112 protein-coding genes (2 of these 112 running past the window's edge) are annotated in these 115,343 nt (G+C 36.6%); 59 read left to right on the top strand and 53 right to left on the bottom strand.

The features are described 5' to 3' along the window. Positions 1 to 91 carry the beginning of a tRNA uridine-5-carboxymethylaminomethyl(34) synthesis enzyme MnmG gene (mnmG, locus tag ND855_RS16345; RefSeq protein ID WP_265359206.1) on the bottom strand. 1,784 nt of this gene lie to the left of the window's left edge, so the window shows 91 of its 1,875 coding nt (coding positions 1-91); the start codon lies at positions 89 to 91; its stop codon lies off the left edge, out of view. Between the two features lie 168 nt (positions 92 to 259). Between mnmG and ND855_RS16340 the strand changes: the two genes are divergently transcribed. From ND855_RS16340 to ND855_RS16295, 10 genes are all read left to right on the top strand, one after another. Further along, the gene (locus ND855_RS16340; RefSeq protein ID WP_135593220.1) at positions 260 to 1,183 is read left to right on the top strand and encodes a branched-chain amino acid transaminase; all 924 of its coding nucleotides are present in this window, start codon (positions 260 to 262) and stop codon (positions 1,181 to 1,183) included. A 6-nt stretch (positions 1,184 to 1,189) separates the two neighbouring features. Further along, positions 1,190 to 2,122 (top strand): hypothetical protein, encoded by a 933-nt coding sequence (locus ND855_RS16335; RefSeq protein ID WP_265359205.1) that lies wholly within the window; start codon positions 1,190 to 1,192, stop codon positions 2,120 to 2,122. 216 nt (positions 2,123 to 2,338) lie between these two features. Continuing rightward, positions 2,339 to 3,664, top strand: coding sequence for a chromosomal replication initiator protein DnaA (gene dnaA / locus ND855_RS16330; RefSeq protein ID WP_265359204.1), 1,326 nt, complete (start codon positions 2,339 to 2,341; stop codon positions 3,662 to 3,664). A gap of 246 nt (positions 3,665 to 3,910) precedes the next feature. Continuing rightward, positions 3,911 to 5,029, top strand: a complete 1,119-nt coding sequence (dnaN, locus tag ND855_RS16325) for a DNA polymerase III subunit beta (RefSeq protein WP_135593226.1) — start codon at positions 3,911 to 3,913, stop codon at positions 5,027 to 5,029. Next, entirely contained in the window at positions 5,029 to 6,132 is a 1,104-nt protein-coding gene (recF, locus tag ND855_RS16320) for a DNA replication/repair protein RecF (RefSeq protein ID WP_135593228.1), read from the top strand. Before dnaN ends, recF begins: the two co-directional genes overlap by 1 nt. Beyond that, the gene (locus ND855_RS16315) at positions 6,129 to 6,452 is read left to right on the top strand and encodes a DUF721 domain-containing protein (protein WP_135593230.1); all 324 of its coding nucleotides are present in this window, start codon (positions 6,129 to 6,131) and stop codon (positions 6,450 to 6,452) included. Before recF ends, ND855_RS16315 begins: the two co-directional genes overlap by 4 nt. Before the next feature lie 78 nt (positions 6,453 to 6,530). Further along, on the top strand, positions 6,531 to 8,450 hold the full coding sequence (gene gyrB, locus ND855_RS16310; RefSeq protein WP_135593232.1) for a DNA topoisomerase (ATP-hydrolyzing) subunit B: 1,920 nt from the start codon (positions 6,531 to 6,533) through the stop codon (positions 8,448 to 8,450). A 19-nt stretch (positions 8,451 to 8,469) separates the two neighbouring features. Further along, positions 8,470 to 11,001: a DNA gyrase subunit A gene (gene gyrA / locus ND855_RS16305; protein ID WP_265359203.1), complete on the top strand. Its 2,532-nt coding sequence runs from the start codon at positions 8,470 to 8,472 to the stop codon at positions 10,999 to 11,001. Between the two features lie 15 nt (positions 11,002 to 11,016). Next, positions 11,017 to 12,030: a tRNA dihydrouridine synthase gene (locus tag ND855_RS16300; RefSeq protein ID WP_265359202.1), complete on the top strand. Its 1,014-nt coding sequence runs from the start codon at positions 11,017 to 11,019 to the stop codon at positions 12,028 to 12,030. A 10-nt stretch (positions 12,031 to 12,040) separates the two neighbouring features. Beyond that, positions 12,041 to 12,424, top strand: coding sequence for a PilZ domain-containing protein (locus ND855_RS16295; RefSeq protein ID WP_135593238.1), 384 nt, complete (start codon positions 12,041 to 12,043; stop codon positions 12,422 to 12,424). A gap of 130 nt (positions 12,425 to 12,554) precedes the next feature. On the opposite strand, the gene ND855_RS16290 is transcribed toward ND855_RS16295, so the two are convergent. Beyond that, positions 12,555 to 13,136, bottom strand: coding sequence for a lipoprotein LipL21 (locus ND855_RS16290; protein ID WP_100716127.1), 582 nt, complete (start codon positions 13,134 to 13,136; stop codon positions 12,555 to 12,557). A 129-nt stretch (positions 13,137 to 13,265) separates the two neighbouring features. Between ND855_RS16290 and ND855_RS16285 the strand changes: the two genes are divergently transcribed. Both ND855_RS16285 and ND855_RS16280 read left to right on the top strand, forming a co-directional pair. Next, on the top strand, positions 13,266 to 14,843 hold the full coding sequence (locus tag ND855_RS16285; RefSeq protein WP_265359201.1) for an LIC10012 family protein: 1,578 nt from the start codon (positions 13,266 to 13,268) through the stop codon (positions 14,841 to 14,843). Further along, positions 14,824 to 15,711: a helix-turn-helix domain-containing protein gene (locus tag ND855_RS16280; RefSeq protein ID WP_265359200.1), complete on the top strand. Its 888-nt coding sequence runs from the start codon at positions 14,824 to 14,826 to the stop codon at positions 15,709 to 15,711. The genes ND855_RS16285 and ND855_RS16280 overlap by 20 nt, the downstream gene beginning before the upstream one ends. Here the strand turns inward: ND855_RS16280 and holA are convergent. Further along, the gene (gene holA, locus ND855_RS16275) at positions 15,690 to 16,799 is read right to left on the bottom strand and encodes a DNA polymerase III subunit delta (protein ID WP_265359199.1); all 1,110 of its coding nucleotides are present in this window, start codon (positions 16,797 to 16,799) and stop codon (positions 15,690 to 15,692) included. The genes ND855_RS16280 and holA overlap by 22 nt on opposite strands. A gap of 51 nt (positions 16,800 to 16,850) precedes the next feature. Here holA and ND855_RS16270 point away from each other — a divergent pair, with 51 nt between their 5' ends. Further along, entirely contained in the window at positions 16,851 to 17,081 is a 231-nt protein-coding gene (locus ND855_RS16270) for a hypothetical protein (RefSeq protein ID WP_135593246.1), read from the top strand. Here ND855_RS16270 and ND855_RS16265 read toward each other — a convergent pair. After that, entirely contained in the window at positions 17,065 to 17,640 is a 576-nt protein-coding gene (locus tag ND855_RS16265; protein ID WP_265359198.1) for a Maf family protein, read from the bottom strand. The two genes, ND855_RS16270 and ND855_RS16265, sit on opposite strands and share 17 nt — an antisense overlap. Before the next feature lie 39 nt (positions 17,641 to 17,679). Here ND855_RS16265 and ND855_RS16260 point away from each other — a divergent pair, with 39 nt between their 5' ends. Genes ND855_RS16260 through ND855_RS16250 form a run of 3 tightly spaced genes read left to right on the top strand, consistent with a single transcriptional unit; the run spans position 17,680 to position 19,300 of the window. Continuing rightward, positions 17,680 to 17,922 carry a hypothetical protein gene (locus tag ND855_RS16260; RefSeq protein WP_291876392.1) on the top strand — a complete coding sequence of 81 codons (243 nt, stop codon included), beginning with the start codon at positions 17,680 to 17,682 and terminating at the stop codon, positions 17,920 to 17,922. Further along, the gene (locus ND855_RS16255) at positions 17,919 to 18,656 is read left to right on the top strand and encodes an SDR family NAD(P)-dependent oxidoreductase (protein ID WP_265359196.1); all 738 of its coding nucleotides are present in this window, start codon (positions 17,919 to 17,921) and stop codon (positions 18,654 to 18,656) included. The genes ND855_RS16260 and ND855_RS16255 overlap by 4 nt, the downstream gene beginning before the upstream one ends. Before the next feature lie 11 nt (positions 18,657 to 18,667). Further along, positions 18,668 to 19,300 carry an L-threonylcarbamoyladenylate synthase gene (locus ND855_RS16250; protein ID WP_265359195.1) on the top strand — a complete coding sequence of 211 codons (633 nt, stop codon included), beginning with the start codon at positions 18,668 to 18,670 and terminating at the stop codon, positions 19,298 to 19,300. On the opposite strand, the gene ND855_RS16245 is transcribed toward ND855_RS16250, so the two are convergent. Then, the gene (locus ND855_RS16245) at positions 19,292 to 20,296 is read right to left on the bottom strand and encodes a CapA family protein (protein WP_265359194.1); all 1,005 of its coding nucleotides are present in this window, start codon (positions 20,294 to 20,296) and stop codon (positions 19,292 to 19,294) included. The genes ND855_RS16250 and ND855_RS16245 overlap by 9 nt on opposite strands. A 64-nt stretch (positions 20,297 to 20,360) precedes the next feature. Here ND855_RS16245 and ND855_RS16240 point away from each other — a divergent pair, with 64 nt between their 5' ends. Continuing rightward, positions 20,361 to 22,055, top strand: coding sequence for an alkaline phosphatase family protein (locus ND855_RS16240; RefSeq protein ID WP_265359193.1), 1,695 nt, complete (start codon positions 20,361 to 20,363; stop codon positions 22,053 to 22,055). A gap of 19 nt (positions 22,056 to 22,074) precedes the next feature. Here ND855_RS16240 and ND855_RS16235 read toward each other — a convergent pair whose 3' ends face one another. Genes ND855_RS16235 through hslO form a run of 4 tightly spaced genes read right to left on the bottom strand, consistent with a single transcriptional unit; the run spans position 22,075 to position 26,279 of the window. Further along, entirely contained in the window at positions 22,075 to 24,267 is a 2,193-nt protein-coding gene (locus ND855_RS16235; RefSeq protein ID WP_265359192.1) for a ribonuclease R family protein, read from the bottom strand. A gap of 4 nt (positions 24,268 to 24,271) precedes the next feature. Continuing rightward, positions 24,272 to 24,973, bottom strand: coding sequence for a tRNA (adenosine(37)-N6)-threonylcarbamoyltransferase complex dimerization subunit type 1 TsaB (tsaB, locus tag ND855_RS16230; protein WP_265355707.1), 702 nt, complete (start codon positions 24,971 to 24,973; stop codon positions 24,272 to 24,274). Then, positions 24,970 to 25,428, bottom strand: coding sequence for a tRNA (adenosine(37)-N6)-threonylcarbamoyltransferase complex ATPase subunit type 1 TsaE (gene tsaE, locus ND855_RS16225; RefSeq protein ID WP_265359191.1), 459 nt, complete (start codon positions 25,426 to 25,428; stop codon positions 24,970 to 24,972). The genes tsaB and tsaE overlap by 4 nt, the downstream gene beginning before the upstream one ends. Beyond that, on the bottom strand, positions 25,425 to 26,279 hold the full coding sequence (hslO, locus tag ND855_RS16220) for an Hsp33 family molecular chaperone HslO (RefSeq protein ID WP_265359190.1): 855 nt from the start codon (positions 26,277 to 26,279) through the stop codon (positions 25,425 to 25,427). Before hslO ends, tsaE begins: the two co-directional genes overlap by 4 nt. A gap of 75 nt (positions 26,280 to 26,354) precedes the next feature. Here hslO and ND855_RS16215 point away from each other — a divergent pair, with 75 nt between their 5' ends. The 6 genes from ND855_RS16215 to ND855_RS16190 all read left to right on the top strand — a co-directional run bounded on the left by ND855_RS16215 (position 26,355) and on the right by ND855_RS16190 (position 32,925). After that, positions 26,355 to 28,337 carry a beta-galactosidase gene (locus ND855_RS16215; protein WP_265359189.1) on the top strand — a complete coding sequence of 661 codons (1,983 nt, stop codon included), beginning with the start codon at positions 26,355 to 26,357 and terminating at the stop codon, positions 28,335 to 28,337. 21 nt (positions 28,338 to 28,358) lie between these two features. Further along, positions 28,359 to 29,252 (top strand): LIC_10030 family protein, encoded by an 894-nt coding sequence (locus tag ND855_RS16210; protein ID WP_265359188.1) that lies wholly within the window; start codon positions 28,359 to 28,361, stop codon positions 29,250 to 29,252. A gap of 9 nt (positions 29,253 to 29,261) precedes the next feature. Continuing rightward, complete coding sequence (locus ND855_RS16205; RefSeq protein ID WP_265359187.1) at positions 29,262 to 30,104, top strand: inositol monophosphatase family protein; 843 nt, start codon at positions 29,262 to 29,264, stop codon at positions 30,102 to 30,104. A gap of 106 nt (positions 30,105 to 30,210) precedes the next feature. Continuing rightward, positions 30,211 to 30,783, top strand: coding sequence for a superoxide dismutase (locus ND855_RS16200; protein WP_265359186.1), 573 nt, complete (start codon positions 30,211 to 30,213; stop codon positions 30,781 to 30,783). 113 nt (positions 30,784 to 30,896) lie between these two features. Next, a complete protein-coding gene (locus ND855_RS16195) occupies positions 30,897 to 32,306 on the top strand; it encodes an anthranilate synthase component I family protein (RefSeq protein WP_265359185.1) in 1,410 nt (469 codons plus the stop codon). Positions 32,307 to 32,316: 10 nt separating this feature from the next. Continuing rightward, the gene (locus ND855_RS16190; protein WP_265359184.1) at positions 32,317 to 32,925 is read left to right on the top strand and encodes an anthranilate synthase component II; all 609 of its coding nucleotides are present in this window, start codon (positions 32,317 to 32,319) and stop codon (positions 32,923 to 32,925) included. Between the two features lie 40 nt (positions 32,926 to 32,965). On the opposite strand, the gene ND855_RS16185 is transcribed toward ND855_RS16190, so the two are convergent. Then, entirely contained in the window at positions 32,966 to 34,189 is a 1,224-nt protein-coding gene (locus ND855_RS16185; protein WP_265359183.1) for an LIC10025 family lipoprotein, read from the bottom strand. After that, a complete protein-coding gene (locus tag ND855_RS16180) occupies positions 34,164 to 34,733 on the bottom strand; it encodes a hypothetical protein (RefSeq protein ID WP_265355697.1) in 570 nt (189 codons plus the stop codon). Before ND855_RS16180 ends, ND855_RS16185 begins: the two co-directional genes overlap by 26 nt. A gap of 31 nt (positions 34,734 to 34,764) precedes the next feature. Here ND855_RS16180 and ND855_RS16175 point away from each other — a divergent pair, with 31 nt between their 5' ends. Continuing rightward, complete coding sequence (locus ND855_RS16175) at positions 34,765 to 35,502, top strand: SHOCT domain-containing protein (RefSeq protein ID WP_265355696.1); 738 nt, start codon at positions 34,765 to 34,767, stop codon at positions 35,500 to 35,502. Here ND855_RS16175 and cysE read toward each other — a convergent pair. After that, positions 35,499 to 36,215, bottom strand: a complete 717-nt coding sequence (gene cysE, locus ND855_RS16170; RefSeq protein WP_265359182.1) for a serine O-acetyltransferase — start codon at positions 36,213 to 36,215, stop codon at positions 35,499 to 35,501. The genes ND855_RS16175 and cysE overlap by 4 nt on opposite strands. Positions 36,216 to 36,400: 185 nt before the next feature. On the opposite strand from cysE, the gene ND855_RS16165 reads away from it, so the two are divergent. From ND855_RS16165 to ND855_RS16155, 3 genes are all read left to right on the top strand, one after another. After that, positions 36,401 to 37,330 (top strand): site-2 protease family protein, encoded by a 930-nt coding sequence (locus ND855_RS16165; RefSeq protein WP_265359181.1) that lies wholly within the window; start codon positions 36,401 to 36,403, stop codon positions 37,328 to 37,330. Next, a complete protein-coding gene (locus ND855_RS16160; protein WP_265359180.1) occupies positions 37,327 to 38,724 on the top strand; it encodes a hypothetical protein in 1,398 nt (465 codons plus the stop codon). Before ND855_RS16165 ends, ND855_RS16160 begins: the two co-directional genes overlap by 4 nt. 139 nt (positions 38,725 to 38,863) lie before the next feature. Beyond that, on the top strand, positions 38,864 to 39,511 hold the full coding sequence (locus tag ND855_RS16155; protein ID WP_265359179.1) for a hypothetical protein: 648 nt from the start codon (positions 38,864 to 38,866) through the stop codon (positions 39,509 to 39,511). A gap of 3 nt (positions 39,512 to 39,514) precedes the next feature. Here the strand turns inward: ND855_RS16155 and ND855_RS16150 are convergent, their stop codons facing one another. Then, the gene (locus ND855_RS16150; RefSeq protein WP_265359178.1) at positions 39,515 to 40,708 is read right to left on the bottom strand and encodes a DegT/DnrJ/EryC1/StrS family aminotransferase; all 1,194 of its coding nucleotides are present in this window, start codon (positions 40,706 to 40,708) and stop codon (positions 39,515 to 39,517) included. A 156-nt stretch (positions 40,709 to 40,864) separates the two neighbouring features. Between ND855_RS16150 and add the strand changes: the two genes are divergently transcribed. Further along, a complete protein-coding gene (add, locus tag ND855_RS16145; protein ID WP_265359177.1) occupies positions 40,865 to 42,217 on the top strand; it encodes an adenosine deaminase in 1,353 nt (450 codons plus the stop codon). 124 nt (positions 42,218 to 42,341) lie between these two features. On the opposite strand, the gene ND855_RS16140 is transcribed toward add, so the two are convergent. Both ND855_RS16140 and ND855_RS16135 read right to left on the bottom strand, forming a co-directional pair. Next, positions 42,342 to 42,851 (bottom strand): VOC family protein, encoded by a 510-nt coding sequence (locus ND855_RS16140; protein ID WP_265359176.1) that lies wholly within the window; start codon positions 42,849 to 42,851, stop codon positions 42,342 to 42,344. Between the two features lie 82 nt (positions 42,852 to 42,933). Further along, positions 42,934 to 43,335 (bottom strand): ester cyclase, encoded by a 402-nt coding sequence (locus tag ND855_RS16135; protein WP_265359175.1) that lies wholly within the window; start codon positions 43,333 to 43,335, stop codon positions 42,934 to 42,936. A 237-nt stretch (positions 43,336 to 43,572) separates the two neighbouring features. On the opposite strand from ND855_RS16135, the gene ygiD reads away from it, so the two are divergent. Beyond that, positions 43,573 to 44,394: a 4,5-DOPA-extradiol-dioxygenase gene (gene ygiD, locus ND855_RS16130; RefSeq protein WP_265359174.1), complete on the top strand. Its 822-nt coding sequence runs from the start codon at positions 43,573 to 43,575 to the stop codon at positions 44,392 to 44,394. A gap of 13 nt (positions 44,395 to 44,407) precedes the next feature. Beyond that, positions 44,408 to 45,076 carry an alpha/beta hydrolase gene (locus ND855_RS16125; RefSeq protein WP_265359173.1) on the top strand — a complete coding sequence of 223 codons (669 nt, stop codon included), beginning with the start codon at positions 44,408 to 44,410 and terminating at the stop codon, positions 45,074 to 45,076. 6 nt (positions 45,077 to 45,082) lie between these two features. On the opposite strand, the gene purB is transcribed toward ND855_RS16125, so the two are convergent. After that, positions 45,083 to 46,387, bottom strand: coding sequence for an adenylosuccinate lyase (gene purB / locus ND855_RS16120; protein ID WP_265359172.1), 1,305 nt, complete (start codon positions 46,385 to 46,387; stop codon positions 45,083 to 45,085). 108 nt (positions 46,388 to 46,495) lie between these two features. On the opposite strand from purB, the gene ND855_RS16115 reads away from it, so the two are divergent. Continuing rightward, positions 46,496 to 47,263 carry a glucose 1-dehydrogenase gene (locus ND855_RS16115; protein ID WP_108960322.1) on the top strand — a complete coding sequence of 256 codons (768 nt, stop codon included), beginning with the start codon at positions 46,496 to 46,498 and terminating at the stop codon, positions 47,261 to 47,263. On the opposite strand, the gene ND855_RS16110 is transcribed toward ND855_RS16115, so the two are convergent. From ND855_RS16110 to ND855_RS16095, 4 genes are all read right to left on the bottom strand, one after another. Then, positions 47,250 to 49,214: a M23 family metallopeptidase gene (locus ND855_RS16110; protein ID WP_265359171.1), complete on the bottom strand. Its 1,965-nt coding sequence runs from the start codon at positions 49,212 to 49,214 to the stop codon at positions 47,250 to 47,252. The genes ND855_RS16115 and ND855_RS16110 overlap by 14 nt on opposite strands. Before the next feature lie 94 nt (positions 49,215 to 49,308). After that, the gene (locus ND855_RS16105) at positions 49,309 to 50,091 is read right to left on the bottom strand and encodes an enoyl-CoA hydratase/isomerase family protein (protein WP_265359170.1); all 783 of its coding nucleotides are present in this window, start codon (positions 50,089 to 50,091) and stop codon (positions 49,309 to 49,311) included. A gap of 36 nt (positions 50,092 to 50,127) precedes the next feature. Further along, entirely contained in the window at positions 50,128 to 51,126 is a 999-nt protein-coding gene (locus tag ND855_RS16100) for a response regulator (protein WP_265359169.1), read from the bottom strand. A 7-nt stretch (positions 51,127 to 51,133) separates the two neighbouring features. After that, the gene (locus ND855_RS16095; RefSeq protein ID WP_265359168.1) at positions 51,134 to 52,483 is read right to left on the bottom strand and encodes an EAL domain-containing protein; all 1,350 of its coding nucleotides are present in this window, start codon (positions 52,481 to 52,483) and stop codon (positions 51,134 to 51,136) included. 88 nt (positions 52,484 to 52,571) lie between these two features. Here ND855_RS16095 and ND855_RS16090 point away from each other — a divergent pair, with 88 nt between their 5' ends. After that, complete coding sequence (locus tag ND855_RS16090) at positions 52,572 to 52,817, top strand: GlsB/YeaQ/YmgE family stress response membrane protein (RefSeq protein ID WP_108960318.1); 246 nt, start codon at positions 52,572 to 52,574, stop codon at positions 52,815 to 52,817. Positions 52,818 to 52,899: 82 nt separating this feature from the next. On the opposite strand, the gene ND855_RS16085 is transcribed toward ND855_RS16090, so the two are convergent. Continuing rightward, positions 52,900 to 53,643, bottom strand: coding sequence for a YebC/PmpR family DNA-binding transcriptional regulator (locus ND855_RS16085; RefSeq protein ID WP_265359167.1), 744 nt, complete (start codon positions 53,641 to 53,643; stop codon positions 52,900 to 52,902). A 123-nt stretch (positions 53,644 to 53,766) separates the two neighbouring features. Between ND855_RS16085 and ND855_RS16080 the strand changes: the two genes are divergently transcribed. The 4 genes from ND855_RS16080 to ND855_RS16065 are packed head-to-tail and all read left to right on the top strand — an operon-like array spanning position 53,767 to position 57,849. Continuing rightward, entirely contained in the window at positions 53,767 to 54,933 is a 1,167-nt protein-coding gene (locus ND855_RS16080; protein ID WP_407658726.1) for an acyl-CoA dehydrogenase family protein, read from the top strand. 56 nt (positions 54,934 to 54,989) lie between these two features. Continuing rightward, entirely contained in the window at positions 54,990 to 55,559 is a 570-nt protein-coding gene (locus ND855_RS16075) for an anthranilate synthase component II (RefSeq protein ID WP_265359166.1), read from the top strand. Beyond that, positions 55,556 to 57,451 (top strand): ABC transporter ATP-binding protein, encoded by a 1,896-nt coding sequence (locus ND855_RS16070; protein ID WP_265359165.1) that lies wholly within the window; start codon positions 55,556 to 55,558, stop codon positions 57,449 to 57,451. Before ND855_RS16075 ends, ND855_RS16070 begins: the two co-directional genes overlap by 4 nt. Further along, complete coding sequence (locus ND855_RS16065) at positions 57,448 to 57,849, top strand: response regulator (protein WP_265355685.1); 402 nt, start codon at positions 57,448 to 57,450, stop codon at positions 57,847 to 57,849. The genes ND855_RS16070 and ND855_RS16065 overlap by 4 nt, the downstream gene beginning before the upstream one ends. Here the strand turns inward: ND855_RS16065 and ND855_RS16060 are convergent. Then, positions 57,836 to 59,710, bottom strand: a complete 1,875-nt coding sequence (locus ND855_RS16060; protein WP_265359164.1) for a HEAT repeat domain-containing protein — start codon at positions 59,708 to 59,710, stop codon at positions 57,836 to 57,838. The two genes, ND855_RS16065 and ND855_RS16060, sit on opposite strands and share 14 nt — an antisense overlap. Positions 59,711 to 59,853: 143 nt before the next feature. On the opposite strand from ND855_RS16060, the gene hflX reads away from it, so the two are divergent. Further along, positions 59,854 to 61,410, top strand: a complete 1,557-nt coding sequence (hflX, locus tag ND855_RS16055) for a GTPase HflX (protein ID WP_265359163.1) — start codon at positions 59,854 to 59,856, stop codon at positions 61,408 to 61,410. On the opposite strand, the gene ND855_RS16050 is transcribed toward hflX, so the two are convergent. Then, positions 61,397 to 61,768: an STAS domain-containing protein gene (locus ND855_RS16050; protein ID WP_265355682.1), complete on the bottom strand. Its 372-nt coding sequence runs from the start codon at positions 61,766 to 61,768 to the stop codon at positions 61,397 to 61,399. The genes hflX and ND855_RS16050 overlap by 14 nt on opposite strands. Before the next feature lie 4 nt (positions 61,769 to 61,772). Then, positions 61,773 to 63,056, bottom strand: coding sequence for a homoserine dehydrogenase (locus ND855_RS16045; protein ID WP_265359162.1), 1,284 nt, complete (start codon positions 63,054 to 63,056; stop codon positions 61,773 to 61,775). A gap of 144 nt (positions 63,057 to 63,200) precedes the next feature. On the opposite strand from ND855_RS16045, the gene ND855_RS16040 reads away from it, so the two are divergent. Beyond that, entirely contained in the window at positions 63,201 to 63,857 is a 657-nt protein-coding gene (locus tag ND855_RS16040) for a hypothetical protein (RefSeq protein ID WP_265355680.1), read from the top strand. Between the two features lie 3 nt (positions 63,858 to 63,860). Here ND855_RS16040 and ND855_RS16035 read toward each other — a convergent pair whose 3' ends face one another. Further along, positions 63,861 to 64,472 carry a hypothetical protein gene (locus ND855_RS16035; RefSeq protein WP_100725946.1) on the bottom strand — a complete coding sequence of 204 codons (612 nt, stop codon included), beginning with the start codon at positions 64,470 to 64,472 and terminating at the stop codon, positions 63,861 to 63,863. 94 nt (positions 64,473 to 64,566) lie between these two features. On the opposite strand from ND855_RS16035, the gene ND855_RS16030 reads away from it, so the two are divergent. Further along, positions 64,567 to 65,835, top strand: coding sequence for a formylglycine-generating enzyme family protein (locus tag ND855_RS16030; RefSeq protein ID WP_265359161.1), 1,269 nt, complete (start codon positions 64,567 to 64,569; stop codon positions 65,833 to 65,835). Position 65,836: 1 nt separating this feature from the next. Here the strand turns inward: ND855_RS16030 and ND855_RS16025 are convergent, their stop codons facing one another. Genes ND855_RS16025 through ND855_RS16015 form a run of 3 tightly spaced genes read right to left on the bottom strand, consistent with a single transcriptional unit; the run spans position 65,837 to position 69,358 of the window. Next, positions 65,837 to 66,298: a MarR family winged helix-turn-helix transcriptional regulator gene (locus ND855_RS16025; protein ID WP_265359160.1), complete on the bottom strand. Its 462-nt coding sequence runs from the start codon at positions 66,296 to 66,298 to the stop codon at positions 65,837 to 65,839. 37 nt (positions 66,299 to 66,335) lie between these two features. Beyond that, complete coding sequence (locus ND855_RS16020; RefSeq protein ID WP_265359159.1) at positions 66,336 to 67,922, bottom strand: phytoene desaturase family protein; 1,587 nt, start codon at positions 67,920 to 67,922, stop codon at positions 66,336 to 66,338. Between the two features lie 2 nt (positions 67,923 to 67,924). Beyond that, entirely contained in the window at positions 67,925 to 69,358 is a 1,434-nt protein-coding gene (locus ND855_RS16015) for a DUF4139 domain-containing protein (RefSeq protein ID WP_265359158.1), read from the bottom strand. A gap of 92 nt (positions 69,359 to 69,450) precedes the next feature. Here ND855_RS16015 and mtnP point away from each other — a divergent pair, with 92 nt between their 5' ends. Next, the gene (gene mtnP, locus ND855_RS16010) at positions 69,451 to 70,314 is read left to right on the top strand and encodes an S-methyl-5'-thioadenosine phosphorylase (protein ID WP_265359157.1); all 864 of its coding nucleotides are present in this window, start codon (positions 69,451 to 69,453) and stop codon (positions 70,312 to 70,314) included. Here mtnP and ND855_RS16005 read toward each other — a convergent pair. After that, positions 70,311 to 70,703, bottom strand: coding sequence for an STAS domain-containing protein (locus ND855_RS16005; RefSeq protein ID WP_265359156.1), 393 nt, complete (start codon positions 70,701 to 70,703; stop codon positions 70,311 to 70,313). The genes mtnP and ND855_RS16005 overlap by 4 nt on opposite strands. After that, the gene (galK, locus tag ND855_RS16000) at positions 70,700 to 71,869 is read right to left on the bottom strand and encodes a galactokinase (RefSeq protein WP_265359155.1); all 1,170 of its coding nucleotides are present in this window, start codon (positions 71,867 to 71,869) and stop codon (positions 70,700 to 70,702) included. The genes ND855_RS16005 and galK overlap by 4 nt, the downstream gene beginning before the upstream one ends. 44 nt (positions 71,870 to 71,913) lie before the next feature. Between galK and ND855_RS15995 the strand changes: the two genes are divergently transcribed. After that, a complete protein-coding gene (locus ND855_RS15995) occupies positions 71,914 to 73,266 on the top strand; it encodes a glucose-6-phosphate isomerase (protein ID WP_265359154.1) in 1,353 nt (450 codons plus the stop codon). Here ND855_RS15995 and ND855_RS15990 read toward each other — a convergent pair. From ND855_RS15990 to ND855_RS15975, 4 genes are read right to left on the bottom strand one after another with little or no spacing between them, the layout of a single operon-like run. Continuing rightward, entirely contained in the window at positions 73,243 to 73,965 is a 723-nt protein-coding gene (locus tag ND855_RS15990; protein WP_265359153.1) for a nucleotidyltransferase family protein, read from the bottom strand. The two genes, ND855_RS15995 and ND855_RS15990, sit on opposite strands and share 24 nt — an antisense overlap. Then, on the bottom strand, positions 73,962 to 74,945 hold the full coding sequence (locus ND855_RS15985; RefSeq protein WP_265359152.1) for a phosphotransferase: 984 nt from the start codon (positions 74,943 to 74,945) through the stop codon (positions 73,962 to 73,964). The genes ND855_RS15990 and ND855_RS15985 overlap by 4 nt, the downstream gene beginning before the upstream one ends. Before the next feature lie 8 nt (positions 74,946 to 74,953). Next, complete coding sequence (locus ND855_RS15980) at positions 74,954 to 76,465, bottom strand: hybrid sensor histidine kinase/response regulator (protein ID WP_265359151.1); 1,512 nt, start codon at positions 76,463 to 76,465, stop codon at positions 74,954 to 74,956. Continuing rightward, positions 76,458 to 78,251: an ATP-binding protein gene (locus ND855_RS15975; RefSeq protein WP_265359150.1), complete on the bottom strand. Its 1,794-nt coding sequence runs from the start codon at positions 78,249 to 78,251 to the stop codon at positions 76,458 to 76,460. The genes ND855_RS15980 and ND855_RS15975 overlap by 8 nt, the downstream gene beginning before the upstream one ends. A gap of 61 nt (positions 78,252 to 78,312) precedes the next feature. On the opposite strand from ND855_RS15975, the gene ND855_RS15970 reads away from it, so the two are divergent. After that, positions 78,313 to 79,122 carry an alpha/beta fold hydrolase gene (locus ND855_RS15970; RefSeq protein ID WP_265359149.1) on the top strand — a complete coding sequence of 270 codons (810 nt, stop codon included), beginning with the start codon at positions 78,313 to 78,315 and terminating at the stop codon, positions 79,120 to 79,122. Here the strand turns inward: ND855_RS15970 and ND855_RS15965 are convergent, their stop codons facing one another. Next, positions 79,123 to 79,356 carry a ferredoxin gene (locus tag ND855_RS15965; RefSeq protein ID WP_265359148.1) on the bottom strand — a complete coding sequence of 78 codons (234 nt, stop codon included), beginning with the start codon at positions 79,354 to 79,356 and terminating at the stop codon, positions 79,123 to 79,125. 49 nt (positions 79,357 to 79,405) lie between these two features. Between ND855_RS15965 and ND855_RS15960 the strand changes: the two genes are divergently transcribed. Then, complete coding sequence (locus ND855_RS15960; protein WP_100716181.1) at positions 79,406 to 79,771, top strand: response regulator; 366 nt, start codon at positions 79,406 to 79,408, stop codon at positions 79,769 to 79,771. Here the strand turns inward: ND855_RS15960 and ND855_RS15955 are convergent. From ND855_RS15955 to ND855_RS15930, 6 genes are read right to left on the bottom strand one after another with little or no spacing between them, the layout of a single operon-like run. Beyond that, complete coding sequence (locus tag ND855_RS15955) at positions 79,768 to 80,541, bottom strand: TlyA family RNA methyltransferase (RefSeq protein WP_265359147.1); 774 nt, start codon at positions 80,539 to 80,541, stop codon at positions 79,768 to 79,770. The genes ND855_RS15960 and ND855_RS15955 overlap by 4 nt on opposite strands. After that, complete coding sequence (locus ND855_RS15950; RefSeq protein WP_265359423.1) at positions 80,522 to 81,445, bottom strand: polyprenyl synthetase family protein; 924 nt, start codon at positions 81,443 to 81,445, stop codon at positions 80,522 to 80,524. The genes ND855_RS15955 and ND855_RS15950 overlap by 20 nt, the downstream gene beginning before the upstream one ends. Positions 81,446 to 81,495: 50 nt before the next feature. Next, positions 81,496 to 81,909 (bottom strand): nucleoside-diphosphate kinase, encoded by a 414-nt coding sequence (locus ND855_RS15945; RefSeq protein ID WP_100788832.1) that lies wholly within the window; start codon positions 81,907 to 81,909, stop codon positions 81,496 to 81,498. A 42-nt stretch (positions 81,910 to 81,951) separates the two neighbouring features. Beyond that, positions 81,952 to 84,060 (bottom strand): cation:proton antiporter domain-containing protein, encoded by a 2,109-nt coding sequence (locus ND855_RS15940; protein WP_265359146.1) that lies wholly within the window; start codon positions 84,058 to 84,060, stop codon positions 81,952 to 81,954. 18 nt (positions 84,061 to 84,078) lie between these two features. Further along, positions 84,079 to 84,561 carry a pantetheine-phosphate adenylyltransferase gene (coaD, locus tag ND855_RS15935; protein ID WP_135593322.1) on the bottom strand — a complete coding sequence of 161 codons (483 nt, stop codon included), beginning with the start codon at positions 84,559 to 84,561 and terminating at the stop codon, positions 84,079 to 84,081. 1 nt (position 84,562) lies between these two features. Further along, positions 84,563 to 85,771, bottom strand: a complete 1,209-nt coding sequence (locus tag ND855_RS15930) for an argininosuccinate synthase (RefSeq protein ID WP_100716186.1) — start codon at positions 85,769 to 85,771, stop codon at positions 84,563 to 84,565. Between the two features lie 81 nt (positions 85,772 to 85,852). Between ND855_RS15930 and ND855_RS15925 the strand changes: the two genes are divergently transcribed. Genes ND855_RS15925 through ND855_RS15915 form a run of 3 tightly spaced genes read left to right on the top strand, consistent with a single transcriptional unit; the run spans position 85,853 to position 89,071 of the window. Continuing rightward, complete coding sequence (locus ND855_RS15925; protein ID WP_265359145.1) at positions 85,853 to 87,001, top strand: nitrilase-related carbon-nitrogen hydrolase; 1,149 nt, start codon at positions 85,853 to 85,855, stop codon at positions 86,999 to 87,001. Next, a complete protein-coding gene (locus ND855_RS15920) occupies positions 86,985 to 87,506 on the top strand; it encodes a hypothetical protein (RefSeq protein ID WP_265359144.1) in 522 nt (173 codons plus the stop codon). Before ND855_RS15925 ends, ND855_RS15920 begins: the two co-directional genes overlap by 17 nt. Positions 87,507 to 87,514: 8 nt before the next feature. After that, the gene (locus ND855_RS15915) at positions 87,515 to 89,071 is read left to right on the top strand and encodes an FAD-dependent oxidoreductase (protein ID WP_265359143.1); all 1,557 of its coding nucleotides are present in this window, start codon (positions 87,515 to 87,517) and stop codon (positions 89,069 to 89,071) included. Here the strand turns inward: ND855_RS15915 and rlmD are convergent. Then, entirely contained in the window at positions 89,064 to 90,263 is a 1,200-nt protein-coding gene (gene rlmD, locus ND855_RS15910; protein WP_265359142.1) for a 23S rRNA (uracil(1939)-C(5))-methyltransferase RlmD, read from the bottom strand. The two genes, ND855_RS15915 and rlmD, sit on opposite strands and share 8 nt — an antisense overlap. After that, complete coding sequence (locus tag ND855_RS15905) at positions 90,260 to 91,333, bottom strand: quinone-dependent dihydroorotate dehydrogenase (protein WP_265359141.1); 1,074 nt, start codon at positions 91,331 to 91,333, stop codon at positions 90,260 to 90,262. The genes rlmD and ND855_RS15905 overlap by 4 nt, the downstream gene beginning before the upstream one ends. Before the next feature lie 100 nt (positions 91,334 to 91,433). Between ND855_RS15905 and ND855_RS15900 the strand changes: the two genes are divergently transcribed. Then, a complete protein-coding gene (locus ND855_RS15900) occupies positions 91,434 to 93,050 on the top strand; it encodes a sensor histidine kinase (protein ID WP_265359140.1) in 1,617 nt (538 codons plus the stop codon). Beyond that, complete coding sequence (locus ND855_RS15895; RefSeq protein ID WP_265359139.1) at positions 93,047 to 93,976, top strand: response regulator; 930 nt, start codon at positions 93,047 to 93,049, stop codon at positions 93,974 to 93,976. Before ND855_RS15900 ends, ND855_RS15895 begins: the two co-directional genes overlap by 4 nt. A gap of 2 nt (positions 93,977 to 93,978) precedes the next feature. Here the strand turns inward: ND855_RS15895 and ND855_RS15890 are convergent, their stop codons facing one another. From ND855_RS15890 to ND855_RS15880, 3 genes are read right to left on the bottom strand one after another with little or no spacing between them, the layout of a single operon-like run. Continuing rightward, positions 93,979 to 94,620: an HAD family hydrolase gene (locus ND855_RS15890; protein WP_265359138.1), complete on the bottom strand. Its 642-nt coding sequence runs from the start codon at positions 94,618 to 94,620 to the stop codon at positions 93,979 to 93,981. Then, positions 94,610 to 95,323, bottom strand: coding sequence for an RluA family pseudouridine synthase (locus ND855_RS15885; RefSeq protein WP_265359137.1), 714 nt, complete (start codon positions 95,321 to 95,323; stop codon positions 94,610 to 94,612). The genes ND855_RS15890 and ND855_RS15885 overlap by 11 nt, the downstream gene beginning before the upstream one ends. Continuing rightward, a complete protein-coding gene (locus ND855_RS15880; protein WP_265359136.1) occupies positions 95,320 to 95,607 on the bottom strand; it encodes an ankyrin repeat domain-containing protein in 288 nt (95 codons plus the stop codon). Before ND855_RS15880 ends, ND855_RS15885 begins: the two co-directional genes overlap by 4 nt. A gap of 532 nt (positions 95,608 to 96,139) precedes the next feature. Between ND855_RS15880 and ND855_RS15875 the strand changes: the two genes are divergently transcribed. Then, positions 96,140 to 97,342, top strand: a complete 1,203-nt coding sequence (locus tag ND855_RS15875; protein WP_265359135.1) for an EAL domain-containing protein — start codon at positions 96,140 to 96,142, stop codon at positions 97,340 to 97,342. A 20-nt stretch (positions 97,343 to 97,362) separates the two neighbouring features. Here the strand turns inward: ND855_RS15875 and ND855_RS15870 are convergent, their stop codons facing one another. After that, positions 97,363 to 97,920 carry a TetR/AcrR family transcriptional regulator gene (locus tag ND855_RS15870; protein WP_265359134.1) on the bottom strand — a complete coding sequence of 186 codons (558 nt, stop codon included), beginning with the start codon at positions 97,918 to 97,920 and terminating at the stop codon, positions 97,363 to 97,365. A gap of 190 nt (positions 97,921 to 98,110) precedes the next feature. Between ND855_RS15870 and ND855_RS15865 the strand changes: the two genes are divergently transcribed. The 10 genes from ND855_RS15865 (at position 98,111) to ND855_RS15820 (ending at position 109,583) form a co-directional block, all read left to right on the top strand. After that, positions 98,111 to 98,677, top strand: coding sequence for a hypothetical protein (locus tag ND855_RS15865; protein WP_265359133.1), 567 nt, complete (start codon positions 98,111 to 98,113; stop codon positions 98,675 to 98,677). Further along, positions 98,670 to 100,223, top strand: coding sequence for a GMC family oxidoreductase (locus tag ND855_RS15860; protein ID WP_265359132.1), 1,554 nt, complete (start codon positions 98,670 to 98,672; stop codon positions 100,221 to 100,223). The genes ND855_RS15865 and ND855_RS15860 overlap by 8 nt, the downstream gene beginning before the upstream one ends. Then, a complete protein-coding gene (locus ND855_RS15855) occupies positions 100,213 to 101,091 on the top strand; it encodes a bile acid:sodium symporter (RefSeq protein WP_265359131.1) in 879 nt (292 codons plus the stop codon). The genes ND855_RS15860 and ND855_RS15855 overlap by 11 nt, the downstream gene beginning before the upstream one ends. Then, positions 101,092 to 102,219, top strand: coding sequence for an acyl-CoA dehydrogenase family protein (locus tag ND855_RS15850; protein WP_265359130.1), 1,128 nt, complete (start codon positions 101,092 to 101,094; stop codon positions 102,217 to 102,219). Between the two features lies 1 nt (position 102,220). Next, positions 102,221 to 103,189 (top strand): NAD-dependent epimerase/dehydratase family protein, encoded by a 969-nt coding sequence (locus ND855_RS15845; protein ID WP_265359129.1) that lies wholly within the window; start codon positions 102,221 to 102,223, stop codon positions 103,187 to 103,189. Positions 103,190 to 103,199: 10 nt separating this feature from the next. Then, a complete protein-coding gene (locus tag ND855_RS15840; protein ID WP_265359128.1) occupies positions 103,200 to 104,030 on the top strand; it encodes an SDR family NAD(P)-dependent oxidoreductase in 831 nt (276 codons plus the stop codon). An 8-nt stretch (positions 104,031 to 104,038) separates the two neighbouring features. Continuing rightward, on the top strand, positions 104,039 to 105,964 hold the full coding sequence (locus ND855_RS15835; protein ID WP_265359127.1) for an AMP-dependent synthetase/ligase: 1,926 nt from the start codon (positions 104,039 to 104,041) through the stop codon (positions 105,962 to 105,964). An 11-nt stretch (positions 105,965 to 105,975) separates the two neighbouring features. Then, positions 105,976 to 106,761, top strand: coding sequence for an enoyl-CoA hydratase/isomerase family protein (locus tag ND855_RS15830; protein WP_265359126.1), 786 nt, complete (start codon positions 105,976 to 105,978; stop codon positions 106,759 to 106,761). A gap of 2 nt (positions 106,762 to 106,763) precedes the next feature. Then, on the top strand, positions 106,764 to 108,326 hold the full coding sequence (locus ND855_RS15825; RefSeq protein WP_265359125.1) for a methyl-accepting chemotaxis protein: 1,563 nt from the start codon (positions 106,764 to 106,766) through the stop codon (positions 108,324 to 108,326). A gap of 81 nt (positions 108,327 to 108,407) precedes the next feature. Further along, the gene (locus ND855_RS15820; RefSeq protein WP_265359124.1) at positions 108,408 to 109,583 is read left to right on the top strand and encodes a DUF2804 domain-containing protein; all 1,176 of its coding nucleotides are present in this window, start codon (positions 108,408 to 108,410) and stop codon (positions 109,581 to 109,583) included. Position 109,584: 1 nt separating this feature from the next. Here ND855_RS15820 and ND855_RS15815 read toward each other — a convergent pair whose 3' ends face one another. From ND855_RS15815 to ND855_RS15790, 6 genes are all read right to left on the bottom strand, one after another. Continuing rightward, positions 109,585 to 110,784 carry an MFS transporter gene (locus ND855_RS15815; RefSeq protein WP_265359123.1) on the bottom strand — a complete coding sequence of 400 codons (1,200 nt, stop codon included), beginning with the start codon at positions 110,782 to 110,784 and terminating at the stop codon, positions 109,585 to 109,587. Beyond that, entirely contained in the window at positions 110,781 to 112,562 is a 1,782-nt protein-coding gene (locus tag ND855_RS15810; protein ID WP_265359422.1) for a Vgb family protein, read from the bottom strand. The genes ND855_RS15815 and ND855_RS15810 overlap by 4 nt, the downstream gene beginning before the upstream one ends. Next, complete coding sequence (locus ND855_RS15805; protein WP_265359122.1) at positions 112,552 to 113,517, bottom strand: NAD-dependent epimerase/dehydratase family protein; 966 nt, start codon at positions 113,515 to 113,517, stop codon at positions 112,552 to 112,554. The genes ND855_RS15810 and ND855_RS15805 overlap by 11 nt, the downstream gene beginning before the upstream one ends. 1 nt (position 113,518) lies before the next feature. Beyond that, positions 113,519 to 114,412, bottom strand: a complete 894-nt coding sequence (locus ND855_RS15800; RefSeq protein ID WP_265359121.1) for a bile acid:sodium symporter family protein — start codon at positions 114,410 to 114,412, stop codon at positions 113,519 to 113,521. 278 nt (positions 114,413 to 114,690) lie between these two features. Continuing rightward, positions 114,691 to 115,170 carry an LA_3150 family lipoprotein gene (locus tag ND855_RS15795; protein ID WP_265359120.1) on the bottom strand — a complete coding sequence of 160 codons (480 nt, stop codon included), beginning with the start codon at positions 115,168 to 115,170 and terminating at the stop codon, positions 114,691 to 114,693. A gap of 11 nt (positions 115,171 to 115,181) precedes the next feature. After that, a protein-coding gene (locus ND855_RS15790) for a hypothetical protein (protein WP_265359119.1) crosses the window boundary here: on the bottom strand, positions 115,182 to 115,343 show its 3' end. 1,512 nt of this gene lie beyond the right edge of the window; 162 of the gene's 1,674 nt are visible here — the last part of the coding sequence; its start codon lies off the right edge, out of view — the gene reads right to left on this strand; it ends in the stop codon at positions 115,182 to 115,184.

Below are 115,343 nucleotides of genomic sequence, written 5' to 3'. Positions count from 1 at the left end.
CTTTAGCAGAAATATAAGCGGCTTCAGTTCCAGCATGACCTGCGCCGACAACGATACAATCAAATTGGTTGGGATAAAAGGAAGGATTCATATTATGTCTTCTTAGTGTAACGATTCTTATGTCTTATGAAAAATAAGGAGAGTTAAGACCACTCTCTAGAACGATATCAAAACCATCGGCGTATGCTTCGAGAGAAAAAAAGATAAAATTCATTTTCTAATTTTGAAACTCCAGAAGATTGGAAGGATAGGAATCTCAATGGCTCAGAATTCATTTCCGTATACATACTTTGAAGGCAAAATTGTTCCGTCAGAAGACGCGAAAGTTAGTGTCCAAACCCACGCTCTCCAATATGGCACAGGTGTCTTTGGAGGAATCAGAGGTTACTACAACGAAGCAAAAAAAAATCTATATGTGTTTCGGTTAGCAGAACATTGTAAACGACTTGTGAACTCCACAAAGATCATGCAACTTCAAATCAAAATCACACCTGAAGAAATCCAATCGATCATTTTGGACCTTCTCAGAAAAAATGAAGCCAAACAAAATGTTTACTTAAGACCTTTCATTTATACTTCAGCATTACAACTTTCACCACGGTTTCATGACGTAAAAGCAGACATCACTGTGTATGCTTTAAAACTGGATGACTATTTAGATACACAAAATGGACTCACAACAATGGTGTCCTCTTGGCAACGATTCTCAGACAACCAAATCCCAACTTTATCTAAAGTAAGTGGTGGGTATGTGAACTCTGCTCTTGCTAAATCAGAAGCAGTTCAAAATGGAATGGATGAAGCAATCTTTCTTGATGCAAGAGGATTTGTATCAGAGGGTTCTGCTGAAAATTTATTCATCGTTCGTGATGGTGTGATCCATACACCAACCATTCCTTCTTCTATTCTTGAAGGGATCACACGTAGAAGTATCATACAAATTGCAAAAGATTTGGGATACCAAGTCATAGAAAGAGACATCGCAAGATCTGAACTTTATATCGCTGATGAATTGTTTTTTTCAGGTACGGGAGTGCAAGTAGCCTGGGTGAAGGAAGTGGATAGAAGAGTGATTGGAAATGGAAACATCGGTCCCATCACTAAAAAAATCCAATCTGTCTTTTTTGAAACTGTACGTGGTGAACAACCAAGTTACATGAATTGGCTCACTCCGGTGTATTAAAACAAAATGTCTGATACTTTGTTTTCATTCGGACAAGTGTCAGGCCAAGATGTTGCACTGACGTATTTAAAATCGTTTTTAAAAGACCGATCCAAAATTCCTGGTTCTATCATATTCCATGGACCTGATGGAGTAGGGAAGTGGCTTGCAGCAGAACGATTCGCAAGGCAAATTCTTTGTTTAGAAGGAACCTCTTGTGGAATCTGTGATTCATGCAGACAATTTATGCGAGGTGTGCATCCCGATTACATTCAATTTCCTCGTCGAAAAAATATTGCGATCGGAAAAGAAAAGGATCCAGAAGAGTTTACGATTCGTTGGTTACTATCAGCAAGAATTCCTTATAAACCACATACATCCGATTATCGAATCGTTTTATTTCCAGAAGCCAATCGGATCAACAATGAAGCTGAAACAACTTTATTAAAAACGTTAGAAGAACCACCACCACATACAAAATTCATTCTCATAGTCAATGACCTTCATAATTTAAAACAGACGATTGTATCTCGTTCGGTTTGTATTCCGTTTCATTATCTCCCACAAGAAGAGATTAAAAAAATCAGAAAGAATGAAATCGCGGAATCAAAATTGTATTATGGTGGATCACTCAATCCATTTGAAATTGCAGATGAGTTTTTAGAAGAATGGCATGAAAACGTAAGGGAACATTGCCATGATTCCATACTCTTATTTAAATTGGAAAATTGGGTGAGAGACCAATTAGGTGAGTTTCGTTCCAATAAAGAAGGTCTCACAGGAATTGATTTTTTAGAAATGATTTGTTTGTTATTACTCTATGAATACAGACAAAAAAACTTTGAAGCCAATATAGGTAGAATCGAAGCCATCCTCGACTTCAAATTGAAACTCCATTATGAAATTCCTGCATTAGAATATGTTCTTTTATCACAATTATTTTTACGTCTTGCAACTTAATCGAATTTAAATTGATTCAATGAATCTTTATATGAAGGAATAAAGAACACCTAACACACAACATGTGGTGAATTTCTGTCAAACAGAATAAGGGACATAATTTTTTTATTCGGTTCGACTATTTTTAACAGTTTGGAACGTTTCCCGATTTTTCATTTGAATTCTGCCTACTTGCTAAAAGTATAGTACCCGATTTCACATTTAGGGCGGAGAAACTTGGACAAACGTTGGGAAGAAATTTTAGAAGAAATATCGAAACAGATACCTCCCAAGTACTTTTCCAATTTCATTGCACCACTTCGTTTTGACAAATGGGAGAACCAAGTGGTTCACTTAATGGCTCCATCCAGCGGAATCAAACGCCATGTGGAAACTAAATACATCAGTTTCATTGAAGAAGCTGTTTACCAAGTGGTTGGTGATAAATTTAAAGTATCCATTCTTACGGAATCGGAAACATCTTCACATGTTTTAAAAGAAGTTATACAATCCAAGTTTGATGATTCCGACTCTGATCTCAATCCAGAGTATATTTTTAGTAATTATATCACTTCAGATTCCAACAAAATTGCTTTCACTGCCGCAAAAAGTGTCGTGGAACAACCTGGGAAATACAATCCATTGTATTTGTTTGGACCTGTTGGAGTTGGAAAAACCCATTTGCTTCACGCTATCGGAAATGAGATCAAAAAAAAGGATCCATGGAAAACAGTTAGGTATGTAAATAGTACCTCGTTTTTGAATGAATTCATTTTTACTGTCAGACAAAACAATCGGGAATCTTTGGAATCATTTAAGATTCGTTACCAGTCATATAATGTTTTGTTATTTGATGACATTCAGTTTTTGAATGGCGGAGCTGAAAAAACCCAAGAAGAGTTTTTTGCTCTCTTTAATTTTTTATATGATCGCAAAAGACAAATTGTAATCGCATCAGACAGACCAAGTTATGAACTCCCTCTCCATGAAAGGCTCAAATCTCGCTTTGTGCATGGATTACAAGCCGACATTAAATCCCATGATTTGGAACTTCGTAAGTCATTATTAAAATCTAATTTTTCAGAATACAATATTCCTGCTAGTGACGGATTACTCCATTGGCTCGCCGAACGATTAGAAGGTGATTCCCGTGCCCTGATTGGTATTGTAAATGATTTGGTGATGTACAAAAAAGCGTATGAGTATTTTTTACTCACCGAAGACAAAATCAAAGAAATTGCCGAAGCTCGATTTCTCACGAATAAAAAACGAATTGGGTTTAGTCCGGATATGGTCATTGATTTAGTCTGTGAAAGGACAAATGTAGCCAGAAAGGATTTACTCGGAAAAAGTAGAAAAGCTGACTTTATTCCGCCACGCCATCTTTGTATGCTCCTCCTTCACGATGTTTTGAATGTTCCAAAAGCCCAAATTGGTAGGATTTTTTCCACAACCCATTCAACAGTCATTCATGGGATCGATAAATTCAAAGAACGTAAGGCATCTGAACCGCTCTGGGAAGATCTCTTTCAGACCATCAAACACAAGATTAGTTTTCAATAAACTGTGACTAACAACGCGAAAGTCTGTCGATAAACTGTCGATAGGACATAGTTAGGACTTATGGTTCCAACTTTGTCTGCTAAACTGTTCAAAGGGACATAAATATTCACACTTGCCAAATAGAAAAAAACTGACATAATTCAATAAAAATTGAACTTTCCAGGCTTTATCGACATACTGACAGAACCAACGGAAACGACATAATATATATAAAGATATATAATATAAATAAGAAGAAGAGGAAAAATGAAATTCACTGTCAATACTACAGAATTCCTAAAAGCAATTAACTCAGTGGATGGAGTGATCTCTGTCCGAGAGATCAAGTCTGCTCTCTCAAATTTAAAAATCCAAACTGGGGAGAACGAAGTGTATTTATCTGCGACGGATTTAGAGATCGCAATCAAAACTTCTGTTCCATCCACTATCGGAGAAAAAGGGACTGCATCCCTTCCTGCAAAACAACTCTCCAGTATTTTTAAAAATTTAAACTTTGACACAAGTTTACTCACAACTACAGAACAATCTGAAAATTCAGAAACCACTATCACTGATGCTTCTGGAAAAATGGATACAAAGTTCAAAGTGAACGGTATTGATTCAGAAGATATCAAAACCATTCCAAAAGTGGAAGAATCAAGTGTGGTTGAATTCCCTTGCCAAACCATTCGAGAAATGTTTCGAAAGACTTCTTATGCAATGGCGATTGAAGAAACACGTTTTGTATTCAATGGATTATTTTTAAAACCAGATAACACGGATCTCATTGTGGTTGGAACAGATGGTAGACGATTATCTAAAATTGTTCGTAAATTTCCAAAACAATTCCCATTCAAAAATGGAGTGATCATTCCTCATAAAGCAGTTCGCGAAATGCTCAAAATGATGGAAGGAAAGGAAACAGCAAAAATTGGTTTTGTTGAAGAACAAATTTATGTTTCTTCAGGAAACGTAGAACTTCTATTCAAACTCATTGATGGAAACTTCCCTGATTACGAACAAGTGATTCCAAAACAAACGACAGAATCAGTTCGTGTGGTAAAAGCTGATTTTTTAACCTTCTTAAAACAAGCATTGATCTCTGCAGAAGAACCTTCTAAACAAATTCGTTTGGCTTTTACAAAAGGAAATGTAAACATCAGCTCTTCCAATCCTGGAACCATGATGTTTGATCACAATATGCCAATTGAATACAATGGTGAAGCAATCACTATTGCCTTTAAAGGGGATTATTTAAGTGATGTGGTAAAAGCAGTAGATGACCCTGAAGTCATATTGGAATTCACAACTTCCAGTGCACCTGTGTTGTTTAAGGATCCTTCTGACAGTGACTTTGTTTCTGTCATCATGCCAATGAAACTTTAATGTTTCTTAAGAAAATCTACATTAAGAATTTTCGTAACCACGAAGAAACACAACTCACATTCAAATCACGTCTTGTCTTTTTCATTGGAAACAATGGAGAAGGCAAAACAAACTTACTAGAATCGATCTCCCTTTTATCTTACTTAAAAAGTTTTCGTGAATCAGATCAAAACCAACTTTTACGTTGGGATACCACTGACACTTTTATCCGAGCTGAATTTGAATCAGAAGGGAATGATTTTCTTTTTGAATATGGGATTGAACACTCCTATACAAAACGAAAAAAACTAAAAGTGAATGGGGAAGAGTTTAAAAAAATTTCCGACTATGTAGGATACTTTCGTTCGATTGTGATGAGCCCACCTGATATCCTCATCATTGAAGATGGGAATGTGGAAAGGCGCCGATTTTTAGATGCATTCATTTCTTCTACAAACCGTTACTATTTAAAACAACTCATTGAATATGATCGATTGGTAAAACAACGAAATGCTGCTTTAAAAAGAGAAAATGCAAGTGATCGTGAAATTGGTATTTGGGATGAACCGATCATTGAGCATGATGCAGAAATTCGTGAGATACGAACAAAAACCATTGAAACTTTAGCAGGGTACTTCCACCAAAATCTTTTACAACTCAGTTCCGGAAAAGATCCATTTTATCTTACCTATAAACCAAATGTATCTTCGAAGGAAGAACATAGACAAAAACTATTCGATAACTTACGAAAAGACAAAGCAATAGGATACACAAGTTGTGGAAACCACCGTGACACTTTACCAATAGGATTTGATGACAAAGACTTAAGTGGTTTTGGATCCCAAGGGCAAAAACGAAGTGCGGTCATTGCTTTAAAAACAGCCTGTTTCCAAATGATTCGTGATACAACTGGTGAAGCACCCGTTCTTCTCATTGATGATATCATCAGGGAACTGGATGTAAAAAGAAGGGAATACTTTGTGAATCTAATTTCAGAATGTGGTCAGGCATTTTTTACAACCACGGATTTAGAAGGAATCAATGAGTATGTCGGAAACCTAACAGTTGATAAAGAAATATACCAAATTGAATCTGGGAAAGTGAAGGAACTCACTGAAAAATGAAAAAAGTAGAACTCTCAGAACTGTTTCAAAGTCTGGAAAAACTTGGTCTAGATCGTGAAACAGTTTTCCAAGACCAAATCCTCAAAAAACTTCGCTTACAATGGAATGAGATTGTAGGAGAAGTTTTTGGAAAACAGAGTTTTCCTAAAGGCATCGATGGAAAAAAACTGACAGTCGTTTGTCGTCATTCTATGGTCTCCCAAGAATTGGAGTTCCAAAAATCGGAACTTTTACTAAAAATCAATCGAATCACAAGCCCAGTTTTATTGGAAAAAATCCAATTCAAAACGGGAAATGAATTCCAAAATCCAAGGTCTTAAACCTTCCGTTTCCCCCCGATTTCACTTGCCCTTCGAGAGTGTTTCTAGGATACTTCCTATAGGGTATCTTAAAATTCTATGTCCAACCAAACCGATCAAAACGCCTATTCAGCCTCAAAAATCAAGATCCTAGAGGGTCTAGAGGCGGTCCGGAAACGTCCCGGAATGTACATCGGAACCCAAGATGAGTCAGGCCTCCATAAGATGGTGTATGAGGTCGTGGACAACTCCGTGGACGAAGCAATGGCTGGCCATTGTAGTGAAATTGACGTTCGTATTTTACCAGAAAATATCATTGAAGTCCGAGACAATGGACGAGGTATTCCGACTGGCATTCACCCAGACAAAGGTAAGTCGACCATTGAAGTCGTTCTTACCATTTTACATGCTGGTGGTAAGTTTGAAAACGATGCGTATAAAGTATCGGGAGGATTACACGGGGTTGGGGTTTCCGTTGTCAATGCACTCTCAACGTATTTGGAAGTGGAAGTTCACCAAGAAGGAAAACTCCATTACCAAAAATACCAAGCAGGGGTACCCATTGAAGATGTTAAAATCATCGGCGAAACAACACACCGCGGAACAGTCGTTCGCTTTAAACCAGATGATACCATCTTTACGACTGTTGATTTTTCTTTTGATACTCTTTCTGCCAGGTTTAGAGAAATTGCTTTTTTAAATAAAGGACTTCTCATTCGCATTGAAGACCAAAGAAAAGAAGAAATTGCTAAACACGAATTTAAGTTTGATGGTGGAATTGTTTCCTTTGTGGAATACATTACAGAATCAAAACACCCACTACATAAAGTATTACACTTTGTCGGTGAAAAAGAAAACGTTTGGGCAGAAATCGCTCTTCAATACTGCGACACATATAGTGAAAATATTTTCTGTTTTACCAATGCCATTAATAACAACTTAGGTGGAACACACTTAGAAGGTTTTAGAACAGCACTTACAAGAACACTCAACGATCATCTAAAGAAAGACCAAACCTTATTCAAAAAACAACCTAATGGTTTGCAAGGTGATGACATTAAAGAAGGGATATGTGCTGTGATCTCCATTAAAATTCCGCAACCTCAGTTTAACTCACAAACAAAAGAAAAGTTAGTGAATGCTGAAGTGAAAGGTTTAATGCAAACCATCACAGGTGAAGGACTTAATCGTTACTTTGAGGAAAACCCTGCGGTCATCAAAAAAATTCTCGAAAAATGTATCTTAGCATCAAAAGCAAGAGAAGCGGCAAGACGCGCACGTGACCTTACCCGTCGTAAGACAGTGTTAGAAGGTGGTGGCCTTCCTGGGAAACTTGCTGACTGTTCCGAAAAAGATCCCGAACATTGCGAACTATTCCTTGTGGAGGGGGACTCTGCGGGTGGATCTGCTAAACAAGGACGAGATCGGAATACACAAGCGATCCTTCCACTCAAAGGTAAAATCCTAAACGTTGAAAAAGCTCGTTTGGATAAAATCCTTTCGAATGAAGAAATTCGCACCCTAATCACTGTTATGGGAACCGGAATCGGTGATGATGAGTTTAATGTAGAAAAACTCCGTTATCGAAAAATCATCATCATGACAGATGCCGACGTGGACGGCTCTCATATTCGAACTTTGTTATTAACGTTTTTCTTTCGTTATATGAAACCAATCATCGAACAAGGATCTCTCTTCGTAGCACAACCTCCGTTGTATCTATTGAAGTTTGGAAAAGAGGCGGTGTATGTGTATTCAGACCGCGAAAAAGATGAAATCTTAAAATCAAGACCCAATGATAAAGTTGTGATCCAACGATACAAAGGACTTGGAGAGATGAACCCTGAACAACTTTGGGATACCACTATGGATCCAAAAGAACGTGTTATGTTACAAGTAAAACTACAAGACTTTGTGGAAGCAGAAGATACCTTCAATATTCTGATGGGTGATGAAGTTTCACCTCGTCGTCGTTTTATCGAAGCAAACTCCTACAAAGTAGCAAATTTAGATCTTTAATCGGAATTAGGAAAATCAAATGACCGAACAAAACGGCCAAGAAAACGAATCAAACAAAACCTTAGCACTCAATTTATCCGGTAGACCAGACGTAGCCGGTGCCTTAAAAGCTGGTGTCAGGGTCATTCCGGTTGAAATCGAAGACCAAATGAAGGAAGCTTACCTTGATTATGCGATGAGTGTTATCGTAGGTCGAGCTTTACCAGATGTACGTGATGGTTTGAAACCAGTACATAGACGTGTCCTTCATGCGATGAATGAAAGGGCATGGCGTTCCGATAGACCTTATGTAAAATCTGCAAAAATTGTCGGGGAAGTGATTGGTAACTATCACCCACATGGTGACTCCGCTGTTTATGAAACCATGGTCCGTATGGCACAAACATTCTCCATGCGAGAAACATTGATTGATGGTCAAGGTAACTTTGGATCTGTCGATGGGGACAATGCGGCGGCTTATCGTTATACTGAAGCACGACTCACAAAACTTGCGGAAGAATTACTCAAAGATATCGAAAAAAATACAGTTAGTTTTTCACCTAACTTCGATGATACGAGACAACAACCAGACGTATTACCAGCAAACTTTCCTAATATTTTAGTCAATGGCTCAACAGGGATTGCTGTGGGGATGGCAACCAATATCCCACCACATAACCTGAAAGAAGCGGTCAACGCAGTTATTGCGATGATTCAAAATCCGGATATCACTCTACCTGAGCTCATGAAGATTTTACCGGGCCCTGATTTCCCTACAGGTGGTATCATCATCGGTGGAGAAGGTTTGTACCAAGCCTATGCGACAGGAAAAGGGTCGATTCGAATTCGCTCCAAAGTGGAGATCATTGAAAATAACAAAGGACGCGAAATCATCGTCATTCATGAAATTCCTTATCAGGTAAATAAGAAGAACCTTCTTGAAAAAATCGGTGATCTAGTGAATGAAAAACTGATCGAAGGGATTTCTGAAATTTTAGACCTTTCTGATCGAAAGGGGATTCGTGTAGAAATACATGTTAAAAAAGACGCAAACGCACAAGTAATCCTAAACCAATTGTTCAAGTTAACACAACTACAAGTAAGTTATGGAATCACGATGCTTGCGATTTTGGACAATCGTCCCAAAATTTTCTCCTTAAAAGAAATTCTAAAATCATATGCAGAGCACAGGCGTGAAGTTGTTGTTAGACGAACTGAATTTGATTTAGATAAAGCACAAAAAAGAGCTCACATCTTAGAAGGACTCAGGATTGCTTTAGAGAATATAGATGAAGTAATCCGTATCATTCGTGCTTCAAAGGATGTAAAAGAAGCACAAAGTTCCCTCATGTCTACGTTTGCTTTATCTGAATTACAAGCGGATGCGATTTTAGAGATGCGTCTGCAAAGACTAACATCATTAGAAGTTCAAAAAATCATTGATGAATTAGAACAAGTGAGACTCCTCATTGCAGATCTAGAAGACATTTTGGCAAAACCAGAACGAGTAAAATCAATCATATGTGATGAACTTGGAAAAGTATCTCAATCCTTTGGGAATACGCGCTCTACAGAAATCAGTTTAGAGTCTTTGGAATCTTCTACATTTAATGCAGAAGATTTGATTGCAGATGAAGAAGTGGTTGTCCAACTTTCTGAAGATATGTTCATCAAACGCCTTCCAATGGATACCTTCCGCCGTCAAAAACGTGGTGGAAAGGGAGTACAAGGAATCTCAACTAAAAGAGAAGACTTTGTTAAAAAACTAAGTAGTGCGATGACTCATGATAACTTGATGTTATTTTCCAATAAGGGAAGAGCCTTCTTACTCAAAGTTTATGAATTGCCGATCGGTTCAAAAGAAGCACGTGGAAAATCATTAAAGGCTGTGATCAACCTCAATGATGATGAAACGATCACTTCGTTATTTACCTTCAGAAACTTTGATGACTCGTATCTTCTTATGGTCACCAAAGAAGGATTTGTGAAAAAAATTCAATTGGATGAATTTACAAATACCAAAAAATCAGGAATCATTGCTATTGGACTTCGAGATGGTGACGAACTCATTGATGTGATTGCCAATCCAAACAACTACGATGTGTTTATTGGTAGTAAAAATGGGCTCGCAATTCGAATGAATTTAAATGAACTCCGCTCCCAAGGTCGAACTGCATCTGGTGTCACAGCTATGAAGTTGGAAGAGGATGATGCCATTGCAGGGATTACAAAGGTAGAACCTAATACTCATTTATTCTGTATTTCAGAAAATGGATTTGGTAAACGCACTGACTTTGAAGAATTTTCTACCAAAGGTCGCGGTGGAAAAGGTATGACTTACCTCAAAATTGGCGAAAAAAATGGAAGAGCTGTTGGTATCTCTTCCGTGAAAGAAGAAGATGAATTACTTGTGATCACACAATCGGGTATGGCAATTCGAGTCGAAGTGAAAACAATTTCCATGGTAGGTAGATCTGCTATGGGAGTGAAAGTTGTAAATACAAAGGATGAAGATTTTGTAAAAGACTTTGCCGTTGTTCGAGAAACGGATTCGGAACAAGCGGAATCGTAATTAGGAATTTGTAATATGGTAAGGATTGGAAATGTAACTATCAAAGGTGATGTAGCTTTATCACCAATGGCTGGCATTTCCGATAGCCCTTACCGCCAAATTACAAGAAGGTTTGGTTCTGCATTTTCTTATACCGAGTTTGTATCAACAGAACAAATTAAAATCGGAAATGTAAAGTCTTTGGATATGTTTCGATACCAAGAAATGGAAAGGCCACTTGTTTTCCAAATTTTTGGTTCTGATTTAGATACAGTTGTAAATGCTTCTGAAATTGCAGCAGAACGAAAACCGGATATCATCGATTTGAACATGGGATGTTCTGTGGCGAAAGTATCTCATAATGGATCTGGTGCAGGTCTTTTAAAAAATGTTCGTTTGGCGGGTGCTATGATCGAAGGGATTCGAAATAGAACCGGTCTTCCTGTGACTGCTAAAATTCGATTGGGATGGGATTCTAATTCTTTAAATTATCTAGAAACAGTCAAAGTATTAGAAGGTTCTGGAGTTTCTGCAATCTCTGTACATGGAAGGACAAAGGCCATGGCATATACTGGTTTTGCAGATTGGAATGCAATTGGTGAAATCAAATCACGTGCCAAAGTACCAATTTATGGGAATGGTGATGTGAAAACGTATGCGGAAGCGATTGAAAAAAAGAAACAATTTGGTGTGGATTTGGTTCTCATCGGTAGAAAGGCAATTGGTAATCCTTGGGTTTTTGGCAATCTTCCAAAACTATTGGTTCCATGGATCGAAATTCAATCAGTGATCCTTGAACACCTCGATTTGATGTTGGACTTTTATCCATCAAATGAAGATTATGCGTTAATTTTATTTAGAAAACATTTTATAAAATATATAGAAAATACAGAATTCCCGGAAGATACAAAAAGAGAACTGCTGTCAGTTACTTCTGTGGATGAATTTAAAGATAGATTAGAATCCGTTCAAATGGATTCTAAAATTTTGGAAACAAGCGAAAACAAAAACGAGAATATAAACTGTGAAACGTTTGTAAGTCTTGTATAAGGAACCTGAAATGGCAGATTCAAAACAATCGATATTCTCCGATAGTTATAGTAAATATGGCGGAGCAAAACAAAAAAGAAAAGATGCTCGAGTGAAACTAGATGTTCCATGTACCGTTGAGTTAGTAAAAACAAAGTCGGGCCCAGTGTCTGGACACCTTTCTGATTTGGGAACAGGTGGACTTGCTTTCCAAACAACAGCAATCTTTTATGAAGGTGACCAAGTCAAAATTCAATTTTCACTCAACCAAAACCCATTAGAAATTTTAGGTACTGTTCATAGAACCGCAGGGAAAACAACATCAGTCATCTTTAAACCACTTGCAGCTTCAGAACACAAGGTAGTACAAGAGTTTATACATAAACATTACTTCGATCCAAAAGTGAAAAAGTAAAATAGAAACTTTTTCTATCGGCTAGTTTATCTAGTCTCTTTTCGAAAGAATCAATATTGATCAGGTGATCAGAGCATAAAAAAAGCCTCCTTTAAGGGAGGCTTTTTCGTAACAAAGCGCTATTGTCAGATTACTGAGCAGCAGTTGCTTTTGCTTCGAGAGCTTTTTGTCCACCTGCATATCTGAGGTAACCAACACACTGACATTCTTCCCAAGTCTCAGGCTCACCTACGTTTGCGCAGATTCCTGTTTCATTGTTTAGAGAGCAGCAGTCATAAACTCCAACACCTTTGATAATACCTTTTGATTCAGATACGATTACAGAACCAGTAGATTGACCATCGGACACACCAGAAGCTTGTTCTAAGTATTCACCTAAGATTTTTTTCAAACCATCACCAGCAACTTGTAAACGAGCTGCTTCACGGCAAGTGGATTGTTTCATCGCTACTGAATTAGCTTTGATTGCTTTGTCAGATGCACGTGCAGAAAATTTCATGTAAAGATAATCGAACTCTTTTTCTTTTCCTTTGCAGTACTCAGCAGGGCTTTGACCACGTTTTGCAGCCGCCGCGTCTGGGGCACAAGCCCAACCTTCAAAAATCCAACCATTTTTACCTACGGTCGTAGCGTCTCTTCTGCCTCCATCATTGGATCCGCAAGATACAACAAATGCGATTAGAGAGGCACATACGATAAGTGATTTCTTCATAAAGAATCTACTCCTTTTCCGAAGAATTTGATCTGATTCATAACACTTGTCAATCTTTTATCAAAGAAAACGAATCTCACTTGTAGGATAAAGATTTACATTTTCTCACAATAGACCAATTCTAATTTTATGTCTCGATTCCTATCTTTGCATGTTATTGCATCGTTGCTTATTTTTTTTGCGTTCTTCCCTAAAAATGTTTATGCGAAAGAAATTTCTATCCTGCCTGCTTATATTTCGGGAGAAGTACCACCTGTTCTCGGCTCAAAACGAGAGGCTGGTTTTGAATTGTCCCGTCTTTCGCGACATTATTTAAAACGAAATTTTTTTACTGAAATCACAGATCCAAAACTAATAGAAAATTATCTGAATGAAACCGAATGGAATGAGGAAGCGGATCTGAAAGATCAGGACTTTAATTCCTATTGTAACGAATGGGATTCTCATTTTGTTGTCCAGGATCAGATTGACTTTGGAAATCCAATCCTAGTCAAAACGGTCATATTCAATTGTAAAAATTTATCAAAACAAATCATCCAATCTAAATTAATTTCGAATTTTGTAATGGCGTATGAAAAACATAACGAAAAAAGTTTTCGATTTTTACCTCCGCGTTATTATGAGAAAAAAAGTAAAAATCCAATTTATTACGAAATCAATTTATTCATCGATGTCCATTCTTCTTATGCTTATTATAAAAAAGACATAGTCAAAAGTTTGAACTCGATGTATGACCAAGATGGTTTGTACTTGGGTGTTACATTAGTGAAAAAAGACAAAACCCTCACTATACCTCCTACCAAAGAACATGCTGAAATTAAAAAAATAATGGAAGAAACTGGGTGGCAAGGTTCAAACCAATCTGAATCAGTTTTAGGAGCATTACAAAGTTTGAAAGGTAAGTTTTCCACTGGTAAGAAGGAATCTAGAAAATTGTTCCTTTTACTTTCCTCGAGTGTAAAAGACAAATCGGGTTCTATCATTATGGCACTCAATGATCTTCGTCATATGGAAATCGAACCAATCATTTTAATTCCAAATCATTCAGATCTTTCTACTATTCGTGAATTACAAAGGATAGGGAAAGCAAGTAATTCCAGAGTTGTTGGCATTACAGACTACCAAAAAATTGGAACACAAGATGGATATGAATACTTATACTTAAATCAATTTAATGTATATTCATCGCAAGAAGAGTTACAATTCCCATTCCAATGGAATCAAAACAATATCAAAAAATACGATGCTTCCCTCGTAAGAGCTGCCGTGGATGTAGTTTCACCTTATAATCTTTATATGGCGTATGAAAAAATCAGTGATAAAAGAGTATTGGAAAAGGAAGAAATTAAAACTGATTTAGAATCCATATTAAGAACGGAATCTAACTCTGAGTTGTTAGAAAAGGATAGGTTCCAAACGGTACTTGTTGAGTCAAAAGGAGAAGCCATTTGGATCCAACTACCTTATGATGTGCAAGTATCTAAGGGAAAGGAATACCTAATCCAAACTACCTTTGTATTGGACCCATTATCAACTTGGGGGATTAAAAATGTCCCAGCAGAAACTAACTTGTTAAAAACAAATTATTCTTATCCGAAAACTTTGATGGTCAAACCTTCACAGGCAAAGAAGTTTTTAGATGTAAATAAAATTAGAGAATTTAATGGATATCTACAAGGAACAGTGAGTGTCATTAAAAAAAGGTAAGGTAAACCTAGAGTGGATAACGAAAGGTTCTGACATTGAAAAAATCAAAAAACAATGGTTAGAAATTTCGAACTCTACATTGCCTATCTTAATCGTTGGGGACAGAGGAATCGGTAAATCATTTTGGATTGAAAGAAGTTTAGAAAAAAGAAATATTCCTGATTCTTCTATTATCTCCTTTGATTTTTCCTATTCGTTTTCATTTGAACAAAACTTAGATAAAATAAAGTCTTCGAAACAGAACATAACGGTTGTATTAGATTGGTTAACAAAAGCCAAAAAAGAAGAGATTATATTGTTACAACAGTGGTGGAAAGATGAAAAATATAACGAAAAATCAAAAGTATATATGTATTGGGAAATTCATTCGGAAGAAATGGAAATCCTAAATCAAAAGAATATATATTCTGATTTTTATGAACAGTTTAAATCATTTCGTTTTGAATTACCTAATTTAAAAAAAAGAGTTTCGGAACTACCATTATTCGTTTATGAGTTTCTGTCTGAAGCGAATCAAAGTCTCAATAAAAAAATTTCAACTTTAGATGAAGATTTTTTTGTCTTTTTCAAAAACAAAATATTTAACCGGAATTATACGGAATTAAAGGATCTCATCTTTGCTTTGGTTGGATTTTCTTCCGGAAAACAACTCCATTGGAAACAGATTCCACCTCACTTCTTCGAAAATTCATTATCTGATTTGAATATCTTACCTGGCATCAGTCTGGAGCAATATGAGAAGGAGATCATAAAAGCTAACTTAATTTATACAAAAGGTAACCGAGAAAAGGCAGCGAAACTTTTGGGAATATCAGAGCGTAACTTGTATCGAAAATTACATGAATTTCAATTAGAAGATTTATCCTGAAGGATAGAAAACAAATGCATGATTTTTTGAATGAAATAGTTTTTACCTTCTTCATCTCTCAAACCTGATTTAAATTTTATATTCATCTCAATCACAATATCATAAAATTGGTCCAATAATTTATCTGTAAAATTGGCAGAGTCTGATACCAATTGACGCCTTACGAAATTTTTTCTCGCTTCTGAAAAACTAGCAGTTTTTAAAAGTTCATCCATAATAGGAATTGGAACTTCTCCGTTATGCCTTGAACGGATCACTTTAATTTTTCGGATCTCATCCAACTTATATGTAAGCCTTGTTAAAAAGTTTAATATTTCAGAATTTTGATCACTGAACTTCGTGAACTCCTTAAAAAAATCGACCTTCCTTTTTTGAATCAAAGACTCAACTAATACAGTGGTATTCAATTCATTTTGACTGAATAACACTGTATTCACATCATCGAGCGTGAATTTAGATCGATGTAAGTACTGTTTTAATTTTTTTACACTTTTGATGTAAGCGCCAACATTTGCTGGAATTCTATGTATAAATTCTTCGCTTGCGTTTTGTTCAAAATGAACTTGCTCTTGTTCACAGACTTCTTTAAAAATTTTTGGGTAATCATTTGGGTATAGAATTTTTGTTTTAAAAAAACTCAAAGTTCCCTGGAACAAATCGATTAAACTTTTAGGTACATCCTTTCCGTCATAATGGATGAGAGCGTAAATTTCATCGGAAACCGAAGTGATATTTTTTCGAAAACCAGAAGCAAAGTCTTTCCAATCATTTGTAGTTTTGGCATCCAATATGGGTTTGAAAAGAGCAGTGGCATTTTTGATGATGATTAGTTTTCTTGGGTAAAACATATCGGGAGTAAAAAGTTCTGCAAATAATTTGGCCTGTTCGCCTGATTCCGATACAATCAAAATGACTTCAAAATCACCCAAAGTTTTTTGCAATGTTTCCCTGTAGAGTTCCACTATCAGTTCGAACTCGTATGAATCCTCGCCTGCATAGGCAAAGAATTGAGGAATTTGAGCTCCGGGAGTCTTAAATAATTGGAAAAGGGAGTTATATTCTCTTGCTTGGGATTTTTTTGTTTCCATTTTCTTGAATCTGGTCTAATCTAACAACAGGACTGAGGCGATAATCATACTATGGAAATCTCAAGTAATGTGGCAAGAGTTTCAGGATTAGGAGAACCGTATATGTATGTTTCTCCTACATACAACACGCAAGCAGTGGAACAAGTGGAAGCGATCCAATCCCGCTCCTACCAGCCAAAATTTCCAAATTCCGAAACCAAAAATCAAGCTCAGGAAATCCAATCCACTCCAGAAGCCAAAGCCAGTTACAAACCTGGAAACCTAGTCAATCTTTACGCTTAAACCCAGCTTCCCACGAATGGATCCAAAGTTCGTGGCGTGCCAAAAAACTGCGAAATGGAAATCCTAACACGTTAAGATAAGATCCTTTCCACATTTTTACGGGTCCATTTTTATCCTGAATTCCGTAAGAACCAGCTTTATCAAATGGTTTGTAATCTTTAATATAGGTTTCAATTTCCGATTCTTTCCAATCTTTAAATTGGATTAAGGTCTCTTCGAAGAAAAAATTAGCTCCAGAACTATGCTTAAGAACAGCACCCGAAAAGACGGAATGTTCTTTTCCTGAAAGGTATTTTAGAATTCGAAAGGCATCTGATTCATCCACTGGTTTGTGGAGAATCTCGTTTTTATAGACAACAATCGTATCACATGCCAAATAAAGATTGTTTGGTTCAAATTGGTATCCCAGTTTAGAGTGAACCATTCGTTCTAAATATTGTAGTGGATTTTCGTTTTCATATTGAGATTCATCTATGTGTTCGGGTTGGATGAGGAATAAAATACCCAAATCAGAGAGGATTTGTTTTCTTCTAGGTGATGCCGATTTTAAAATAAACAATTTCTTGCTATTCCTTATGGGATATTGTTTAGTTAGTCCATGGTGAGTCCAAGATTTTTTACACTTCTTATAGTGGCATTCGTTTTAGTAATTGGTTGTAAGCGGGGTTATTCAGAAGACATCCAAGATTGTAATCCCATCGCAGATTATTATGAAAAGGGAACCCATTATATTCGAAGGGATTTAGTAAAAGATGATAATACACTAGACTACAAAAAACTAATGGAAGATACAAAGCCACAAGCTAGCGAATGTTATCCATCCAATCATGAGGTAAAATGAGTTTATTTGATGTAAAAGGTAAAACAATTTTAATTACAGGTGCAAGCCGTGGTATTGGTAAATCATTAGCGCTAGGATTTCGTGACGCTGGAGCCATTGTTTATGGTGCTGGTTCCAAACCAGAATCAATCAATTGGATGGAAAAAGAAGGGATCCATGGTGTTGTCTTAGATGTGAGAAGTGAAGGTTCTGCCTACGAAGTCATAGGTCAAATAAAAGCCAAACATGGCAGATTGGATACCTTAATCAATAATGCAGGTATCGCAACAAATACACCCGCATCTGGTTTTAAAGAGGATGAATTACAAAACATAGTCCAAACTAATTATGTTGGCGTTTTCAGAAATTGCCAAGCGTATTACAAACATCATAAAAAAGAAGGTGGAAATATCATCAATGTTGCATCTGTCCTAGGAATGGTTGGGAGTAAACTCGCTTCTGTATATTCAGGAACAAAAGGAGCTGTTATCACATTATCAAAAGCACTGGCAATAGAGTGGTGTAATAATGGATATCGAGTCAATGTGATTTGCCCAGGTCTCATCGATACTGATATGACAGACATGATTAAGGATAAAGAATTTATTATGAAACAAGTGTTAGCTGGAATTCCTATGGGTAGACTTGGAAAACCAGAAGATATTTTAGGTGCTGCTATTTATCTAGCTTCAGACTCTTCTTCCTATATGACAGGACAGTGCATTGTCCTTGATGGAGGATTAACTGCTCAATAGCAGAATTTTCTATGATCATTTATCTCCATCCAGAAAATCCTGAAGTTCGCAAACTCAAACAAATTTCAGAAAGGTTGAAGGATGGAGCGATTTATATTTTTCCTACAGATACAGTTTATGCGATCATTGCAGATGCTCATTCAAAGACAGCAGTGGAAAAAATTTATTCGATCAAAAAATTACCAAAAGATAAACCTCTTTCCCTCTTATGCAAAGATATTTCAATGGCATCCCATTTTATCGAATATTTGCCTAACTCTGCTTATCGTTTTATGAAACGTGTAACTCCTGGTCCATTTACATTCGTATTAAAAGCGAATAAGAATTTACCAAAACCCTCCATTGCCCATCATAAAGATAAACAGATTGGCATTCGTATTCCAGATCATATATATTTACAAGAGCTCTTAAAGATTCATGATTCTCCTCTTACCTCAACGTCGGCTTTTAGCAATGATGAATTCATAATTGATATAGATGATCTAGATTCAATCTATGGCAATCTCGTTGAAGGAATTGTGGATGGGGGAATTGTAAAAACAGAGTTATCCACCATGATCCAAATTAATGATGATTCAATAGAATTGATTCGGGCTGGTAAGGGATATGGACAAATTGAAAACGAAATTCAAAATTTAGAATGAAGCAATTCCTAATCCAGGAATTTTCCGAATGTGAGATTCAAATTCATACATTCTTTTCTCTAGATGTTTCGGTAATTTTGTTGGTAATCCAGAATTTCTGTATTTGATGATCGGAATAATTTTATAGTCTCGTGGATTTACCCATACAGGTTCACTTTCTACATTGAATATTCTTTTTTGATTTTGATCTCCAATTTCCAATACAAATGATAAAATAATTCCTCCATCCGTATATAGTCTGTTCTGCGCTGAAAGGAAGTTTCCTAAGGAATAGGCGATTAGTTTATCCTCATTCGAGTTTACATCTCGGTAAAAATCTAATTTCTGTACAACATGAGGATGGCCTCCAATGATAATATCTGCTCCAGCATCGATTCCAATATTAACCCATTTTTGTTGTGAAAGGCTTGGATTCTCTTCATACTCATTACCATAGTGATACCATAAGATGATAAAATGAACTCCCTTTTCTTTTGCGTATTTTATATCAGTTCGAATTTGATCTTCATTTAGGATGCGGACAATGCGGCCATCACGAACAGGAATTCCATTTGTAGAATAGGTATAGTTGTAGACTGCAATTTTAATTCCATTTACTTCCTGAATTAAATCTTTGCGTCTTTGGAAATCATCAAGAGAAACATAAGAACCAATTGGAATCATATTATACTCAGTTACTTTCTGGATTGTTGTGTCGATTCCGTAAGATCCTTTATCAGCTGAGTGGTTATTTGAAGTAGATAAAATATCAAAACCAGATTTTTCTAAACCTTTCAAATATCCAACAGGAGTTCCAAATCTTGGATAACCTGAATATTCATTTGATTTTTCTGTAATAGTTGTTTCTAAATTTCCAAATGTTAGATTTGCATTTTGTAAAGATTCTGCAACATATTCGAAACTTTTAAAGGAATCATATGTTTTTGTTTTCACATCAAGATAAGAAGAGATCTGAGAAGAATGGCACATTAGATCACCGACAAATTTAATTCTCACTTGCCGAATGGGCGTAAAATCTGGAAGAGTGTAGCAAGAAAGGAATGAAACTGTGAATAATAGTATGAAAGAAAAATTATTTATCTTATTTGCCATTGGAATTTATTTTATACTAACTAGTTGTAAATGGGAACAGGACTATAAACGCGCAGCATTTGTTTCCATGCAACCAGATACCGATCTGATTCTTGCACCTTATCCGTTTAATATATTTGATAGGGAAGCAAGAGACGCAATCACTCTTTCACATTATTCTAAAGAAGAAATCAAAAATATCTTAGCAGAAAATGAACTATCATGGGAGCAGCTCAATTCTGATTGGAATTTGGAAACTGAGGATGAACATTTTTCAAAGGAAGTCAATTACACTTCTCATTATACACAATACTCTTATGATACAGAAATTCCCATTTGGATTTATGGACCAAAATGGTTTGAAAATGGAGTGTATTCAGATGAAATTTTCCAACAACACATTCCAGCTATTTATGCAAAAATCTTAAATTATAAATTTATAAATCAGATACCTTTACATGCTTTTAATAAGATTTTTAAAAATACAGATGTAAAACCAGAAATCATTGTTACAATCGTCGTAGACCAAGGAGGGAGACAACTTTATAAAGCACACAAAGGTGCGTATCCATTTTTAGAATCATTGTCCTCAAACTCTGCTTATTTTAAAAAGGGAAAAGTCATTCATTTAGAATCTCATACTGCCGTAGGACATATGGCAATTGGTACTGGTACATTTCCAAAAGACGCAAAGATTTTCTCAAATGAAATTTATACTTATGTTGATGGCAAAGTGAATCATCGACCAGTTTACCAAGGAATGGATAAAAACTTTGATTTAAGCGAATTACAATCTGCGAGTTTTTCTGATGAGTGGGATCTATCTCAGAATAATCTTCCAGTCATTATTAGCCAGTGTTATGCGAATCGTGCTGCTGTTGGAATGGCTGGGCACGGTAAAGAATACAAACAAAGTGAAAGTGCAAACCAATCAGTCACTCCAGATTCTGATTATGTATATTGGCAAGATGCAAAAAAATTAGCTTGGTCAACTTATTCCAATGCGTTCCAATTACCTTTGGCTTCACAGAAATATAATCTGTATTCATTTTATTTAGAAAATAAATCTTCAATCAAGACACATTTTGATGCAAAGGATCCAATTGACTTACTTTCAAAAATTCACCATTTCCAAGCTTCTGAATTCCAGGTAAAAATGGATGGTGCTTTATTTCGAGATACAATCGAGGAAACGATATTAAAACAAAACAAACATACAGATGGAATCACTGACTTAGCATATTTAACATTAAAAGCAACGGATGCTGTTGGTCATTTGTATGGGTGGGAAACTCATGAAGCAAAACAAGTTTTACATGCAACAGATAAAGAAATTGAAACAATCTTTGAATTTTTAAAAAAACACTATGGAGATAAATTTGTTTTGTTAATTACGGCTGATCATGGTGCAGCTCCAATGCCGGAAATATCCAATGGACTCTTTTTAACCCATGAAACATTTTTTGCTAATGTGAATGAACTTTTACCTGAATCAGAAAGAAACAAAGTTTCTTTAATCAAATGGGTGACTCATTCACAAGTATCGTTAAACAAAGATTTGATGAAACAGTACAATATTAGCGAAGATATGATCATTGATAAAATTTTATCAATCAAGGTGAAAGACAGGAAATTTTTTCGGAAAATTTGGAAACGTAACGAGATACCGAATGTTTCCTTTTAGGAACCATTCGGTTTCAACATTATTTTTTCTTTACCGTAGGCTCATCCTTTTTGAAGTCTTTGAGTCTTAAAAATACTTTGATTTCTTCAAAATCTATGCGGTCCAAACTGACAGTTACAGGATCTCCTATAAAAAATATTTTTGAATACTTTTTAGAATAGAAGGAAAAATCATTTTTGATCACTACTTCAAACTCATCAGTAAACTCTGATTTATCTAGAACACCCTCAAGATTTGAAATATCAAGTTCCACAAAGATTTGAGAAGGTCTTATTCCAACTATAAAACCCTTAAATTCTTTAATTCCAGTTGATTCTAAATAACGAAATGATTTGATTTTAACGATGTCTCGTTCTGCATCCGCAGCACGTCTCTCTTCTTCAGAACAATGAAGTCCCATAACAGCAATTTCACTATCTGAATATTCTTTATCACCTTCAAGTAACGTTGCATGTAAAACTCGATGTACGATTAAATCAGGATAACGTCTGATAGGAGAAGTGAAATGGCAATAGTCTTTAAATCCCAATCCCCAATGACCAAGTGGATCTGCTCCGTAATACGCCTGCATAAAACTTCGAAGGAGTAGATAATTGAAAATTTTTCCGACGGAATTGTCTTGGATTTCTTTCACTGCCTTCATGATTTCTGAATAACTCGTATCATGGATTTGTACATTGTATCCATTGAGTTGGAGAAAATGATTTAATGTTTCTAGTTTTTCTTCATCCATTGGTTCATGAATTCGATGAAGAGTTGGAATTTTCTTTTTTCTCAAAAATTCATCCACCTTTAAGTTTGCGGATAACATGAGTTCTTCTATGAGAATATGGCTTGTAAGTCGCTCTCTATTCTCAATTCCAATTGGTTCTTTTCGTTCATTCCATGTGATAGTTGTTTCGCGAAGATTTAAATCGATTCTTCCCGTTTTCATCCTTTGTTTACGGAGTGCATCAGTGAATAAGGATACTTGGTACATCCAATTATTTGGATCTTGGGCTTTGATTTCCTCTTCCGCCATCTCATAGGTGTAACGTTGTTTTACTTTGATGATAGATTTATAAAATTTTGCATTATAAATTTCACCAGTTTTACTTGCTTCCATTTCGACAGTGAACGCCAATCGATTGGTATTAGCGACGAGACTACATAGGTCTTCTGAAAGAATTGGAGGTAACATTGGAACCACACGGTTTGCTAAATAAACCGAAGTTGCTCTTTCATATGCTTCCTTGTCTAAAGCTGATCCTTTATCTACATAATAGGAAACATCAGCAATATGAATCCAAACTCGCAGTCTATTTCCTTCATCTACAAAACTGATAGCATCATCAAAATCCTTTGCTGTGATACCATCGATAGTGACGGCATATAAATCACGTAGGTCAGTTCGACTATTCCAATCGGTGACAGTTTTCTCTGATACTTCTTCGGGAAAATCCAAAGGAATAAAATCTGGATGAACTGGATCATAATTGTATTTCATTAAGATCCTTTGTAAGTCAGAATCTTCTTTTGTATCAGATTCAAATCGTATAAAACTTACATCATAAAGGTTGTCTTGGGGTTCTGCACCTTCTTTTAGCTTAACTATCAATACATCATTGATATTGATGGCATCAAAACTGTCCTTTAAGATAGACTTAACATGTAAGACTCCCTCTTTTCCTTCGCCTAACATATCTAAGAAATTACCAAACACAAATTTGTTTGTTTTTTCTCTTACCTTCATTCGGTAGAGGATACGACCTCTTTTCAAAACTTTGGTTACTTCTGCTTCTAAACGATCTTTTTTACCAACTCCAAGAGGGATTACTTCTACTTTGTCACCTGTGATCGCAGTGTTTGTGAGTGGTCCAGGGACAAAAATTTCATTTTTGGAAGGTAAGGAAATAAAACCATCACCACGTCTTGAAATTGAAATTCGACCAGTAAGTCGAAACGGATTCGCAACAGTGAAATACTTTTTGTTTGGGATGAGTAAACCCTCTTCTTCTAGAAGGTTACAAAGTTGGTCGATGAGAAATTCGATTTCCTTTCTTGGAACTTTTTCTTTTCGTTTAAAAGATTTTACTTTTTTTGAGTTTGGGTCGGGTCGTTTGAATTCACTTGATTCGGTGAATTTTTTTTTGATCTCTTGTCTTGTGATATCTTTACCAGCTTTTTGGTCTAGGTATTCGATGATTTTTCTTTGTATTTTATAGGTATCCATAAATTCATTTTTGATCTACATATGTCCCACGGATGTAATTGGGAAGGAGCGTTAAATAAGTATAATCATTAAGTTTAGATTGTTTCATTTGTTCGAAACTATACTGCAGTATAGACGATAAATTTAGATTTGTCGCTTCAATTTTTATAGCATCTTTTGGATAAAAACTAGGCAATATTCCTGTATAGTACCAATTGTTAGGTGTCATTTTCTCAGTTTCGAGCCAGAGTCTGATTTCCTCTGGAGTTTGGTCTTTTGTTTCACTAAAAGAAACGCCATCAAAAAACTTTGTATAGTATTTCCCTTGTTTTCCATCTAAACAAATGATCGATTTTTGGTTTGTATATTGATTCGGATTCTGGAATTCAATTTGAGAATTGTTATTTTGTAATCCAATTAGATATATATGAGTAGTATCGAATCCCATTACAGGTATTTCCCATAATTGTCCTAGATCTCTCGCTGTCGTCACTGTGATTCGTATTCCAGTAAAGGATCCTGGCCCATGGGGAACAAAAATGACATCAGGTTTTTTGATTTGGGATTGAGTAAGGACCTTTTGGATCATTTCTACCAAACGATACGAAGCTTCTTTTGGTGAGGTTTCCATGATCTGGGCATGGATTTTCATTTTCGAAAATCCATCATTGGATCCAACTAAAACATGAATCCAATCTTGTGTTGTATCAAAATACAATATTTTCATACAACTTCCTCAGCCGACCATTCGATGGTGTAGGATCGATTTTCAAAGTTCTCTGATGTGATGGTGATATAAATTCGATTTTCCTTTGGGAGAAGTGGTTCGGCCTTTTGCCACCATTCAATGGCTGTTACATCTTCTTTTCCCCAGATTTCTTCAAATCCCAAATTCTCTAATTCGTCCAAAGAATGAATTCTGTATAAATCAAAATGTACCAAACGCATCTTATGCGAATCATAAATATTATAAAGTGAAAATGTAGGAGAATTGATTGAACTATTTGTTCCATAACGGGAAAACCATTCTCGAATGAATGTAGTTTTTCCCGCACCCATTTCGCCCGAAAATAGAAGGATAGGTTTTTTTCCTTGGATCAGAAAAGAATCGATGATGGTGTCCAAAGTAGAAAAAACAGGTTGTAACTCAGTTTCTCTCAATGAGAGAAAATTCGCTTTCATTGCTTAAAAAATTTCTCCACATCGAAGGAATCAAATTGGTAGGCTGTTCGACAAAATTCACATGTAATTTCGATTTTACCCATCTCATCGATGATAGAATTTGCTTCTTGTTCCCCTAGAGATGCAATGATATCAGCAACTTTATGCCTAGAACAGTCACATAAGAATTCTGGTGTCTCTTTACTGAGAACTTCCAAAGAAGAACCAATTTCTTTCTCCAGTGCTTCTAACATCGAATCAATCCCAAGATTCCAAAACGCTTCCTTTGTAATGAGTGAATTTATTTTACTTCGTAAAAAAATAAAACTTTCTTCTGTGGCATCTGGCAATGCTTCAAAGAAAACACCTTTCGCTGAAAAATCATTTCCTGGAAAGTCGAACGGTACCACATCCATTCCCACAATTGCTCGGATTTGTTCTGACTCAGTGAGGTATTTGATGAAGTTTGCTTCAAACGTATCTTCTATTAAATTGGTATAGGATTGATAGGTATCGGATTCATAGTCCCAACGGATGACTTTCATGATCCCTTGGCCCAGAATGAATTCATTCCGAATGTCCCCTTCCGCATGGGTTGTCGAATAAGCAACGGATTTCATTTTTCCATAACGATCACTATAAGCTAATGCTTGTTTATTGGATTCATCTTTCCATTGGATGCTGACTTTCTGTTGGTTCTTCGTCATTTCGGCGAGGAATAAGGCTCCCATCATGGTTTTGGATAAAAAAACAGACATTTCTTTGTTAAGAGAATGTAGGAACATTGGTTCTTTGGCAGTTTCGGTTAGATTTACAATGGTAAATCGGTAATGATGAGTATTGGAGATTCCTAAAATAACTTGGTCAGACATTATTTGATTGAAAGGGGTGTTTTCTGATTCAGTCTGTGTCACAAGATAGATTCTGCAATCGCAAAAAGGAAAAATATGATCTTTGGAGCCTGTTATTACCCAGAACAATGGAACCCTAAGGACTGGGACGAAGACCTTAAAATCATGAAAGAAATGGGTCTTTCATCGGTTCGCCTCGCAGAATTTGCTTGGGGGATGATGGAACCCAAAGAAGGGAAATTTGATTTTTCCTTGTTTGATGCAGTTTTAGAAAAAATTCAAAGATATGGTATGACTGCCATCTTAGGCACACCTACGGCAACGTTTCCACCATGGTTGTACCAAAAATTTCCAGAAATTGTCCAAGTATCAAAAGATGGAATTGTTCGTGGGATAGGTACAAGACGCCAAGCTTGTTTTTCATCACCTGCCTATAAAAAAGCGACAGAAAGAATTGTCACTGCGATGGCTAAACATTTTGGAAACCATCCTGCAGTTGTTGGTTGGCAAATTGACAATGAACCTGGCCATGAGGGTTCCGATGTTGACTACTCTCCATTGGCTGAAAAAAATTTTAGAACGTGGTTAAAACAAAAATATAAGACTTTGGAATCGCTTAACAAACGTTGGGGGAATATTTTCTGGGGTGTGATTTATTCAGACTGGAACCAAATCCCTCTCCCAGGCGCACATGTAGCGAGTAATTTTAATCCTGCGATGATCCAAGATTATTATCGCTTCCAATCCGACGAATTGGTGTCTTATATCCATTTCCAAGCAGAGATCCTTCGTAAGTACAGCAAAGGTAAACCACTCACTACCAATTTATACCCGTCACCTTTTTTACCTGTAACAGACATGTACGAAATGTTCAAAAAACTAGACTATGTTTCGTGGGACAATTATCCTGTTTGGGGGAACCAACAAGAACCATACCCTCATCCTTTGGTGACTGCCACACAACAATATTCTCGAGGACTTAAAAACAAACCATATACAGTGATGGAACAATTCTCTGGTGTGCAAGGCCATGATACGTTAGGTTATCTACCACCTCCTGGTCAAATTGGACTTTGGTTAACACAAGCGATTGTCAATGGTGCCAATCAAATTTATTTTTTTCGTTACCGCACTGCAAGGTTTGGACAAGAACAATTATGTTATGGAATTTTAGATCATGGGAAACGCAAAACTTCCAAATACTATGAACTCAAACAAACCATAGAAGATATCAAAGAATTTGCGGAAGATGTTGCCGATTCACCTTACCCAGCAACGGTTGCGATCCTACATGATATTGAAAATTCAAGAAATTATAAACACCAACCATTAAGTGATGGCCTTCGTTTTGCTCCAGTTCCATTTGCTCAAGTGGGATATGATATAGAACTTGCTACTTGGTTTGCTGGAACGAATGTGTTAAATGTAAATGCACATTCATTACCAATTCATGCTGATATGGATTGGTCAAATTACAAAGTTCTCACACTTCCTCTTTATACAATGTTCGATCCTAAGATTGTTGAGAAATTAAAATCCTATGTGAACCAAGGTGGAACATTGGTTTTAGGGTATCGATCGGGAATAAAGGATAAAGACCACTGGATGGTAGAAGAACCTGTTCCTGGTGTGTTTGCTGAGATGGCAGGAGTAGAAGTATTCCAATTTGAAGCGCCTGCCACAACTAAGGTAGGAATTCGAATGGGATTTTGGCCATTAAAAGGATCCAAATTTTGCGAAATTTTGGAACCAAGAACGGCAAAAGTTTTAGCACGTTACCGTGACAAAAAGAAATTCTATTCAGGAAAACCAGCCATCACAGTGAATCAATTTGGAAAAGGAAAGGTCTATTATGTAGGAACTTCCTTAACACCTGAAAGTTTTGTCCTTCTCTATCGTCGGATTCTGAAAGATGCAGGAGTTCGATTTGGTTTACTTGGTTCCACAATTGAAAGGCATATCCGAGAGGGAAAACGTTTTAATTATGAAATCACTATGAACCATTCGAATCAATATAAATTGGCTGGTTTATCTATCTTAAAACCTTTTGGATATAAAATCAAAAAAATTGAAAAATAGAATCATATTTGAAAACGAGAAATGAAAGTACAAGATTATAGATCCATCAATCGAATGTTGGGAGATGTTTCAGGAAAAAATAAAGTCGGGGATGTTTATGTAGATAATTTACATTCACCTTACATTCAATTTTCTGATCGTTTTACAATCCATGGAACATCAATCACGGAACCTGAGTATGGTGATATCAAGGATTTTGTTCAAACTGTGATTAAATTTTTACCAGAAGCAGTTGAAGGTACAAGTTTGTTACCTGAACCGAGGCCAAAACGCGAAACTGGAAAATTGTTTTTTGTCAGACCAATGATGTTTGGTGCTTACCAGTTTTTATATGTATTTTCTGTTGATATGTTGTATTTGGGTGGTGCCAAATCAGAAGAAATCAAAAGAGCTGGTTCTCAAAATATGACACCAACGATTGTAACAGATCGATTGTATTTTCAGGTTAAAGTTATACCGATCAAAACGCTCAAGGAAGAGGGAGAAAACGTTCTTGATTTTGAAGCGAAACGATTCCAAGGAGGAGAGTTTCGTGTTGAATCGGAAAGAGACGAAAACAAACCAATTCGGAAATTTTCTGAAATTTTTGATGAAATCGACTTTTCTGATACCGAATCAAAAATCAGAGAAGAGTTAGGAATCACGACAGACATTTGGAAATTGGGAAGGATTTATAGTCCTATTGGTATTGATTACCTTTCTCTTTCGTTACGTTTTTTAAATCCAAGTCTTCCAAAGACAATTTACCAATTTAAGAAATTTTATCAAATCTTAGAAAATACAAACCAAACCATTCCAGAAGAAACACTAAAATCTTTTCATGAATATCTTTCTTCCTTCGAGGTTGAAAGAACCGTTTCTAAGTCTGGGAATATTTTATGGAAAGTGAATCAAAAATTAACCGATAATGGATAAGTAATTACAATGGGTATCTCTTCACCAACGATCAATTTCCCTGTCGATGAGACAATCAAACGCATCGAGTATGTTAAAGCAAATGCCATGGGAATCATCCATGAAGCTAAAAAAATCCAAAGAGAAGTTTCTGCTATTAGATCAGATACAGATGCAGATGAAAAAGAAAGAATAGATGCCGCAGATGGAAAGTTAGGTGATATTCTCATTCGATTTTTACAGAAATCATTTCCTAAAGATGGAATTGTTTGCGAAGACAAACCACCTATTGATGGTGGTGAGTTTAAATGGGTTCTCGATCCTGTGGATGGTTCCATGAATTTTGTAAGGGGCCTTCCTCTTTATGCCATTTCTTTTGGTTTGGAACACAGAGACACACCGGTCGGTGGAGTGGTGATTGTCCCACCTCAAGAATCTGTGTATTCCGCTGTGATGGGAGAAGGTGCCTTTAAAAATGGCGAACCAATTGTCACATCACGAGTTTCGGAACTCAATCGTGCTATTTTTTCTCCCAACCTTCCTACCAAAAGAGCCCATATGATCCAAGAGATTATGGCTGATTTGTCGGGATTTTTGACCTATGCACGTTCCTTTCGCCGAACTGGTTCCTTTGTTTTGGATGTATGTTTCATTGCAGAGGGAGTTATGGATGCCATTTGGGAAAAAACAGTGAAACATTGGGACGTTTCAGCGATCTCTGTCATTTTATCAGAAGCAGGTGGGAAATTAACTGACTTAAATGGAGTTCATTACTATACAGGACTTCCTGAGTTAGTAGCATCCAACGGGGTATTACACTCAGAAATTTTAAATTTATTGAAGACAGTTCGTTCTACCGTCAGTCGAAATTGATAGAGAGAATGATTAGAATCATTCTACTTTTTTAGTTTACGATTTGCTTTTGTGAATGAGACTAGAGACAAAATACAAATACACTTAGATCCATCAGGAGACCACCATGGAACATAAACTCCCAGAACTTCCTTATGCAAAGGATGCACTCGCTCCCCATATTTCAGCAGAAACTCTTGAGTTTCATTATGGAAAACACCACCAAACTTACATTACCAATTTAAATAACCTCATCAAAGGTACAGAATTCGAAAATGTTAGTTTAGAAGACATCGTGAAAAAATCCACAGGTGGTATTTTTAACAATGCTGCGCAAGTTTGGAACCATACTTTCTACTGGCATTCTCTTTCTCCAAACGGTGGAGGAGCACCCAAAGGGGCAGTAGCTGACCTCATCACAAAATCCTTTGGATCTTTTGATGCATTCAAAGAAAAGTTCACACAATCTGCTGTGACAAACTTTGGTTCTGGTTGGACATGGCTCGTGAAAAAAGGCGATGGTCTTGAAATCGTGAATACAAGCAATGCTGGTAGCCCTTTGAAAGATGGACTGCAAGCACTTCTTACAATCGATGTTTGGGAACACGCATACTACATTGATTTCCGAAATGCTCGTCCAAAATATGTGGAAGCATTCTGGAATTTGGTAAATTGGGATTTCGCAAACAAAAATCTATAAATTCAGGATTCTCATCCTAAGCCAGAAAAGGCAGGTTCCGGAATCCGGCTCCTGCCTTTTTTATTTCTAAAATTGATTCAAAATGAATCTTGGTAACAAACATTGAGTACACTATGAGCCATTCACTTCCGAAAATCTCCATTCCTAAAAAACCCAATTACACTTCTTTAAGTTTGCCGGAAGGGATCGAGTTTTGGGAACTCTTTCGGGAGATTGAAGAGAAATACGAGAATTGTTTTCTTTTGGAATCGGCTGGTGATAACCAATATGACTCAAGGTATTCTGTCATTGGGTTTGACCCTTCCCATCTGATCAAAGGAGAACCTGGAGTTCTCGAAATTGATGGGGAACCATACAAGGTGGAAAATCCCTATTTTGCTCTTCGAAACATTACAGATTATAATTCATTAAGCATCAGTTATGCGGGAGGACTAGTTGGATACTTGGGTTACCAAAGTATGCAGTTTTTTGAGCCCAAATTACAGTTAAAACCACATCCTGATTTCCCCGCGATGATCTTCGGGATGTATTTAGATGGTTTAATTTATGATAAATTTACAGGTGAACTCATCTATTTTGATAATGGGAACAATCGCATTGACCTTGTTAAGTCAATCCTTGGCTCATTAGAAAAACCAGTTACTAAAAAACCAAAAGCAAAAGTTTCCATTGTAAGTGATGGTCTTTCCAAAGATGTCCACAAACAAATGGTAGAAGAAGCATTAGAGGAAGTGAAAGCAGGAAATACTTTCCAATGCCAAATTGGTTTTGAAGAAACATATTCAGTAGAAGGGAATCCACTAGCCATTTACGAAACCCTTCGAGAAATCAATCCATCACCTCATATGTATTATGTGAAGTTTGGTAAACGAGTGATTCTTGGTGCAAGTCCGGAATTATTATTCCGATTGAGACAAGGGGAAATGGAATCTTTCCCTCTTGCTGGCACCACTAAACGTGGCAAAGATGCAAAGGAAGATACTATCCTTGCAAGAAAACTTTTAACGGATCCGAAGGAAATTGCAGAACATAATATGTTGATCGATCTCCATCGGAATGATATTGGTCGAGTTGCAAAATTTGGAACTGTAAAAGTGAGAAGAAGATTTGATATCAAACGTTTCTCACATGTACAACATATCTCAAGTGAAGTAGTCGGTATTTTATCTTCGAAGGAAGATATGTTCTCTGGTCTTGCATCATCCTTTCCAGCTGGGACCTTATCTGGTGCTCCCAAAATAGAGTCCATGAAAATCATTGAACGAATTGAAAAATCACCACGCGGGCCTTATGGTGGAGCAGTGGGAAGTTTTGGGTTTAATGGTGACTGTACATTTGCCATTCCAATCAGAAGTTTTTTCGTAAATGATGGAAAAGGTTTTGTGAGAGCTTCAGGTGGAATCGTGTATGATTCCAAACCTGAGGATGAATACCAAGAAATTATCAATAAAATGGCATCCGTTCGTAAGGCTTTAGATTTACACAAAGATCCAATTCCTACTGAAACAAAAGGAAAAGGGTAGGGTAACACAAATGAAAGTTCTTATCTTAGACAATTACGATTCCTTTACTTATAATTTATACCAAATCATTGGCGAAATTTTAGAAGAAAGAGAAACTCCATTTCGTTTGGATGTGGTTCGTAATGATGAAAAATCATTTTCAGAAATCAAACAGGCTAACTATGATAAGATTATCATATCCCCTGGTCCAGGTCATCCAGCAGACCCAGCTTATTTTGGAGTGAGTGCTGATATTTTAAAAGAATTAGGAAAAACAACACCTATATTAGGAATTTGTTTGGGCATGCAGGGAATGGCAACAGTGTTTGGTGGAGAAGTGGTCCGTGCAAATGTTGCAATGCATGGAAAATTATCACCGATTGAGCATAATGGTAAGGGTGTATTTTCAGGTCTCACACAGAATATTGAAATTATGAGATACCATTCACTAGTGGCAAAAGAATCTTCTTTACCAAAAGATTTGGAAGTGACGGCACGTGTTTCTTCAGGTGAAGGAAAAGGTGAGATTATGGGATTACGCCACAAAACCTTTAAAATAGAAGGGGTGCAGTTCCATCCAGAATCCTTTGGGTCTGAAGAAGGCAAAGAACTACTTCGAAATTTTATTAACGGAAGATAATCTAAAAATACGAGACTTGAAACTCAAAATTCAGTTTCGTTTATTTGAGATCACCTAACATTGCTTCTTCCCAAGAAGCAAAAAAATCAAAATCATTACTTGCTTTTTGTGAATCATCATTTCCAAACAGCGAAAACTTTTTACGTTTAATTTCATTGTAAGTGGTAATTGTGTTTAATTGACCCTGTTTCGTTTTCTCAAACTTAGCATGTAATTGTGATCCACCTTTGCCTTGGGTACCTTGTATGAGTAGTGTAAAGAATTCATCAAAGTATTCATCCATATTTCCTGGGATAAAAAAATTAACGAATCCTTGAGGGATTACATAGAAAAAGTTACCATTGATTTCTTTTTTCCCAATTCTTAAAAAATTTCCGTGTAGGGTATCCACGTTTTTTTCAATTAAGGTTTTGAGTCTGTATTCTAAATTATCAATTTTTAATGTGATCCCAAAGGAACGAATTTCAATATCACCTAAGAAGTGAATTTCATGAGGCGAAAGAAAATAATCCTTAGGTGGGTTCACTGGGAAATGGAATATTAAAGTTTTTCCTTGGTTTGTAATTTTGAGTCGATGGGATGGATTTCCTTTATCCCAAATCATGATATTAAATTTAGTTTTTTCTAACCTACTGCCTGTTCGTTGGTAGAATCCTGGAAATTTAGATTTTGTGGTTTCATTCAATGTAAATTCTAAAGTTTGCCATTCGGCAGTTTCTGTTGTATGGCAATACATTACGCTACAAAGGAATTGTAAATTTTTTGAATTCGATTTTAAATCCTGATACGCATTATGATCATTTACTAATAAAACAAATTCATTCAACCATTTGAAAAAATCTCTTGGTTGGTAACCATTCAGTTTATGAATGATTTTTCGATCTACTGCGTAAATTTCCTTTTCATCCCAAGATTTTGGTGTAAAAGTTACATTGGCATAATAATCGTAATTTTTAGAATCAAATTCATACCATCTAAGATTCCAATTTTGATTTTGGTCTTTTTTTCCCGTAAGAGTGACCATTGGAAATCCATCGGAATTTTTTAATAGTTGGGATTCATTGTCGTCTGATAAAGATCCAGCAAGTGCAGCAAAAAGAATCTCATTTTTTGCAGTGGATTTAATCGATTTTTGTAAATGATCATAACCTGTCCAAAATTGGTATTGGTCTAGATTTTTATGAAGGCAATTTTGAGAACTTAAACAAATGAAAATAAGAGTAAAAAATAATGGGAGACTAAATTTCTTTTTTAAGAATTTCATATACTTCCTGGATCAGTGTTTCTTCAATTTGAGTTTGGTATGAAGAAGAGATGAGTTTTCCTGATTTATTATAAATGCGAATGTAAACCTCTCCCTTTGACAAACCATTTGTAAGTTGTCCTTTCCTATCTAACAGAATATTTTCATATTGTTTGTGTTTAGACTCTTCTATGTAGTCTTCAACAATTTTGTTGGATTCTTTTAGGTCCAGATAGAGCAAAAAATTGACTTTGTTACTGTCTTTCCAAAGTAAATTTTGCATTTTCCAGTAGAGTTTTCGCCCTTGTTTCCTGCATACTTCCACATCACGCAAAAAACATCCCATCAGAACAATGGGCTTTCCTTTGACGGAACTGTCAGAATACGATTGCCCGTATTGATCCTTCATTTGAAATTGTGGTATGGAATCTGCATTGATTGGAAGAAAGAACAAGAGCAAAAATAGAAGGATCAAACTTTTTTGCACTTTCAAAATATCGTTCATAAATCTATTAACGGCAAGTTCAAAATTAACTTTTGTTTTGTTTTTACTAATATTGAACATAACTTGTTCCCAATTCCAACAAAAAATCAAATTGATTGATTCCACAGCTTCCATTGCCTTTTTTGAAGTTGAGGAAGAGGATTGGAGACATTTATTTCCAACACAATTGAGCCAATTAAAATTAAGCAGTGCCCATTTAAGAGATCTACCCAAAATTTTGTCATCAATTCATTTCAAACGAGGGGTTTTGGCTTACGAAGATTGGGACCACTTAGTTCCCGAGTCTTACTTATCAGAAATAGAACGATTTGTTCAAAAAGTAGCGGAACAAGAACAGAAAAAAGTTTACTTATGTATTTTCAAAATTGATGATCTTTTGTCTCCGAACGTAAAAATATTAAAAACCAGTTTTTACATTATGGGTACAGAAAATGGAATTGTGATTTTATTCCAAGAAATCAATACCAATATCACTTTCCCTACTCAATATTCCTTTGAAGATTGGGTGATTTTCCAACCAAGACCAATCAAACCAATTTATAAACCAGAATTATGGCTCAAAAATAAAGATTCCATAAGTTTATACCGGGAACAAACTCAAATTAAAAATCAAATTTATGGAAATGTAATTGTTTATAAAAATTCAGAGATTATGCCGAATCCACCTATTTATCGTTATCCGAAAGAAGAGGATGTAACTCCCATTCCACAAGAGAATTGGAAATCCGTTCCAGATAAATTAAAAACTTTGGAAGAGATGAGGAAAAATAAATTGATTACGGATGAAGAGTACCAAAAGAAAAAATCAGAATTACTTAAAGAATTTTAGATTCCATCTCCATGAATGAATTCTTGCAAAAACAAATCATCTTCCGGGGGATTAGAACTAGATTTTTCCAATAATTGTTGTTTCTCGTAAAGTTTGTTTATCAATTGTTGTTGGGTTTCCACTTTCTCAAGTAGTACAGAAAAAACTTTTGCAATAGGGTCTGGCATTTGGTTGTGCTCTAGCATTTGTTCCATGCTATCCGATGTGCCATCTCCAGCTTTTACAACTTTACCTGGAATACCAACTACAGTGCATCCTGCAGGAACATTTCGCATCACAACGGAACCAGCACCAACTCGAACATGGTCTTCTACGGTGATGTTACCGAGAATTTTTGCTCCAGCTCCAATCACTACGTTTTTCCCTATTGTTGGGTGACGTTTGCCTGTTTCCTTACCAGTTCCTCCTAAGGTCACTCCTTGGAAGATTAAGGATCCAGATCCGATGATGGCTGTTTCTCCAATGACAACGCCTGCTCCATGGTCAATGAAAACGCCTGGTGCGATTTTTGCTCCTGGATGGATGTCAATTCCAGTGAGAAAACGACTCAAATAATTGAAGAGTCTAGGAATGATAGGAAGTCTTATACGATATAGAAGATGCGCTAATTTATGTAACCAAAGTGCATGCAAACCTGGGTAACAAAGTACGATTTCAAGATACGATTTTGCCGCTGGGTCAAATTTTTTTATAATTTTTATATTTTCAAACATCGAATTGTTGGAGTAAAACTAATCCTTAGACAGTTCTAAGTTTCCTAAAAGAAAGTGGAACAATATTTTTCTGATACTTCCCTTCACTTTCCAATTCTGTTTCTCTGTTTTTTGTCGGAAACTAATTGATTCTTTGCGTATTTTCGATCGAATGAATTATAAATTTATTTTTAGGTGATTCGGCCTTGGAATCCAATAAAACAACACACATTCTATTATTCTTTCTTACATTTCTCTCACTCACTTATTCGGATATTTTTTTGAATCCAGAGATTCCACAAACATTAGAGAATTATAAACTGTATTTTTTTGAAAATTGGCCCTATTCAGTATCCTTATTATTTATATTATTAGCTCATGAAATGGGCCATTATTTACCTGCAAGGTATTATGGAGTCAGAGCAAGTTTGCCTTATTTTATCCCTTTACCATTTGGTCCAATTGGAACCATGGGTGCTGTGATCAAAATCAACGACCAAATCCCAAATAAAAAAGTTTTGTTTGATATTGGAGTGGGAGGGCCGGCGGTGAGTTTAGTTCTTTCTATTGTCGTTTGGATCATTGGTATTTCAATTTCAAAAGTTGTGGAGATACCTACTGATTTTAATCGTTCAGGTTTTCTAATTTTCGGAGACAGTGCTTTCACATATTTTTCCTCACAATGGATTCTAGGACCCATTGATTTTGCTACGACGGATATCCAAGCTCATCCTTTGGCGAAAGCAGGATGGGTGGGTCTTCTTGTAACTGCGATTAATTTGCTTCCTTTTGGTCAGCTGGATGGTGGTCATGTCATTTATTCAATGTTTGGTGAATCTTATCGAAAATGGATTCATGTACTATTTGGATTTTTTTTGATTTTTGCCCTCGTTCACTTCACCTGGTTAATTTGGGGATTTCTAATTTATTATGTGTTAAAGGTTGAACATCCATTCATAAAAGATGCAATGAATGGAATTGGTAAAACTCGATTCCTGTTTGGTATTTTGATACTAGTATCTTTCCTAGTTATTTTCGTTCCAAAACCAATGACAATCGTTTCAGCATATGATAATCCTACTTTACTCGATGATCTATTTCGTCTGATAGTTAAGACAGTAGGTATAAGCGATTGAAACGTATTTGGATTTTATTATTCATTTTTACATTACCATTATTCGCACAAGAAAGTAAAGAATACAAGCTTTCTGATAAAGCGTATGGTTTAGCTTGGGATGGTGTAAATTTTTGGTACATAGATACAAATCGACGAGCAATCATTAAGATCAATGAAATAGGTGAACAAGAGATTTATAATCTAGGATTGGCGAATTTAAGAGGGATTAGTTTTGATTCTAGAGAAGGAAAAATATTAGTCGTAGCTCCAAAACAAATATTAAAATTAGATCCAAACTCAGGTGGGATCACTGATAAAATTTCAATACCGTTAGCAAACGTAGCAGGAATTGCAAGTGTAGGAAATTATTATTATATTTTGGATTTAGATTCAGGTAAGGTGCAGATTTATGATCAGTCCACTTCTTTATTAATCGGTGGATTTTTTACGGATCGCACACGACCAAGAGATATTTGTTACGGTAGAGATTCATTATGGATCTCTGATTCCGCAGATAACAGTATTTATCGATATGATACCAAAACCGGAAAAATTACTGGTTCCATTAAAACCAATTTGCGTTCGGTAAGAGGTGTGTTACTCAGTGGATCAAAACTCTGGGTTGTAGATCGAGAAAACAAAGAAATCAAAAACATTCCATTCATTGAAACAGAACGGTTCATCGCTTCAGGAGAAGAAGAATTTAATCTTGAAGTAACATTAAAGTTCAAACTTGATTCAGTATCATTATCAAAAGCCCAAATTGCTATTTTACACCCACCTTCCAATGAACAACAACGGATAAGGGGTGTTAAATTCACGGACTCTTCTTATGCACCTTACTTCATTCAAAGAAACAGAGTTCATTTAAAAAAATTATCCATTGAAGATTTACCAGGTGAGCAGATCGTAAAATATAAATTTTCATCTAAAAACCAATTTATCAAATACTATGTAACAGATGATTATTTAGATAAAGAAGCAACGTATCCAGGTGATGTAACACCATTTTACGAGAAACCACAGGAAGATATTAAATTACTTCCAAGAGACTATTTAGATTTAATTTACCAAACTAGACAAATTAGTGTTAGCATTAGTGATTTCAAAGAGAAAATGAAGGAAAATGGTATCCCTGTTCAATCTTTCCGAATGATTCGATTCGATAAAGGAAAACCAAAATCCATTCAAGATTCATTGTCTGTATTTTTATTAGGTTATGGATGGATTCCAATTGCTGATTTAGGATTAGGAAGTAATACCGATAAACGATACTTTGAGAAAAAAGAAACGGATTTGATCTTATACCAAAGTTTAAATTTGAAAAATTCGATATCTCCAGTATACTTTCGTAAAGATTCAAATTCGGAATGGGAGAATTTACCTGCAGAAATTACTTATAAAATTAAGTAAAATTGTCTTAGTTTTCTTTTTCTCATGTTCGGTTCTCCAAACGTCTATCCCTTTCTTAGTAAAGGAGGTAGACACCTCTCAGGAGAAGAAATTTAAAGAACTAATAGAAACAACTTGGATCCAATTTCCAAAGATTGGATTGTATTGTGAAAAAGAAATATCCTATCATAAAATTTTCTGCAAACTACAAACTATAATCAGTTTAAAAAAACTTTCTGAATATTTAGGAATTCAAATTTTCTTAGATGGACCTCATTCTAAGTATTATTTGGAACTAAATGATCAGTACCAATTTGGACATTATAATCCAGAATTTCCCAGAAGAATTAGGAATTTGTTTTTACCTGCAAAAACCCAACCTAAGTTTTTACAATTAACAAAACCGGTTTATGATAGTTGGTTCAAACAAACAGCTCGTGATTTTTTCATTGTTTACCAAAAATTAGATTCAAATCCTAAATTTTTCAGAAAGGAAGCAGATCGTTATTTAGTGTTAGTTGAAGAATCCAGGTTAGATCCTTATTATTTGGATCGTTTTATCCTTTTTTTATACCCTGCTTACACTGATAACGAAGATCCAGAAGAAGCAGCCAAGTTTTCTATTTTTACTGGTGATGAGAGTATGGATTCTCAAATTGTAAAGGAACTTGTAGGATTTTGGATTCGCAGAAAGGCAGATGGCACTGATACAGAATTTATATTGGGTTTAGTTGATCTAATCAAACTGTATGATCCAGAGTTTTATGAATTCCGGATCAGTTTGAAGAACAACCCAACCAAAAATTAATATCTACGATAATAATTCTTTTACAGCATCTATTACGTCTTTTTCATCTGTTTTTGTCATTCCTGCAAACAATGGTAATGAAACTGATTTATCATACATCTGACATGCGTTAGGATATTCTTTTCTTTGGAATCCAAACGTCTTTTTATAATAAGGATGTTCAAAGATAGGAATAAAATGTAAACTTGTTCCGATATTTCTTTCTTTCAATTCTTCAACTAATGTATCTCGGCCAATTTTTGCCAATTTCGGATCAATTTCGATTCGATACAGATGCCAACTATGAATCCCGTTTTCATCTTCTTTAGGTAGTTTGACTCCCTTTAGTCCAGAAAATTCAACATTATAATGTTTTGCGATTTCAGTCCTTCGTTCCCAGAATCCATGTGATTCCTTAAGTTGTACGACACCAAGTGCAGCTGCAATATCGGTCATGTTATATTTATAACCAGCATCCACGACTTCATAATACCAACCAGGTCGATTAAATGCATCACGGTTAATTCCATGCAAACGCATCCTACGAATTCGGTCGGCAAACTCCTTATGATCTGTGGTGATCATTCCACCTTCGCCAGTGGTAATGCCTTTTGTAGCATAAAAACTAAAAACAGTAAAATCACCCCAGGTTCCAATCATTTTGTTTTTATGAACCGCTGGGAAAGCATGTGCAGCATCTTCAATCACATAGAGATTGTATTTTTTTGCAATGCCTAGAATGGCTTCCATATCACATGTATAACCAGCTAAGTGTACGGGTAAGATTGCTTTGATTCGTTTCCCTGTTTTTTTACTCGTTAGTTCTTTGCCATTCCATTTGCACTTAGCGCTGATAGTTGCTTCTAAGGTTTCAGGAGTCATTACGTTATGAATGGGATCGATATCAGTAAGAATGGGTTCTGCTCCAAAGTAACAAATAACCTCAGCAGTGGCAGTAAAGGTAACAGAGCTTGTAATGGCAGCATCGTTTGTCGTGAGTCCAATCGCTTCGAGGGCTAAATGTAACCCAGCAGTTGCCGAATTGACAGCAATTGTTTCTTTGCTTCCAACAAAATCACCAAACTCCATCTCGAATTGTTTTACTTTTGGTCCGGAGGTAACCCATCCTGATCGGAGTACCTGAGCCACTTCTTCAATTGCATCTTCTGAAATGGAAGGAAGTGCAAACGGTAGGAAGGTTTTGCGAGATGTGAGCATATTCATTTATACGACATAATTCGGAAAAAATTTCCAGTCTTTTCCGCTCCCAAACTTCCTATCGACGGGATTTTTCAAACCTAAATAGGGATTTTCACCCAAGGTTTAAAAATCTACTTGTAGGCACTCATCAAATTCGGCATTCTTTCCTGGAACATGGAAGTTCCTTTTTCTGAAATCCTTAGCCGCATTGCTGTCATTGACCGTGATATTGCGGAATTAAACCGCCTTAAAAGTCGATTACCAGCTGACAGGCCGTATTCGCCAACCATCCAACTTACTTTTGATAAACAAATTAACACTCTCTTAAACGAAAGAGTGTCTCTCATGGAATTGCCAGTCCTACACCCACCACTTTGGCTTCTGCCAAAAGAAGGGATAGATGGTCCGGAACAAACAACACTTCTAAAAGAAAGGAAATCGCTCCTAGCTGGTGATCTTTCTGTATCTCATCCAAACGAACAAGATGTCATCAATTTCATCCGAGAGATTCCAAAGACGGAAGTCCACTTGCACTTAGAAGCATGTGTGAATAAGGAAACACTTAAGTTCTTATACAAAAAAAATGGAATCGAAGTCACAGACCAAGAATTTGAAGATAAATATAATTTCAAAGACCTCAATGGTTTCATCCAAGTTTTCTTTTTTGTCCAAGGATCTGTCAAAGAGGCATCCGATTTGGGATACTTCATTGATAGTTTAGCGGATTATCTCCGTTCTAATAACATCGTATATTGTGAAGCTTTCTTTGCTCCTTCCAAGTTCATCCAAAACGGTTTGGATTTTGATGAAATGGTAGAAGTGATGGTCAATCGTATTCGTCAAATTGAAGTGAAAGATGGAATTTCCATTCGGTTACTTGTTGACGTCTCTAGATCATTTGGACCAGAAAATGCAATGAACAACCTAAAACGAGTGTTAGGTTTGAAACACAAAGAAGTGATTGGAATTGGACTCGGTGGTGCTGAACTCATGGGTCCTGCAAAAGATTATGCAGATGTGTTTAAAATTGCACGTGAGTCTGGTTTACGATGTGTCGCTCACTCAGGGGAAGATGATGGTCCTTGGGCAATCTGGGATGCCGTGAACTTGTGTAAGGCGGAACGTATTGGACATGGAACATCTGCCATCCAAGATCCTGAACTTGTTCGTTACATGAAAGAGAACAAAATTCCTATCGAAATCTGTGTTACATCAAATGTCTTTACTGGAAAGTATGTGCGAAAAGAACAGAATCACCCAGTGCGTTATTATTATGACCAAGGTTTGATGCTTTGTATCAACACTGATGATCCAGATATTTTTAATGTAAATTTAACTTATGAATTTTTTAAGTTATATCGATTTTTAGATTTCTCCATTGATGAAATCATTGATTTGGTGAGACTAGGTGTACTTTGTACTTTCCATCCAGAGAAGGAAACTTTGTGGAAATCGATGGAAGAGAAAATCAATCAGATTAAAGTAAAATACAATCTAATTTCAGAAAAACAAACAATCTCAGTTTAATCACGAGGTTTTGGAAGTGGACCATTGTAATTGACCTAACAAGTTTTGAAATCTCCCTCTAAACACCGATCGAAAACTAATTCACTATATAAACATTAAATTTTATATAGTGAATTGGAATCATTTATTTCACTGATTCTTTTAATTTTGCAATGTCAATTTTTTGCATCTTTAACATCGCCTGAGTCGCTTTTTCTCGTTTATTTGGATCTTTATGCGAAATTAGTTCTAATAAAATGTTTGGTGTGATTTGCCATAGCATACCAAATTTATCTTCGACCCATCCACACATAAGTTCTTTCCCACCTTTTGAAAGTTCATTCCAATAATGATCGAGTTCTTTTTGAGTTTCTACATGGATCATGAAGGAAACTCCCCAAGAAAATTTAAATTCAGGTCCACCATTGTAAGCTGAAAATTTTTGTCCGTTTAATATGAACTCTGCCTGCATTGGGTTTACCGAGATCACTTTCGATTGTTTGAAGATGCCTGTATAAAATTGAGTAACCTCTTCTAAGTTTGCATTAAACATCAAAAATGGTGTGATGGGGTTTGATTTTACTTGTGATCCTTTTATTTGTACTTTCGGGGATTTTGTTTTTGTGAGTTGTTTCTTCTTTTTTGGTGCGGCCATTCTAGTTTCCTCAATTAGTAATTTTTTTAATATGAATCAAGATTCGTTGCTTGGTTTGTTTTTGGATACGAATACGTTTCTTTTATGTTTTTCCTTTTGGAAGTAAGGCACCTAGAAATTCACTGGTAATCCATTCTTCGACAATTTGATTTCCTTTGAATTTAGAAATGATCATCTCTTCCCATTTGATCAATTTTCCAGTTGGTAGATTTTTGTTTTTGGAAGGTTTGATTTTCCCTCTGATTGTACGTTTCCAAATAACAAGATCCTTCGTTTCATGGATGAATTCTAACCTTACAATTTTTAAGTCCGACAAAAATCGATTTAAGTTTTGGATCCATTGGCTTACAATTTTCAAACCTACATAATCCTTTTTAGAAGTGTGTGCGATGTAGTCGGAGGCAAAAACCTCTGGGATCATTTTGCTTTTGGGATTCGAAAATAATTCCTGTAATATCATTTCTATTTGTTGTTTCGGAGACATTGGGACTTAATCCTTTTTTTAACGAAATGAGATACGAACAGAGTGTACAACTCTCCAATCGAAGAATGGAATCAGCAGTTTCAAATTAAGAAAATCAGAAAATTTCTGATAATGGAAAAAAGTGACTTTTATGGAACAAAATAGATTGACAATAAATAGTTTAATATTAAACTATTTATAAGGTTCAGATTTCCAGACAAAACAACAGTTTTCTCAATGGAACAGAGGGAGATTTTCATGGATACAGACAAGATACAAAAGAGTGAGATCTTTCCATCCTTATTTTTGGGGCATGGCAGTCCTATGAATGCAATTGAGGAAAATGAATTTGTCGAAGGCCTTCGCAATGTTTCGAAAACCTTTCCGGAGCCAAAGGCGATACTTGTAATTTCTGCACACTGGCTCACGGATGGAACCTTTGTGACAGCGATGGAACGCCCACCCACCATACATGACTTTGGTGGTTTTCCAAAGGCTTTATTTGAAGTACAATACCCAGCTCCTGGGGATCCAAGTTTGGCAAAGGAAATCCAATCCCTTGTTACATCCCAATCTGTCCAACTAGATTATGATTGGGGTTTGGACCATGGGACATGGAGTGTATTAAAACATATGTATCCCAAGGCAAATGTACCCATCGTACAATTGAGTATGGATTACAAACTTTCGCCAGAAAAACATTACGAAATTGCTAAGGAACTTTCTCCACTGAGAGAACAAGGTGTACTCATCGTTGCTAGTGGTAATATTGTACATAACCTCCGTATGGTGGCATGGGATCGGTTGAGTGAGGTTTATGGTTTTGATTGGGCAATTTCAGTCGACCAAAAAGTAAAAGATTGGATTCTATCAGGAGATACCCAATCTTTATTTTCCATTCGTAGTAAAGGAAAAGAATTTGAATGGGCAATTCCTACAACAGAACACTACCTTCCTTTATTGTATACTGTTGGAACTCGGTTTCCATCGGACCAAATTTCCTTTTTTAATGACAAACCAGTGGCTGGAGCATTGACGATGACTTCCGTTCGATTGGATTCCAATCCGCAATTACATTAAAGGTAGATCTGAAATGATGAATCCTCCACTCGAGTATTTAGTTCGAAATCCTAAAGTTACCACAACCAATCCTCCACTTCTTTTGTTGTTACATGGAGTTGGTAGCAATGAAAAAGATTTGTTTTCTTTAGCCGATGATTTACCCGAATCATTACTCATTATTTCAATCAGAGGGCCTCTTGTTTTAGGGAGAGATCGTTTTGGTTGGTATGAGATCTCCTTCCAAGGTGGAAGTCCGAAAATTGATATTGGACAACAGGAAGTGAGCCATCAAAAAATTTTGGAATTTTTAGAATATACAAAGAGTCAGTTCCAATTTGATGAAAACAATGTTTGGATTGGTGGTTTTAGCCAAGGCGCTGTGATGTCTTATTCAGTTGGATTGGAACACCCAAAACAATTTAAAGGAATCCTTGCCCTCAGTGGAAGACTCTTAGAAGAAACAAAACAAAAATTAAATGCAAGTGCGAAAGAAAGTCCAAACGAGGAAGCCATTCGACAAAAAATTTATATTGCTCATGGAACCAATGACTATGTTATATCTGTTAACTCTGCAAGGAATTCAAAAGAGAGTTTAGAATCGTTGGGAAAAAATCCCAAGTACAAAGAATACTCAGAAGGCCATACCATCAGCCAAGAAATGTTAAAAGACTTGGTTGGATGGTTGGCAGTTGAATTGTAAGCGTACTTAGTCTGTAATTCCCAATCTTTTGAAGATGAGTGGGATACGTTCTAAATAAGGTTTGATTTGGAAAATCTCATCCAAGTCAGACTCTTTCAGAATCTTGGAACATCTTGGGTCTTGTTTCAAAAGGTCTCGCAGATTTTTGGATTGGTCAGCCCATACTGCCATTGCATTTTCTTGAACGATTAAGTAGGCATCTTCGCGAGTAATCCCACCTTTTTCAATGAGCCATAACAAGACTTTTTGAGAAAAAATGAGACCTCTCGTGACATTTAACGTACGTTCTGTGGCATCCGGATACACATGGAGCCCTTTTAGGACAAAATTCATTTTTTCTAAAATGTAATCGAGTGCGATGGTAGAGTCAGGAAGGACAATGCGTTCTGCAGAAGAATGAGAAATGTCCCTTTCATGCCAAAGTCCTACGTTTTGTAATCCAACGTTAACGTTCGAACGAATGACACGAGAGATTCCCGATATTCTTTCGCAAACCACAGGGTTTCGTTTGTGAGGCATTGCGGAGGATCCTTTTTGTCCCTTTGCAAATGGTTCTTCCACTTCTCGGCCTTCTGTTTTTTGTAAGAGACGTATCTCTGTTGCCATACGATCCAAACTCGCAGCGACCACACCAAGGACAGACATATAAAATGCATGTCGGTCTCTCGAGATCACTTGGGTGGCAATCGGATCTACTTTGAGTCCGAGTTTATTTAATACATATTCTTCAATTTCTAAATCAATATTGGAGTAAGTTCCAACAGCTCCTGAAAGTTTACCAACTGCAACTTGTTCGCGTGCATCTTTCATTCGTTCTAAGTTACGAGTCATCTCTGCATAAAAGAGAGCAAACTTAAGACCAAGTGTCATTGGTTCTGCATGAATTCCATGGGAACGTCCGATACAAGGAAGGTCTTTGTACTCTTTTGCTTTTTGTTTTGTAGTCTCTAATAATGTTTCAGTGCGTTGGATGAGAAGGTCCATCGCTTGCACCATCTGGACACAGAGTGCAGTGTCACCTACGTCACTGGAAGTAAGTCCAAAGTGAACATGACGGCCCGCTGGTCCTATATAAGAGTTTAAATTGGTTAAGTATGCGATCACATCATGGTGTACTTTGGATTCAATCTCTAGAATTTCATCAACATTGAATTTTGCTTTTTGTTTGATGGTCTCGAGGTCTTCTTTTGGGACTTCTCCTCGGTTCGCACGGGCTTCGCAGGCATAAATTTCAATATCTGTCCAAATCTTAAATTTGTTCTCTAATTCCCAAATGGCGGAAATTTCAGGATGGCTATAACGATCGATCATAAGGGCAGTCTTTCAGTGTAAACTTCCGTTTCAACTGGGAATTTTACGATTGCCGAACGATGTTCGAGTTTCATGTTTAGAATCTAGTAATAAATCCTAGGGGGGCATATGTCCAAAGAATTCGAAGGAAAAGTAGCACTGGTAACGGGAGCTGCCTCTCCCATTGGTTTGGGTAGAGCAATCGCAAACCGAATCGCATCGCATGGTGCAAGTTTGGTGCTTGTTGATTTGAATCAGGAAAAAATTGAAGAAGCTGCAAGAGAAGTAGAAGCAAAATTCGGTGTGAAAGCAATCGGCGTTGCTTGTAACGTAACTAAGCCAGAAGATTGTGATGCTGCGATCAGCAAAACAAAAGAAGTATTTGGAAAACTTGATTTCCTTGTAAACAATGCTGGTGTATTAAAAGACAACCTACTCATTCGTATGTCAGAACAAGAGTATGACTTTGTAATGGATGTAAACTGTAAAGGTGTTTTTCTTATGACTAAGTCAGCAAGTAAACTCATCCTGAAGTCTGATTCTGGAAGAATTGTCAATATTTCTTCTGTTTCTGGACTCACTGGCCAACCAGGCCAAGCAAACTACTCCACTTCTAAAGCTGGTGTAATTGCTCTTACAAAAGTTTCTGCTCGTGAATTCTCTGGAAGAAACGTTCTTGTGAACGCAGTATGTCCAGGTTATGTGCAAACAGAAATGACAGGAACTCTTTCCAAAGAAGTACAAGAAAAGTTAACTGATCCTGCTGTGATCCCTCTCAAACGTCCTGGAAAACAGGAAGAGATCGCATCTGCTGTGAAGTTTTTCTTAAGTAATGATGCATCATACATCACTGGAACATACCTCCGCGTAGACGGTGGCGCTGCTATCGGGATGTAGACTTTTTATCTTTTGCCTTTGGTGCGATCGTGATTGGTTTTGCCACCTTTTGCACCTTAGGCGAAGACTGTTTTGTTTTTGACTCTTTTGTTGATTTTTTCTCTTTTGAAGTTTCTACAGATAATGGTTCAGTGATTGGTTTTTTCTTCTCTTCTGGAACCGGAGGTGTTTGGATTTCGTAATCATATCGAACAGTCGAACTCCAATTTCCTGCAAAATCTCTCACACTTGCAAGGACAGTATGTTTGCCAGGTTCGTATAAACTCTCTGGTTCAAAAATTTCAAGTCTTCCATCTTTAGGAAAAAATTCTGCCTTTCCCGGGATTCCGTCTACGGTAATATCGAATCCATCTGGCATAATTCCAGATCCCACGTCCACAGCTTTTAAGTACAAGGCAAAGTCTTCCCTTGGATAAACAGATTTGTTCATTAATTCATGCAAATAGATGTTTGGTGGTGTTTGGTCTGAAAGAACAACAAAAAGTCCCGTTTTTCTGAGTCTCACTTTAAAAAATTGGCCCCAAGAACTAAAAGAAGAGCCATTGATTTTTTTTACATTACCATCCGATAATACTTCATATAAATCGGCGGAGTTGATATCCTTTGTTTTCGGAACCTTTACATAGAGGTCATATCCCAAATTAAAATCTTTAAAGTCAGGACCAATTTTATATACACTGGAAAGTTGGTTAAGGCCTTGTGTGTTGATTTTGATTTGTTCTTGGGCTTCAATTTCAAAAAATGCTTTTGAATACACAGCATTCACTGGAAAAAACAACTCTACTTTTGTATCTTTGGATTTAAATGTTGTGTAACGATCATAGTACACATTGTATTTCCATTCTTTGGTAACGATGTGGCTGTAATCCCCTTGATCTTTCAAAACATAAAAGGAAGCGAGTGACATTTGTCCACCCATACCAGTAGCACGAATTGTGACTTCCTTGGGTTCTCCCATTTTCATTTGTTCGCTATCGAGGATACCTTGTTCACGACCATTACTTCGCATTCCTAATAAATCATTTCCATCTCTTGTATGTAAATAATAGGAAAATGGATTTCCATTAGGTTTACTGACAGAGCTGTCATATAGTAAAACATTTTTTCTAGTATGTTCTTTTAAAATTTTAGATAATTGAAAACCTTGCAAAACATTATCACCAATTAACATATCTAAGGTGAAAATACCAAGTCGATTGTTATTTGATTTTTGATGGATAGCAATTTGAATCCCTACTTTCCCTTGGATAAAAAGTGTTGGGGATTCAGATAATTCAAACCGGTTTCCACTCGTTTCGTAAAATGGAATTTCTATCGTTTCATTTCTTCCATTGATGAAAGTTCGTGGAGTTTGAGGGGTGATCCTTAACGTATTAAATACGATTGGTTCTGCAGAATTGTAACCTAGTCCAAAGTGCATTGGATTGTAATACACATTGTCTTTGAATAATTCAAAGTGTAAGTGAGGAGGACCAACACCTGTATCTCCAGAAAATGCAATGATTTCTCCAGCTTCTACTTCAACAGGTTCTGGAAGTGCTATATCAAAATCGGTTCTATCTTTGAATCGTTTTGATTGTTTGGATTTTAGGATTTGTTTTACAACCTTCGGTGCAAATTTGTGAAGGTGTCCATAACGAGATGTCATTCCATCGTCATGTTGTAGAAATAGCGCATAACCTATGCTAGTCCATCTTCTTTGTACACGTGTGACTTTTCCTTTTGCCACAGCAAGTATTGGAACGCCAATCCTACCACCTGTGGAAAAATCCTGTCCCATATGAAAATGACCTGTTCGAAACTCACCAAATGCACCTGTAATGGAATCATATCCTTTTACAGGCCATAGATACGGGTTCTTTAAAACAAATCCTGGTGGGAAATCAGAAGACGATATTGCTAAGATTGGTAAAAAACTAGTTATGAGGACAAATACGAACGAACGCAACATCTGATTTCACTATAATTTTCGGCATCTATGGTGAAAACACTTATAAGAAATAAAGGGGATTAGAATTCTTCCCCTTTATTTCCTTCCATTTTACTTATTGGAAAACAGGCCTTCTTTTTTCCTTTAAAGCAGTCATTGCTTCTAATAGATTTTCCACAACTCCAGGTTGTTCAAATGATTTGGTAGTATCAATTTTATACTGTTCCAAATTTCGAAGCAGAGCGGCGTTGAGTGTGTTTTTTGTCCCACGGTAAGCAGATGAAGGAACTTTTGAAAGAGACTCTAATTTTTTAAGTGAAAGTTTTCTAACTTCTTCTGGAGAAGAAGCAATCTCATCAATCAATCCAATTTTTTTAGCTTCAGGTGCTTTGTAGATCGTTCCTTCTAAACAAACTTCTGCCCAATACCTTGGTTCCACACACATTTTGATTCGATCAATAAAACTAGCTGGAAGAGGTAGACCTACATTCACTTCGGTAAATCCAATACGGCATTTACCATCTAACATGTATTTGAAGTCTGATGCAACTGTGATCACAGCACCACCACCCATAGCATATCCTGTTACTTCAGTAATGAGTGGTTTATCAAATTGAACCATTTCACCAAATAAAATGACAATGCCACCAACTTCATCAATCAGTTTGTTTCTAGGTGTTGAGAGTAGATTTTCTGCATCTAATCCATTACAAAAAAACTTTGGATTGTCCGTTCCTAAAATCACACCTTTTTTGGTTGGATCTGCTTTGATTTCCTTTAAAATCTCACCAAGATCACGCATGTTTTGACCAGTTAAAGAGTTTTGTTCATTCATTTGAAAACGAATGATTTCTCCTTTGCCATTTGGTAGATCGATTACTTCTCTTTTGTAGTTCATGTTTTACTTCTTAAATTACGTTTGATATTGAATGTTCTATTTTGAATTTTCCGCTTGTTCCGGCCCAGGACTTGGTTCCGAAGTTTCTTTTTCTTTTGGAGATTGAAGATTATCTGCAGGATTAGTATCATTTACAATTGTTGCTGGATTTGCTTCTGAATTGGTGTTGATTTCAATTTTCACATCACCTAAATTAGTTGGAGGAACGGGATTATTTTGACTTGGCTCTTTATTTGAGTCTTTTGCAAATTTTTCCTTTTTTTCTTTTTTACGAAGTTCTTCCTTTTTTAGCTCTTCCATTTTTACGTATTCATCGAATTCGTTTGGAGCCATAAAAACTAACATTTTTTCATCATCAGTTGAATGTTCAATGAAGGCACCCATATGTCGGCCTGCTATGAATATTACCTTATCATGGTTCTGAAAAATTTTGATCACACGTTCAAAAACTTCTACTTCTTCTTTTCCAAGATCAGGCACTACTCTAACATCAAAGCAAATTCTTTCCGTGTGAATGGATTTTAAAAAATTGAGAGTGAATATTTTTTTAAATTCAGGAAAAACATATCGTTTGAGGTTAGCGCGGCATTGGAATAAAACACGATCCTGGCCGCGGTCAACAACGACAAAGGAAACATTATCACGAGTTTTTGAAGATTCACTAAACTTATATTCTTCGATATGAGAATGGATTCTATCGAGTAAAGATTGTTTGGCTAAGGGTTTTACAATATAGTCTGTAAATCCAAGTTTTTTGTGATTAGCAATAAAGTTTGTGTCTTCCTTTGGTATCATTGCTAATATAGGAATGTTATGAGTGATCACATCACGTCGTAATTCCAAGATGAATTCTAATTCTTTTTTATCTTTGAAAGTCAAACCCATGAGAATGATGTCTGGATTTGAAGATTTTACATACTCTTGGACAGTTTGGGAAAACTTTGTAATGACAACTCTTTGTCTTAATCCAAGGAAAATGTTTTCCAAATCTTGAGAAGAATTTGGATCGTTTTCAATTGCCATGATAAAATGCATAAAAACTTTAAATGAGTCCTTCTTCGGATGCGACTAAAAACAAGTTACCAACTTTCTTTTGTTTTTCCGATAAAATTTTGTCTGTCAATACTTCTTTCACAACATCTTCGTGTATGGAATGGAGTAAATCAAAATCTCGTTTGTAATCAGAAACTGTCATTTTACCAAATAAAATATTTGCTTGGAATTGATAAATTTGGTGTTCCATAAGGAAACGTAATGTATCAAAATCTTCTACAGCTTCTGCTGTTATGACAGCTTCTCGGTTGTCAGCTAATCGTTTGCAATAATCGATAAAAGCTAAGTTGTCTAAAAATTTAATTTGGTCTTCTTCAATTTTAAATTTAAAACTAATTGGGTCCAATTTGAATTCTTTGATCATAATTCCCAAATCTAGTACTATTTGATGAGACTGACTTTTTACACCAAAGTCATCAGCTGCAAAACTCATTCCATGCGAATAAAACGCATGGCACACATCTTTTAATTGGTATTTTGATTCGTCGTATGGTTTTTCTACGAGTTCAAAGCGTATGTTTTCAGGAGAAAGGTCTTTGCTTAAAATTAATTTTTTGAGTCGGTCAACTCGTTCATTTTGTGAAAATGTATCAATTAAAGATTGAGGTGAAATATTAAATTTTAAAAGGCCAGGTGCACCTTCACATGCAATGATTAGTTTTTCTAAAATTAAAAGTTCTATCCGATTGATGTCTTGGTCGGATGGAATGTCATTGATTAAATCTTTATAACCAATATAAGCACCTCCTCCCAAAAAAACTTCGCCACCTTTAACGGAATATGTTTTATCTTTAGGATTAAAAATGACAGTCGGTTGGATCATTGCTTCATGAACAGATCCAGAGATATAAGTGTTTGCTTTATTGTAGTATGTCCAACTCCAACGAACTAAGTTATCATTGAGATTTTTTTCAGATGATTTAAAAAGTTCGGCAAAGATTTCTTCATTATCGGATATAAAATTGGATTGGGTTCTTGAAACTCCAAAATGAAACGAAACAATTTTATTTTGGATACATTGTTGTTGGAATTTTCCAACAGAGTTTTCGATATTCGGAAACTTTTCAATGTCCCATTCAAATAAGGGTGAAATTCCCATGAGTAGTATATTTTGTTTTTCGAAGTAATGGAATCCGAAACAAATATCCTCTAAGTCCAAACAGGAATAAAATTCAGTACGTAATAAATCTAAAAATTCTGTAAGTTCAATGCCTGTGATATTTTCAAACCGAATGAGAAAGAGTGGTTTCCCTTTATTTTCTTGGATGAAATGTTTTTTAAACACTTCCAAGTCTTTCATTCCAAAATAATAAGGACCAGTTAAAAGTTGATTTTTCAAATGTTACCTTCGTATATGATTTGATTCTTTCACGACGTCTTGTAATTTTATGAGAATTCAATAGAAAAGGCAACAAGGATAGTCACTTATGTTTAGTTTTATTTGGTTTTTACTCATTGGTCTTGCGGCTGGATGGCTTGCTGGTCGGATCTTACGTGGAAAGGGATTTGGAATCATCGCCAATTTAGTGATTGGTGTTGTAGGTTCCTTTTTAGGCGGGATTGTGTTTGGTCTGCTTGGATTTCGTTCTTACGGACTCATCGCGGAACTCATAGTTGCCGTTGTTGGAGCTATTTTATTGATTATCATTGCTGGGATGATCAAAAGAAAATAGATCTCTAAGGTCTATGTATCTCGGTCCATTCTCATGTAAAAAAGAGAGGGAGACATAAGTCCCCTCTTCTTCTGCTCTTTTTTTAGTCGAGTTCGACTCCCTCGCCTAACTCAAAATTGGAACTCACACCCTGCACATCATCGTTTGCTTCGAGGTTTTCAATGAGTTTCATGATTTTTTCTGCCATTTCTTTGTCGTTCACTTCGACTGTTGTCATGGGAATGTATTTGATTTCCGACTCTTCCATATTTAATCCTTTGGAAGATAACGAAGATTGTACAGCTTCGTATTCGGAAGGAGAAGTGAGGACGATGTACATGCCGTCATTGACTTGTATGTCTTCGGCCCCTGCACCCAATGCTAAATCAAACAAAGCTTCTTCGGAAATTTGATCTGCTTTTAGAGTGAGTTGGCCTTTTCGCTCAAACAAACGGGAAACAGCTCCTGCGTTGGCAAGGGATCCGCCAAGTTTGGTTAAAATACTTTTGATTTCGGGAGTTGTACGAGACTTTTTATCGGTAAGGACATCCACCATGATCGCAACTCCACCAGGTGCATAACATTCGTAGAGACACTCTTCGTATACCATACCCTCGAGGCCTCCCGTACCCTTTTTGATGGCACGTTCGATATTGTCTTTTGGCATGTTGGCAGCCTTTGCCTTGGTGACAGCTAAGCGTAATCTTGGGTTTCCTTCTTGGTCACCACCACCTTCTTTCGCTGCCACAGAAATTTCTTTGGCTATCCTTGTAAAGATGGCGCCTCTTTTGGCATCAATGGCTCCCTTTTTTCTCCGAATCGTCGCCCATTTCGAGTGTCCTGACATTGTTGTCTCCCATGGCTAGAATTTTGGATTCAAAAGATTTTTCAACAGATTTAAGTCGCCCTAGTTTCTTGACTCATAGAGAAAATTCCAAAGTACTGTAAAAAAACATCTATAAGGCAACCCATGATCGACTTTTCAATCACCGATGAACAAAAAGCCCTCCGCGAACTAGCCAGAGATTTCGCAAAAAATGAAATGATTCCCAAAGCGGAACACCATGACCACACAGGTGAGTATCCAAAAGAGATTTTGAAAAAAGCATTTGATGTGGGTCTCATGAACATGCACATCCCTGCAGAATATGGTGGAGCAGGACTTGGTGTTTTGGATGAACTGATCGCCTCAGAAGAGTTATTTTATGGATGTTCTGGGATGGCAACTGCAATCCTTGCAAACAACTTAGCACTCGCTCCAGTGTTGTTAGGTGCTGATGACTATGTGATGAAAAAATTCATCCAACCAATGACCGAAAATTTTACTCTCGCTGCATATGCAGTAACAGAGCCTGGTGCAGGATCTGACGTTGCAGGAATTCGTACCACTGCAAAACGAGTCGGAGATGAATACATCATCAACGGATCTAAAATGTGGATCACCAATGCAGGACATGCAGATTGGTTTTTTGTTCTTGCAAAAACAGATCCAAATGCTGGGCACAAAGGCATGACAGGCTTCATTGTAGATGCAAAAACTCCAGGAATCATCGTTGGTAAAAAAGAAAAGAATATGGGACAACGTTGTTCCGACACTCGCGGTGTTACTTTCGAAGATGTGAAAGTTCCAAAAGAAAATATGATCGGTAAAGAAGGGGAAGGTTTCAAAATTGCAATGGGTGCATTTGACCAAACTCGCCCAGCTGTAGCGATCGGAGCTGTTGGTGTTGCTCGAGCAGCACTTGATCATTCCATTCGTTATGCAAACACTCGTAATGCGTTCGGAAAACCAATTTCCGTGAACCAAGGTGTTAGTTTTATGATCGCAGAAATGGCTCGTGATATTGAAGCAGGAAGACTGCTTTGTTGGCAATCGGCTTGGCTTATTGACAATGGTTTCCGTAACACATACCAAGCATCCATTGCAAAAGTATTCTGTGCTGATATGGCTATGCGTGTCACAACAGATGCAGTTCAAATTTTTGGTGGCTACGGATTCAATGAAGAATACCCAGTTGAAAAATTGATGCGTGATGCTAAAATTTTCCAAATTTATGAAGGAACTTCACAAATCCAAAGAGTGATCATTTCGAAATTCCTCAACGATGGAGTTGGGATCGAAACTCCAAACGCTTAAAAGTTGGAATTGGGATCAGTGGAATTAGAAAATAGTTCCACTGTTCCTATCCTAGTATGTTTTTACTCATCGATAACTACGACTCTTTCACTTACATATTATTCCAATACTTAACCAAAATCGCACCAACAACTGTAATGCGAAATGATGAAAATTTACCTTTGGATACGTTGCAAAAATACCAAGCAGTTGTTCTTTCTCCTGGACCTGGTTTACCAAAAACTTCTGGGAAACTCATGTCACATTTTGTTACTTTGTATCCGAAAGTTCCGATTCTTGGAATTTGTCTCGGCCACCAAACGATTGCGGAAACCTTTGGAGCAAAATTAGAACAAACGAAAGAAATATACCATGGACGGCCTTCTCCCATCGAACACAATGGTGATGGTATTTTTAAAAACATCCCTAACCAGTTTTTAGCTAACCGTTACCATTCTTGGGCAGTCTCAAAACTGGAATTTCCAAACGAATTGGAAGTGACAGCAGAAACGAAAGATGGTGTGATCATGGGGATTCGTCACAGAAAATGGAGAAAGGTCTTCGGGGTTCAGTTCCATCCTGAATCCATCCTCACTGAATATGGGGAAACCGTGCTTCGTAACTTCTATGAGGAAGTTCATTCATGAAATATTTTTTTAGATTATTGAGTTATAGCGTTCATTATAAACAAAGATTTGTTTTGGGACTTGTATTTGCTCTCTTAACAGCCATACTCAATGGAATTTCGTTAACTGCACTCATTCCTCTTTTTGATTCACTCGGAAGTGATAAGAACAATCGTTTTCATTTGGATTTAACTTTACCTGAAAAAACCATATTAGTTCAGGAAGTTTTACTGGGTGAAGATAGTTTAGATGGATTGGAAAGAATCAAACGATTGATCATCTCTGCCAAACTCCAAATCAATACTTATACAGAAAACATGGAACCCAAGGAAGTAGTTTGGGCAGTTTGTATTGCAGTGTTTCCACTGTATCTTTTGAAATTGGGAACCTATTTATTATCTGTTTATTGTATTGCCACAGCTGGTTATAAAGCGGTTCGAGATATACGGCAAGAGTTATTCCAAAAGGTACAAAAATTACCTCTCACGTATTTTTATAAAGAGAAAACAGGGCTTATCATGAGCCGTGTGATCAATGATGCAGAAATTGTAGCAGCTGTGATTTCGAGTAATTTACGTGATGCGGTTATCAATTTCTTCTATGTGTTAACTCATTTAGTGATTTTAATTTATCTAAATTCAGATCTTTTGATCCTCGCTTGTTTGACAGTTCCTGTTGTGATATTGCCAGTTACTTTGTTCACGAGAAAAATTTCTTCATCTACAGCTAGATTCCAAGAGAAAATAGCAGATCTCAATGGGCATATCCAAGAGTTTATTTCTGGTATCAAAGTCATTCGTACCTTTCGACAAGAAAAACAAGACCTTAAAAAGTTTGATAATATCAATTATAAAGTTTATAGAAGGACATTTAAAGGTCAATTTTACTTACAAATGGCACCTAGCCTTGTTGAATTAACATCATCCATTGTAGTTCTCGGATATTTTGCGTTAGGTGCCAAATTTATCTATTCAGGTAAATTCACTCAAGGTGAGTTTATGGCATTTCTTTTAACTTTATTATTTTTAATGAGGCCACTCACTCAACTTTCACAAATGGTAGGAAAAATCACCCAAGCTAATTCTGCTGGGAAACGAATTTTTGAAATCATCGATCGTGACCCAGAAGTGATTGAACATGGTGATGAAACAGTTCTCGAAAAAATCACAGAGGGAATCAAATTTGAAAATATCCATTTTTCTTATCCTGGAACCAACCAGGAAGTTCTCAAAGGAATCAACTTAGATATCAAACTTGGCGAAACCTATGCATTTGTAGGAACAAGTGGTTCTGGAAAATCCACAATGATGGATTTAATTCCTCGTTTTTTTGATCCAACTGCAGGACAGATCAAAATTGATGGGATTGATATCAAACAATATTCCCTCAAATCACTTCGTAAAAAAATAGGAATTGTGACCCAAGAAATTTTCCTCTTCCACGGAACCATTGCTGAAAACATCGCATACGGAACTGGAGCTGCTACAAGAAAAGAAGTGGTAAGAGCTGCTCGATTGGCGAATGCACATGATTTTATCACCAAAATGGAAAACGGATATGATACCATGATTGGTGTACGTGGATTAGATTTGAGTGGTGGACAAAGGCAACGTTTAGTCATTGCTCGAGCATTATTACGAAATGCTGAAATTATGATTTTAGACGAAGCAACTAGTGCTCTTGATGCTGAATCGGAACGTTTGGTGAGCCGAGCTCTCGAAAGACTATTCCAAAATCGTACAACATTTATTATTGCACATCGATTATCGACCGTAAGGCGAATTAAAAACATAGTTGTCATCGAAGAAGGTGAGATCAAGGAACAAGGGGATCACGATTCTTTACTCGAACAAAATGGTATTTATAAAAAACTATATGATAGTCAATTTGCAGATGCAGAGATCCAAATATGAAAAAAGTACTAATTGTTGATGATAATGACCGCTATGCGAATAATCTTAAATTATATTTGGATGCTAAAAAAATTAATTCCGATAGAGCCGTTGATGCAAAACAAGGATGGGAATTATTTACTAACTCCAACGATTACGACATGATCATCTCTGATGTCACAATGGAAACTCAAACTTCTGGATTGTGGATGATGCGTAAAATTTACAAATCAGGATACAAAGGAATAATGGTAATAGCATCCACAGGATTTGATGTCTCGGGAGTGATGCCTTTTTCTTCTATTTTTTTATCTTGGTTTTGTGGATTACATTGGATGATCCCAAAGGTTCCACTCAAACAAGGAACGGTGGAATGGGTTCCCACCATTCTCTCAAAGGGTAAATCTACTCCTTTCTAGGAACTTTAATTTCCTCAATTGGATTAAACAAGTTTTTGTGTTTTCCTTTTTTTAACTGAGAATACTTTCCTGAATTTCCATCACTGCCTAATTGTTTTACTTCTATGATATCAATTTTTGGATAAAATACCCAGCCAGTGACGAATGCACTTCTTGCTCCAGGTAAAGTAGATTCCATTTTCATTTGGATGTATTTATCTGTGACAATGTCTTCACCAATCCGAACAGCGAATTCTTTTTTGGTTTCTGATAGGATGAGACCAATTTCTTTATTTTTAATATAAGATAAAGGAATGGATCTTTCGTTAGGTTCTGATCTTAGATAATCATCTTCTATTAGGATGATCGCATACTTTCCAAATGCTTTTCTTCGAAGTAGTGCTTCCCCAATCCGTTTTGTGAACTTTTCATCAGTTAAAGATTCATTCAATCGAATCAAAGCAAAAGTTGCGGAAAGGGAAGGATTTTTGCTAATTTCATCGATCGCCATCATGGTTAATGTAGGTTCTTCTGTAGCCACACGTTCTAAGATTCGTAAACTCTCTCGGCTTCCATGTATAGCAAGTGCTTCGATTGCTGCTTCTTTGATTTCTTGTTCTGGTGATTTTAAAAATTTAGCAAAAATTTCAACATCAGCATCTAATTTATGATAGGCGAGACCTCGTAAAGCACCCGAAACAATTACAACGTATTCAGATGCAATCCCTTGTGTTAAAATTAATTCACGGCCTGCTGGATCTTTGGTTTTTCCAAGTCCTTCAAAGCTGACTGCTATCACTTCTGGGTCTTCTGCTTTTGTCCCTGCAATAAAATAGGTTAAGGAACGTTTATCACCAATGTCAGATAGAGCTTTGTATGCTGCAGGACGAACTTGGTAACCATCTTTATCTATTGCAGATTGTAAGGTAACACGACCAGCTTTCAATCGGCCAAGGGCAAGGGCCGCCGCAGATCGAACTCTTGGAATGGGATGAGTTGCGAGAATTTTTTCAAGATTTTTTGGCTTACGATAGTATTCCCATCGAAATACCTGAACAAGTCCATTTCGAATTTGTTCTGTATATTCTTTGTCTTTTTTCTCTTCATCAGAAAGGACTTCATCCTCTTCCTTCTTAACCAATTCATTGATCTGTTCCGTCGCCTTCCCAGTAACTTTGGATTTGCGATTCAATCGTTTGATAGAAATTTTATTGGAGGAATCTTCTTTTTTAACAGTTACCTTTTCTGGTTTTTTGGAAGTTTGAGTGTCAGTATTGATAAGAATAGGATCTTCTGTTCCTGTTTTGGTTTCAGGTTCAGCAATATCTCTTCCTTGGTTATAATTATTGGAATCTGATCTTAGATTACGGATTGCATTTTGAATTCCAATCGCTTTAGGACTATATTGTTGTAATGACTCTAATATAACTCCTAATTCACGAGAAACTCGTCCAATTGTTGGTCCATCAAAATCATTTGGTGTACTATCGATAAGGGATTGGTTTGTTTGAATGAGTTCAGGTAACCTAGTGATCACATTAGGTAAATCTTCTTCCAAATAGGCAGCAGCTTGCATTTCTTTATCAACTGCTTCACCTACGGTTTTTTTGCTATCAGCACGTAAAGCAATATTTTCACCAAACTCTAATAATGCGATAGTTCGATGTGCTTCTTCAATAAAAGAATCATATTTTCGATTATTCGTAACAGGAATGACAACATCTTTGGTTTTATGTGGATCTAAATCACTCCCTTGGTATTCGCGATACTTTGGAGAAACATCTGTTAATTGGAAGGGTTTTGAAGTTGAACAACTGATGAAAAAGAGTAAGACCACCCACAAACTGCTTTTCCAAATTATGTCTTGACCCTTTTGAAACATATGATAGCCTACTTCCATACTTTGAATATCGGATACGTACTATAAGTAAAATTAGCGGCAACCTCGCTGGTCTTAAGCCAAACCAGCTAAAAAAGTTAAAATCTCTCTCCGAAAGGCGACTTCGGGAGGATTCTATCATCTCTATGGAGCTCGCAAGGCTCGTTGGTGAGATTTCTGTTGAAATCGGAAGGCAAGTTGGCCTTCTCATTGAGAGGACGGGTTATGTCACCCATCTGATTGTTGGCAACGACCACTCCATCGAAATTCCCCATTTAGATCGTTACCGAGTTGCTCATTCACGCCTCCGTGGTCTTCGTTTATTCCATACGCATCTCAAGGAACAGCCGTTAAACCAAGAAGACTTGATGGACCTTGTTCTCAACCGTTTTGATTCTATCACAGCGGCATGTGTGGATAAAGATGGGATTCCAAAATTCTTTTTTTCGGCCTTTATCAATCCAGACCCTGATGCCAAAGAACCTTGGATCCTTTCTCCCAAACAATACCCAGGCCAAATTAAGTATGGATATTCGGATGAAGTAGAAGCACTCGAATCTGAATTCACAAAAAAAACATCTAACCTGAAGGAATCACAAAAAGAAAACCGCGCTTTCCTTGTGGGAGTTTATGACGTACGAAAAATGAAACGTTCGCCTGAACATTCCATGGCTGAATTAAAGGAACTGTGTCGTACAGCAGGGATTCACGTTGTAGATACGTACATGCAAAAAAGAGATCCCGATCCCAGAACAGTTGTGGGAAAAGGAAAACTCCAAGAAATTATTTTAACTTCTGTTCACAAAGACATAGAACATTTAATTTTTGATTTGGAACTCACACCTTCTCAGGCGAAAAAAATCTCAGATGCTAGTGATTTAAAAATCATCGATCGTACCCAACTCATATTAGATATTTTCTCCAAAAATGCAAAGTCCCGCGATGGAAAATTACAAGTGGAACTTGCTCAACTTAAGTATCTGAAAAATCGACTCTCTGAATTGGATGATAACATGAGTCGCCTAACGGGTGGTATTGGTGGTAGAGGACCTGGAGAAACCAAACTGGAAATTGGAAACAGGCGAGTTGAAGAAAAAATCAATCGTTTGGAAAATGAACTAAAAGACCTAAAACGAAGAAGGGAACTCAATCGTAAGTCTCGTTCCCGTAATGAAATACCGATCGTAGGAATTGTTGGTTACACCAATGCAGGGAAATCGACTCTTCTCAATGCACTTACGAATTCAACAGTGATTGCAGAAGACAAATTATTTGCAACCTTAGACCCAACCACAAGGCGTATTCGGTTTCCTGAAGAACGAGAGATCATCATCTCTGATACAGTAGGTTTTATCCATGACCTGCCTCCCGATTTATCCCAAGCCTTTAAAGCTACCTTAGAGGAATTAGGTGATGCGGATTTATTATTACATGTTGTGGATGTGACCAATCCAAATTACTCTGAGCAGATGGATGCAGTTGATACCATCCTCAATTCGTTACAATTAAATGAAATTCCGCGGATGGTTGTTTTTAATAAAGCGGATGGATTGGATGAAGAAACTTATGGCAATTTACAGAAAAATGGTTCTTTGTTAGTTTCTTCCATTACAAGGGAAGGGCTTTCAAAACTCCTTGATTTGATTGAATATGAAATTTGGAAAAAGAAGGAACAAAAACAGCTGGAAGTTACATCCAATTGAGAATGGCTTCTTTTTTGGTATTGTAAATTTGCACTTTTTTGGGTAAATCCATCAGTTGGATTACGTTTTCTAAAAAGTGATTTAAGCCCCCAATTCTAATCTTTCCATTTTGTGTTTCAACAGTTTTAATGATACTGATGAGGGTTGCTACACCAATGCTATTGATGTATTCCAATTGACTCAAATCTAAAATGATTTGGTAAATCCCATCTTCAAAAACAGAAGAGATACTTCGGTTGATTTCATATGCATTGGTATTCGTGATTTGACCCACAAAGGAGACTACCTGCACGACTTCCCCTTTGATTTGGATGGATTCCGTTTCAATGATGAGGGAAGGGAAGGTAAACTTTGCCATGGGTTTAGAGGTTCTCCAATAACCGTATCGCAACTGTTTTTTGTTTGATGATGTCTTTCATCATATCAATTTCCACTAACGATTTTTGAAATTCACCTTCTGTTGCTGCATGGGTGACAACAATCACAGATACAGGTTCCGAAGAGGATTCCTTCTGTTGGACGGATGCAATTGAAATATTATGACGTCCTAAAATTTGGGAAATTTCAGCAAGTACACCTGGTTTGTCCACAGTAGAGAAACGTAGGTAATATCGAACTAAATTCTCAGGTTCCGGAAATCGTTTTCCTTCTGGGAAAAGATTGTTTTCTTTTGCGATGTCTTTACTTCCTAATCGTGAGGCATAGTAAATGATATCTGAGAGAACAGCACTCGCTGTTGGCATTCCACCTGCTCCCTTACCTGTCATCATTCCAGAATCCGCTTCTTTTGTTTTGTAAAACACAGCATTGGATTCGTTCATCACATTTGCGAGTGGATGGTCGAGTGGTACAAGAGTAGGATGGACCTTAGTTAAGATTCCCGCCGAACTTCGTTTAGAGATCCCGAGTAGTTTGATTCTATATCCGAGGGAAAGTGCTGCTTGGATGTCCATGGATTGTAATTCAGAAATCCCTTTTACAGAGACTGTTTGGAAGGAAACATACTCTCTGAATGCTAGGCTCGCGAGCAGGCTGATTTTATGCCCAGCATCGATCCCTTCCACATCAAAGGTTGGATCTGCTTCGGCAAATCCAAGTTCCTGTGCTTTTTTGAGAGCTGTGGCATAGTCCCAAGACTCTTGTTCCATTTTGGTTAGAATAAAGTTTGTGGTTCCGTTGAGAATCCCACAGATCACTTCAAATTCACATGAAGCAAGTCCATCTCGTAATGTACGAATGATGGGAATGGATCCTGCAACGGCAGCTTCATACCCTAACTCAACTCCTGCTTTTTCGGCGATTGGATAAAGTTCACGACCTTTCTCAGATAGGAGTGCTTTGTTTGCAGTAATGACTGCTTTTCCATTTTCGAGGGCAGAACGTACAGCTTGGTATGCGGTGTCGGTACCGCCTATCAATTCTACAATCATATCAATATCCGAACGTTTTGTAACAGAAAGTACGTCGTCTGTGACAGGGATGTTCGTTTTACCTTGGAGTTTTGCCGGGTTACGGGTAGCAATGATTGTTAGTTGTAAGTTGATTCCATAATGACGTTGGATTTTTTCTCGGTTTTTGTCCAAGAGTTGGAGAAGACTCGTGCCGACAACTCCGGCACCCAATAGACCAATGCGAACTTCTTTCATCTAGGATCACGATTTCTTAGGAGAAACGGAAACACACTTAAAAAAATTTTAAAAAAAAACAAAATTGAGAAGAAGTTCTTCAGCTTTTTCTGTTTTTATGAGATAACTATAATTAGAATTGTCTCGGCAATAAGGATTATCATTATGGCAACGAAAAAATCATCATCTGCCGCTAAGAAGAAGGCTGTTAAAAAAGCGGCCAAGAAAACAAATACGGTTAAGAAACAATCTACAAGAAATGAAAGCGCTTCGCTTTTCGGAAATGACGAATCAGCGCAAGCTTCCCTTCAATCTCCTGTTTCCCATTCAGAAGGTTCTCATGGAACGAAGGAATCAGGAAATGGAGTGTATCTATTTTTAGTGTTAGCGGGAATCCTCGCAATCGGATACTTAGGGTATGTCAAATACCTAAAACCAAAGGCTCCTACAGCGACTACACAAGCGGAAGCACCAAAGGCACCAGCTGACGCTCAAACAAAACCTGTGGCTGAAACTCCTGAGAAAAAAGTAGAAGAGGCTCCTAAAGAAGTGGTTTCCTCTGGTTTTCTCGTGGATAAAATTGCTTCAAAAAAATTCACAGAAGCAGCTGCGTATTGTAAATCAGTAGGTGGCGTGGTTCCATCCAAAGAAGACTTGGTTAAATTTGCTGCAACAGCACCAAATGAAATCAAAACAAGCGAAGATAAATTTTGGACAAAAACCGAAGTGGACAAAAAATCTGGTTTGGCTTATCGTTTTTCCAATGGGAAAGCACCAAAAGTAGACAAAGCGACTGCTCTTAAGGTTCTTTGTAAAAATTAATCTCTAACGAGAGTTTGATTGGATCGGGGCAAGGATTTCTCTTCTGATTTTTAAAGCTAAGTCAGAAGAGGCGAACATCTGCCCCGAACCATCTGTTAAATAAAAACTATCTTTCGCTCTCCCCGTTTCCATATCTGTTTCAATGGTTGCACTCAAGATGTTGATTTGATTTTGCATCAGGATTCGCGAAACATAATACAACAAACCTCTACCTGCGCTACTTTCTAAATACAAACATGTTTGGTTTTTGTCTGGAAGATCGCTGAAGATGAATTCAGGAGTTTCTTTAAAAAAAGTCGCCACGGCTGGTTCTTGGATCTGCAATTTTTCAAGAATCTCTTCAAATTTTGCATTTTTGGAAAAAACAGAATCCATCATCATTCCTAATTGGAATGCCACCTTTGTTGTATCGCCACCATCTGCTTGCAAAATAAACGAATCGATCGTATATTCATTTCCTTGTTCAATGACTGTGCTCAGTTCACCAGAAATGATGTCCATTTTTAATGCATAAATGATTGTCGCAATCCTGTGAAAGGTTCCAATTTGTGTGGAATCAGTTTTTAAGGAAATGAGGATGTTTTCTTTTTCCCGTTTGTATTGAAACTCGATCAATTTTGCATTTCCTTTTCCCACTGATTGTATACATGCACAGGAAATTTCAATCAAAAGGTTTCGGCGAAATCGGCCGATGATGATAAAAGACAGTATGAAAAAATTACTAATGATTCTATTCGTATTGGGGTTTTTCTTCACACCCCTTGTTTCGGAAGAGGAAACGTCGGAAGAATCACCCTTCGCAACGACTAAAAAGAAAGTCCAACTTTGGAAAGGTGAAGTGACCGGAGTTTATAAAAATAGGCTTTGGATCAAAGTCCGTATTTATCGAAACCAAAAGATTTCAAAGTATTCAGTACCTGAATTAAAAGCACTTTTTGCTGAAACCAAAGAGTTTCCAGTCTACCAAAAACTCACACAAATCAAACAAGGTTTGCTCATTGTCAGAGATACTATTTGGGAAGAAAAAAATATCAGTAAAAATAATCAATTTATCGAAGTAGTGTTAGTTGGTGATTATAAACCAGATCTTAATTCAAAAATGAAAGAAATCACTACCGATGCTTATATCGCAAGTTATGTGGAAGAAGATTTTTTTACAGAACCAGATGCCTTTTTTAAAGGAAGGTATACTTCTCCTCGTAAAACTGTATTTCATCCAAAAGACCGTAAGGAAATGGTTTTGGTTTCCAGAGGTTTATTCTTATACGGGCAAGGGACAGACCCTTCTGCTGATAGTTTTAACCCATATTTTTTAGAACCAAAAGCATCCAGTTTGAAAGAGATTCCCTCTTTTTATATTGATAAGTATGAAGTTACGAATGCCGAATACGATTTCTTTCTAAAACAAACAAATACCAAATCACCTCCTCATTGGACTTCGGGCAAGTATCCAGAGGGAGAAGGGGATCATCCTGTGGTTCATCTCACCTACCGTGAAGTAGAGAAATATGCAGCGTGGGCAGGTAAACGTATTCCAACTGAATGGGAATGGGAGAAGGCTGCTCGTGGTCCTGGAGTTGTGGAATACACAAACAGAGATGAAACTTTAGGTTACCAAATCACAGCCACCAAATATCCATTTGGTGATGAATATGATTCTTTGTATTGTAATACAAGAGAATCAAAAATTGGAAAAACACAGTCTGTTTACGAACTATCCACGGAAGGGGCAAGTCCTTACGGGGCACTTGGAATGTGTGGGAATGCGGCGGAGTGGACATCGAGTGATTACCAACTGTACCCAGGCCATCATATCAAAAACTTTTCCTTTGGAAAAATATACAAAGTGGTGCGAGGTGGATCTTACTCTGATTCTGCCAAAAATGCGACGGCTAGTGCCAGATCTTATGGTGGGATTCCTAACCTAAGTGAAGATAGGCGAGCTGGATTTCGATTGGTGATGGATTACCGAGACTAAACTATTTTGGACAAGTCTCGTTTTTTTTACCGAGTTTTTTGCAGATTTTACCAAGGACATCTTGTTCTTCAGGAGAAAGTACAGCAAATTCGGAAGTGATCCGTTTTACGTGGTCAGGGAAAATTTGTTCGATTAGTTTTTTTCCTTCACCAGTTAAGTGGACAGAAATAAACCTTCTATCCTCCACTCCACGGACTCGTTCCACCAAATTTCGTTTTTCTAAGTTATCAATGACGAGGGTGATGTTGCCCGTACTTTTGAGAATTTTATCCCCCAAGTCTTTTTGGCATAGGGGACCCAAATGGTACAATGTCTCCAAAACTCCAAATTGGCTTTCCGATATATTCCATTTGGTGAATTCAGATATAAGTCTGGAAGACAAGGACTCGGACGCACGTTTTAATTTGATAAACGCATCGAGTGCCTGTACTTCCTTTTTAGAGCCTTTGAATTTTGTTCCCATTGATTTAATATCAAACTATCAAACCTTAAACCAATTGTCAATCGGTTTCTTGGCTCTTTTGGAAAAGTTCCTTCATGAGTCTTAGAGTACCCGATAGACCAAGCACCACTGATGAAGCTGCAACACCACCCATAAGGGCACCGGCCACTCCTGGCGAACATGCATCTGCACCTGTTAAGTAAAGGTTTTTGACAGTTGTCCTTACTCCTAACCATTCTTGGCGAAAGCGTTCTGGTGTACAGGAAAGTCCATAAATGGAACCTTCTTTGTGGCCCGTAAAGTATTCGGTTGTGATGGGAGTGGACAATTCTGTAAATTCAATCAAGTCGCGAAAACCAGGAAACCGTTCTTCCAAAAACGCCAACATCCCCTCTGTGATGGTTGCCTTTAATTCGTTGTAATCATCCCCTCGTTTTTTCCAAGGTTCGCCTTTCCATTTCGCAAAGTTTGTATAATCAGCAAAACTAATCGCTTCGGCTGTGTGGCCTTCCGCCTCTGGATTTTTTAACGAAGGAAATGATAAATACATCATCGGTGGTTTTCCTTGGATCAAGTCATTTCGTTTCGCATAACTTTCGTCATGATTTACAGTTGGAAAGATCCAATGGTTTTCTCCATGAAATCCAAGTTTGGTTGGTGATTCTTTAAAACCAATGTAAAGGGTAATGGATGTAGTACCTTGGGTACTCAAAGATTCCAAGGAAGAACCAAATGCCTCGGAATATTGTTTTGGTAAAAGTTTTTTGTAAGTGGTGTAAGCACCTGCATCTGAAATGATCTCATCAGCAAAAAAACTATGTTCGGTGATGGTTTTACCTTTTTGTACATCTACCTTCACTCCAATTGCTTTGTCACCATCCAAAATGATTTCCTTTACAGTGTGGAGGATTTTCATCGCACCACCATTTTTTTCGACAATGGGTTCAATCGAATCTACAATTTTGGAAGACCCACCGATTGGAAAATAACCTCCATTAAAGTAATGGGCAACTATCATTGAATGGATTGCGAAAGAAGAATCTTTGGGGGGAAGGCCATAATCACCCCACTGGGAACAGAGTAGAGCTCTCAGGTTCTCATCTTGGAAATGAGAGTCCATGTATTCTTTCGTAGTGATGTAGGGAGTTTTGATATGGTCTAACCCTAGTAACTTTGCTGCCTTTTCAAAAAAAGCAGGTAAGGCTTTGAGAGTGAAATGCCTACCAAACCATTGTGTGAAGGTTTCAACATCCTTGAAGTATTGGTCGATAGCCTTTTCTTCTTTGGGGAATTTGGATTTGAGATCATTCCGAAACCGTTCTTTTTCTCCATACACAGGAAAACTGAAGTTTGGATAATCAAAGACTTCAAAAGGTTCTTCCATTTTTTTCCATTGGACTCCACGTTTTGTGACTGAGTCAAAAAGGGTTCTTAACATAGAACCTTCCGCCAAATCACCAATGTAATGGATTCCCACATCCCATTCAAACTTACCTAAACGTTTGAATGTGTGTGTAAAACCACCTAACTTAAAATGACGTTCGAGAACTAAAACTTTTTTGTTTGCGACCTGTGACAAAATGGAAGCAGCAGTTAACCCGCCGATTCCAGATCCAATGATGATGACATCGTATTTAGTTTCCATGATTAGTATTTTGTCTCAACAGTATAATCCAAAGTCACTGTTTCACCAGCTTTGAGTGGAACATCAGAATAGGATTTTGTTGAGGATTCCTTAATGAATTTGTGAGAAGATTTTGTAATGGTCCAATCTCCCCATAAACTTGCATAAAATCGAATTTCAATCGCTTCTTTTTTTCGGTTTCGAATTTCAACTGAATAAGAAGATTTATCCCCTCTAGAAAGTTTGAACACTTCATAGGAAAGACGTTTTCCGTTTGCAACAACATCAAATGCTTGGCCAGTTTTGATTTTTACATCTTCGTTTTCAGGTGTATGATCAATTGTGTCTTCTCCAAGTAATTGTTGTCTTCCTTTGGAATCTGCTTTAAAAACACGAATGGTTCCTTGAGGCAGTGGTCGGCCTAAGTTATTTTTTTTAGCATTCTTAAAAATATACTTAATCGTAGCGTTATTGAAATTTTTTTCATTTCCTTCATACATAGGAAGGTTTTCGAATACGAAATACTTTTTGATTTCAATTCCTTCTGATTGGAAAAGTTGAACCTGTTTGGTTTGGTTGTATCCGATTGTTGTTGGTTGGTCTAAAGTGTAGAGGTAATATTCAGAAAGATTTTCTTGGTTAAATTCAGGAGCAGAATCAGCCATTTCATCATATTCTTTCGCCATCGTTTTTTTTACATAACGTGGTTGTGGTGTGTAGGCCGGTCTATTGGATATCAAATTTACTTTACCTGCCACTAATTGGAGTACTGCATTTTTAAATTCTGCACCTGAGTTATTATTGAGTGTGACCCAAGAATTAAGACCACATTCATTTTCTTCTTTGTCCAAAACAAGAATGTAGTCCGCTGACCATCCAAGCCCATTGGTTTGATAGGAAACTTCTACTGATTGTTCTTTCTCAGTTTCATTCTTTAATTTCCAAACTAATGTTGGTTTAGCGAATAAATTTTCTGGAATGGTTGGAACAGTGACACGGCCATTGTATCCCAAAGAGACTTCATTGCCGATTTGGTAAACAGGACTGCCGTTATTTGCAATGAGTTTGGCCTTTACAGAAGTAGTTTTTTCTTTTCCATCTTGGTAAAGAGTGACCTCTTTTCCAATGTATTTATCCATTAGCCGTTCTGGAGAGATTAAATCGTATTCATAGTTTTGTTCGAAGACAGTTAATTTTTTTGGATCTTCACCTTTTACTCTCACAGTTTGTGGGATGATTTGGGAAGGAACATCTTCGAAACGTAAAGTTTTGATTCCTTTTGAAAGATTGAGAACTCTTGTTTCTCTTACGAGTCCAATCCCACCATTATAAATGGTAACACTCACTGACTTACGATCTGATTCAGTTGATAAATCAAAGGCACTGTTAGAAGTGATGGTGGTTGTGGTAAATAATAAAAATGAAAGACTTGTGATGGTTACTATTTTGGATTTCATGTACTCTCCCATGAGCATTCTACAGTCTGAAAACTTAAAAAACGAATGCAACTAAAATCGTTAGGGGAAAACTGCACTTTAAGAGGATTCATATGACAAATGTAGTAAAAATCGGGGTAATTGGTGGAACAGGACTCTATTCAATCGATGGAATGGAAATTCTTAAGGAAATTCATCCTGATACGCCGTGGGGAAAACCTTCAGATACAATTACAATAGGTCGTTTTAAAGGGAAAGAAATTGCTTTTTTACCAAGACATGGGAAAGGTCATTTTTTAAATCCAAGTGAAGTTCCCGCACGCGCAAACATAGCCGCATTAAAACAGTTAGGTGTAGAAGAAATTATTGCTTTTAGTTCAGTTGGAAGTTTGAGACAAGAAATCGCTCCTAGAGATTTTGTAATCCCTTCCCAAATCATAGACAGAACAAAAGCTAGGCATGCTACATTTTTTGAAAATGGAATGGTTGCGCACGCTCCTTTTGCGGATCCGTTTTCATCTGGGCTTGCAAAAAAAGTAGAAGAAGCAGCAAAACAAATCAATCTTCCAATTCATACGAACAAAACATTAATTTGTATGGAAGGTCCATTATTCTCAACTCGTGCAGAATCTCATATGTATCGATCTTGGGGTGCTGATATCATCAACATGACGGTATTACCTGAAGCAAAATTAGCGAGAGAAGCAGAGATTCTTTACCAAATGGTTTGTATGTCCACTGATTATGATTGTTGGAAAGAAGATGAAGCACATGTAACTTTGGAAATGGTTCTTGCGAACCTTAGTGCCAATGCTGACACTGCAAAAAAATTATTATCCACTTTGATTGATCATTTAGGTAAGTCGGATGATTCTAGTTTGGTGGGAAGTACAAAGTTTTCTTTAGTGACTGCTCCAGAAAAACGAAATCCGGAACAGATTAAAAAATTAAAATTTTTATTTCCAAGTTACTTCTAAACTTGTGCAACAGCTTGCTCCAATGTCGGAAAAATTTGGAGCAGGCTTTTTAATTTGGTAAGTTCTAAAACATAACGAACCTTTTCAGACGGTGAAACAATGCGAATGTATCCTTTTTGTTTTACGAGTCTTGAATGGATTCCTAAACAAACACCTAATCCAGAACTATCAATATAACTTACTTGTTCAAAATTCAAAAAGATATGATTGATTCCTTTTGAAATGAGAATTTCAAGATTTTCTTTCATGACTTGTGAATTGTATAAATTGATTTCGCCAGATAACTCAAAATAAACGGCAGAGTCTGGGAGTGGGACAAATTTTTGAAGTAGGACTTCCATTTTGAAATCACCACTTTCTACGGTATAATCATCCCAATTATCAATCATATAGAAATTTCCTTCACTCCATCAGAGATTTGAAACTTGTAGAAGTCTAACGCAAGGTTAAATTTTTGTTGATAACTTTTTTTCATTTCTTCATTTATTTTGGCAAATCCTTCCTTTTTGTCTAGTACGAGTACGCATCCGCCAAATCCTCCGCCTATCATCCTTGCACCCATGACTCCTAAATCTTTAAGTTTGGAGACAATGAAGTCAGTTTCTTCACAAGAAACTTCAAAGTTTTTAGATAAGGAGTTGTGTGTTTCATACAATGCAGCTCCCACCTTTAAAAATTGATTCGATTCCAAGCCTTCGATGACTTGTTTTGTTCTTTCTCGTTCTGAAATGACATGACTTATTCTTTTGAATTCATCTGGGGTGAGGTTACAATTGTTTAGTTCTGAATCTATTAAGGTAACATCATATAATTGTTTAAAATTTGGGAACTTTGTTTGAATTTTTTGCAAAGCCGATTCACATTCTAAGCGTCTTTTATTATAAGCACTGTCTTTTAAGTTATGTTTTACATTGGAATTGATGAGATAAAATTCATGTTCACCTAATTCAAAATGATGATAAGAATAATTGAGATTTTCAGTGTTTAAGGAAATACAATCGTTTTGTTTTCCCACAGCGATGATGAATTGGTCCATGATCCCACACTTTGTACCAACAAAATTGTTTTCTGCTTTTTGCCCAATGACTGCTATTTTCTCTCTATCGATTCCCAGTCCAAAAGTTTCTGAAATCGCAAAACCTGTTACCACTTCTAAAGCAGCAGAGGATGAAAGGCCAGAACCTTGGGGGATATTTCCATCAACCAATAAATCAAAACCTGGAATGGAATGTCCTGCAGCCTCCAACTCAACAATCACTCCTGTAATATAATCTGTCCAAGGTGCATTCGGATTGGATAAAAAAGGTTTTTTGATGGTGATCGTTTCGTTATAAGTGATGGAATGAAATTGATACAGATTAGATTGATTGGGACGTAAAAATACTTGGACAGAAAAATCAATTGCTGCAGGTAGAACGATTCCACCTAAATAATCAACATGTTCCCCAATGATATTGATCCTCGCGGGGGCTTGAAACAAACGCGGATTTGTATTTGTTTTTCCAAATATACGTTCAAATTGATTCAAATTTTCTTTACTTCTCAATGAATCCACTTCATCTTCCTTTCGATGCTATACTTTATTTTAGGACTGGTGCCATGTCGAATCTAAAAATTTCTGATCGTTTTGTGAAACCCTTCCTCCTGCAAAATCATCTGGAAAAAGAATTAGAGAGGGCAGAAACAGCTCGTCAAACTGTATTAAATCGAACTGGATTAGGGAAAGAATTTTTAGGATGGGTAAACTTACCAAGCCAAACGAATTCAGAGGACTTACAGACAATTCGAAAAGCTGCTGAAACCATCCAATCCCATTCCCAATACTTAGTCGTTGTAGGCATTGGAGGTAGTTATTTGGGTGCAAGAGCGGTCATCGAAGCACTCACTCCCGAGTTTAGTCATCCTGAAACACAAAAGAAAACGGTCAAAATTTTATACGCTGGGCATCACTTGGATGCAGATTATCATTTCCGATTACTAGCATTTTTAGAGAACAAAGAGTTTTCTGTAAATGTGATTTCTAAATCTGGGACAACAACTGAACCAGCAATCGCCTTCCGGTTGTTACTTTCTTTGTTAGAGAGAAAGTATGGAAAAGAAAACATTAAAAATCGAGTGTTTGCAACTACCGACAAATCAAAAGGTGCACTCAAACATTTAGCAGATGAATATGGATTTCCTACGTTTGTCATTCCTGATGATGTAGGAGGAAGGTATTCTGTTTTTACGCCTGTTGGATTACTTCCAATTGCCGCAGCTGGATTTAGCATCAATAAACTCATTGATGGCGCAAAACAGATGGAATCGAATCTAAAATCTACATCTTCCAAAGAAGGTAACTTAGCTAGTTTATATGCCGCGATGAGAAATAGTTTGTATGGTTTAGGAAAAACAACTGAGATTTTTGTTTCTTATCAACCAACATTAAATTATTTGGCAGAATGGTGGAAACAGTTGTTTGGCGAAAGTGAAGGAAAAAATGCAAAAGGTATTTTTCCGGCTTCTGTTCAATTCACGACTGATTTGCATTCAATGGGTCAATATATTCAAGACGGCGAACGAAAATTAATGGAGACTGTTATCAAGATAGAAACTCCAAAACAAGATGTTTACCTTACCGAAAAAACGGATGATAATGATGGATTAAATTATTTAGCCGGGAAAAAACTTTCTGAAGTGAATCAGAGTGCAATATTAGGAACTCTGATTGCACATAAAGATGGGGGTGTACCTTGTATCGAAATCATTTTGCCTACTATCAACGAAGAAGTTTTGGGTGAACTTATGTATTTTTATGAATTTGCATGTGCTATTTCAGGTTATATGTTAGGTGTAAATCCATTTGATCAACCTGGAGTTGAAGATTATAAAAACAATATGTTTGCTCTACTCGGAAAAAAGGGATATGAAAAACGAAAAGAGGAAATTCTAAGTCATATTGGTCCGACGTAAGAATGATTTTATATTCATTATGTTGGAACCAAAAATATCTTTGGATTGGTAAGTTTCCCATAGTTCCTTTGTACCCAAATCTAAAACTTCACCGGGGAATATTTCTCCGGTGATCTCACCTTTTTTCGCGCATTCTCGGAATGTATCGGACAAATCATAATATTGATTCTTTTCTAAGCTAGATAAACAAGAAGGATCAATCACAGAAAGTCCTATATAATAAAACTCACCTTTGCCAAACTCCAATACACCATCTTTCCTAATAAAAATTTGTGTATACTTTTCACCCTTTGGTATTGGTAATAAATACAAATGAATTTTGATTCCGCTCGCCAAATATTGTTTCGGTGTAAATTCAGGATTAGGAAAGAATAAAGTATCAGGATTGATAAGTAAAATTGGTTCTGAATTAGAATCTTGTGGTAAGGCAGTGCGAATTCCTCCAGCTGTACCTAAGATTTTATCTTTCTCTATCGAGACATCTAAAGGAAAACCAGTGAAGTTTTTTACATGATCGAGAATTTGTTCTCCTAAGTAGTGTGCATTGATCCAACCTTTTTGAATTTTCCAATTATGTAATAAGTATAATGCATAATCAAGTAAAGTGATCGATTGGATTTGTAGAAGTGGTTTAGGAGTATTTTGAGTAAGAGAACCCATTCGTTTGCCAAAACCAGCAGCCAGTACAAATGCATTCATAATTTTTTAAAATCCTTATGTAATAACAACTCCTCTCTTAAACTTCTCACAAAAATGAAAAGTGAATCAGGAAACATTCCTAACTGGATGATTTCTTCTAATTGGTTTAAACAGGAAACTATCGATGGTTTGAATTTGTCCTTTTTATGATCGGTTACCATTCGAAAATATGTGCCAAGTGCTTTAAATGATCTCTGTAGGGCTTGTAGATAAAATGTATCTTTGAATTTTTTTGTTTGGTCAATATTTCTTGATTCAAAGAATTTGAGCATCTTCATCCGAAATTCTCTAGGAAGTGGATAATAAGCATCATACAAAATGGAAGCCAAATCATACTGTGGTACACCCATTCTTGCATCTTGGTAATCAATCAACACATAATCGGAATTTGGTGATCGTAGAATATTTCGACAATGAAAATCTCGGTGTGTAAAAACATTGATGGGATATTGATTTAAATAATCTACAGTCTCTTCAAAAAAAGCCAGAGCTTCATTGGTTAAAGAAGTTTTGATTTTATAAATCTCTTTAAAAGCATGAAATTTATCAATAGTTAGATTTGTTTCAAAACTGAGTTTCTCTGTATCGAATTTTCTTGTTTTTACGAAAACAGGCGGGTCCAGTGTTTGTAATTTTAAAATCAATTCAATTAGATTGGTAAAGTGATTTTGGTATTCTGTTAAATTATAGGAACTATAGTCCAACTTTCCTTCAAAAGACATACAAATGATGCCCACAGTTTCATTCTTTTCAAAAATTTTTGGAACATGAATTCCATTCTCATACAAAAATTGACTCAATACGATAAACTCTTCGTTTACTGTTTCATCAATACAGACTACTGCTTCACTATGTTTGGTTGTAGAAATATGAAAGTATCGTCTGCTGGATGCTTCCTCTTGTAAGGGAGTGATGTTACAATTTTTTCCATATCGAGAATGGATAAATTCTAATTGAGTTTCATTGATTCCAGTATACACGTTACGAACTAGGATCCGGAAACCTCAGGAAAAATAAAATGAAATTTGGAACCTTTCCCAGGTGTAGAATCAATTTGTAATTCAATTTCAAAATTCTCTACAATTTGTTTTACCACAAACATTCCTAATCCCGTACCTTTACCTAATTCTTTTGTGGTAAAATAAGGTTCATAAATTTTATCCAATGTTTCTTGCGACATCCCTTCACCATCATCAATGACAATTAGATGGCCTTTTTTGTTTTGGATATATGCTTTGATTTCGATCGTTCCTATGTTGTTTGTCGCATCCGCAGCATTTAATAAAATATTTGATAGTAATAATGCAAATTGATCCGAATTCATACGAATTGGAATTGGTTCAGTAGAATCTTCTCGTTTGATTTGACAGTATTTGAGTTTTGCCGTTTCTTTAAAAACCTGTAAGACTGAGGAAATTTCTGAATTTAAATTAAGGATTTCTGTTTTTTCTGTATTTGATTTTACTGATTTTCCTAATTGCAAAAGATTCGAAGTTAAAGCTCTTAATTTTTCTGTTTGGTTTAGAGTCACTTTCAGTGCACGATCTTTTAACATAAGGTCTGCATTTTCACGTGAAGCCATTTCGACAAATCCTTGGATGGCTGTTAATGAATTATTGATTTCGTGGCCTATACTTGCCGCAACTACAGATAAAAATGCCCTTCTTTCTGAGTGGATCAATTGTTCCACCATCAATTTTTTTTGCGTTACATCTCGGATAACACCAGTATAAAATGAATCACCATCTAAACTATAGGAACATATTGCAATATCAGCCAGAAACGTTGAAGTATCCGAACGCTGTAGAGTTACATCAGATAGTTGCAAAGTTGATTTATTTGGTTCTTGGCTTAATACATTCGAAACTTGGCTCATATACTTTTGCATTTTATTTTCAGTAAATAAAATTCGTACATTCTGTCCTATTAAATCTAGTGGAGAATGAAATCGAAACATATCAAAGCTCGCCTTGTTTGCTGATACAATGATAAGTTTGTGATTGATAGTAACAACCGCATCTGATGTTGCATTCAAAATTGCCGCATTTTGACGGTTAAGATCTAAATTCTGTGTCCGAAGAGCCTTTTCTAATTTTTCGGACAACATTAATTTTTCTAAATCTGAATCTTTCTGATTTTTTACCTCTAATGCTCGTTTTACGACAGATAGTAGCTGGGTTCTATCAACCGGTTTTGATATATATTCATAAGCATGATAACGAATAGCAGCTTCCGCGGACGATAAATTAGGATTTCCAGTGATTAATATCACAGGTAAATTTATGTTTTTTTCAGCTATAAATTTTGTGAAATCAATACCAGACATTCCTGACATCAAAATATCTGAAATCACTAATGAAAATAATTCTCCTGATTCGATTCGTTTTACAGCATCAGATGCAGATTCAGAAAGTTCAATTTGGTACCCTTCACGTGATAAAACACGTTTTAATGCGATACGAATGTCTTCTTCATCATCGATAATTAATATTTTATCCATTTTCATCCGTATGAGCAGGCAAAAAGATTTCGACCTTTGTTCCTAAACCATTCTTTGTTTTGATATAAATCTCACCACCGTGTTCGGCGATGATTTTTTTAGAAATTGATAAACCCAATCCTGTTCCTTGTTTGTTCCGCCTTGTTGTGAACAAGGGTAAAAAAACCTTTTCCAATGTATCGTCATCGATTCCTGGTCCATTGTCTTCCACAGAAAATACGACCCAGTCCTTATTTTGACTCCTAAGAAAATCAATTCCCAACTCAATTCGAGGATTCTCTCTGGGAATTTCCATTTCAGACAAGGCATTAATCGAGTTTACCACACAATTGATCAACACTTGTTCGATTTCCTGCCAACGTACAAAAATTCCAGGTAAATTGGGACCAGCATGCCTTGTGAATTGGATATTTTTTTTGCGACAACTGACTTCCACAAGTTCACTTGTTCTGACTAGTATGTAATAAGGAGAAACAAAATCACGATTTGGACTTTCCATCCGGCCTAAGTCAAGTAATGCCTTTACCAAGTCTCGGATTCTTAAATTTGCCGCTTCAATTTTCTGCAGGATATTCTTTCGTTCATTTGGATCGGTTTCATCAACTGTAATTAAATCTTCTAAGTAGAGTAATGCACTTTGGAGAGGATTGTTAATTTCATGTGCAAGTCCTGCAGCAATTTCACCGATACTTGCAAATTTCATTGATTCAATTAATTGTCTATCTAATCGTTTTGCCTCAGTGATATCAGAAAATACTAACATTACCTTTTTGTCATTAGGATTGAGTTTTCTGACAGGGATAAACTTTATTTCGAACGTTCGATCCTCACCTAATAACGAATAATCGAATTCGGCTCTTTGAGTCGATTGTGAAGAAATTGATAAGTTTAAAACTTCAATCAGTCTACTTTTTTCACTTATATCAAAATATTGAAAAATATTTTCTCCTACTTCAAATGCCAATAGTTGAAATAATAAAAACTTAAAAATAGGAGCTACTTCAATGATAATTGCATCTTGGTTTACGATAACAAATCCATTATTGATAGTTGCAAAAAAGGTTTTTAATTTTTCTTCTCCGTATCTGATTGTATTTTCTGCATTTTGTAAGGTAGATAAATCTAATAAAAGTATAGTTATATTATTGATTCCATTTGTGTAATTTGGAGTTACAAAACTTTGTAATTGAAACTTCTGTTTTTCACCTAAACCAGAATAAATATCGATATCATGTTTTACATTTGTTCTTAATAAATCAGATTTAATGGGTTCTGCTAAAGTAAGTAGTTCAAAGATGGATTTTTTTTGAATCTGTTCCAACGTTATGGAAAAAAAATCTAAAAATCGTGTATTTGCAAATTGAACATTTCCAAAGGAATCGGTGATTAGAAATGGAATCTCCAATCTCTCATTTTGTGGTGGGTGAACAGTCTCAGTTATTTGATTCCAATGAATGTACAGAATATAAATTTCATCTTCATCATTCAAAACATCATCAACCGATGAAAACTGAACAGATACTGTCAAAGTTTCTAAATTTGCCTTCTTACATTGGATTTGGTGATTTTTTTTTTGATTCGATTTTTGTTTCAGTAAAGTGGATACATTGTTTGTATCTTCGAAAATCAAATCCATAGGGCATGGAAGAGAAACATTCAACCCCAAAAGATTTTTAATTTGATCATGACAATAGAGTATATTTTGGGATTTAAGATCGACGAAAAGATAAGGAATCGAGGAATGGGAAAGTAACTCCGATAACTTGTGAATTTTTGTTTCTAACATTATGTTTAAAATTTTTTACCGAAGCCTATATCGAAATTATCAGTCCCAGAGACGTAAATCAATGAAAAATATGGGTGGAATTCCCTCTTATGTCAACTTGGGAGGCCACAAAATTTTTTATTGGAAGTTTGGGAAAGGAAACCAAAAACCTATCGTTTTTTTTCATGGATTACTAGATGAAAGTTTTGGATTCCGAAGAGTCGTAAAAGAATTGTTAAATGATGGATACCCATTGTATGTTTTTGATTTGCCAGGATATGGAAAGAGTAAACTTCCACTTGTCAAATACCTTTATCAAATTGATGTTTGGGCGGAATTACTTCTCGAATGTTTAGAAAAACTAAATTTAAGCCAAATTAGTTTAGTTGGACATTCGATGGGTGGACTGATTTCCCAACACTTAGTCCTTCATGATAGAAATCATCGTGTGGAAAAATTAATTTTACTCGCACCCGGTGGAATTGCACATCCAGAACGCGAAAAAATGCGAAAGATTCTATTTCCAAAAACGGAAAGGCAAGTCGTATTGTTGTTACGTTATTTATACGGTGAAGAATTTCCTGAACCAGGTTTTTTGTTTCGTCATACACTGGTTACGATTTGGAATGATAAACCAAATGAATACTTACAAGAAAATACTCTCAGAAGAGAAGATGAGATTTTTTTCGGTGCTAAAATGAAAGAGATCAAAATTCCAACTTTGATATTAGCAGGTGCTGAAGATGAAATCACACCACCATTTATGATGAAACAAATGAAATCCTATATCAAAAAAAGCAAATTGGTTTGGATTCCAAAAATTAGACATGCCATCCATTTAGAAAAGCCTGATGTTGTAGCAAAGAATATTAGAGAATTCTATAATTCTTAATTACTCTCCATCGTCCCCAATCGCATCGACAGGACACATTGCCATGGCTGCCTTTGCCTGTTTTTCCTCTGTTGGATTGGATGGTTGTTTTTTAAAGAAAATGTGCGTTTCGTCCGCATTGTACTCTAAAAGGTTCGGTGCTTCTTTGACACAGTCATTGCAGGGAACACAAGTCTGGTCGACATAGTATTTTCCTGGTACATTCTCGGGTTGTTTGATACTTTTATCTGCCATACAGTATTTTTACTTTTTAACAGACCCCCCCCTATAAAATAAAGCATATATGACGAAAAAGAACATCCTCATCGTCGAGGATGAACCATTCCTCGGACTCAATATCAAACAGAAAATCGAATCATTTGGTTTTCATGTGATTGCTGTTGTACCATCTGGGGATGAGGCCTTTCAAATTGTCTCAGAAAAGGTGCCAGACCTTATCCTTATGGACATCAATCTAGAAGGATCACTCGATGGCATCGAAACGGCCGAATCTTTACGTGACCAATTCTCAGTTCCTGTTTTGTTTCTGACTGGATTTTTGGACGAAACTTCAAAACAACGAATCAATCAAAATCCTTCGTATGCCTATCTCATGAAACCATTTTCTACGGACCAATTAAAAGAAGCCGTTACTGGTTTTATGGTTTAGTTCTCCCATTTCCTTTCCCAACGTATTAAAAATTCTCGATTCCCGTCGGCCCCTTGGATGGGTGATTCCAAAAGACCAACAAATCTAATTTTTGGATCAGATTGTTTGATTTTGTGCCAAACATTTCTGATCGCATAACCAATCAATTGCGAATCGATCAAAACACCTTTCTCTAATTTCGAGGGATGCACTTCAAATTGAGGTTTAAAAAGGGTGATTCCTTTCCAGTGAGTTTCTGGGTATTTCTCAAACAATAACTTCAGAAATGAAAATACAGGGACCAACGAAATGAAACTAAGATCCATTGTGATCCAAGTTTCGTTCGTGAGAGGTTCTAAAGATAATTGTGGTAATTCTTTTAGGTGGGTGCGGTCGAACACAGTCACTTTTGGATCATTGGCAATCTTTTGAGCCAATTGACCGTATCCAACATCGACTGCAAATAATTTGGAAGCACCTTTTTCCAGTAACACTTGGCAAAATCCACCTGTGGAAGCTCCCAAATCAATACATGTTTTTCCATTGATTTGAATGTCTTTCCAATGATCAAATGCACCTAACAGTTTGTAGGCACCTCTTGAAACATAAGACTTTATTTTTTCTTTTGTTCTAACTTTGTCTTTTAGTGTAATCAGAGTTCCCACTTTTGAAATGACTGTATCATTCACGAGAACAGAACCAGATAGAATTAAAGATTGGGCTAATTTTAAATCGGGTACAAACCCTTCCCTAACGAGAAAGTTATCGAGTCTAATTTTTTCTTTCTGCAATGTACTTAGGTAATCCTAAAAAGAATTCATGATTCATAGAAGAAAGTTCAGTTGCTAGTGAGATGGCTTTGTTGACAGACTCGGACCTGAGAGATTTTGTTTTTTCCATTCCATACAAACTTGGGTACGTCAATTTCCCTGCTTTTGCATCCTTTCCTGGGGTTTTGCCAAGTTCTTCTAAATTTCCTTCTACATCGAGGATATCATCTGTGATTTGGAATAAAAGCCCAATTTCTTTCGCATAACTTGAAAGTACAGATTCTCTTTCTTTCCAATCAGGTCGTAATCGATTCCCTAATAAAAAGGAAGATTCGATCAGTGCTCCTGTTTTTTTTTCATGGATAGAGAGTAGTTTGGATTCTCGGTCTGTTTTACTTGGATTTTTTTCTTCTTCAATGTCTTCCATCTGTCCTTGGATCATTCCCTTCAAACCTGCACCTTTGTGGAGGATTTGAATGGAATCACGGATGAGAAATGGATCTTCAGTTTCCATCATTGATAATAGATAGAAACTAAGAGAGTTGAGTGTATCACCAGCTAAAATGGCCGTTGCCTCATCAAATTGTTTATGGCAAGTTGGTTTACCCCGACGGGTGTCATCATCATCCATTGCCGGTAGGTCATCGTGGATAAGGGAATAGGTATGAATGCATTCAACTGCAAGTGAGGCAAGTAAAACAGAATCGTCTTTAGTTTCGATGCCGTGTGTTAATTTGTTAGGTTCAAAAAATGAATTTAAAACAAAGATAGGTCTTACTCTTTTTCCACCAGCCTTTAGGCTATACAAACAAGCTTCCGTTATGCGAGTCTTTGGTGAAAATAAAGTTGTGGTATAGGAATCAAAAAATGAATCAAAAATTCGTTTGGAGTTTTGTAAGATTTCGGTGAAGGTAATTGGCACGATGGACTGGAACCGGTTCTTATTCAGAACCGATCCTTGTATTGATCAAGAACTTAGTTAAGTTCGTAACCTTTAAAGAAAAACGCAATTTCTTGTAATGCGTTTGCGACAGAGTCAGAACCGTGAACCGCATTTGCTTCTTTGCTTTCAGCAAAAAGAGCACGGATTGTTCCTGCTTTTGCTTCTTTCGGGTCAGTAGCACCAATTACGTCTCTCCAGTGAGTTACTGCGTTGTCACGTTCAAGAGCACATGCCACGATAGGACCAGAAGCCATGTAGGTGCAAAGGTCGTTGTAAAAAGGACGAGCCGCATGGACTGCGTAAAATTGTTTTGCGTCTTCAAGGCTGAGTTTTAGGAATTTCATTCCTAGGATTTTAAATCCTTCTTTTTCGATTCTCTGAAGGATGTCACCGATGTGTTTGTTTTTCACTGCATCGGGTTTAAGCATGATAAAAGTTCTTTCCATATCTCCAGTTGCTTGGAGAAACCGAAAAAAGCAATCGAATCTTTAGGCAGTTAAAAATCGTACCAAAAGAAAAGAAGTAGGGAGAAGGTCCATTTTTTCAAAACCTAACTCTTCCCATACATTCAAATCGATGAGGATCAGTGAATACCCTGTGATTTGGTTGATCGCAATTGGATATGGGTTCAAATCTGTTTCCGGTTGGATCAGATTTTCCACTTTGATTTTGTTTGATTTCATCCCTTTTAAGGAAGTGAGTTTTTGAGCAAAACCTAAGATGGGGTCCTTGTCCCCTTTGTAAAGGATAGCGATTCGTTCAATGGTTTCAAGGCCATTGTCAATGAGAACCCCAACGGTGGCTGGACAGTAGTTTAGAATGCCTTTGATTTTTCCGCCCGTATAACTTCGAGAGAACAATGGTTTTGCCGCTCCGATGAGCAGGATGTCAGAGTGTTTGATTTTAGCAAAGTTGACGATTTCGTATGTGACATTATCAGTAATACGATATTCTGTTTGGACTTGGATCCCTAAACTAGAACCTGTTTGGCGAATCGCTTCAAAACTAGCATCTCGATACTTCCTGATTTCTTCATTCGAAAGGGAGTCGTTAGGTGAAATGTGCAAAGCAATGAGTTCCAAATTTTTCTTTTGGTTTCCCGATAAGGAAAAAGCAAATCTGACTAAACTTTTTCCCATTTTTTCTTGGGCAAAAGCAACAAGCACTCTGAGTTTGCTATCTGATGGTTTTTCTGGATAAGATGCGTTTACAGTCTTTGTGAAAAACTTTTGGATTCCATCAAGCAGTGGTCCAGTGGAAAGAGTTGTGACAAGTGCCATCATCACAAACACAGCAAATATTTCAGGACTGAGGATTCCTAAATCATAACCAATATTGAGGACAACTAGTTCCATCAGGCCTCGTGTGTTCATGAGAGCACCAATGGATAAAGAGTCTTCCCAATTGGATCCTGCTACCCTTGCAGCAAAAGCACTTCCTAAAAACTTACCGACAACAGCGACAAGAAGAACGAGTCCAAACACAAGCCATAGGTGAGATCCATTCAGAAGTGTGACCTCAGTACGGAGGCCTGTGATCACAAAGAAAATCGGAAGGAATAAAATTACAGCTATATCTTCTATCTTTTCAGCGATTAGTTTTTTTAAATTCCCTTCCGCAGGCATGATGACACCCGCAAGGAAAGCACCAAATAGAGCATGGATCCCAATCACTTCTGTTGTCAGTGAAGATAAAAATAAAATCATTAAGATGAGAGCAACAGCTGTTCTTGTTAAGTTTTCACGCGAAATGTAAATAGAACCCAATCGTTTGAGGAAGGGTGCTACTAAATAAATCATAGTTAAGATATACGCAAAAGACAATCCAATCGTAAATAAGGCAGTGTTTAAGTTTCCTGCTTTGGAAATAGTCACAATGATCGCGAGTAAAATCCAGGCAGTGATATCATCAGCTGCCGCACAAGTTAACACCATGGCACCAAGTGGTGTACGTGTAAGGTTTCGTTCTTGTAAGATTCGCGCAAGGACAGGGAAAGCAGTGATACTCATTGCAATTCCCATAAAAAGTGAAAATGATAAAAATCCTACGTTTTTGGGTGCATAATCAGTATAAAAATAATACGCTAATATCATCCCTAAAAAGAAGGGAAAAATGATACTCGCATGACTGATGATAATCGCTGAGTGGGCTTTGTTTTTGAGAACAGAAAGGTCTAATTCCATTCCGATGATGAACATAAATAAAACGAGACCAATTTGGCTTAAGGTGCCGAGTGTAGGAAGGCTTGCAGGTGGGAATAAAAATCCCATTGTTTCTGGGAAATAATAACCAAGTAAGGATGGTCCAAGTAAAATCCCAGCTACAATTTCACCCATAACGGATGGTTGTTTTAATTTTCTGGTGAAGAGGTAACCAACAAAACGAGCACTTCCACAAACCACGATGATTTGAATGAAGAGTAAGGCTAAAGGATGGTGGAAACGATTGAAGAAATTTTCTGTGTCTAAATGTTCACTCGCGGTGACAGATAGATTTTTTGCGGTTTCTAAGACACTCCCAGCTTGGAGTAAATAATAACCTAAGGATCCAAACAGAAGTAAAGTGAAACCGTAAAAAACAGAAGAACGAGTTTTCATAGACCCTCAAGGTTCCGATCAAACGGAAAATTTTTTCACAAGTGCTTCGCCAACAACATCCGGAACTTGGTTCGATACTGCTCTGCCGTGTCTTGCTACTTCTTTGACGATTGTAGACGACACAAAAGAGTACTCATTATCAGCCATTAGGAAATAAGTTTCAATTTCTGGAGCTAATTTTTTATTCATGAGTGAAATTGCATATTCATAATCAAAATCTGTAACTGCGCGAAGGCCCCGAAGGATGACCCGAGAATTTTTTTCCTTACAATAATCCACAGTGAGTCCTTCAAAGGAATCAATTTTGATTTTGTCCCAACCTTGGAAAACCTTTCCAATCATCTCCACTCGTTCTTCTGGTGAGAATAAAGATGTTTTTTTGGAATTGATGGCAACGGCGATGATGATCTCTTCAAAAAGAGGATGGGCACGCCGTATAATGTCTAAATGTCCATTCGTAAATGGATCAAACGAACCAGGGTATACGGCGATATTTTTCATCTTAGTGGTTCACCCTTGCCCATTCTTTCATTGGTAGGCCATACAAATTGATGAATCCTTCTGCATCATATTGATTGTAGAGTTCTTCCTTTTCAAATGTAGAAAGGCCAGCGTTGTACAATGATTTGTTGGACTTTCTTCCGACAACCGTACAATTTCCTTTGTACAATTTGATGCGAACGGTTCCATTGACATACTTTTGAGTGTAGTCCATGTATGCACGGAGTGCATTCATCTGGTTGGAATACCATTGTCCATTGTAAATGTATCTAGCAAATTCTTGAGAGAGTTCGTCTTTTTTGTGTTGGGTGTCTCTATCGAGAGTGATAGATTCTAAATCTCGGTGAGCAATGTGGAGGATTGTTCCACCAGGTGTTTCATAGACACCACGAGATTTGATTCCAACGAGTCTGTTTTCTACGATGTCCACACGACCTACTCCATTTTTTCCACCTAATTCGTTTAAGGTTTCCATCACTTCAAGTGGGTTCATTTTTTTTCCATCGATTGCAACACAATCTCCATTTTCAAAATCCAATTCCAAATAAGTTGGTTTGTCTGGAGCTTTTTCTGGCGAAACTGTTAAGATAAACATATCTTCTTTTGGTTCATTGAATGGATCTTCTAAAATCCCACCTTCAAACGAAAGGTGCATAAGATTTCGATCCATACTATATGGTTTAGCGGCTGTTACAGGAACTGGAATTCCTTTTTTCTTTGCATATTCGATAAGATCTGCTCGGCCACCAAAATTCCATGTTCTCCAAGGAGCAATGATTTGTAAGTTAGGCGAAAGAGCTTTGAAAGTAAGTTCAAAACGTACTTGGTCATTACCTTTTCCAGTTGCACCATGCGAGAATGCATCTGCTCCTTCTTTTTTGGCAACTTCTGCCATCGCTTTTGCGATGAGAGGACGTGCGAGAGAAGTTCCAAGTAGGTATCGCATTTCATAAATGGCATTTCCACGAATGGCTGGAAAAATAAAATCACGTGCAAATTCCAATCGTAAGTCTTGGATGTATACTTTGGATGCTCCGGTGTTTTTTCCTTTTTCTTCAAGGCCTGTGAGTTCTTCCTTTTGGCCAACATCGGCACAAAAAGCGATGACTTCACAACCATAGGTATCTTTTAACCAAGCAAGGATGACAGAGGTGTCGAGTCCACCTGAGTAAGCGAGAACGATTTTTTTGGGAGCAGGTTTCTCTTTCATAGAATAAGGTCAAAATAAAAGAAAAAACCAAGAACACAATTAAATATTGTCTGAATTGAAATACTAGTGTAGATTTGGTGGATGCGTTTTTTTGTCTCTTTGACTCTTTTTCTGTCCATTGGATTGGCCACCATCCAATGCAAAAAACTGCAAGTGGAACCGAATGTTCTTTCCGATGCCCTTCCCAAACCAAAAATTTTCATTCAAATTGAAGGCAAAGGCAAACGAGGTACTGTCATTGGATTGGAACCTTTTCTAAACAAATACAGTTACGCTACGGAAGAGAGTTTTTATTCGAGTTTAAAGGAATACTTTCAAAGAGCAAAAGAAGACGAAACCATCTATGTCGACAGGTCCATCGTGGTTTTACCAGAATACATTGGGACTTGGCTCGTTGTCACTGCAGAAGACAAATCCATCTTTGGAAAAATAAACATTGCTGAGGCAATGGAAGAGTTAGTGAAACAAAATCTTGGGTCTTTCCTATGGCATTATCTCTTTAGTAATTCCTTTTCAAAAGACCACTTAAAGGAAACTCTTTTTCGGATGAAAGCTTGGCAGATGGCAGATCGTTACCAACGAATTTTTTCCCGTTTGGCGTTGGAATACCGCGTGGCGATTGTTGCAGGTTCCATAGTATTACCTCATCCAAAAGTGGTAGAAGGAAAAATCACTCCTACCGATGGCCCCTTGGAGAATGTAAGTTTTTATTTTCACCCTGACGGAAGAGTGGATGAACAAATTGTGCGTAAACTTTTTCCCATCGAAGAAGAAAAACAATTCTTAGTCGAAGGAACTTTGGATCAAAATCCAACTTACCGTACACCTATTGGTAAATTATATACAATGATTTGTGCTGATTCTTGGTTCCCTGAAGTATACAAAGAATTAGAAAACTCGGAAGCAGAAATTTTAGTAGTACCTTCGTTTGTTTCACCAAGTGATGCCTGGCAGACAAAATGGAATGGATACAATGGTTATGCGAATCCAAAAGATGTCACAACAAAAGATATAGGATCCATCACAGAAAAAACAGCATGGAAAAAATATGCAATGTTAGGGCGACTAAAAGATCCCAATGTAAAACTTGGAATCAATGTATTTTTCCGAGGTGAAATTTGGGATATGACCGCAGGTGGTGATGCATTTTTCCAAAAGATGGGAAAACCAGTGAATAATTTGGTCAAAGAAGAAAAAAACCAAGGTAGGTTGTATGTATTCTATCTCTAGAAAAACATTCCTCACATTGCTTTTATTTTGTGCAGGAATCAAATCCAAAATCAAAACCTTTTACTTTAGTGAATCTGAAACGAGAACTGTCAATAGTTTTGCCGAGGTTGTTTTACCAATTGAGGAAACTGGAATGCCGAATTTAGAAGAAGCAAATGTTATGCGAAGATTAGATGAAGAGTTGTACTTTGTTTCCGAGGAAATCCAAGAAGACTTTCACTCTGCTGTTATGGTTTTGGAATACCTTCCATTTTTTTACGGAAGGTTTCGTTGTTTTTCAAATTTGAAACCAGAGGAACGAATTGGGTTATTAGAACTCTGGGCAGAAACAGATTCTGATACAGTTCGTGCTGTTGTGGGTAACTTAAAACTACTGGTTTGCCTTGTTTATTATGGTCATAAATCCACTTGGGAATCGATCTCTTACCCAGGTCCATTTGCGAATCCACCTGAGAAATGGAGTGAGGCAAGACTTCATTACCAAAACTTACTCAAAGGAAACTAAGGTATCAAATGAAAAAATCAGGTATCTATCGAGATTATAAAAGTTACCAACCAGGGGAAGTCATCCAAGTGGATGTGGTGGTAATTGGTTCCGGTTGTGGCGGTGCAACGATGGCTTACGAACTTTCCAAACGAGGGATCAAAGTAGCCCTTCTCGAACAAGGTGGAAACTACCATACAGGAACCTTTGATAACAATGAATTGAATATGGCAGGAAAAGTATCTGCAGAAAGGAATTTTCATACCACAATTGATGGTGGAATTAATTTGGTGTATGGAAATAATTTAGGCGGAGCATCGGTACATTACTGGGCAGATAGTTACCGAACTCCCGAAGATCGCCTTCTATTATGGAATCGTAAATATGGGATCGAATACCACCTTCCCGAAGACTTAAATCCATATTGGTTGGAACTAGAAACAGACTTACATGTCACACCTGCAACAGAAGAATACTTTAATCCCATGAATCGTATCTTCCGAAACGCATCACAACGATTAGGTTGGGAAGGTCATCATGTCCCACAAGCAAGGAAAAATTGCCAAAAGTCTGGCCACTGTATGCAAGGTTGTATGTTCGGAGCAAAACAATCCCAACTCATCACTCATATTCCAAGTGCTGTTCGCCTTGGAACCGACGTGTATACTGATTTACGTGCTGAACGATTGGACATCGTCGGAAACCAAGTGAAGGGATTAGAAGCTGTAGTGATCGACAGACGAACTTTAAGACCAACCCAAACCAAACTCCGGTTCCAATCAAAAGCAGTTTGTGTATCAGCTGGAGGTTTTGGAAGTAGCAAATTTTTACTGAAGAATGGTCTCAAAAAAAGACTTCCAACTCTTGGAAAATTTTTGGCCATCAACCCTTCTCCGATGGTGCATGCATTGTATGAAGAGCCAATTGTTCAATGGCGAAATATTCCTGCAGCGTACGGCGTTGAAGGTTTTCGATTGGCAAAATTCCAAAACGGTTCTTACAAAGAAGGTGGGTATATGCTGATGCCAAACCAATTGCAACCAGGAACCCTTGCTGCATTACTTCCTAGTTTTGGAAAAGATCACTTCCGTTATATGAAACAACTAGAATATTTGGGTGGAACCATTGGTTGGATTGATGATGTGGATGGGGAACTGGGATCCATCGAAGTTGATTTTTTTGGAAAAACGAAAGTTCATTATCCGTTTGGAAAGACCACCAAACAAATATTCAGCGATCTAACGTACAAACAAATGAAATTGAATTTTGAAGCAGGTGCCAAAGAGGTGTTCCTTGCTGGAATGAAACTTCGGAAATACACAAAGTTACCTAAAAAAGAGGAAATTGATGCTTTGGCTTGGAGGCCAGCAGAGTTCCCGATGGCAGCGCCTCACCCTGCTGGAGGCTGTAGGATGGGAAAATCGAGTGAAACTTCCGTAGTAAATTCCAAACACCTAGTGCATGGATTTCAGAATCTCTTTGTAGCCGACTCTTCTGTGTTTCCAACAGGTGTCAGTGTCGATCCAAGTTTTACCATTATGGCATTTAGTAAAAAAGCTTCAGAATTTATAACAGAAGTTATATGAGATTTTTATTTCTGAACACTGCCACTGTTTCCACATGATCCGTTCTTGGGAACATATCAACAGGTTGTAAGGAATTCAAAAAATATTGTCTCGCTAATAGGTTTGTATCTTCTCTGAGGCTCATGGGATCACAGGATACATAGACAATTTTTTTAAATCCCATACCGAGGATGGTCTCTGCGACATCTGGGCCAAGACCTGTTCTTGGTGGATCGATCACAATGGTATCATAGTTTTTTCCAAATAGAGATGGTAAAACTTCTGCCACTCTCCCTTTACGAAACCGAACATTGTGGACTTTGTTGAATTTAACCGATTCCAAAGCAGTTCTATGAGAATTTGGATTTTCTTCGATGCCAAGAACTTCTTTACACTGGCCTGCAATCCAAAAGGAAATGGTGCCAATCCCTGAATAGGCATCAATCACTCGTGAGTCTTTTTCTATCTCATCCAGAACCAAATTGTATAAACTCGGTGTTTGTATGGGATTTACCTGCAAAAAGGTTGAAAGACCTACACGGAATTTGTGTTTTCCGAAATGTTCGTGGATATAAGGTCTACCCCATAACAGATGTTCTTCGCGACCAAGTGCCATCGTTGTATGTTTGGTATTGATATTATGAATGATCCCTACTAGTTTACCCAATTTACCCGATTTTCCAATCCGGTTTTGTATAGCAGTGTGAAGTCTTTTGGATGCATCCTTAGCGTGCGGTAAGTCTTCCTTTGCAGTCACAATTCCCAGAATGATTTCGCCTGTGGAAAACGACTTCCTTGCAACAAGGTACTTCATCATACCACGTTTGGATTTTTCATTATAAGGAAGTAATCCCTCTCGCCTAGCCCATTGTTTGACGGCAAGTGCCACTTCTGTTAATCCAGGGTCTTGGATTTGGCATTCTGTTTGGTCTAAGACAAATGTTGCTTCACGGTTGAAAAGTCCGAGTGTGAGTAAAGTTTTGTTTCCGACATTACGTCGGCCAAAAGGTAATTGGATTTTGTGACGGTAGTATTCTGGAGAGGGACTGGGAACTATGGTTTTGAATTCCACATGACGGTATGTTTTAAAAAGTTCTTTGATGTTTTGTTCTTTTTTTCGAAGTTCTTTTGTGTATTCAATGTCGAGGTAGTTACACCCACCACAGGTTCCGAAATGAGTACAAATAGGATTGTTAGTTTTTGTTGTGTTCATTTTGATTTTCCTGAACCAACCAGTTGGTCAATGGAGTTGTATCCACGGTCTTTCATTGCTTTATCCAAATAGGAACAAATTTGATACGGTAAAAAAGGACCTTCATAAATATAACCAGTGTAAATTTGGATGAGATTGGCACCTGCTTCGATCATCTGTAGGGCTTTTTCTCCCGAATCAATCCCTCCCACACCGATGATGGGAATTTTCCCTTTTAGAGTTTGGTACGCAAGAGATACAAATCGAAGTGATTTTTGGAATAAAGGGCCACCTGATAAACCACCTTCAGGAGGATTAGTTTCACCTAGGCTTTGTTTGTCGAGAGTGGTATTGGTAAGGATTACACCACTTATTTTGTAATCCAGACAGACATTGAGATTTTCAATGAGTTCCTCTTCGGAAAGATCTGGAGCAAATTTTAAATACAATGGAATAGGGAATGAGTTTGAAAATTCTTTTTGGATCCCAACGATAAGATCAATTAAACTTTGTTTGGATTGTAGGCTACGTAATCCAGGTGTGTTTGGTGAACTGATATTAATTACCGCATAATCTCCGTAAGGTAGCAGTTTTTTAAAAGTGTAAACATAATCACTGACAGCATCTTCTAAGGCAGTCACTTTCGATTTTCCTGCGTTGATCCCTCTTACTCCCATTTTGGATTGTTTTTTCAATTCGATCTCGGCATTGTCGGCACCTGGGTTATTAAAACCCATTCTGTTTACGAGAGCTTTTACTTTCGGAAACCGGAATAATCTCGGTTGTTCATTCCCAGGTTGTGCTTTTGCAGTGATGGTTCCTACTTCTATGAATCCAAAACCCATGTGGATCATGGTAGGGAAAAGTTCCGTTGTTTTATCAAAGCCTGCTGCTAGACCAACTGGATTTGGAAAATGGATGCCTTGGATGGTTTGTTCCAAACGTTTTGAATTGTATTGGAAAAGAAGGCTTAAAGTTTTATGGAAAAACGGGATTTTTTTGGACAAAGAAAGAAAAGTAGCGACTAGATGGTGCGCTGATTCAGGGTCTAAATGAAAGAGAATGGGTTTGATCAGGTGGTGGTAAAACAAGGGAAAAATCCTTACGTTGATTCTTTTTTCCCCGTGATTTCTTACAATTTCTTTCCGAAAATAGCGACGTTTCCTATATTCCTTCAAAGGACAGTACTTGATGCCATCTAATTCCCCTATATCTCGTATTTGGCAAAATCCATCTGCCTTTCCCCAGGAAGAAGTACTCCGGGAATTAGAAAATTTACTCAGATCAAACCCAGACTTTTGGCTTAAAATCAATCGCGATGGGATCATCGTTGATTATAAAACTTCAAGGTTTGTCAATATTGGAGACAAACCAGAGTCACTTTTAGGACAACATATCAGTGTTGGTCTTCCTCCTTATTTGCGTGAAATCACATCGGAAGCTCTAGCTTACTTATCTGACAAAAAAAGTTTAGTATTTTGGAAAGAGTATTCCTATGGAGAGGAACCTAATATTCGTCATGTGGAAGTAAGGTTTGTGGTTTTATATGATGGTTATATCATGTCCAACCATCGTGACATTACCGAACGCAAACGTTTAGAAAATGCTTTTTTAGAAAGTGAATCTAGATTTCTTTCCATGGCACAGAATGCTGCTGATTCCATTGTGATCATCAATGATGAAGGAATCATTCAATTTTTTAATAAAACAGCAGAGAATACATTTGGTTACAAACAAGAGGAGGTGATTGGAAAAAATGTAACGATCATCATTCCTCCCGATTACAAGGACAAACATGATGAATTCCTGAGGCGGTATAAAGAAACAGGAGAAACTCATATTATTGGTGTTGGCCGAGAGGTATTCGCACAACGGAAGTCAGGTGAAATTTTTCCATGTGAACTTTCGGTTGGAGAATTTAAGACAAAATCTGGAAAGATGTTTACAGGGATCCTGAGAGACATCAGCCAAAGAAAACTCCAAGAAGAGGAATTATACCAATACAGAAATCATTTAGAAGAATTGGTCGAAAGGCAAACGATGGACTTAAAAATGTCCAAAAATATTGCAGAAGAAGCTTCTTATATGAAATCTCTGTTTCTTGCCAATATCTCACATGAGTTAAAAACTCCGATTCATGCTATTTTAAGTTATGCGGAATTAGGTGCGGAAAAATCAGCCACTGTTTCGCCCGAAAAAATTAAAGAATACTTTCACATCATCGATTCCTCGGGGAAACGGTTACTTGCTCTTCTCGAAAATTTATTAGATATTGCCAAATTAGAATCAGGTAAAATGCGATATCTTTTTGAACGGAATTGTTTAAAGGAAACAACCAAATTTGTAATCAATGAAATGCGTGCAATTTTGGAAAAAAGAGGAATCACAGTTGTTTTACTAAATAATGAGGAACGTTGGGAAGCAGATTTCGATTATGAGCGGATCCAACAGGTGATCAGAAATATTATCTCCAATGCATTAAAATTCATCCCAAATGACACTAATATTGAGATTAGTTTGATAAAAAGAGAATTTATTCCAAGAAAATCTCAGTCGTATGTGAAAGGAATTGGCATCCAAATCAGAGATTACGGTCCAGGAATTCCTTCCGAAGACCTAGATAAAATTTTTGAAAAGTTCATCCAATCCAAACAAGTAAAAGCTGGAACCAAAGGAACTGGGCTCGGATTGTCGATCTCAAGAGAAATTGTAAATGATCACAACGGATTGTTATATGCTGAAAATCATGAAGATAAGGGAGCAGTTTTTACAATGTTAATACCAAGTTCCCGTGAAGGAATTCGATGATCAATTTACTCGCTGTTGATGATGAGATGATCAATTTAATGATCATTGACGAGTCTTTGTCAGATAAAGGATTCACTGTTGTCAAAGCAAAAGATGGAGAAGAAGCATTCCAAATTTTAAGCTCTGGTTCTATGGTATTTCATGCTATTATTTTAGATCGATTGATGCCAAAGATGGACGGGATCGAACTGTTAAAAAAAATCAAACGATCAGAAAAGTACAGAGATATCCCTGTCATTTTCCAAACTGCTATGAGTTCCATCACTGATATGACAGAAGGCCTTGATGCTGGTGCTTTTTATTATTTAACAAAGCCATATTCGCGTGCACTCCTCGTCCGAATAGTGCAAACTGCAGTTGAACATTTTATCAAATTACAAAGAGCAAAAGAAGACCTTCATAAAGGAATGGGTGCCCTTCGCCATATGATCACTGGTGAATTTAGGATTCGTTCCATTCGTGAATCACATGAACTTGCTCCCTTACTTGCCAATGCTTGTCCCGATCCTGAACGTGTGTTAACTGGGATCATGGAAATTCTAAACAACGCAATTGAACATGGAAATTTAGGAATTTCATACCAGGAAAAATCGGAACTCCATGATAATGATAAATTGATGGAAGAAATTTTTCGAAGATTAGATACACCTGAATACAAAGACAAATTTGTAAAGGTAACCTTTGAAAGAAACCAAGAACGTATTGAAATTCGTATCAGTGACCAAGGGAAAGGATTCGATTGGAAACGATATTTGTCGATCGAAGCAATGACTAAAAATGCGTTCAAAACGCACGGACGTGGGATCTTTATGGCAAAAAAATTATCCTTTGATGATCTTACTTACATTGATGAAGGTAGAACAGCCATTATACGCATTGATTTAACCAACAAAACCAGTAATTTACTCACTGATTTTCAGGAATAAATTTATAATGAAAACACCAGTGGGTCAGTAAAATCAGAAATGATTTGCTCCACATGGGGTTTTAATTCTTCTACTGTATGCGAAGTGGCAACACCCAAAATGGAACAACCTGCGGCCTTTCCAGATTGTAATCCAGCAATCGAATCTTCAAATACGATACAATCCTTTGGACTAAGGCCAAGTCCTTTTGCACAAAGTTCGTAGACTTCAGGGTGTGGTTTGCCTTGAGTCACCATGGAACCATCAATGATGACATCAAAGTAAGATCGTAAGTGAAGGTTATCTAATGTAAAATTGACATTCATGGTTGGTGCGGAAGTTCCTAGAGCTAACTTTACTTGGTTAGATTTCAAATACTGAAAGAATTCGATGATTCCAAGATGAGGTTTCATTTCTTGTCTGTATAAGGTTTGGTATAAGTTTTCTTTTTCGGCACCGTAGTTTTGGATCTCCTCTAAAGAAATTTCTCCAAAGATCATTCTGAATAAATCAGCATTGGTTTTTCCATTATAAGTATCTCGATAAATTTGGGAATCGAGGGGAAATTTATATTTTTTTGAAAATTCCATCCATGCTTTGAAATGGAATTTGTGATTGTCGACAACCACCCCATCCATATCAAAAATAAATCCTTTATGTTTCATCTTGTATCCTTTCATAACCACCCACAAGACCTGTGATAAAATTGGGAATATTGGTCATAAATGTTAATGGTTTTTTTTGAAAAGGATGAGTCAAGGTGATGGAATATGAATGGAGTGCCATTCTTGGAAAGGATTTTGTTTCGTTTCCATATTTGGTATCTCCGACAATGGGATGACCTTTTTCTGCAAAATGTACGCGAATTTGATTTTTTCGACCAGTGATGAGATCAATTTCGAGAAGGGAATACAAATTGGATTCTTTTAACACTTTGTATTTTGTTTCGGAAAATTTTCCGAGTTTGGGATCATCAACAGAATAAACGCGGTGGGCTTTGGACTCTGTTAAATACGATTGGATGGAACTTTGTTTGAGTTTCCAGATTCCATGTGTAACTGCGATATAAACTTTTTTGGTTTTGTCCCAATTTTCTTGTAATGTTTGTTTGGCGATTTCTGTTTTCGCAAATACCAAAACACCGGAAGTATCACGATCCAATCGGTGAACGATAAAAATTCGATTTTTGGAACGATCACTTCCTTTTTTTACATAATCCATAAGGGAAGCGTAAGCAGTTTTTGATTTTTCAGAATCAGTTGCAATGGTGAGTAGTCCAGCCGGTTTATCAACGACGAGGATATCTCGGTCTTCATGTAAGATGGTTAGGCCTTTTGGTAAAAACCGAGTGTTTGTTTTTTGTTTCATTCTTTATTGAGGAGTTTTAAAACCTTGGGATTGTTTTGCCTCTCAGCAATTTCAATCGCAGTTTTCCCCCATTTGTCTTTTTTTTGCGGATCGGCACCTGCGTCGAGTAGGAGTTGGATGAGTTCAAATTTTTCATTTAAAATTGCACTGTGTAATTTCGTAGCACCATATTTGTCCCATCCATTGATATTGGTTTCGACACTCAAAAGGATTTTTGTGGCTGGCCAATTTTCATTGGTAATCGCTTGTTCCAATGCGGTATTTCCATTCGGTGTGATTGCCATAGAACGAATGATTTGTCAATGTTTCACTTGTAAGTCTTCCGAATTACTTTGTGGAATGTAGATAATGCGGCTCGCTGGTTTTTCTTCAATAAGACTTATCTTACTATTTTGGTTCAAAATGGACTCATTTAATTCATGGATCCTTCCGTGGGCATTGCCATACAAAATAGTGTTTCGTTTTCCTTGGTCTATGAACTTTGCACTATCAATCGTTAAAATCCAGTTAGGTGCAAGACCAGATTCTTCACGACTTAATTTGACCTCATTGCCAGGATATCAGTCTATATCTGCTGTGATGGAATGGATGGGAGTTTGACAACTGACTACGCGTTCGTTGCCAATTTGCTGAAAACAATGTTGAGGACCAGGCTTGTGTATCGCATTCGCGAGAGTCTAAGGAAAAGTGAAATCTGGGTCAAGACATCTCTGAAATCAGAAGATTGCCTGGAAAAGGAACAAGATTCGATCGAAATATGTTTAATTTATTGAATAAATATCTGTTAAAACAGAATAAGGACAGGGGAGAAATTTGATGAACGCGATGGCAGGAACCAAAGAGAAACAATATGTCCCATTACTCCAACCCATCTTTTCTGTGGAAGAACAGACTGTCATCGGGTACGAATCTCTAGGCCGTGTCCGAGATGAGAAAGGTTCACTTGTAGTGGTTCCTGAATTTATGGATCCACAGGTAACTCCGCTACGGATGACTGTGATCGATCGTAAGTTACTCGGTCTTTCCTTGGATAAAATCAAAGATAGTAATGACCAACTTTTTGTGAACATGTCACCAGATCAGGTGATATTGGAGTATGAAGAGAGTAAAGGGAACTCACTTCCCATCGCTGAAATTGTAAAGGAATCTGGAATCCCACTCAATCAGATTGTTGTGGAAATCACAGAAAAATCAGGAAGTTATGGGACCGATGTTCTTGCTGCTGGTGTGGAACTACTGCGAGAACAAGGATTTAGTATTGCTTTGGATGATGTGGGATCAGAATCATCCAACTTGGAAAGGTTAGGTGCAATAAAACCAGATATTATCAAAATCGATTTAAATTTGTTAAAGAAGTCTATTGAACAAAGAGAATACCAGTCAATCTTAGAATACTTGAAACAAATTTCACTTAGCATTGGTTCTCAGTTACTATTTGAAGGAATTGAATCAGAGGAAGAATTGTACCAAGCAGTCAGTTCTGGTGCGACATATTTACAAGGTTATTTTTTAGGAAAACCATTAGAATACAAAGAAGATAAACAAACTATAAGGGATGTTGTCGTTCCCCTTTTACATTTGTACCACGAATCAAAACGAATCGAAGTAGCAAAAGAAATTGAATTTGAAAAACAAATCAAGTCCAAGTTGATGTCACTTCCTTTAAAAACAATTTCGCTAGGGAATCGAGTGATCATTGACCCACAAAGTTTCTTCAAATTGGATCCGATGATCCAAAGGGTATATGTTACAGATTGGCAAGGAACCCAGGTTTCACCTTACTATGAAAGGACAAATGATTCTGCATTTATTGAGAACATGTCTTTTTTGCAGAAAAACTGGTCTTATATGCCTTTTTTTTATAAGCACGTTAAACAAGTGTTTCGTGATAATGGTAATTGGCAAGTCAGTGACCCGTACTGGGACAAAACATTAAAAAAGAAAGTAATTGTATTTTCCCATGTAAATGAAATGGGATATTCCTTTTTTGTGGATTTAGTTTTGGAAGATGGGAAATAATTAGAAATGCTTCAAAAAATTTACGTTGGAAGTTTAATCGCATTCCAAAGTAAGTCTTCTGTTTCTTTTAAGAATTGATCATCTAATTTTATCTTTCCATTCCGAGAACCTTTTACGAGTCCCACAAAAGCTCCCCATACAATCGCAATGAGTGCATCTGGTGGAAATTTAATCAGAATATCACGGTTGTCATGGGCAAATCGAGTGAGAAATTTTAGAAGTAACGCACGTTTTGCGAAACTTTTTTTGTCTAAATAGGGAAGATTGTACTGCATTTCTAAAAAATCAAACGCCACAGGGTTTTCTCTTTGGAATTCGGCCATGGATTTCCAAATTTGATGGAATTGTTCTTTTGGTCCTGCATCGTGAGGAAAATTATCTTTGATTTTTGAATAAAGACTTTCTTGCCATTTTTGAAAGAGTGAGTTCACAAGTTCTTCTTTACTGGCAAAATAACGGTAAATTGTTCCTGCAGCTACATTGGCTCGTTCAGCAATGAGGGGCACAGCCGTTCCATCAAACCCTTTCGCCGTAAACAATTCTAATGCAGCAGATAAGATCTCTTCGCTTTTATTCAATTTAGAAACCTTTTCGCTCAAATGGTTAACCTATCCAAACCTATTTCCGCATGGGATGTTCTTTTTTGGATAGGGGTCATAGATAACCCGAATCCATTTCTTTTCATTCTTTTTTTAAAAAAGTACTTGTAAAGTAAAAAAAGGAATGAATATTCATTCATTAATTTGTGAGTGGAAATACGGATAAAGAATGGCAATTTTGAATCAAAAGCTGATTTCAAGACGTACTCTTGTCAAAACATCGTTGATGGGAGCAGTCTTTTTGTACCTGAGCACCAGTGGTTGTCAGGCAAAGGATGATGTCACAAAGAGTGATCGAGGTTTGGATTGTCGATTTTTGGACAATCGAGGGCAGAATTTATTCTATTTCTTAGCAGATGCCCTATTATTTACGTTTTTACCAAAAGAAGAGAAAGAAAAAGAAAAGGTACTGAAGGAAGTCGTATTAGGCATTGACTCATACCTCTTTAGTTTACCTTCTCACACCCAAGCCGAAATTATAGAAGCAATCCAATTTTTAAACATAAGTGCTGTTAGATGGTATTTATTTGGTTCAAGTTCTAATTGGGAACTTACTAACAGAGAAACTGTAATCAAAACTTTAAATCAGTGGAAAACATCTTCCATCAGTTTACTTCGATCAATTTTCTTTTTATTACAATCAATGGTTACGATCGGATACTTTGAAACGAGTGTTTCTTGGAAACACGTTGGTTATCCAGGTCCAAAACACGCATTAGGATTACGTCATGGATAAACTAATAGATGCTTCTTATTTACAAAAAGACTTAGATCTCGAAGCAGATTTTGTCATCGTCGGTTCGGGTGCTGGTGGTGGAACAAGTGCAGAGATTTTATCGAAAGCAGGATATTCCGTCATCATTGTGGAAGAGGGAAATTATGAACGTAGTAAAGACTTTGATTTAAAAGAACTTTCTACATTCAATCGATTGTACTTTGAAGGTGCAACGCGGCCAACAAAGGATAAAGCATTTACAGTTGTACAAGGAAGGACAGTTGGTGGATCAACTGTTGTGAATTGGACAACTTGCATTCGTACACCTAAAGAAACACTTTCTTATTGGGAAACTGAATTAGGAATTAAAGGTTATTCTAATGAAGATATGGAACCTTGGTTTGATATCGCATCAAAACGATTTTCGATCCAACCTTGGGAAGCTCATAACCAAAACAATAACCTGTTAAGTGTGGGAGCAAAAAAACTGGGGTGGAGATATAACTCAATTCCAAGAAATGTAAAAAACTGTAATATGTTAGGTTATTGTGGTTTGGGTTGTCCAGTGGATGCAAAACAAAGTCAATTGGTAACTACGATACCATCTGCATTAAAAGAAAAGACAACACTCTTATATCGTACAAATGCAGTTCAATACATTTGGAAAGAAAATAAAATCGATCATTTGTATTGTAAACCAAGTATTCAAACGGGTGAAACAATACCTAAAATTCGATTGTTTGCGAAACATTTTATCACAAGTGCCGGTGCCATCAATTCACCTGCTTTATTATTACGTTCTAAATTACCAGATCCTTATGGATTGATTGGTAAAAGAACTTTTGTGCAACTACACAATTACTCTGTTGCGGAAATGCCAACACCTGTGTATGGATTTTTTGGTGCACCTCAATCTGTCGCATCCGATGAATTTTTATGGAAGGATGGGGTAAAAGGCAGAGCCGGTTATAATATTGAAGCAGTTGGTGCACAACCAATTGTATTAATGAATTTGAGAAAATTGGTTGGTGAAGAATTTGATCAATATGTAAAAAGTTATCCCAACTTACATGTACTCGTCTCTCAAATTCGTGATGGTTTCCATGAAGATAGTCTTGGTGGAACAGTTCAATTGAATGAAGCGGGTTATCCAATCCTTGATTATCCACTCAATGATTTTATAGTCGATGGAATTCGAAGGTCCTATTTGTCGATGGCAGAATGCCAATTTGCAGCAGGTGCAAAAACTGTTGTTCCAGCAAATAACGTAGTCAGTCCATTTAAAACCTGGGCAGATGCCAAAAAAGGCATCGAAAAAATGGTGATCCAATCCCCAAACACTGTTGTTAACTCCACACATCCGTTAGGTGGAAATGCGATGGGAAATTCGATGGAATCTTCTGTTGTGGATACGAATGGAAAATTTCATCATATCAAAAATTTATCAGTCATCGATGGATCTATTTTTCCAACAAGTTTGGGTGTAAATCCAAGTTATACAATTTATGCAATTGCAAGTAAATTAGCATCGAATCTTTCGAAGGAATACCAATCGAATGTTAACTAAAACAGAAGAATTATTATTCGCTGCTATGATTTTTTTCCTCATGGTTGCTATGGGTAGTACTTTAACATTAGAAAACTTTAAAAAAGCGATCCATTCGAAAAAACCATTGCTGGTTGGAATGTTGTCTCAGTTTGGATTCATGCCACTGATCGCTTTTGGGTTGGCAAAGGGTTTAAACTTATCACCACTATTTTCAATTGGATTAATTTTGGTCGGTTGTACTCCAGGTGGAACAACCTCAAATTTACTCACCTATTATGCTAAAGGTGATGTTGCACTAAGCATCAGCATGACTTTTGCATCGACGATTCTTGCGATTGTGATGATGCCTTTTTTATTTTGGATCTATTGTTCTGGTTTGGTAATTGATGAGATTCAAATTCCATATAAAAGTATCATTGGTTCAATTCTATTGCTCATCATTCCCGTATTAATTGGAATCAAAATAAGATCTCTGAATACGAAACTTGCTTTAAAGATTGAGAAAATTGGAAGTTTTTTAGGAATTTTAATGATCTTATTTTTGTTAGGTGTGATGGTTCCCAAAAATTTCAACATCTTAAAAGTTACAACATGGCAAATGTATTTGGCTGCAATATTGATTACCGTGCTTGGATACAGTTTTGGTTACCTATTTAGCAAATTATTAAAATTATCGGAAAAACAATCAAGGACTGTATCATTAGAAACTGGGATTCAAAATGGGCCATTGACTATGGCAGTAATTTTACTCAGTTTTTCAGGATCAAATGTGAATGAAATATTGTGGATGCCATTACTTTATGCACTCTTTGTTCCCATTACATCTGCAACGGCAACTTACTATTTTTATATAAAATCTAAACAAGAATTAAAAGGATCAGTTTAAATGAATTTCTATTTTACAGAAGAACAAAATGCATTAAGAGCAGCAGTTGCATCGTATTCCAAAATTGCAGGAAGTGACCCTCAGCGCGATGTGGAAGAAAGAGATAGCGAATTTTCATGGGATGTATTGCATGCGCTAGGTGATAGAGGTTGGACAGGTGTAATTGTTCCTGAACAATACGGTGGTTTAGGTAAAGGTGCAATTGAATACACGATCATCATGGAAGAAACTGCGAAAGAATTAATCTATGGACCACAAAATCTAATCCAAGCGCAACAAGGATTACTTGCTGTAGGAACTGAGGAACAAAAAAGTAAATGGTTACCAGAGCTTGCCAAAGGTAAAATAATGGCGGCCCAAGCGATATCAGAACCTGATGCTGGATCTTCTTTTCAAAATATTCAAACAACTGCTGTGAAAGACGGAAACGAATGGGTGTTAAATGGTCTTAAAGTACATATCAATTTAGGAAAAGAAGCTCAATTGATGATGGTATTGGCAAAAACTGATAAAGGTTTAACTGAGTTTTTAGTCGATCGAGACTCAAAAGGTATTCGTTACGAGAAACAAGATCCCATTGGTTTAAGATCAGCTCCTATGTATGATGTCCATTTTGAAGACTGTCGTATACCAGCTGATTCAGTTTTAGGAAGAGAAGGAAGAGGGATCGAAACCTTTATGGCAATTTTTAAATTGAGTCGATTGGGAGTTGCTTCACAATTGATTGGGATCGCTCGTGGTTGTTTAGATCATGCAGTATCCTTTACTAAATCTAGAAAAGTTGGAGAGAGTCGTGTTTCTGATTTTCAAGGGATACAATGGATTATCGCAAAACTAACTTCTGAATTAGAAGCAGCTAAACTAGCAAGAAATCAAGCAGCTTGGTTACATGACCAAAAAGTAAATCATAACTTAGAAACTTCTATTGCGAAATATTTAGCTGGAGTAGTTGCTGATGAAGTTGTTAACAAAGCATTTACCTTAACAGGTTCTCATGCTTGTTATAGAAATCGTCCATATGATCGATATGTTCGTGAAGTAAAATCACTGTTAGCAGGTGGTGGAAGTTCTGAAGTAATGTTGAATAATGTTGCAAGAGAGATTCTCAGACCATCATACCACTATTAATATGAAATATACCGGAATTACATTAATCACTGGAGCCAATGGTTTTATTGGATTTGAACTTTTGAAGGAATTATCAAAGGATGCAAATCTTAAAATCCGTGTGACTGATATACGTGATGATAAGATAAAACTATTTCAAAAACCCAATATCGAATATGTAAGAGCAGATATTCGAGATGAGAAAGAACTACGTTCACTAGTAAATGGTGTTGATCGTATTTTTCATGTCGCAGGGATTTGTAACTTAACTACTAGTTACGATAAACTGAAACCTATTAATGTTGATGCTGTTGATAAACTTACGAAAATTGCATTACAAAATAGTGTAAAAGCATACATTCACTTTAGTTCTTCCAGCGTATATGGAACTTACCAAGGAACTCCTTTTAAAGAAACTGATGTTTGTAATCCAAAGGATGCATATGGAAAAAGTAAACATGCTGGTGAACAAATTGTATCAGAGAAAATAAAAAAAGGGCTTCAGGCAGTCATCCTTAGGCCTTGCACTGTGTATGGTCCTGGTTGTAATGATGGCGCCGGTAAGGTTTTTTCAAGACCTGGCAAAATTGCAGGAATACCTGGCGATGGCAAAATGAAACTAGCAAATGTTAGAGTAGAAGATGTTGCAGGTTCTGCCATTTATCTTTCCGAACAAAACAAGTTTTTTGGAAATGTTTATAACATCTCTGACGATAGCAATCCAAGTTTGGAAGAAGCTTTGGATTTAGCATCAAAGATGTTTGGATCCAAAATCAATAAACTTCATATTCCTTTATCATTACTTAAGGTGATTGCGAAATTAGAAGCACCTTTTGCAAAATTACAAGGTAAAATTCCTGATTTAGAGTATGAAGCAATCAAATATCTATATAACGACTATTATATGGACAATCAAAAGTTGAAATCAACTGGATATCAATTACGGTATCCAAATTTTGTTTCTTCAATGGAATCGATGAAATTAATTTAAGAGGATAAAAATGAGTAAAGTAGTAGTGATTAGTGGAATTGCGCAAGGTATGGGTAGAGAAGTATCTTTGATGTTGGCATCACAAGGATATACAATTTGTGGATTTGATATTGAAAAAAAATATTTAGACAGTTTATCTGATGAACTCAATAAGTTAAATGCAAAACACCATCTTGAATCATTAAGCATCACTGATTCAGACAAAATTTTAAAATTTAGAGATGCCGTCCTCAAAAAGTTTGGTACTGTTGATACTGTTGTCTCTAATGTCGGGATCGGTTTTTTTGGTCCATTTGAAGAAGTAAATTTGGTCAAAGCACTACAATGTTTTGATATCAATGTGATTGGTTGTGCGAGACTTTTACAGGCTTTTGTTCCTTCCATGCGGAAGGCAAGAAGTGGAAAAATTGTTGTGATGTCTTCTCTTGTTGGACAAGTTCCATTTCCTTTTGAATCCATTTATTCAGCTACTAAGTTTGCGATTGAAGGTATGGTTTCATCTATGCGATATGAAGTGAGTCCATTTGGAATTCAGGTTGCAATGATCCAACCTGCGCAAGTTTCTACCAACTTTGCTGCAAAAGCACAACAGTTACCGGAATCGAATTCTCCATATTATGACAGATGTGTTCGATTTATCAATCGAGACAATGAACTAATCAAAAAAGCAACGAATCCAAAACAAGCAGCTGAAAGAATCGTAAAAGTGATTACTGCAAAAAAACCAAAATTATTCAATCAAGTTGATTTTATGAGCACATTCTTTTTAGGTTTAAATCGTTTTTTGCCGCAAAAATTGAAAGATAAAATTTTACTCGATCATATGAACATCAATGCATAGGGAATAGAATGAAAGTTCCGAATCTGAAACAATTAACATTGTATCATTTGCTCCAAGAAGGAAGGCGACTATATGGAAACCTTCCTGTCCAAAGTTATAAAAATCAAAAAAAAGAATACCAAAACATATCCTATAATGAGTTTGTAACGAATTCTGAATTCATATCCAAAGCATTAATTCATTTGGATACAAATGCAAGGGACCGGATTGGAATCATCGCGGATGTTGGGCACCAATGGTTACAAGTGAGTATGGCCATTACTTCCATTGGTTGTGTTGATGTTCCTCGTGGTACAGATGCAACTTTAGATGATATAAGTTATATTCTGACTCATGCAAAATGTAAAATTGTCTTTGTTGAAAATGAAAAGGCACTTAAAAAATTTTTGCCTGAGTTTCAAAAACTAAATCTGCAAACTATCATTTTGTTTGGTGATACCAAGGTAGATTCTATATCCATCAATTGCCCAATCATTAATTTTGATGATTTGAGATCATTTGCAGCAAACATAGAAGATAAAACATATCATGAAATTGGTGAAGAAATCCAAGAAGAAGATTTAGCTACCATCATCTATACTTCAGGAACCACCGGTAAACCAAAGGGTGTTATGTTAACTCATGGAAGTATACTTTTTGAAATCCAAGCTCTCGTTGCCGAATTTAGAAAAACAGGTGTAAAGGTTGGAGAAGGTGATGTGACCTTGGGTTTTTTACCTCCTTGGCATAGTGGTGAAAGAATTTTTGAAACGATTTGTTTTTATTCAGGTATTAAAATCGCATTCACAAGTGTACAAGAACTTGGAAAAGATTTAGCAAAAGCAAAACCTACAATTCTATTCACCGTACCGAGAGTATGGGAAAGTTTTTATGATAAAATTAAAGATACGATTCAAAAGAGTTCTGCCTTCAAAAAATATTTTTTAAAGTTACTCGTTTGGAACTCTGTAAATTTTTCGATTACTTATGACAAAGCATTTGATCGTGTTCCGAGATTTAATTCTCCCAAAACAGCCAAACAGATTTTAATTCAAATCGTAAATTTAATTCAATTACTCATATATCTTCCCATCTTACCTATTTCAAAACTTGTATTATCGAAAATATTATCAGTATTAGGTGGTAAACTTCGATATGCTTTTGCTGGAGCAGGTGCTTTACAAGCTGAAGTGGATCGATTCATGTACGCGATCGGTATGCCAATTTTAGAAGTTTACGGAATGACCGAAAACTCTGGAGTTTCAACGATACGACATTTTAACGATTTCTCCGTGGGAAATGTTGGGAAACCAATCGATGGTGTTACCATTAAATTGATTGATGAATTTGGTAAAGAAGTCACAAAACCTGGCATTAAGGGTGTGGCACACCATCATGGGCGCCACAATATGAAAGGTTATTATCTAGAAGAAGAAAAAACAAGAGCTGTATTAACAGATGATCGTTGGTTAAATTCAGGTGATCTTTTGGTATGGACGGCACAAGGGAATTTGAAGTTTGCAGGGAGAGCAAAAGACACTATTGTTCTTTCTGGTGGTGAAAACGTTGAACCAGAACCTATTGAGATTTGTTTGAAACAAAGTGAATACATTGACCAAGCAGTTGTCGTTGGTCAGGATAAAAAAACTCTTTCAGCTTTGGTTTTATTAAATTTAGAAAAAATAGAAAACTATCTAAAAGAACATTCAGTCAATTTAGATTTGAAACAGGTTATCTATAATGAATCAGATGTGATTCAGAAATTGATTCGAGATGAAGTAAAACATTTTATTTCAGATAAAAATGGATTCAAATCATTTGAAAGAATTTCAAATGTTTACATCCTTCAGAATCCATTTGTTGTCCATGATGAGCTTACACAAACACAAAAAGTGAAAAGGAATCGTGTCCAAGAAAAATACCATGAAGAAATTGAATCAATGTATCGTAAGTAAAAGGATTTAAAATGAAAAGTTATCAGTCTTGGAAATTGGATATTGAGGAAAGGATAGCAACACTTACACTACATACAAATGATTTAAATATTATGGATATGGATACACTCTTTGAGTTAAAATCAATTAGCCAAGAGTTAGATACCAATCCAGATGTATGGGCGATTATTTTGCAAGGGAATGGAAAACATTTTTCATCTGGAGTTCAATTTGATATTTTAAAGAAAGTTAACGAAATTTCGAAAGATGAATTCAAAACCAACATGCGCGAGATGCAGTCATGTTTCACGGCTTTTGAATCAATCTCAAAACCTACAATTGCAAAAATCCAAGGATTTTGTATGGGTGGCGGTTTTATGTTAACTCAATGTTGTGACTTTAGAATCGTAAGTGAAAAAACAGTTTTTTCAATTCCATTGGTCAAACTTGGATTAACAGTTTTAATGGGAACAAATCGAGTCACAAGAAATGCTGGTATTGGCCCTACAAATGAACTCGTTATGTTAGGTGATAAATTCAACCCTGAAAAAGCCCTACAATACAATTTGATTCATAAAATAGTTTCTCCTGAAGATTTAGATGATGCGGTAAAACAGTTTTCCAGAAAATTTTTACAGTTACCACCGAAAACAATTTCTATTACTAAACAAATCATCAAACGTGGAGATAAAATGTCACTTGAGGAAAGTTTAGAATTAGAAATCGAATTACAATCTAGTTTGATTGGTACTTCTGATTTAGCAGAAGCGTTGGATAGTTTTGCCAATCAAAGAAAACCAAAGTATACTGGTAACTAATTATGAGTATCGAATCACTTTGGCAAAATGGTAAAATTACTGTTAATCGAATACGAATTGTATTATTCTTTGTATTTTTTACAGCACTTTTGGGTACAAAAAATAGTATGCCAGAGGCTATGTTTTATATCCATCTCTCTGGTACCATTATCATGGGTATTTATGCTAGTATTTGTCATATTTGGTTACGGAATGGAAATCCACCCGAATGGTTTCACAAGTTATTAATCATACTTGATATTGGGATCCATTTAATTAATACATCAATTGATTGTTCGATGGGACCCATGGAAGCAAAGTCCGCACTGAACAACACTGCTGTCCTACTTGTTGTATTTTTTTACTTAATATATTCTGGGTTTTTGGGGAATCCAAAGTTTGTACTCTTTAATGGGTTTTTAGCGGGTTTTGGTGTCATACTATCTTATTTTATATCGGTTCATTTTGGTGGACTCATTCCTTCAGAAGATCCAAACTTATACATTCAAACCGGATATGTAGGAACATCCGCAGAAATCATTAAAGGGATCTTTGTGATGGTGAGTGGAATCTTGTTGTCTAGACTGATTGCTTTACTCATTTCGATTAGTGACAAAGGGATAGAAAAAGCCAAAGAATCTGAATATTTATTAAACCAAAGTTTAAAACAAAAAAAAATTATTCAAGATGCTGCAAAGAATTTAGAAAATTCGATTCAAAGTTGTGCTAATTATATTTCGCATACAGCCGAAAGATTAGAATCACAAGCCGCTTCATTAGAGCAAGTAACAGCGATTAATACTGAATTATTTTCTTCATTTGAATCTAATGCAAAAATCATTGATGATCAAAATGGAAAAATTACTGATTTGTTTTCTGGTTCAAATGATTTAAATCAAATGGTTGCAACCATTAGTATGATCAACCAAGAATTAATTACGATTGCAAATGAAAACAAAAAAGACACTACTGAAATTGCTGGTGTTTCAAAGAAAACAAGTGAATATTTAGATTCAATCAAAACTTCCTTTGACAAGGTTGATGAAATCAATCAAATCGTTGCTGAGATTGGAGAAAAGACCAACTTACTTGCCTTAAATGCTTCCATTGAAGCTGCACGTGCTGGTGAAGTTGGTAGGGGATTTGCTGTGGTAGCTAGCGAAGTCAGTAAACTTGCTGATTTTACTGCAAAAAACGCAAAAATGATTTCTGATGTTGTTAGCCATTCCAGAAAATATATTTATGAAGCTGCAGAAGTTTCTATCCAAACTGGAAATTTGACAACCAATCAAATTAAAAAACTAGAAATGACAACTGAAAAGGTGAGTCATATGCATCGATTATTTGAAAAACAAAAATCAATTATTTTTGATACAATTAACCAACTAACGGAAATTAATGATCTTTCGTCTCAAATTTCATTTAGTACCAAAGAACAAATTTCTGGTCAAACAGAAGTCAATAAAGGCATTATGGCATTAGAGAACGAAGTGAACCAAATTTCGAATGCTTCTAGAAGTTTAGAACAATATGTGGAACAAATCAGATCCCAATCTTTAGATTTATTGACGTTAAGCGAATCATAATCATAAACTTGTTTTTTGGAGATATTCATGTTAGAAAAACGATTTCAAATTCTAATTAAAATAGGAGTTTTCCTTTTGATAATGTCAATCTTGCAGTGTTCAAAAGGTAAATTATCACCAGACCAAGTGGTTGATGAACATGGAAAAATCATTCAAGTGATTCCGGAACCAGATGCAACTGAGACTAAACAAATAGAATTTACTTCATCTGTTGCTCTTCTCAAAGAAGATGGAACTCTTAATGTTTCAGGATGGTCTAGATATCCACACTTTCAGATCAATGAATCTTACATAAAAGCAGAACCTAAACGTTATAAACGATGGGAACATTACACATTCTATAATGAAAATTTCGGAGGTGCTATCACTGTAACTGATATTGGAAATTTAGCGATGGGTAGCATCGAGTTATTAGAATTTAAATCAGGTAAAACAATTTTTTCTAAAACAGAACTTGTTAGACCAGGTGCCATTCTTTTCCCAACCAATACTACGGATCCTATTGAATTTACGAAAGGAAACCAATTTATTAGAATTCAAAAACAAAAAGGAAAAAGAATCATCACTTATGCAATCCAAGGTGATTCCTCTAATGAAACTATCCAAGGTAATTTTGAATTTACCGAAAAATCAAATGAAGCACTGGCAATCATCACTCCATTTTCCCAATCAGATTTCTTTTATGAGTACAAAATGCCAAGTTTGATCTGTAAGGGTACAATCGTATACAAACAATCTATTTACGATTTTAAAGAAGATAGTTACGCAGTGTTAGATTGGGGAAGAGGAACTTGGCCTGAGAAAAACAAATGGCTTTGGGCAGCTGGCGCAGGAATGGTTGGTGGAGAACTTCTTAGTCTCAATTTAGGTTATGGATTTGGTGATCCCAAAAACGCAACAGAAAACGGTATCGTTTACAAAGGGAAAGTTCATAAACTTGATAAAGTAGTTTGGAAGTATGATGTTACAGATTACAAAAAACCTTGGAAATTTGTGAGTAACCAAGGTAGATTGGAATTAAACTTTACTCCAGTTTATTTATTGCATTCTGATATAGATCTTATGGGTATGATCGGTTTTTTAAAACAACTGATTCAAAATTTTTCAATATCTGAAATCTTTGAATTATTAAAAACCGAAGCTTACTTGAATAAAGCCTTCGGTGTTTATAATGGTTATGTGGTCTTAGATAACGGAACAAAACTAGAAGTTAAAAACTTGTTTGGTTTTGCCGAACAAATGTACCAACAATGGTAAATCAAAGCGTATAGTTTCGAAGTGTTTTTAACCTGATTGTGGTAAAAATCACAATCAGGGTTAATATTATTCCTGCAGAAACAACTGCAGTTGGAATCGAAACTTTTACAAGAATAATCCCCGATAAAAATCCTGCAAATGCCGGTACAACTTGGCTAGTTATTGTATACAAACTCATTAACCTTCCTCTGTATTCTTGGCCCACTTCTGATTGAAGGATGGCAACAAGCAAACTGATACTAGCTCCAGCACCAAATCCACTCACAAGTAATAAACTAATCGAAATCCATAAATGTGAACTGAGTCCGATGCCTAAAAGACCTAATCCACATAACAATCCAGAGGTGAGGATCAATTTTCCATAACCAAACGGTTTTGCCAGTTTTAAAGAGGTACCTCCTCCCAAAAGTAAAGCTAAGGCGAGTGCTCCTAAAAAGAATCCACGTTCCATCTCACCTAATTGTAATACACCTTTTGCATACCTAGGCATCATCACTTGCACTGGTCCCATGGAACAATAGATCACAATCGAAAATAAGAGTGTTTGTCTAAGTAATGTATGATTTTTTGCATAAGATACCCCGCGAAGGATCCTATCCCAAGCAGAAGAAGTTTTTCCTTGTCCTTCCGTTTTGATTCCGATGAGTAAACACATTGCAATTAAAAAAAGGCTAACACCAGTGATGTGAACCATCTGCCAAGAACCAATGCTTCTGCAAAACGCCAAAATGGGTGGAGCAAAACCAAAACCTAACATCACGAGTACATTAAATATCACTGCCATCTTTTTTTGTTTTTCGCCAGCTAATCTGCCAAGTAAAGACATCCTAGCGGGAGCGAGGATTGCCCAACCCACTCCAACAAAAAACGCTGCGAATAAAAATAAAGATACAGAAGTGACGCCAATCAATTGTGAGGAAAGATTTAATAGCCCTAGTGCAATTAAAAACGATCCATGGGCAATCTGTGCTAAAATTTGTGGTGAGTGAGAATCACACCAGGCTCCTGCAAACCATCCTAGTATTAATGGGACACCAAAACATAGTCCAAATCCAATTCCTGCTAATGCATCTTGGTTCCAAACATCTTGTGCATATAAAATGACACTATAGTTAGTTAGGTGACCAGCTAAAAAGCCCAAAAAGGATGCTAACAAAAATCGAATCATTTGTCCTTGGTTATAAGTATTAGAGGAACTCATTTTGCCTGTGTAACTTCCATAAGAGTAGGTTGCCCATCTTCAATTTGCCAACTTGGGAAAGCACCATTCGAAGAATAAGCTTTTCCATCCGGTGAAAATTCAATATCACGAGTAAATGTAACCTTACGGCTCATGGGATATACTTTCCAAATTTCTGTTTTGATATCCATTGCCATTAAATTGTCTGATGAAGTTCCTGTGACCCAAACAAGATTACGTTTTCTATCCACATTCAGAGAATAAGGTGTCTCCACTCCATCTACTGCTGTTGGAAGTGGGTACAGTTTGAACTTTCCATCTTCTGGAGTGTACTTAGCGATTGATCCTTCTGGAAATACCGAAATCCATACATGATTGTCTCGATCCACTCGAAGCCTTCGTGGGCCTTGGAATGGTGTTTCAATTACCTGAAAGGAAAAATCTTTCGGATTGATTTTGCCAATTGTGTCAGCGTGTAATCTTGTAAACCAAACAGTTCCATCAGGTGCAACATCAATCCCATATGGCAGTGGCATTCCGCTCACACGTTCATCTACAGGTAATAAATGCATTGGAAAACCCCAATTCATCAGTTTGACAATGAATCCACTGATCCATAAACTAAAACTTTCTTTTTTGGTTCTTGCAGGTAAATCGAAGTAGTGGAAAGAAAGATCCTTACGATCAAACATACCTACCTGGTTTGAAAGTGCTAACGTAAACCAAACTCGGTCTTCATCGTCAATACGGATGGTATGCGGATAAAGTCCATTCTGAAACATATGGTCTTTGAACTTTTTTGTTTTAGGATCAAACTCTGTGATACGTTTTTGTAAAGAAGGAGTGATAAAAATATTACCATCAACTGGAGATTCCGCAAGGGAATGTAAACCAACATAGGTTTCATGTTTTTGAAATGATCTTAACCTTCCTGGTAATAGACCACCCAACTCATCATCTGGTTGTTTTGGAACCTTGTATACTACCGTTTTACCTGTGTTAGGATCAATTTCCCAAAGACGGTCTTGGATATTATCACCTACGTATACAAGACCAGTTTTTTTATGGTATAATAAATCATGCATTTGGGAGAAACTATCACCCATAGGCCATTCTCTGATGACAGCCCCATATAACTCTTTTCCCCATGGACGACCAGGAGACACACGTTCAGGGTGTTTGAGCAAATCAACATATGCATTTGAAAGTAAACTTGGAAGTTTTTTCTTAGCTTTCCCATGAGGTCTTGCACCATAACCCATCATTCGATTGATGATATCTTCCCAATCACCTTCTGAGAATGCTCTTCTCATGAAAAAACTTCCTTGTTGGTGACAAAAACCACATTGTTCTAAATATGTTTTTCTTAAATCTTTGTCTTCGCCAAAGTTAAGTGCTGCAACCCAACTGTTAGAAGGGTATTGCCCAACTAATAAATTTAAATCAGTTTGTTTTTCCATTCGAAACGATACAGAACTTTGATTGGAATAGGAACGTAGATTAACATCCTTATACCCAATTTTACGTAATCGAATGTTTACTTTTGGTGCATAAGGAAATGAGATAGTTACCTTACCATAGGGATTTGTAAACATAGTCACTTCTGGTGTAATCATAAATTCAAGTCTTTCAGGTGGATAACCATGGTCATCTCGAGGTGGCACTTGTGGTTTTTCAGCTTTAATTGTAACCATAACAAGATCCAAACTTTTTCCATTATTATCTTTGATATCCAACTGGATTGCAGATAACGAAGAGTAGGTGAATATTAATACAAAAACAAAAAGTTTAAATTTCATCATATGGAACTCCTTTGGCATTTAAATACATTATGAATGTCTCTCTTGAATTGTACTTGGGAATATAGCCAAATACCGTCTTTAATTGTGTATTTGATAAAACTGGTCTATAACGTAAAAAATCAATTTGGTCGGGACCATATTGTGTGAGCCGAAGTTTCCTAAGTACCCATAACAAAGACTGTAACAAAAAAGCAGGAATGGGAACATATGGTTTTCGAATCATTTTGCTGATCTCTTGTAAACTGAGAGCACCATCTCCAGCTAAATTGAACTTACCGTCTTTTTTATCAGCTATACCTTTGGTGATGATCTGAATTACATCTTCATCCCAAATAAACACAAATGGACTTTTGTGACCTAAGATACCCATTACAAAAGGTTTTTGAAACATATCAGTAATTAGATTATTCACTGTTTTTCCAAGGATGGTTCCTGGTCTTAAGATCAATTGTTTGAGTTGAGGGAATATGGATCTGTATTCTGCTAATAATTCTTCTACTTCACGTTTGTGTTTGGAATATACAAACGCTGAATGACCTCGAATCGGATCTGTTTCTTCAATCCATTCTTTATTTTCTTTATGATAACCGTATGCTGCACCTGAACTTGTGATGATCACTTGTTCTGCTCGAGCATATGCTGCTCCATCTAACACATTTTTGGTGCCTTGAACATCAATTTTCCACTGTGTTTCCTCACTCATTCCAGGAGGGGGATTGAGAATTGATGCAAGATGGACAATCGAATTGGGTTTCCAGTCTTGGATCAAATCAACAACAGAATTTCGATCACTGATATCCAAAATTTGGAATTCAAATTGAGAAGAAATAAATGACTTAGACATCGGTTTGATATCCGTTGCCATGATTTGCCAAGTTGGATAGGTATTTAATAAATGTTGGATGAGCGTGGATCCAATATAACCCGCACCCCCTGTCACTAAAACTTTCAAATTAGTTTCCTTCTACGGGTGGTCGGCTCTTCCAATATGTTACTAAAATCAAACCTGAAATAATATGCCATATTCCCCAAAACGCAGCCACGAGTGCCATGTTAGGTTCTGCTTGGAATTGTGTGAGAATGAGACCCAACGCAAGTCCTGAATTTTGCATTCCTACTTCAATAGTAATAGCACGTTTGTTTGCTTCGTTTTGTAAAAACACCCTCGCAATTAAATTCCCAATGACGAGAGCGATGAAATTATGAAAAACAACAATAACAAAAACAAAACCAAGATTGTCTAAAAAGATTTTCCAATTCCCACCAATAGCAACGATTAGAAAGATTAAAAACGCAAAGGATGAAACACGTTTAAAAAACGGGGTGATTTTATGAGCGAAACCAGTGAAAAAATTGCCCAAGAACATTCCTAGTAATAATGGAATTAGTAATAATACAATTAATCCTTTGACAATCATCAAACTATCGATCCTAAGATCTCCTGAACCAGAAATCATAGCATACGTTACTGGATTCAAATTTGCCGTTAATGTAAAGTTAAGTGGTAATGTAATGATAGCAAATAAACTAGAAACAGCTGTCATACTCACAGAAAGTGCAGTGTTTCCTTTACCAAGATGAGTAATGATATTGGATAGGTTTCCACCGGGACTTGCGGCAACTAACAACATCCCCAATTCAATTCCAGCAGGAAGATCCAAAACCAACGTGATGATCAAAGTGACCCAAGGTAAAAAAACCACTTGGCCGATGAGGCCAGCAAGAGCAGCCACAGGTCTTTGTAAAACTGCCTTAAAGGCAATGAATCTAAGTTCTAAGGCAACTCCAAAGATCATGAGAGCCAAAACCAAACCCAAAACAATTTGGTAATCATTGTTATAATTCATATTTGAATCTTCCTAGCGAACCTTCATAACCAAACATTAACCAATTGAGTTATGAACGGATGTTCATCGGAGTAATATTCTAAATCAGAAAGAAGAGATTCTATCTTTTTTTATCATCTTAGAGTCAGAAACCAAAGTTATTTCTGAACACTTCGTTGCATTTTTGGAAGTAAATGGATTAAAATAAGTGGGATCATGACAAAACTCACAAAAGGATAGTGGATTTATCCTTTTGTGGAGTTACGAATTTATCTAAAAACCGAGTGAATCTGGTTTGATTAAAAACCAGATGCCGTAATCGCAGATCTCGAACAAGGATTGTTATTGGGATCACAAGTATACATTTTAAATGTGAAGCCATCATTTGGGTTAGGTCTTTGTGATGTTGAACCAAAATTGGTTCCACTTGCAAATCCCAAATCAGTACAACTCGATGTTGATACATTGTATTTTTTAATGTTCGTATTCAATAGTCCGCCAGCACCACCTGGTGGAGTGTTGAAATAAGATGTAGGTCCAATATTTCCACCATTGAGTTGGAACGTATCATAACAATTACCTGTGTAAGAACCACCTAAATCGGCAACTTCCATAATCACAAGAGACTTGTTTCTATCAACTCCACCATTGAGTATATTGTTGATGATAAGGGAAGAGATACCTTCTCTGTCTTGTTCCTTTGATTGGCAATTTAAAAGGAATAACGAAAGTGAAAGTGTTAAAATGATTCTCATCATGAATGTTAATTTAATTTTCATAAATATTCCTTTTAGTTTGGCCTATAACTGTAAGCTTCTGGAGAAACAACACCCGTCCAAAAGTTTGCTTGGAATTGTAAATAAACGCGTCTATCGTCAATTGGCATTGAGTTTCCTGTGTTAGGATTTACATCAAATTGATTTCCTAAAATTTGATAGTAGAGTTGTGCTTT

This window comes from Leptospira paudalimensis, assembly GCF_026151345.1.
GTDB classification, from domain to species: Bacteria; Spirochaetota; Leptospiria; order Leptospirales; family Leptospiraceae; genus Leptospira_A; species Leptospira_A paudalimensis.
The sequence above is the reverse complement of the archived record's forward strand: the minus strand, read 5'-3'. Positions and strand labels throughout refer to the sequence as shown.

What these genes read in the sequence shown, in the direction of transcription:
- ND855_RS16285 (WP_265359201.1), top strand. Translation starts at nt 13,266, where the DNA reads ATGTCTCGATTCCTATCTTTGCATGTTATTGCATCGTTGCTTATTTTT.
- rlmD (WP_265359142.1), bottom strand. Translation starts at nt 90,263, where the DNA reads ATGAACACAACAAAAACTAACAATCCTATTTGTACTCATTTCGGAACC.
- recF (WP_135593228.1), top strand. Translation starts at nt 5,029, where the DNA reads ATGTTTCTTAAGAAAATCTACATTAAGAATTTTCGTAACCACGAAGAA.
- ND855_RS15915 (WP_265359143.1), top strand. Translation starts at nt 87,515, where the DNA reads ATGAAAAAATCAGGTATCTATCGAGATTATAAAAGTTACCAACCAGGG.
- ND855_RS15815 (WP_265359123.1), bottom strand. Translation starts at nt 110,784, where the DNA reads ATGAGTTCCTCTAATACTTATAACCAAGGACAAATGATTCGATTTTTG.
- ND855_RS15835 (WP_265359127.1), top strand. Translation starts at nt 104,039, where the DNA reads ATGAAAGTTCCGAATCTGAAACAATTAACATTGTATCATTTGCTCCAA.
- ND855_RS15850 (WP_265359130.1), top strand. Translation starts at nt 101,092, where the DNA reads ATGAATTTCTATTTTACAGAAGAACAAAATGCATTAAGAGCAGCAGTT.
- ND855_RS15855 (WP_265359131.1), top strand. Translation starts at nt 100,213, where the DNA reads ATGTTAACTAAAACAGAAGAATTATTATTCGCTGCTATGATTTTTTTC.
- ND855_RS16140 (WP_265359176.1), bottom strand. Translation starts at nt 42,851, where the DNA reads ATGGCCGCACCAAAAAAGAAGAAACAACTCACAAAAACAAAATCCCCG.
- ND855_RS16080 (WP_407658726.1), top strand. Translation starts at nt 53,767, where the DNA reads ATGATCGACTTTTCAATCACCGATGAACAAAAAGCCCTCCGCGAACTA.
- ND855_RS16050 (WP_265355682.1), bottom strand. Translation starts at nt 61,768, where the DNA reads ATGGCAAAGTTTACCTTCCCTTCCCTCATCATTGAAACGGAATCCATC.
- ND855_RS16340 (WP_135593220.1), top strand. Translation starts at nt 260, where the DNA reads ATGGCTCAGAATTCATTTCCGTATACATACTTTGAAGGCAAAATTGTT.
- ND855_RS16070 (WP_265359165.1), top strand. Translation starts at nt 55,556, where the DNA reads ATGAAATATTTTTTTAGATTATTGAGTTATAGCGTTCATTATAAACAA.
- mtnP (WP_265359157.1), top strand. Translation starts at nt 69,451, where the DNA reads ATGACAAATGTAGTAAAAATCGGGGTAATTGGTGGAACAGGACTCTAT.
- ND855_RS15800 (WP_265359121.1), bottom strand. Translation starts at nt 114,412, where the DNA reads ATGAATTATAACAATGATTACCAAATTGTTTTGGGTTTGGTTTTGGCT.
- ND855_RS15925 (WP_265359145.1), top strand. Translation starts at nt 85,853, where the DNA reads ATGCGTTTTTTTGTCTCTTTGACTCTTTTTCTGTCCATTGGATTGGCC.
- hslO (WP_265359190.1), bottom strand. Translation starts at nt 26,279, where the DNA reads ATGTCTGACCAAGTTATTTTAGGAATCTCCAATACTCATCATTACCGA.
- ND855_RS16100 (WP_265359169.1), bottom strand. Translation starts at nt 51,126, where the DNA reads ATGCATTTTATCATGGCAATTGAAAACGATCCAAATTCTTCTCAAGAT.
- ND855_RS16085 (WP_265359167.1), bottom strand. Translation starts at nt 53,643, where the DNA reads ATGTCAGGACACTCGAAATGGGCGACGATTCGGAGAAAAAAGGGAGCC.
- ND855_RS15995 (WP_265359154.1), top strand. Translation starts at nt 71,914, where the DNA reads ATGTCGAATCTAAAAATTTCTGATCGTTTTGTGAAACCCTTCCTCCTG.
- ND855_RS15945 (WP_100788832.1), bottom strand. Translation starts at nt 81,909, where the DNA reads ATGGAAAGAACTTTTATCATGCTTAAACCCGATGCAGTGAAAAACAAA.
- ND855_RS16205 (WP_265359187.1), top strand. Translation starts at nt 29,262, where the DNA reads ATGGGTATCTCTTCACCAACGATCAATTTCCCTGTCGATGAGACAATC.
- ND855_RS16005 (WP_265359156.1), bottom strand. Translation starts at nt 70,703, where the DNA reads ATGATTGATAATTGGGATGATTATACCGTAGAAAGTGGTGATTTCAAA.
- ND855_RS16125 (WP_265359173.1), top strand. Translation starts at nt 44,408, where the DNA reads ATGATGAATCCTCCACTCGAGTATTTAGTTCGAAATCCTAAAGTTACC.
- ND855_RS16115 (WP_108960322.1), top strand. Translation starts at nt 46,496, where the DNA reads ATGTCCAAAGAATTCGAAGGAAAAGTAGCACTGGTAACGGGAGCTGCC.
- ND855_RS16090 (WP_108960318.1), top strand. Translation starts at nt 52,572, where the DNA reads ATGTTTAGTTTTATTTGGTTTTTACTCATTGGTCTTGCGGCTGGATGG.
- ND855_RS15880 (WP_265359136.1), bottom strand. Translation starts at nt 95,607, where the DNA reads ATGGCAATCACACCGAATGGAAATACCGCATTGGAACAAGCGATTACC.
- ND855_RS16040 (WP_265355680.1), top strand. Translation starts at nt 63,201, where the DNA reads ATGGCAACGAAAAAATCATCATCTGCCGCTAAGAAGAAGGCTGTTAAA.
- holA (WP_265359199.1), bottom strand. Translation starts at nt 16,799, where the DNA reads ATGGAAACAAAAAAATCCCAAGCAAGAGAATATAACTCCCTTTTCCAA.
- ND855_RS16255 (WP_265359196.1), top strand. Translation starts at nt 17,919, where the DNA reads ATGAGTTTATTTGATGTAAAAGGTAAAACAATTTTAATTACAGGTGCA.
- ND855_RS15865 (WP_265359133.1), top strand. Translation starts at nt 98,111, where the DNA reads ATGGCAATTTTGAATCAAAAGCTGATTTCAAGACGTACTCTTGTCAAA.
- ND855_RS16240 (WP_265359193.1), top strand. Translation starts at nt 20,361, where the DNA reads ATGAAAGAAAAATTATTTATCTTATTTGCCATTGGAATTTATTTTATA.
- ND855_RS15940 (WP_265359146.1), bottom strand. Translation starts at nt 84,060, where the DNA reads ATGAAAACTCGTTCTTCTGTTTTTTACGGTTTCACTTTACTTCTGTTT.
- hflX (WP_265359163.1), top strand. Translation starts at nt 59,854, where the DNA reads ATGGAGCTCGCAAGGCTCGTTGGTGAGATTTCTGTTGAAATCGGAAGG.
- ND855_RS15965 (WP_265359148.1), bottom strand. Translation starts at nt 79,356, where the DNA reads ATGGCAGATAAAAGTATCAAACAACCCGAGAATGTACCAGGAAAATAC.
- ND855_RS15960 (WP_100716181.1), top strand. Translation starts at nt 79,406, where the DNA reads ATGACGAAAAAGAACATCCTCATCGTCGAGGATGAACCATTCCTCGGA.
- add (WP_265359177.1), top strand. Translation starts at nt 40,865, where the DNA reads ATGGAAGTTCCTTTTTCTGAAATCCTTAGCCGCATTGCTGTCATTGAC.
- ND855_RS16260 (WP_291876392.1), top strand. Translation starts at nt 17,680, where the DNA reads ATGGTGAGTCCAAGATTTTTTACACTTCTTATAGTGGCATTCGTTTTA.
- ND855_RS16270 (WP_135593246.1), top strand. Translation starts at nt 16,851, where the DNA reads ATGGAAATCTCAAGTAATGTGGCAAGAGTTTCAGGATTAGGAGAACCG.
- ND855_RS16075 (WP_265359166.1), top strand. Translation starts at nt 54,990, where the DNA reads ATGTTTTTACTCATCGATAACTACGACTCTTTCACTTACATATTATTC.
- ND855_RS16015 (WP_265359158.1), bottom strand. Translation starts at nt 69,358, where the DNA reads ATGAAATCCAAAATAGTAACCATCACAAGTCTTTCATTTTTATTATTT.
- ND855_RS16195 (WP_265359185.1), top strand. Translation starts at nt 30,897, where the DNA reads ATGAGCCATTCACTTCCGAAAATCTCCATTCCTAAAAAACCCAATTAC.
- coaD (WP_135593322.1), bottom strand. Translation starts at nt 84,561, where the DNA reads ATGAAAAATATCGCCGTATACCCTGGTTCGTTTGATCCATTTACGAAT.
- ygiD (WP_265359174.1), top strand. Translation starts at nt 43,573, where the DNA reads ATGGATACAGACAAGATACAAAAGAGTGAGATCTTTCCATCCTTATTT.
- ND855_RS15970 (WP_265359149.1), top strand. Translation starts at nt 78,313, where the DNA reads ATGAAAAATATGGGTGGAATTCCCTCTTATGTCAACTTGGGAGGCCAC.
- ND855_RS16210 (WP_265359188.1), top strand. Translation starts at nt 28,359, where the DNA reads ATGAAAGTACAAGATTATAGATCCATCAATCGAATGTTGGGAGATGTT.
- ND855_RS16030 (WP_265359161.1), top strand. Translation starts at nt 64,567, where the DNA reads ATGAAAAAATTACTAATGATTCTATTCGTATTGGGGTTTTTCTTCACA.
- ND855_RS16150 (WP_265359178.1), bottom strand. Translation starts at nt 40,708, where the DNA reads ATGCTCACATCTCGCAAAACCTTCCTACCGTTTGCACTTCCTTCCATT.
- ND855_RS16110 (WP_265359171.1), bottom strand. Translation starts at nt 49,214, where the DNA reads ATGTTGCGTTCGTTCGTATTTGTCCTCATAACTAGTTTTTTACCAATC.
- ND855_RS15795 (WP_265359120.1), bottom strand. Translation starts at nt 115,170, where the DNA reads ATGAAAATTAAATTAACATTCATGATGAGAATCATTTTAACACTTTCA.
- ND855_RS15860 (WP_265359132.1), top strand. Translation starts at nt 98,670, where the DNA reads ATGGATAAACTAATAGATGCTTCTTATTTACAAAAAGACTTAGATCTC.
- ND855_RS16020 (WP_265359159.1), bottom strand. Translation starts at nt 67,922, where the DNA reads ATGGAAACTAAATACGATGTCATCATCATTGGATCTGGAATCGGCGGG.
- ND855_RS15885 (WP_265359137.1), bottom strand. Translation starts at nt 95,323, where the DNA reads ATGAAACAAAAAACAAACACTCGGTTTTTACCAAAAGGCCTAACCATC.
- ND855_RS16060 (WP_265359164.1), bottom strand. Translation starts at nt 59,710, where the DNA reads ATGTTTCAAAAGGGTCAAGACATAATTTGGAAAAGCAGTTTGTGGGTG.
- ND855_RS15890 (WP_265359138.1), bottom strand. Translation starts at nt 94,620, where the DNA reads ATGAAACATAAAGGATTTATTTTTGATATGGATGGGGTGGTTGTCGAC.
- ND855_RS15930 (WP_100716186.1), bottom strand. Translation starts at nt 85,771, where the DNA reads ATGAAAGAGAAACCTGCTCCCAAAAAAATCGTTCTCGCTTACTCAGGT.
- tsaB (WP_265355707.1), bottom strand. Translation starts at nt 24,973, where the DNA reads ATGAAAATATTGTATTTTGATACAACACAAGATTGGATTCATGTTTTA.
- ND855_RS16185 (WP_265359183.1), bottom strand. Translation starts at nt 34,189, where the DNA reads ATGAAATTCTTAAAAAAGAAATTTAGTCTCCCATTATTTTTTACTCTT.
- ND855_RS15810 (WP_265359422.1), bottom strand. Translation starts at nt 112,562, where the DNA reads ATGAAATTTAAACTTTTTGTTTTTGTATTAATATTCACCTACTCTTCG.
- ND855_RS15820 (WP_265359124.1), top strand. Translation starts at nt 108,408, where the DNA reads ATGTCAATCTTGCAGTGTTCAAAAGGTAAATTATCACCAGACCAAGTG.
- purB (WP_265359172.1), bottom strand. Translation starts at nt 46,387, where the DNA reads ATGATCGATCGTTATAGCCATCCTGAAATTTCCGCCATTTGGGAATTA.
- ND855_RS15980 (WP_265359151.1), bottom strand. Translation starts at nt 76,465, where the DNA reads ATGGATAAAATATTAATTATCGATGATGAAGAAGACATTCGTATCGCA.
- ND855_RS15900 (WP_265359140.1), top strand. Translation starts at nt 91,434, where the DNA reads ATGCCATCTAATTCCCCTATATCTCGTATTTGGCAAAATCCATCTGCC.
- ND855_RS16250 (WP_265359195.1), top strand. Translation starts at nt 18,668, where the DNA reads ATGATCATTTATCTCCATCCAGAAAATCCTGAAGTTCGCAAACTCAAA.
- tsaE (WP_265359191.1), bottom strand. Translation starts at nt 25,428, where the DNA reads ATGAAAGCGAATTTTCTCTCATTGAGAGAAACTGAGTTACAACCTGTT.
- ND855_RS15845 (WP_265359129.1), top strand. Translation starts at nt 102,221, where the DNA reads ATGAAATATACCGGAATTACATTAATCACTGGAGCCAATGGTTTTATT.
- ND855_RS15975 (WP_265359150.1), bottom strand. Translation starts at nt 78,251, where the DNA reads ATGTTAGAAACAAAAATTCACAAGTTATCGGAGTTACTTTCCCATTCC.
- ND855_RS16180 (WP_265355697.1), bottom strand. Translation starts at nt 34,733, where the DNA reads ATGTTCAATATTAGTAAAAACAAAACAAAAGTTAATTTTGAACTTGCC.
- ND855_RS16315 (WP_135593230.1), top strand. Translation starts at nt 6,129, where the DNA reads ATGAAAAAAGTAGAACTCTCAGAACTGTTTCAAAGTCTGGAAAAACTT.
- ND855_RS16215 (WP_265359189.1), top strand. Translation starts at nt 26,355, where the DNA reads ATGATCTTTGGAGCCTGTTATTACCCAGAACAATGGAACCCTAAGGAC.
- ND855_RS16290 (WP_100716127.1), bottom strand. Translation starts at nt 13,136, where the DNA reads ATGAAGAAATCACTTATCGTATGTGCCTCTCTAATCGCATTTGTTGTA.
- ND855_RS15875 (WP_265359135.1), top strand. Translation starts at nt 96,140, where the DNA reads ATGAACGCGATGGCAGGAACCAAAGAGAAACAATATGTCCCATTACTC.
- cysE (WP_265359182.1), bottom strand. Translation starts at nt 36,215, where the DNA reads ATGTTTGAAAATATAAAAATTATAAAAAAATTTGACCCAGCGGCAAAA.
- gyrB (WP_135593232.1), top strand. Translation starts at nt 6,531, where the DNA reads ATGTCCAACCAAACCGATCAAAACGCCTATTCAGCCTCAAAAATCAAG.
- ND855_RS15990 (WP_265359153.1), bottom strand. Translation starts at nt 73,965, where the DNA reads ATGAATGCATTTGTACTGGCTGCTGGTTTTGGCAAACGAATGGGTTCT.
- ND855_RS15895 (WP_265359139.1), top strand. Translation starts at nt 93,047, where the DNA reads ATGATCAATTTACTCGCTGTTGATGATGAGATGATCAATTTAATGATC.
- ND855_RS15840 (WP_265359128.1), top strand. Translation starts at nt 103,200, where the DNA reads ATGAGTAAAGTAGTAGTGATTAGTGGAATTGCGCAAGGTATGGGTAGA.
- ND855_RS15830 (WP_265359126.1), top strand. Translation starts at nt 105,976, where the DNA reads ATGAAAAGTTATCAGTCTTGGAAATTGGATATTGAGGAAAGGATAGCA.
- ND855_RS16190 (WP_265359184.1), top strand. Translation starts at nt 32,317, where the DNA reads ATGAAAGTTCTTATCTTAGACAATTACGATTCCTTTACTTATAATTTA.
- gyrA (WP_265359203.1), top strand. Translation starts at nt 8,470, where the DNA reads ATGACCGAACAAAACGGCCAAGAAAACGAATCAAACAAAACCTTAGCA.
- ND855_RS16105 (WP_265359170.1), bottom strand. Translation starts at nt 50,091, where the DNA reads ATGAACTACAAAAGAGAAGTAATCGATCTACCAAATGGCAAAGGAGAA.
- ND855_RS16295 (WP_135593238.1), top strand. Translation starts at nt 12,041, where the DNA reads ATGGCAGATTCAAAACAATCGATATTCTCCGATAGTTATAGTAAATAT.
- ND855_RS16065 (WP_265355685.1), top strand. Translation starts at nt 57,448, where the DNA reads ATGAAAAAAGTACTAATTGTTGATGATAATGACCGCTATGCGAATAAT.
- dnaN (WP_135593226.1), top strand. Translation starts at nt 3,911, where the DNA reads ATGAAATTCACTGTCAATACTACAGAATTCCTAAAAGCAATTAACTCA.
- ND855_RS15920 (WP_265359144.1), top strand. Translation starts at nt 86,985, where the DNA reads ATGTATTCTATCTCTAGAAAAACATTCCTCACATTGCTTTTATTTTGT.
- ND855_RS16135 (WP_265359175.1), bottom strand. Translation starts at nt 43,335, where the DNA reads ATGTCTCCGAAACAACAAATAGAAATGATATTACAGGAATTATTTTCG.
- ND855_RS16335 (WP_265359205.1), top strand. Translation starts at nt 1,190, where the DNA reads ATGTCTGATACTTTGTTTTCATTCGGACAAGTGTCAGGCCAAGATGTT.
- ND855_RS16025 (WP_265359160.1), bottom strand. Translation starts at nt 66,298, where the DNA reads ATGGGAACAAAATTCAAAGGCTCTAAAAAGGAAGTACAGGCACTCGAT.
- ND855_RS16200 (WP_265359186.1), top strand. Translation starts at nt 30,211, where the DNA reads ATGGAACATAAACTCCCAGAACTTCCTTATGCAAAGGATGCACTCGCT.
- ND855_RS16235 (WP_265359192.1), bottom strand. Translation starts at nt 24,267, where the DNA reads ATGGATACCTATAAAATACAAAGAAAAATCATCGAATACCTAGACCAA.
- ND855_RS15825 (WP_265359125.1), top strand. Translation starts at nt 106,764, where the DNA reads ATGAGTATCGAATCACTTTGGCAAAATGGTAAAATTACTGTTAATCGA.
- ND855_RS16045 (WP_265359162.1), bottom strand. Translation starts at nt 63,056, where the DNA reads ATGAAAGAAGTTCGCATTGGTCTATTGGGTGCCGGAGTTGTCGGCACG.
- ND855_RS16300 (WP_265359202.1), top strand. Translation starts at nt 11,017, where the DNA reads ATGGTAAGGATTGGAAATGTAACTATCAAAGGTGATGTAGCTTTATCA.